Origin of the sequence: Pseudomonas sp. TNT3 (genome assembly GCF_010095445.2) — a bacterium.
In the GTDB taxonomy this organism is placed as follows: domain Bacteria; phylum Pseudomonadota; class Gammaproteobacteria; order Pseudomonadales; family Pseudomonadaceae; genus Aquipseudomonas.
Map to the genome: position 1 here is coordinate 115344 of NZ_WFGV02000003.1, position 95858 is coordinate 211201.

Genomic DNA, 95858 nt, shown 5'->3' on the forward strand with positions numbered 1-95858 from the left:
TGACGCTGTCTTTGGATGTCTTGCAGTCGCGCCTGGAAACCCTGGCTGACGATCTGATGGTCGAATTGGTGTTGCGCAGCGAGCCCTGAAAGGAATAGGCAAAAAAGGTTATCCAAGTTAAACGTGCACCTGCCTGTGGATAACCTGTAGAGACACCCCGCCAGCCCAGGCGGGCCGGGCTTCTTTAAGACTTGATCAAAAAACCAGCAGTTTCAACAAGTTGCGCACAAACGCCGGGGATCACGCTGTGGATAACCTTGGGGCAGATAGTCGCAGGCCACGTGATTCGTGCCCTGTAGAGGTTTGTGTGTTTTTTGATCAGCGGCGGCGACGAAGACTTATCCACGCATCAACGCTGTAGACCGCCAACCCCGCCCAGATAAAGATGAACGCCACCAGCGTGCTGGACGACAGGTGTTCGTCGAACAGCAAGACGGCCTGCAGCAGCACCAACGTCGGCGCCAGGTATTGGAGAAATCCCAGCGTCGTGTAGGGCAAATGCCGTGCAGCGGCGTTGAAACACACCAAGGGTACGAGCGTGACAGGACCGGCGGCTACCAACCACCAGGCTTGCGATGTGGTCCAGAACTCGGCTTGAGCACTGCTCGCGGCGGGATTGAACAGCAACCAGGCCAACGCAATCGGCACCAGCATCCAGGTCTCGACCACCAGGCCGGGCAGCGCTTTGACGGGGGCTTGCTTGCGGATCAGGCCGTAGAAGCCGAAGGTCAGCGCCAGCACCAGGGATACCCAAGGCAAGCTGCCGACTTGCCAGACCTGCTGTGCCACGCCTACCGCTGCCAGGCCGACTGCCAGCCATTGCATACGCCGTAGCCGTTCGCCAAGGATCAGCATCCCCAACAGCACGTTAACCAGCGGATTGATGTAGTACCCCAGGCTGGCTTCCAGCATGCGCCCGTTATTCACCGACCAGACATAGGTCAGCCAGTTGGCCGCGATCAGGGTGCCACTCAGTGCCAGGATCGCCAGTCGACGCGGGTTCTCGCGCAGCTCGCGCCACCAGCCTGGATGCTTCCAGACCATCAGCAGCAATGCGCCGAACAGCGCAGACCAGAGCACCCGGTGGATGATGATTTCCACGGCTGGCACGCTGGCGATGGCTTTGAAGTAGAGCGGGAAAAGTCCCCAGATGATGTAGGCGCTCAGGCCCAGGATGTACCCGCGACGCGGGTTGGCGGCTTGCATGAAGAATCCTTGCTTAGGCAGCTAACAAAGAGGGGATTGTAAGGAGGTTTGTCTACGGATGCCCTATCTGAATAGGTTGCGGAGTTGTTAACGCAGTACTGGTGGGAGTGAGCCTGCTCGCGATGGCGGTTTCCTATCCAACGCATCGGTGACTGAGCCACCGCTATCGCGAGCAGGCTCACTCCTACAATTAGATTTGTGTTGGTCAGAACAGCTTCAGCGGTTCTTCATTCAGCGCAGACAGTTGCTCGCGCAATGCCAACACCTGATCCCCCCAGTACCGCTCGGTACCGAACCACGGAAAGCTGTGGGGGAAGGCCGGGTCATCCCAGCGACGGGCGAGCCAGGCGCTGTAGTGCATCAGGCGCAATGCACGCAACGGCTCGATCAGCGCCAGTTCCCGGGGATCGAAGTCGTGGAATTCGTTGTAGCCATCCATCAACTCCGACAGCTGTCCGAGACATTCCTGACGATCGCCCGCCAGCATCATCCAGATGTCCTGCACCGCGGGGCCCATTCGGCAGTCATCAAGGTCAACGATGTGGAACATCTCGTCACGGCACATCATGTTGCCGGGGTGGCAATCGCCGTGCATGCGGATGTTCTGGTGCGGCGTGGCCTTGTAGACCTCTTCCACGCGCTTGAGCAGGTCGCGCGCAACCGATTCGTAGGCTGGCAGGAGGCTACGGGGTATGAAGTTGCCTTCCAGCAAGGTGTTCAGCGAATCATGGCCGAAGTTTTTCACGCCCAGTGCTTCGCGGTGTTCGAACGGTTTGGTAGCGCCTACAGCGTGCAGTCGACCCAGCAGTTGCCCCAGGCGATAGAGCTGATCGAGATTGCCCGGCTCCGGCGCGCGGCCACCACGACGGGGGAACAGGGTGAAACGGAAACCATTGTGTTCGTGCAGGCTGGCCCCGTTGTGGATCATCGGCGCGACCACGGGTACATCGCATTCGGCGAGTTCGAAGGTGAACTGGTGTTCTTCGAGAATCGCTTCGTTGGTCCAGCGCTGAGGGCGGTAGAACTTGGCGATCAGCGGCTCGGAGTCTTCGATGCCGACTTGGTATACGCGGTTTTCGTAGCTGTTGAGCGCCAGAATGCGGGCGTCGCTGAGAAAACCGATGCTTTCGACGGCATCGAGCACGAGATCTGGGGTGAGGGTTGCAAACGGGTGGGCCATGCTGACTCCTGCGCGCAGCAGGCTGCCGCGTCCGGCCAAGCATGGTAGCGCAGACGGGGCGTGTTTAGGGGTTGGGTTGAGGTGTGGGTTGTCCGGGCTGACGCTATCGCGGGCAAGCCTTGCTCCCACGGGTCACGCGCCAATTTCAACATGGCACATATCCCGTGGGAGCAAGACTCGCCCGCGAAGAGGGCCGATCAGGCGCCGACGATGCCGCCATCTTCGCGGGAAATGGCCATCACCGAAGACCGGGGTTTGCCGTTCGGCAGGTGTTCAGGGAACGTCGAGCCACCGTTCTCCCCTGGATGTTGAATCCCGACGAACAGGGTTTTCTGGTCCGGCGAGAAACTGATCCCCGTGACCTCGCAGCCAATCGGCCCGACCATGAAGCGGCGGATTTCGCCGGTCACCGGGTCGGCACAGAGCATCTGGTTGTTGCCCATGCCGGCAAAATCACCGGCGTTGCTCGAATCACCGTCGGTCAGAATCCACAACCGGCCAGCCTTGTCGAACCCCAGACCATCCGGACTGTTGAACATGTTCTGCGGCGTAATGTTCGTGGAACCACCCTTCGGCGAGCCCGCGTGAACCCCCGGATTACCGGCGACCACAAACAAATCCCAGCTGAAAGTTTTCGCGCCGTGATCATCACGGTCGGTACGCCAGCGCAGGATTTGCCCGTAGACGTTCTTCTCGCGAGGGTTCGGCCCACCCACCGGTTGACCGTCTTCGCCGCGTTTGGCGTTGTTGGTCAGGGTGCAGTAGACCTGGCCGTCATTCGGGCTGACGACAATCCACTCCGGGCGGTCCATGCGCGTGGCTTTGACGACGCTGGCAGCAAGGCGTGCGTGGATCAGTACTTCGGCCTGATCGGCAAAGCCGCTGCTGGCATCGATGCCGTTTTTGCCGTGGCTCAGCTCGATCCACTCACCCTTGCCTTTCGGGTGATCGGCATTACCGTCGCCCGCGTCGAAGCGCGCCACGTACAGGGTGCCGTGGTCCAGCAGATCGCGATTGGCTTTAGGGGATTTGTGGTTGATCTTGTCGCGGCTGACAAATTTGTAGATGAATTCGCCGCGCTCGTCGTCGCCCATGTACACCACGGCATGCCCGTCAGCGGTTTCTGCCAGTGCGGCGTTCTCATGTTTGAAACGACCCAGCGCCGTGCGTTTGACCGGGGTCGACTGAGGATCGAACGGGTCGATTTCCACCACCCAGCCGTGACGGTTTAGTTCGTTGGGATTCTTCGCCATGTCGAAGCGTGGATCGTGGGGGTGCCAGTTGATTTCTTTGCTGGTGGCCACCACGCCGTAGCGCTTTTGCGCGGCATCGAAGGTTTGCTCGGCGTTGGTGCTGCCAAAGCAGTCGGTGAAGTTTTCCTCGCAGGTCAGGTAAGTGCCCCACGGCGTCTTCCCGTTCGCGCAGTTCTGAAACGTGCCGAGGACGGTTTTGCCTTGAGGGTCGGCGCTGGTTTTCACCAGGGCATGGCCGGCAGCGGGACCGCTCAGGCTGATCGGTGCATTGCCATGAATGCGTCGGTTGTAGCGCGAGCCCTGGACGAAATGCCACTGGCCGTTCTTGCGCTGCACTTCGATCACCGACACGCCTTCGCAGGCCAGCGCCTTGTGCACTTCATCGGCCGACTGCGGCATGCCGCCGTGGGGATAGAGGTAACGGTAGTTGGTGTATTCGTTGTTGATCGCCATCAGCGCCCGGTCGTGCTCGCCGGGAAATTCGAACAGGCTCATGCCGTCGTTGTTGTCGCCGAACTGGACTTCCTGCTGCTGGGCTGTGCCGTTGCCACTGGGGTCGAACGCCGGGCCATCTTTGTGCAGAGGCTGGCCCCAACTGATCAGCACCGAGGATTTGTAACCTGGCGGCAGGCTGATGGCGTCGTTGGTGGCGGCGGGAATGCTGTCAAAGCCCAGGAGTTTGCTGGTGCCTGCGCTGACGCTCGCGGCCAGCACGCTGCGACTCAGCAGGTTGCCGCCCATGAACATGGCGGCGCCGCAGAGGGCGCCGGCGCTGATGAAGCCACGACGGCTGAGACCGACCATCTTTTCGAGGTCGGTGGATTGATTGTCTTCTAATAGGCTCACATCAGGCTCCCTGCTGGTTTTTGCAGACACCTTAAAGACGGTCGATGAAGGTTTTGTTGCAGTGGCCAAAGCGTGATCCTGTAGCAGCTGCCGCAGGCTGCGTTCGATTGCGCAGCAATCGCCGTCAAGCCAACTGATTATCCGTTCAGAATCGCTGCGTCAGGTTTTGCGATTGCTGCGCAATCGAACGCAGCCTGCGGCAGCTGCTACAGGGGATGCGGTGTTTTACAGGGGGGTACCGAGCAGGACGTTCGAGGGGGCGAACTGCACTTGTACCGGTTTGCCGATGGCCAGGCCAAGCGTGCGCAAGTGAAATGGCTCGGCCAGTGCGCAAAGTGTCTGGCCGTTCGGCAGGCCGATTCGGACTTCGCTGGGGCCATCTTCGGCGTCGAGGATTTCTTCGAGGATGCCTTGCAGGCAGTTGTTTCCAGGTGCTGTCGGGTGGTCGATGGCGAGCAGCTCCAGCCATCCGGCCTTGATCAGCGCCACCACTTCGGTGCCGGTTTCCAGCTCCAGGCGCAGGGTGCTGTCGTGGGTGATCTGCGTATCAATGATCAAGCCGGCGGCCAGTTCAAGCCGGATCCGGTCGTTACGTCCCTGAGCATCGATCGCGACGACTTTGCCGTGCAACTGATTACGGGCGCTGGTTCTGAGCATCAGGCGACCGAGCAGGTCCAGGTCGCTGGCATCTTCAGCGGCTTCGAGTACCTGAGCCTGCAAGGCTTGCAGCTTTTGATACAGGCGCAGCACGCGTTCGCCCTCGCTGGACAACTTCGCGCCACCGCCGCCCTTGCCGCCGACACTGCGTTCCACCAAGGGTTTTTGCGCGAGGTTGTTCAGCTCATCAATGGCGTCCCAGGCAGCCTTGTAGCTCAGGCCCGCGCTTTTCGCGGCGCGGGTGATCGAGCCTTGTTCGGCGATGTGCTGCAGCAGGGCGATGCGCTGCGGTCGGCGGACAATGTGCTGGGACAATAACGACGGCATGGACATGGTTCGGCGCTTTGGGTAGTGGCGATGCAGAGGACGTTGGCGGCTTGCGGTGCGGGAGTCAAGTCAGGCTGTGATCCTGTGGGTGTGAGCCTGCTCGCGATTGCGGTGTGTCGGTCGCATCAATGTTGAATGACCAACCGCCATCGCGAGCAGGCTCGCTCCCACAGGGGGCTATGTACTCAAATCAACCAGCATCACCGGGTTTGGGTGTGCGGGCCAGGCAGTAGACGTCGACCCGTGCGGCGCCGGCCTCCATCAGCAAACGTGCCAGGGCGTGGGCCGTGGCGCCGGTGGTCAAGACGTCGTCGACCAGGGCCAGGTGACGCCCCTTGATTGCGGCATCCTGCGTCAAGGCGAAGGCGTTGCGCAGGTTCTTTTTACGGGCATCGGCCTTCAGGTCCTGTTGCGCGCTGGTGTCCTGAATTCGCAGCACCAGCCGCTCATCACAGGGAATGCCGAGGCCGGTGCTGAGCCAGTGGGCAAGCATGGAGGCCTGGTTGAAGCCGCGCTGACGCAGGCGTTTTGTGGACAACGGCACAGGGACCAGGGCATCCGGGCGCGACAGGTCTTCATCGAAGCGATGTTGCAGGAATTGCACAAGAAGTTCGCCGAGCAGGCGGCCAAACGGCCACTTCGCGCTGTGTTTGAAGCGGGTGATCAGCGTGTCGACGGGAAAACTGTAGGCCCATGGCGTCGCAACCTGTTCGAAAGCGGGCGGTTGCTTCAGGCATTGACCGCACGTCATGCCCGCGAACGGTAAAGGCAGGGCGCAGGTTTCACATTGATCACCCAGCCACGGCAGCTCGGTTTCGCAGGCCATGCAGATGGGCGCGTTGTCTTCGGAGGCTTCGTTGCAGAGTAAACACGACTGTTCGTTTTTTAACCAGATGTAAACCGGCCTGTCGTAACATGGTTGACAGCTCATCACTCTTCCTTAAATATGCCGAACATCCGTGTCGCGCCTGTGGGTATTACGTTCCCCCAGTCGCTCGCCAAGCATAAAACAAGGAAATGCCCATGAGCGCCAGCACCACTGCAACCCTGCGTCATGACTGGTCTTTGGCCGAAGTCAAAGCACTCTTCGTTCAGCCATTCAACGACCTGTTGTTCCAGGCGCAGACGGTGCACCGTGCGCATTTCGACGCAAACCGGGTCCAGGTGTCGACGTTGCTGTCGATCAAAACCGGTGCCTGCCCGGAAGATTGCAAATATTGTCCGCAGTCCGGTCACTACAACACCGGCCTGGAAAAAGAAAAGCTGATGGAAGTGCAGAAGGTCCTTGAGGAGGCCGCACGCGCCAAGGCCATCGGGTCGACCCGTTTCTGCATGGGCGCGGCGTGGAAACACCCGTCGGCCAAAGACATGCCGTACGTGCTGGAGATGGTCAAAGGCGTGAAAGCCATGGGCCTGGAAACCTGCATGACCCTCGGTCGTCTCGATCAGGACCAGACCGAAGCGCTGGCCCAGGCCGGCCTCGACTACTACAACCACAACCTCGACACCTCGCCGGAGTTCTACGGCAGCATCATCACCACTCGCACCTACGGCGAGCGCCTGCAAACCCTGGCTTACGTGCGTGATTCGGGGATGAAAATCTGCTCGGGCGGCATTCTCGGCATGGGCGAATCCCTCGATGACCGTGCGAACCTGCTGATCCAGCTGGCCAACCTGCCGGAGCATCCGGAGTCGGTGCCGATCAACATGCTGGTAAAAGTGGCCGGCACTCCCCTTGAAAACGCAGAAGATATAGACCCGTTCGACTTCATTCGCATGCTGGCCGTCGCGCGCATCCTGATGCCGCAATCCCATGTACGCCTGTCCGCTGGCCGCGAAGCGATGAACGAGCAGATGCAAGCCCTGGCATTCTTCGCCGGTGCCAACTCGATTTTCTACGGCGACAAACTGCTGACCACCGCCAACCCTCAGGCCGACAAGGACATGCAACTGTTCTCGCGCCTGGGCATCTTGCCGGAAGCTCGTGAAGAGCACGCGGACGAGGTGCATCAGGCCGCGATCGAGCAGGCGCTGGTTGAACAGAAGAGCAGCGAGCAGTTTTATAACGCCGCTGTTTGATTCGATGCTGAACACTTGTAGGAGCTGCCGCAGGCTGCGATCTTTTGATCTGGATTTTTTAAGATCAAAAGATCGCAGCCTGCGGCAGCTCCTACAGGGGATGCGTCTCCTTCTTTATCTGCGAGGCCTGCATGTCTTTCGATCTCGCCGCACGCCTTGCTACCCGTCGTGCCGAAAACCTCTATCGCCAGCGTCCATTGCTCGAAAGCCCTCAAGGCCCGGAAGTGGTGGTCGATGGCCGGCCATTGCTGGCGTTCTGTAACAACGATTACCTGGGGCTGGCCAATCACCCGCAGGTCATCGAAGCCTGGCGTGCGGGCGCTTCGCGCTGGGGCGTGGGTGGCGGCGCTTCGCACCTGGTGATTGGCCACAGCGGCCCGCATCACGCACTGGAAGAAGCGCTGGCCGACTTGACCGGTCGTCCCCGTGCGCTGCTATTCACCACGGGTTACATGGCCAACCTCGGCGCGGTTACTGCGTTGGTGGGGCAGGGCGATACGGTGCTGGAAGACCGGCTCAATCACGCGTCCTTGCTGGATGCCGGCCTGTTATCTGGCGCACGTTTCAACCGCTACCTGCACAACGATGCCGTGAGCCTGGCCAAACGCCTCGAAAAAGCCACCGGCAACACGTTGGTAGTCACCGATGGCGTCTTCAGCATGGACGGCGATCTCGCCGATTTGCCGGCGCTGGCGCGGGAAGCCAAGGCCAAAGGCGCGTGGCTGATGGTCGATGATGCCCACGGTTTTGGGCCGCTGGGCGCCCATGGTGGCGGGATCGTCGAACATTTTGGCCTCAGCCAGGACGACGTGCCGGTCTTGGTTGGCACCCTGGGCAAGGCCTTCGGAACGGCCGGGGCTTTTGTGGCAGGCAGCGAAGACCTGATCGAAAGTCTGATCCAGTTCGCTCGCCCGTACATCTACACCACCAGCCAGCCACCGGCCCTGGCCTGCGCGACGCTGAAAAGCCTCGAGCTTTTGCGCACTGAGCATTGGCGGCGTGAACACCTGAAAACCTTGATCCGCCAATTCCGCCACGGTGCCGAGCAGATTGGTTTGGAGCTGATGGACAGTTTTACGCCGATCCAGCCGATCATGATCGGCGACGCAGGTCGTGCGGTTCGCCTGTCACAGTTGCTCCGCGAGCGCGGACTGATGGTGACCGCGATCCGTCCACCGACCGTGCCCGCTGGCAGCGCACGACTGCGGGTGACCCTGAGTGCCGCGCACAGCGAGGCGCAGGTACAGCTATTGTTAAATGGACTGGCCGATTGTTTTGCACTACTGGGACCGGAGCCAAGCCATGCGTAATCGACTGATTCTGCTGCCGGGCTGGGGCCTCGGGGTTTCTCCGCTGGAGCCCTTGGCCGCCGCGTTGCAGGGACTGGATGAGCACCTGCGGGTCGAGATCGAGCCGTTGCCAGAGTTGGAGTCCAGTGATCTTGAAGAATGGCTGGATGAGCTCGACTCATCTGTGCCACAGGACGCCTGGCTCGGCGGTTGGTCCCTCGGCGGCATGCTCGCGTCCGAGTTGGCCGCGCGGCGAGGGGATCGCTGCTGCGGTCTGGTGACCCTGGCGAGCAACCCTTCGTTTGTCGCCCATGAGCAGTGGCCCAGTGCGATGCCCGGTGAAACCTTCGATGCGTTTCTGGCGGGTTGCAACGCTGACCCACGAATGACCTTGAAACGCTTCTCGCTACTCTGCGCTCAAGGCGCCGAGGACTCACGCGGGCTGTCGAGGCTGATGCTGGGCGGCGCGCCGCATACGGCTTCGTCAGTGTTGATGAGCGGCCTGGAACTGCTGGCACAACTGGATACCCGCGCAGCGTTGCAGGCGTTTCGGGGCCCGCAATTGCATTTATTTGCGGGCATGGACGCGCTGGTTCCAGCCGAAGCGGCGAGCGATTTGCTGTCGTTGCTGCCAGATGTCGAAATTGGTCTGATTGAACAGGCCAGTCACGCGTTTCTTCTGGAAGACCCTCACGGTGTGGCGGGGGCGATCCAGGCTTTTTTGCATGAGTGCGGTGATGACTGATCTCTCTCTTCCCAACCTTCCCCAGGGCTTGCCCGACAAACGTCAGGTGGCAGCCTCTTTTTCCCGCGCGGCGGCGAGCTATGACAGCGTTGCCGAGTTGCAGCGTGATGTGGGTAGCCAGTTATTGAGTCGCTTGCCCGAAGGTTTTTCACCTGATCGCTGGCTGGACCTGGGCAGCGGTACCGGCTATTTCAGCCGGGCGCTCGGCGGGCGGTTTCCTGCCGGTGAAGGGGTGGCGCTGGACATTGCCGAAGGCATGCTCAATCACGCACGGCCGTTGGGTGGCGCCACGCATTTCATCGCGGGGGACGCAGAGCGGTTGCCGCTGCAGGATTCAACCTGTGACCTGATCTTCTCCAGCCTCGCGGTGCAGTGGTGCGCGGATTTTGCTTCGGTGCTCGGTGAAGCCCATCGGGTGTTGAAACCGGGGGGGATTTTCGCGTTTGCTAGTCTGTGCGTGGGTACGTTGTTCGAGTTGCGCGACAGTTGGCGGCAGGTGGATGGCAGGGTGCACGTCAACCGTTTCCGTGAGTTCGAGGTTTATCAGCAATTGTGCGCTGACAGCGGACTGAGGATAGGGAGTCTGCAAGTGTGTCCGCATGTGCTGCACTACCCGGACGTGCGCAGCCTGACCCATGAACTCAAGGCATTGGGTGCGCACAACCTGAACCCCGGTCGGCCGGGTGGTTTGACCGGTCGGGCGCGAATCCTCGGTTTGATCGAGGCTTACGAGCAATTTCGTCAGGCCGAAGGTTTGCCCGCGACTTATCAAGTGGTCTACGCCGTTCTGGAGAAACCCTTATGAGTGCAGCCTATTTCATCACCGGTACGGACACCGATGTCGGCAAGACCACTGTTGCCGCCGGTTTGCTTCACGCCGCGCGGTCGGCAGGCATGAGCACCGCAGCAGGCAAACCGGTGGCGTCCGGCTGCGACGTGACGCCCAAGGGTTTGCGCAATTCGGATGCACTGGCGTTGCTGGCGGAATGCTCGCTGCCAATGACCTACGTGCAAGTCAATCCGGTCGCGTTTGAACCGGCGATCGCACCGCATTTGGCCGCCAGGGAAGCTGGCGTGGCGTTGACCGTGCAGTCCTTGTTGGTGCCGATGCGGCAGATTCTGGACATGCAGGCGGACTTCACCCTGATAGAGGGCGCTGGCGGTTGGCGTGTGCCGCTGGCGGATCAGGACAACCTGTCGGACCTGGCAATCGCGCTGGGCCTGCCGGTGATTCTGGTCGTCGGCGTGCGGTTGGGTTGCATCAACCATGCGCTGCTGACGGCTGAAGCCATTGCGCGGGACGGTCTGCAACTGGCGGGGTGGGTGGCCAATATCATCGATTCCAAGACGTCGCGCCTGGAAGAAAACCTGGCGACCCTGGCCGAGCGAATTCCCGCGCCGTGCCTGGGTCGAGTGCCCAAGCTCAAGTTGGTGACTGCAGAAGCGGTGGCCGAGCATTTACAGCTGGATCTGCTGGACTAGGTTTTGGCTATGACAAGGCACTGTGCCATTAGTGTTTTTGTCGGGCCTTTTACCCGTGTGTCTGCTTCAATGCCAGTTGTTGATCCTTCCCAAGAACGAGTTCTCCCATGGAAATCTCAGGAAACACCGCTTTTTATGCCGGTCTGAGCACTGTTCAGGCTGGGCAGAGTCGCGTCGACCAAGCTGCCGGGCAAATCGCCAGCGCCACCGTCGACCGTTCGGTGGTCAGCCAGTCGTCCGACGTTCAGGTCGATCGTTTGCGTGGCGTTGACCGCGCTCAGCAATCGGACCTGGCCAGCGACGCTGTGGAGATGGCTCAAGGCAAGCTGCAACTCGAGCTGGGGGCAAAGGTGGCCAAGGCTTCCGATGAAATGCTCGGCACGTTGATCGACACTTACGCCTGATTCTTTCGCTGTATCCGCACCCTCGACGCCGCGCTTGTTCGCGGCGTTTTTCTGCGTAAGTCCTTCTCGCTCAACTAATCTTTTCTCTAGCGTCCGTTGCTCCATCAACCGCCGTACACGGCTGCGCGTGCGCAATGCAAAAGCCGTGATGACGAACGGCAAAAGATCGACGCTTGACAAGATTTGGTCGTAAACGTATGTTTCAAACAACTGTTTGACCGTCACAACAAATCATTACGGTCGTTCATTCCCGGTTACATCAGCAGAGGTTTATCGCTATGCCTGACTACAAGGCCCCCTTGCGTGATATTCGCTTCGTTCGTGACGAACTGCTCGGCTACGAAGCGCACTATCAGAGCCTTCCGGCTTGTGCGGACGCAACTCCGGACATGGTTGACGCCATTCTTGAGGAAGGCGCCAAGTTTTGTGAGCAGGTACTGGCTCCGCTGAACCGCGTGGGTGACACCGAAGGCTGCACCTGGAGCGAGTCCGGCGTTAAAACCCCGACTGGCTTCAAAGAGGCCTATAAGCAATTCGTTGAAGGCGGCTGGCCAAGTCTGGCTCACGACATCGAGCACGGCGGCCAAGGCCTTCCGGAATCGCTCGGTCTGGCGGTCAGCGAAATGGTCGGTGAAGCCAACTGGTCGTGGGGCATGTACCCAGGCCTGTCCCACGGTGCGATGAACACCATCAGCGAGCACGGCACGCCTGAGCAGCAAGAGGCTTACCTGACCAAGCTGGTTTCCGGCGAATGGACCGGCACCATGTGCCTGACCGAACCGCATTGCGGCACCGACCTGGGCATGCTGCGTACCAAGGCTGAACCTCAGGCTGACGGTTCCTACAAAGTCTCCGGCACCAAGATCTTCATCTCGGCCGGCGAACACGACATGGCCGACAACATCGTCCACATCGTGCTGGCACGTCTGCCGGATGCACCGGCTGGCACCAAAGGCATCTCGCTGTTTATCGTTCCCAAGTTCATGCCGAACGCTGACGGTTCGATCGGCGCTCGCAACGCCGTGACCTGTGGTTCCCTGGAACACAAGATGGGCATCCACGGTAACGCCACCTGCGTAATGAACTTCGACGCGGCCACCGGTTTCCTGATCGGCCCGGCGAACAAAGGCCTGAACTGCATGTTCACCTTTATGAACACCGCTCGCCTGGGCACCGCGTTGCAAGGTCTGGCGCACGCCGAAATCGGCTTCCAGGGCGGCTTGAAATACGCTCGTGATCGTCTGCAGATGCGTTCCCTGACTGGCCCGAAAGCGCCGGAAAAAGCCGCTGACCCGATCATCGTTCACCCTGACGTACGTCGCATGCTGTTGACCATGAAGGCGTTCGCCGAAGGCAACCGCGCGATGGTTTACTTCACCGCCAAGCAAGTCGACGTGGTCAAGTACGGCGTGGACGAAGAAGAGAAGAAGAAAGCCGACGCACTGCTGGCCTTCATGACGCCAATCGCTAAAGCTTTCATGACCGAAGTCGGTTTCGAGTCCGCCAACCATGGTGTACAAATCTACGGCGGCCACGGTTTCATCGCTGAATGGGGCATGGAGCAGAACGTTCGCGACAGCCGCATTTCGATGCTGTACGAAGGCACCACCGGTATCCAGGCACTCGACTTGCTGGGCCGTAAAGTGTTGATGACCCAAGGCGAAGCTCTGAAAAGCTTCACCAAGATCGTCCACAAGTTCTGCCAGACCAACGAAGGCAACGAAGCGGTCAAAGAGTTCGTCGAGCCGTTGGCTGCGTTGAACAAAGAATGGGGCGAGCTGACCATGAAGGTCGGTATGGCGGCCATGAAAGACCGCGAAGAAGTCGGCGCGGCGTCCGTGGATTACCTGATGTACTCCGGTTACGCCTGCCTGGCCTACTTCTGGGCTGACATGGCGCGTCTGGCTGCTGAGAAACTGGCTGCCGGCACCACCGAAGAGGCGTTCTACACCGCCAAGCTGCAGACTGCGCGCTTCTACTTCCAGCGCATCCTGCCGCGTACCCGCACTCACGTGGCAACCATGCTGTCGGGCGCTAACAACCTGATGGACATGAAAGAAGAGAACTTCGCGCTGGGCTACTAAGCCTTAACGCAGTCGTTCAAAAAACCGCTGCTCCTTCGGGAGCGGCGGTTTTTTTTTGCCGGTGACGTTCCGACGCTGCAGTCGCAAAAAACCGAGGGAGGTCGAAAAGTCGACCTGCTGACTGACCACGTTTTTAATCGCGGTGCCGCGATCTGCCGGGCAAGGCGCTTTCCGGGACATGGAGGTTGGCAGCGATTGCGCTCCGCATGCGCGCCTGGCCACTGGTTGAAACATGCCGTCTAAAAAAACCGTACTAAATCACTCAGAAAGTCCCGGCATCTGCCGTTACAAGGAGAGGGCACAATGCCATCAATCGATGTGACGGTCGGAGCTTTTACCCTTGCCGCGTTCTTCCGCTGTACGTTTCAGTCATTTTTTGCCGTCGTTGGTGCTTTTGCTGGCAGGGCTCGCGGCTGCCTACGTTAAAGACCTCAATGTCTTCTTCACCTCGCTGTTCAACGTATTGCCAACGCTGGTGTTGTTGCTGGGCGGGGCCTACTGCGCGGTTTATCGCCGCCAGCGCGAATTGTTCCTGATGGTCACGGTGTACATCGCCTACTACTTGCTGGACGCGCAGACCGACTATTACCGCGACAACGGCAAGGTACGTGATGACGCCGCGGTGATTTTTCATCTGGTGTGTCTGCTACTCCCTCTGATGTTCGGTGTGTTCGCAGCCTGGCAGGAACGCACCCATCTGTTCCAGGACATGGTGGCGCGTTTCGCCGTGTTGCTGGCCGTCGGCAGCGTGGCGTTGGGGCTGGAGCAGAGTTACCCACAGGCGCTGTTGATGTGGCTGGCTGAAATCCGCTGGCCCGCGCTGCATGGCGCCTGGATGAGTCTGATCCAGCTCTCTTATCCCGTATTCATCGCCATGTTCGTGCTCTTGAGCTGGCAGTACTGGCGCAAGCCGAGACCCTTGCACGCCGCACAGCTTGTGGGCTTGCTGGGGTTGTTCTGGATGTTGCCGAAGACGTTCATCCTGCCGTTCACGCTGAACATCATGTGCAGCCAGGTGATGTTGATGATTGCGGCGGCGGTGGCTCATGAAGCCTACCAAATGGCCTTCCGCGACGAACTCACGGGGTTGCCGGGTCGCCGCGCGTTGAATGAACGCATGCAGCGCCTGGGACGCAATTACGTGTTGGCGATGAGCGACGTCGATCACTTCAAGAAATTCAACGACACCCATGGCCACGATGTGGGCGATCAGGTGCTGCGGCTGGTCGCCAGCAAGCTGTCGAAAATCGGCGGGGGTGGCAGGGCGTATCGCTATGGCGGTGAGGAATTTGCACTGGTGTTCGCCGGCAAGACCCTTGAGGAGTGCCTGCCGCACCTGGAAGTCATCCGCGCATCCATCGCGACGTACAACATTCATTTGCGCAACCAGGACAACCGTCCTCAGGACGATCAGCAAGGACGACAGCGCCGGGCCGGTTCGAGTGCTTCAAGTGTGTCGGTCACGGTCAGCATCGGCGTTGCGGATCGACTGGAGCAGCGCACCCCGGAACAAGTGCTCAAGTCCGCGGACGAAGCGCTCTACAGCGCCAAGGGGGCCGGACGTAACTGCGTGGTGGCGTATGGTCAGAATCGCCGTGGCGCCGTGCGTATGGACGCCGCTACGGATTGAGTGATGATGGCGCATTCAGCGTCTGGACTGTGATTGTAGGGCGTGGTTGGCGGCAGTAGGTTTGAGTGATCTGCTGACGGAGAAAATGCCATGCCCGAGTACAAAGCTCCCCTGCGCGACATGCGCTTCCTGATCGACCACGTCTTTGATTTCCACAGCAACTACGCGGCTCTGGGCGCCACTGACGCCAGCCCGGACATGGTGGCGGCGATCCTCGAAGAAGGCGCGAAATTCTGCGAGAACGTGCTCGCGCCGCTCAATCGCAGCGGCGACGAAGAAGGCTGCCATTTCGACAATGGCGTGGTGACAACGCCGGCAGGTTTCAAGCAAGCCTTCGCCCAATACGTTGAAGGCGGCTGGCACGGTCTGGCAGCGGATCCTGCTTATGGCGGCCAGGGATTGCCCAGTTCCCTGGGGCTGGTGATCAGCGAAATGGTCGGTTCCAGCAACACGTCCTGGGGTATGTATCCGGGGTTGACCCACGGTGCCATGTCGGCCATTCATGCCCACGGCACCGAAGAACAGAAACTCACCTATCTAAGCAAACTCACCGCCGGGCAGTGGACGGGCACCATGTGCCTGACCGAAGCCCATTGCGGCACCGACCTGGGCATCATCAAGACCCGCGCTGTACCAACGGCCGATGGCAGCTACGCGATCTCCGGCAGCAAGATTTTCATCTCCGCCGGCGAGCACGATATGAGTGACAACATCATTCACCTGGTGTTGGCGAAGCTGCCGGATGCGCCGGCAGGGACCAAGGGGATTTCGCTGTTTATCGTTCCTAAGTTCCTGCCCGATGGCGACGGTGAGGCGGGGGAGCGCAACGGCGTTTCCTGTGGCTCTATCGAACACAAAATGGGCATCAAGGCCTCGGCCACCTGCGTGTTGAACTTCGACGATGCCAAGGGCTACTTGATCGGTGAGCCGAACAAGGGCCTGAACTGCATGTTCACCATGATGAACCACGCTCGTCTCGGCACCGGTATGCAAGGATTGTGCTTGGGCGAGGCGAGCTTTCAGGGGGCGATCAAGTACGCCAACGATCGCTTGCAAATGCGTTCGTTGACCGGCGCGAAAGCACCGGAGAAGCCTGCTGACCCCATCATTGTTCATCCCGACGTGCGTCGGATGTTGCTGACCATGAAGGCCTTCAACGAAGGCAACAGGGCGCTGACTTACTTCACTGCACAGTTGCTGGACACTGCGCATCTGAGTCCCGATGAAACGGCGCGTCAGGAGGCTGAGGATTTGTTGGCGTTCCTGACACCCATCTGCAAGGCCTTCATGACCGATACCGGGCTGGAAGTGACCAACCACGGGATGCAGGTGTTTGGCGGCCACGGTTTCATCCGTGAGTGGGGCATGGAGCAATTGGTTCGTGACTGCCGGATCGCCCCGATCTACGAAGGCACCAATGGTATTCAGGCGCTGGATCTGTTGGGACGCAAAGTGCTCGGCAGCCAGGGCAAATTGCTGCGGGGTTTCACTAAAATCGTCCATAAGTTCTGCGCAGCAAACGCCGCGCATCCGCAACTCGCGCCCTACGTCGCGCAGCTCAACGATTTGAATCGGCAGTGGGGTGAGGTAACGACCCAGGTGGGCATGGCCGCGATGAAGAATGCGGATGAAGTCGGCGCCGCGTCAGTGGATTACCTGATGTACAGCGGCTACATCATCCTCGGCTATTTGTGGCTGCGCATGGCGCTGGTTGCACAGGCCCAGATCGACGACGGTAGCGGCGATGCCGATTATTGCCGGGGCAAACTGGCGACCAGCGAGTTTTACTTCAAGCGATTGCTGCCACGCACTGCCGCTCATCGGGCGGCGATCGAGGCCGGCAGTGATTGTCTGATGAAGTTGCCGGCGGAGTTGTTTGCGCTCTGACTTTTTCTCTGTGGCGAGCTTGCTCGCCACAGGATTTTCTTGATCTCCATATTGCAATTTTGTGACTGTAAAATACGCAGTGGTCACAGCATGACCCTATGTGTCGTAAAAGTTGTTGGGTTACACTCGAACTCAACAAAGACACCATTCATGTGAATCAACTGTAAAGATCCTGCGAGGTTTGCCATGGCTGACTACAAAGCGCCCCTGCGCGATATGCGCTTCGTCCTCAATGAAGTATTCGAGGTCGCCAAACTCTGGGCCGAGTTGCCTGCACTGGCCGAAACTGTCGATGCTGAAACGGTCGAAGCCATTCTGGAAGAAGCCGGCAAGGTCACCAGCAAAACCATTGCGCCCCTGAGCCGTGCAGCGGACGAAGAAGGTTGCCATTGGGCGGACGGTGCTGTCACCACGCCGGCAGGTTTCCCACAGGCTTATCAGACTTACGCTGAAGGCGGATGGGTCGGCGTAGGTGGCGATCCGACCTATGGCGGCATGGGCATGCCCAAGGCGGTGTCGGCCCAGGTCGAAGAAATGGTCAACTCCGCGAGCCTGTCGTTTGGTCTGTATCCGATGCTGACGGCCGGTGCCTGCCTGTCGATCAACGCCCACGCCAGCGAAGAACTCAAAGCCGCGTACCTGCCCAACATGTACGCCGGTGTCTGGGCTGGCTCCATGTGCCTGACCGAGCCACACGCCGGTACGGATCTTGGGATCATTCGCACCAAGGCCGAACCTCAGGCCGACGGTTCCTACAAGGTCAGCGGAACCAAGATTTTCATCACCGGCGGTGAACACGACCTGACCGAGAACATCATCCACCTGGTACTGGCGAAACTTCCGGACGCACCGGCAGGGCCGAAAGGTATTTCGTTGTTCCTGGTGCCGAAGTTCATGGTCAATGCCGATGGCAGCCTGGGCGCGCGTAACGCGGCGAACTGCGGTTCGATTGAACACAAGATGGGCATCAAGGCTTCATCGACGTGCGTGATGAACTTCGATGAAGCCGTGGGTTACATCGTCGGCGAGCCGAACAAAGGCCTGGCGGCAATGTTCACCATGATGAACTACGAGCGTCTGGGTGTCGGCATTCAAGGCCTCGCCACGGGTGAGCGTTCGTACCAGAACGCGATCGAGTACGCCCGTGACCGTTTGCAAAGCCGTTCGCCGACCGGGGCGCAGAACAAGGACAAGGTCGCTGACCCGATCATCGTCCACCCGGACGTGCGTCGCATGCTGTTGACGATGAAAGCCTCGAACGAAGGCGGCCGTGCGTTCTCCACCTACGTGGCGATGCAACTGGACACCGCCAAGTTCAGCGAAGATGCCACGACCCGCAAACGTGCCGAAGACCTGGTGGCGTTGCTGACCCCGGTTGCGAAAGCATTCCTGACCGATCTCGGCCTGGAAACGACTGTCCATGGCCAGCAGGTGTTTGGCGGCCACGGCTATATCCGTGAATGGGGCCAGGAACAACTGGTGCGCGACGTGCGTATCACCCAGATTTACGAAGGCACCAACGGCATCCAGGCGCTCGACCTGGTGGGCCGCAAGATCGTCGGTACCGGCGGGGCGTTTTATAACCTGTTCGCTGACGAGATTCGTCATTTCACCGCGACGGCCAGCGCTGATCTGGCGGAGTTCACCAAGCCACTGAACGATGCCGTGACCACGCTCGACGAGCTGACCGCCTGGTTGCTGGATCGGGCGAAAAACAACCCGAATGAAATCGGTGCCGCCTCGGTCGAGTACCTGCAAGTCTTCGGCTACGTGGCTTACGCCTACATGTGGGCACTGATGGCCAAGGCTGCATTTGGCAAGGAGGCGCAGGAGGATTTCTACGCGAGCAAACTGGGCACGGCGCGGTTCTATTTCGCGCGTTTGCTGCCGCGGATCCACTCGTTGAGCGCTTCAGTGAAGGCGGGCAGTGAATCGCTGTTCCTGCTGGATGCAGCACAGTTCTAAAAATGTAACGTCATGTAAGCATTCTCTTACATGACGTGCTGCCTTTCTGCCCTATGCGAAAATTGGATCCAGAGCTAATCTACTTCACATGGACGTAGCGCAGGAAGCGCACTAGCAACAACATGGACACGTAGGATTCTGCCAGGATGGCGGAGCGAAATGGATGTCAGGGAAACAGTCTGCAAAGCCCCGCTTCGGCGGGGTTTTCTTTTGCCCGCAGAAAAGTGGTCAGCTGAGCCCGTCGATGTTGACCGGGTTGTTCAAGCGATCAAGCGGCCCGTTGATGACTTCTTCCAACAGGGTGCGCAATAAAGCCAGTGAGGCTTGTTGGCGCTGCACATCCCGGCACACCAGCCCGACTTTCAACGGCACTCGCGGTTCGGTCAACGGTTTCCACAGCAGTTCGTCGCTGCCGAGCGCCTTCTGCGAGCGCCCCGGAAGGACCGTCGCCAGTCGGGTATTCGGCAGACTGTCGAGAATCCCTGCCATATTGTTCAATTCCGCCTGCACCTGCGGTCGCCGTCCCAGGCTGGCCAATTGCGTCTGCCAGATCTGCCGGACTTGAAACTCTTCTCCCAGCAGCAACATCGGCAACTCGGCCGCCTGGCTCATCGAGACTTTCTTGAATTCGCGCAACGGGTGATCCGCCGGGATGACCAGCGTCAGCTCATCTTCGTACAGCATCACACCGTGCAACCCCGGCTGGCGTGGCGGCAGGTAGCTGATGCCGATGTCCAATGAGCCGTTGAGCAACCGACGCTCGATCTCCAGCCCCGTTAACTCATAGATCTGCACGACAAGATGCGGCTGCGCCTTGCGTACCCGTTCGAGCATCTGCGGTACCAGGCTGGTGTGCACGGTTTGCAAGACGCCGATGGCCAGTGTTCGCAGCGCCTGCCCCTTGAAATTACCCAGCGCTTCGCGTGCGCGTTGCAAGCCATCGAGCAAGGGCAGTGCGTGGTTGTATAGCGTATGGGCCGCCAGCGTGGGCAGCAGCCGTTTGCTGCTGCGTTCGAACAGGCTGACATCGAGGTTTTGTTCGAGGTGGCGGATCTGCTGGGACAGGGCGGGCTGGGAGATGGACAGTCGCTCGGCCGCACGGCCCACATGGCCTTCTTCGTAGACCGCGACGAAATATCGCAGTTGCTTGAAATCCATAAGTAACTCTTATCGAAAATGCTGGTAAATCGAAATGGCTCAGGGCCGCGCCTGAGCATAGTCTAACCGCATTCAAAAGGCTTACAGGGCCATAAACCGAGATGAATACCGTTGACGTCGATGGCATTTGCATAGGCAAGGCAAAAAACCTCGAACGAGGTTTGATCGGATGAATCTGTTCAATTTGCGTCGTAGCCCGCCCAGTATCGATGACCTTGTGGAAGGCAGTTTTCAGGCTTGCAGCGACAATAAGCCCTCCAGCGATTGCCTGATGCCTAGCGTTGAGCGACCTGCGCAAGTATTTGTGCGCGGTCAGGGCTCGTGGTTGTGGGACAGCGATGACCGTGCCTATCTGGACTTCTCCCAGGGCGGCGGCGCCAACAGCCTTGGGCACAGTCCTACGGTGTTGGTCAACGCGATCACCGAGCAGGCGCAATCGCTGATTAACGTCGGTTTCGGTTTACAGCATCGCGGCATGCTCAATCTCGCCAATCGGCTGTGCAAGAGCACCGACAGTGATCAGGCGTACCTGCTCAACAGCGGTAGCGAAGCCTGTGAAGCGGCGATCAAATTGGCGCGTAAATGGGGTCAGCGATATCGCGGCGGCGCTTCAAGGATCATCGTTGCAAACAACGCGTGCCATGGACGGAGTCTTGCCACGATTTCGGCGTCGGACAGTACAACGCTGACTAATCGATTCGAGCCGCTGTTGCCCGGTTTCAGTCATGTGCCGTTCAATGACCTGCCGGCCCTGCATGCGGCTGTTGATGCCCAGACCGTGGCGATCATGCTCGAGCCGATTCAAAGCGATGCCGGGGTTATCCCGGCCACCGAGCGTTACCTTAAAGACGTCCAGCAGTTGTGCCGCGAGCTCGGCATCCTGTTGATCTTCGACGAAGTGCAGACCGGTATTGGCCGCTGCGGCGCCTTGCTTGCTGAACAGTCCTACGGCGTGCGGGCAGATATCGTGGTGCTGGGGAAAGGACTGGGTGGCGGCGTTCCCTTGGCGGCGTTGCTGGCACGTGGGAAGGCCTGTTGTTTCGACATCGGCGAACTGACCGGGACCCACCATGGCAACGCATTGATGACCTCGGCTGGCCTGGCTGTGCTCGACAGCGTGCAGGACAAAGGCTTTCTCGATCATGTCGACGAAACCGGTCAGCACCTGCGTGAAGGTCTGGCGCGCCTGGCCCATCGCTACGGTCACGGCGAATTGCGCGGGCGAGGGTTGCTATGGGGGTTGACCCTGTCGGACGACTCCGCTGATGCGGTAGTCAAGGCGGCTTTGCACGAGGGCTTGCTGCTAAATGCCCCACAGCCTGATTGCCTGCGCTTTACCCCGGCACTCACCGTCAGCACATCCAACATCGACGAAATGCTCCTGCGCCTGGCCCGCGCTTTCTCTCGCGTGCGCACCGCGCAACTGCAATGTCGCAAAGGGATTGCCGTCTGATCGGACTCGCCCTACACGAATTCCCGAACCGTCTCGCGGTATAACGCATCGCCCCACGCCTGATTCTTTTGGCGTGGGGCGTTTTTTTTAACGATGAAGCAATAGAAGGCGGTGAAAGAGCTGCTAAACATCGTTCAAAAACACGGTCTGGAAATACTGGCCTGAAGATCCGTACTGAACCCTGACCAACGGCGCGTGTCGATTAGCTGTGTGGCTCACACGAGCCGATTTCAATCAGGAGCTGACCCATGGACTTCATTCGAATCATCATTGCAATTCTGTTGCCGCCACTGGGTGTTTTCCTGCAGGTGGGTTTCGGCGGGGCGTTCTGGCTGAACATTCTGCTGACGTTGTGCGGATACATTCCGGGGATCGTGCATGCGGTGTACATCATCGCCAAACGCTGAAAACTGTAGCGTTCGTTAGATCGCTTTGCGAGCAGGCTCGCTCCCACAGGGTGCGAGCCGGTCGACCTGTGGGAGCTGGCCTGCCAGCGATGCGGTATCAGCTGTCGAGCGCCATGATCCTTCGATAAAACAACCATTCCTGCTCCAGCGCATGTGCCTGATTGCCTGCCTTGCGAAAGCCATGGCGTTCGTCGGCGTAGTAATGCGCTTCCACCAGAATACCGTTGTCTTGCAGCGCCTTGACCATGTCACGGGTCTGCTGCGGCACCACCACGGCATCCAGTTCACCCTGAAAGAAAATCATCGGGACCCGGATGTTGCTCGCATGTAGCAACGGTGTTCGCGCCTTGTAGCGCTCGGCATCCTTCTCGGGATCGCCGATCAGCCAGTCGAGATAATCACCTTCGAACTTGTGGGTCGCGCGGCTGAGTGCAACCGGGTCGCTGACGCCATAAAGACTGGCGCCGGCGCGGAACACGTTGTGAAAGGCCAAGGCACAAAGGGTGGTGTAACCGCCGGCACTTCCGCCACGAATGAACGCCTGGTCGCCGTCGATCATCCCCCGGTCCGCCAGGTAGGCGACCACCGCGCAGGCGTCCTCGACATCTACCGCGCCCCAGCTCAAATGCAAAGCCTGGCGATACGCCCGGCCATAGCCACTGCTGCCGCGATAGTTAAGGTCAGCCACGGCAAAGCCGCGTTGCGCCCAGTACTGAATGCGTGGATCGAGCATCGGGTAGCAAGCGGAGGTCGGCCCGCCATGGATAAACACCACCAGCGGCGGTTTCGCCTCACCGGTCATCGCCGGATAAAAGAAGCCATGGGCCTCGCCTGAGCCACTGGGGTAGCACAGCGTATGTGGAACGCTGATGTGTTCGGCGGGCAACGGTGTGACGCCGCCCGCCAGTACCTTCACCTGGCGGGTGCCGCGATCGATCGCGATAACGGCCGATGAACTGACCGGTGATGCAGCGATGCAGTAGATAAATTGCTCATCGATCGCCAAATGACGGAAGCGGCTGTAAGGGCCCGTGAAGTCTTCACTGACGTCAGCGACCAGGCCCAGTTTGCCGAATCCATCTTCGGTCCAGCTGGCCAGGTAGCTGTCTTCACTGAACGCAAGCCAGGTGCAGCCGCCGAGTTGCCAAGGGGCGGGTCCGTGGTCGGCTTCTGCACTGGGCAGCGGACTCAAACCTTCTGCAGATTCCACCCAGGGCTGCCAGAAGCCGGCGCGATCCGTCAGGCAATACAATCGGCCACTGCGATCGAACCTGGGTTGTTGCAGCGATTCTTGAACGTTGTCGCCGGCCACGCAACGCGGCAGGGAAAAGCCGCCATCGTCGAGGCGATCGGCGACCATCAGGCGAGTGGCTGTCCACGGCTGATCCGGTCGGCTCCATTCGATCCAGGCCAAGCGTTGCGAGTCGGGACTCAATGTCGGCGCCGCATAAAAATCAGCCCCTTCGACCAGCAGATGACGCGTGCCGTTAACGACATCGATAGCCACCAGGCGATGCTGGTCACGGTTCTCCTCGACGGCCATGACCTGTCCGTTGGCGAACTGCAAATCGCCATAACGGCACTCGCCGCGAGTCAGCCCTTCGGGCGTCCCGCCCGTAAGCGGCTGTCGATACAGCTGCTGGTCGGCTTCGTTGACGAACACAACCCCGTCATCGGTCAGACAAAACGCGCCGCCGCCATATTCATACACCCGACTGCGCACGCTGAAACCTGGTGGCGTCAGGCAATGCGCCTGACCCTTATGCCAATGCCAGATTCGGCAAGCGGCGTCTTCGGGACGGTATTCGTTCCAGAACAGGCCATGCCGGCCGACCTGCAATTCGGCAAAGTCGACACCGGCAGCGACGGCTTTGGCGGCGCTGAAGGGCTCAGCTTTTAGCGATGAGGCGTGAGTTTCGTTCATTGCGAAAGGCCAGTTGTTCGATGGTCTGAGTCGCGTGCTCGGCTTCTTCGCGGGCCTTGAGAATCACGCCGTGATGTTGCGATTTACTGCACACCGGGTCAGCGTTGCTGGCGTCACCGGTGAGCATGAAGGCCTGGCAGCGGCAGCCGCCGAAGTCTTTTTCCTTCTCGTCGCAAGAGCGGCACGGCTCGGGCATCCAGTCGTAGCCGCGAAAGCGGTTGAAGCCAAACGAGTCGTACCAGATGTGCTGCATGCTGTGGTCGCGCACGTTGGGAAACTGCACCGGCATCTGTCGGGCACCGTGACAGGGCAAGGCGGTTCCGTCCGGCGTGACGGTCAGAAAAATACTGCCCCAGCCATTCATGCAGGCTTTTGGGCGCTCTTCATAATAATCCGGCGTGACGAAAATCAGTTTGCACGGATGCCCTTCGGCTTCGAGCCTGGCGCGGTATTCGTTGGTGACGCGTTCGGCGCGCACCAGTTGTTCTTTGGTCGGCAGCAAACCGACCCGGTTGAGCTGCGCCCAGCCGTAAAACTGACACGTCGCGAGCTCGACGAAATCGGCCTCAAGGGCGATGCACAGCTCAATGATCCGGTCGATCTTGTCGATGTTGTGCCGGTGGGTGACGAAGTTCAGCACCATCGGGTAACCATGGGCCTTCACTGCTCGAGCCATTTCCAGCTTCTGGGCGAACGCTTTTTTCGAACCCGCGAGCAAGTTGTTCACTTGCTCGTCACTGGCCTGGAAACTGATCTGGATGTGGTCCAGACCCGCTTTCTTGAAATCGCTGATTTTCTGTTCGGTCAGGCCGATGCCCGAGGTGATCAGGTTGGTGTAGAAACCCAACTTGCGCGCTTCGGCGATCAACTCGGCAAGGTCCTGGCGCACCAGCGGTTCTCCGCCGGAAAAGCCCAGTTGAGCCGCGCCCATTTCCCGTGCTTCGCGAAACACCTTGATCCACTGCTCGGTGCTCAACTCTTTACCCTGCTCGGCGAAATCCAGCGGGTTGGAGCAGTAGGGGCATTGCAGCGGGCAACGGTAGGTCAGCTCGGCCAGCAGCCACAGAGGCAAGCCGATTTCAGGTTTGGGCGGCAACGTGCCTGACACAGTGTCAGGCAAGTTCGATCCAGTGCTCAGCACGGGCGACCTCCATGAATTGCTCGATGTCTTCACCAAGCTCGGGCACGCCGGGAAACTTCGCATCAAGTTCGGCGATGATCGCCGCAACGTCGCGCTCGCCATCGATCAAACCGCCGATCAATGCAGCGCTTTCGTTGAGTTTGATCATGCCTTCAGGGTAGAGCAGCACATGGCCTTTTTGTGCCGGTTCGTACTGATAACGGTAGCCAGTACGCCAGGTCGGGGTCTTGCTGCGATCGAAACTCATAAGGTGATTCCTTTATGCCAGACCCGCTGTTCAGTCACGCTGTGATAAGGCGGGCGGTTCAGTTCGTAGGCCATGCTCATGGCATCGAGCATGCTCCAAAGAATGTCCAGTTTGAACTGGAGAATTTCCAGCATGCGCTCCTGGCCTTCACGCGTCGTGTAGTGCTGCAAGGTGATCGCCAGTCCGTGTTCGACATCGCGCCGTGCCTGGCCCAGGCGGGTACGGAAGTATTCGTAGCCGGTCGGGTCAATCCACGGGTAGTGCTGCGGCCAGCTGTCGAGACGTGACTGGTGGATTTGCGGCGCGAACAGTTCGGTCAACGAGCTGCTGGCGGCTTCCTGCCAACTGGCCCGGCGGGCGAAGTTGACATAGGCGTCCACGGCGAAACGCACGCCGGGCAGCACCAGTTCCTGAGAGCGCAGTTGATCCGGATCGAGCCCGACTGCCTGGCCCAGACGCAGCCAGGCTTCGATGCCACCGTCTTCGCCGGGAGCGCCGTCATGATCGAGCAGGCGTTGAATCCACTCGCGGCGAATCTCGCGATCCGGGCAGTTGGCGAGGATTGCGGCGTCCTTCAGGGGGATGTTCACCTGATAGTAGAAGCGGTTCGCGACCCAACCCTGGATCTGCTCGCGGGTCGCCCGGCCTTCATACATCGCCACGTGATAGGGGTGATAGATGTGGTAGTAGGCGCCTTTGGCGCGCAGCGCGGCTTCGAATTCGGCGGGGGGCATCGGGGTGTCAGTCATTTCGGTTCTCCGGGGCATAACCGTAGAGTTGTAGCGCCTGTACCGGCCTCATCGCCAGCAGGCTGGCTCCCACAGGGGAATGCGATCAACTCGCCAGCAGGCAGCTCCCACAGGGGATTGCGATCAACTGTGGGAGCCAGCCTGCTGGCGATAGACCGCGCAGCGGTCTCGATTTCTTACAACACAATACTCATGCCGTCATACGCCACTTCAACATCGCGTCGCACCAGCTCCGCTCGCTCGGGTGAATCCTCATCGAGAATCGGGTTGGTGTTGTTGATGTGGATAAGTACTTTGCGCGGCAGTGGCAATTGCTCGAGCACTTCGAGCATGCCGCCGGGGCCGTTCTGCGCCAGGTGACCCATTTCCCGACCGGTGCGCGTACCGACGCCGCGGCGCTGCATCTCGTCGTCATCCCACATCGTGCCATCCACCAGCAGGCAATCGCTGCCCGCCATGATCTCCAGCAGTGGCGCGTCGACTTTCCCCAGGCCCGGTGCGTAGAACAGCTTGCCGCCGGTGTTCACGTCTTCGACGATCAGGCCAATATTGTCGCCTGGGTGCGGGTCAAAGCGGTGCGGCGAATAGGGGGGCGCGGCGCTACGCAGGGGCAGCGGGGTAAAGCGAAGATTGGGGCAGGCAGGGACGGTGAAGCTCTGGTCCAGTTCGATACGGTTCCAGCTCAAGCCGCCGTTCCAGTGGGTCAACATGGTGAACAGCGGAAAACCGGTGCTCAGGTCTTCGTGGACCATGTCCGTGCACCACACCTGGTGCGGGCATCCTTCACGCAAGCTGAGCAGGCCCGTGGTGTGGTCGATCTGGCTGTCCATCAGGATGATCGCGCTGATACCGGTATCGCGCAGGGCGCGGCCCGGTTGCATCGGGGCAAAGCTCTGGAGCTGGGCGCGGATGTCCGGAGAGGCGTTGCACAGAACCCAGTTCACACCGTCATCGGAAATCGCGATGGACGATTGGGTGCGCGCTGTTGCCCGCAGGCTGCCGTCGCGAAAGCCTGCGCAGTTCACGCAGTTGCAGTTCCACTGGGGGAAACCACCGCCAGCGGCGGAACCTAGAATCTGGACAAACATGGTCGCTCCATCATTTCGAATCTGAAAATAAAAACGCCCCGGTGAACCGAGGCGTTGAACCGCGAGAGATCTTAGCGGCTTGCGAAGTACATGGTGACTTCAAAGCCGATACGCAGATCGGTGTAAGCAGGTTTGGACCAGGACATGGGAGTGCTCCTTCAGGTGGTGGGACGGTTGAGATCTATACATATAGTCCACCTCCACGCGGAGATGTTCAGATAGTTAGGTGGCTATGTTACTCAAAATTACAGAGTCCTTGCCCGTGAAACTTTGAGAAAGCTAATTGCGCCACCGGTAAAGATCATTTTGCCACTTGCCAGGGTGAGCCAGGGCTTGCCCCGCTGGCCAGACAGCGCCAACCGCCGTCGGCGTGAATCAGTCGTTTTGCAGCGGCCAGTAAAGCCTGCCGGTCGATCATCAGAATGGCACGGGGCAGACGCTCCAGATAATCCGACGAGTGGCCGGCCAGCTTTGCTTGCCAGAGCAATTCGGCCGCCAGGGTGTCGGGAAGCGTGGCGCTGTCAAATTGATCGGCCAAGGATTGGCGCTGTCTGACGAAGGTGGTTTCGTCGATGCGTTCGATCATGCCCGGCAAGTCGGCCAGGAATGTTTTCACGTGCTCCAGCAGCGCTACCGGAGCCACTGTCGGCGACTGCATACCGAACAGAATTCCCGTCTGCCCGTGGACCTGACGCAGCGCGCTGAACACCGCATAACCCAGTTGCAGCTCTACACGCAGGCGCTGATAAAACGGCGTCTGGCATATATGCGCGAGCAAACGCCAGGCTGCTTCATCAGTGATGCCCAGGGTCGCCGTGGGACAGAAAAGCAGTAACGCATGCTCATTGGACTGTGTATCGATGGCGGTCCACAGGTGCTGAGCGTGGATCGAGGGCGCGGGCGTCGATTGATTGTCCGCAGCGCCCGGCACCCGGCTCAAGGCAAAGCCCATCGCCGCTTGTGTTTGCGCGGACAGACCGGTCGCGAGTCCATCCCAGCGCGCGCCTAACCAGAGTTGTTGCAGGTCGTCCGAGTCAGCGGTGCGCTCAAGGCAGTGGCCCGGCAGCGCTTGAAGCAGCTGCCGAATCGGAATCAGTGCCACCTTCTGCGGTGCTGGCAGCGGGGCGTCCGCATCGGATTTTGTCAGCTCTTTCAGCGCATGTTCGAGGATGGTCGGCATCGGTTCTTGCAGGCCGGTCATCTTCAGTAACCATTGATTGCCTGATGCGCTGAAGGAGAAGTCGATACCGGCCTGACGCGCGTCTTCGCGTAATGGCTGAAGACGAGTTTCCAGGTTCGCTTGCAGGTTGCTGTGAGGGCTGGCCGCCAGTTGCCAGCGTAGGTACACCGCGCCTTCATCGGTGTGATCCGGCAACGCCTGACTGAATTGCATCGGCGAATGTTCACGACGGGTGCGCGAGCGATCCTGAGCAAAAGTGCGCAAACCTCGGTGTTTGCTGGTCTGGCCACGAATCAGGCCGGCGTTCGGGGCTGGCGCCTCGCTGCGTAGAAACGGGTTGGGTGCTGGCAGCTGCCATTGGCCGCTGAAGTTATCCACAGCGTCCATTTGTTTGAGGATTTCTCGAAGTGCAATAACGCCCTGGTCGGATAACCCGGTTTCCTGCTGTGTGACATCAAGTTGAGCCAATTTCAACGCGCCAGCTACCTGCTGCTCACGGTGCAGGAGGGCGCTGTATTCTTCGCGCAACCCGATCCAGGGTTGGTGGCTGGCAAAAAATCCCAGCCAATCCAACAGCGGTTCGCGCAGTGCCTTCTGCGATTGAGTGGTCGCGAATTCGATGTCCAGCAGGGCCTGGCCGCCAAACCGATACAGCGGCGTGGCGTTCATATGCTCCGCTAACCCGCGAGCCTGCAGCTCGGTCAGCAGGCCGCCGGGTTTTGCCGCGTTGAGCCAATGACACAGAAAGGCCAGCGCTTGGGACGACGAATCCGCAAGAGCTTCGAAGGCAAACAGCAGATCGAGTCGATGGTCAGCAGCCTGTTGATAACTTTTGCCTAAAGCATCCATCAGCGCAGGGGGTGTTTGTTGCGGGACTGTTGCACCCGCTGCAATGGCGCTGCCGAAGGTCTCGGCCAACGCTCGCAGTTCATCGATACGGTGTGGCCCGACCAGACTCAGCGTCATCTGTCCGGTTTGATAAAAGTGCTGATGAAAGTCGCGTAACGCCTGCTGAAACGCAGGTTGCGAGACGGGCAGGCTGTCGCGGTTGCCTGCATGAAAGCCACGCAGTGGATGAGTCGCCGAGAGTCCGTCGAACAGCGCGCGCTCCTGTTGAGCCGCCGCGTCCTGAGACCAGGCAACACACTCCGCCTCCAGTACTTCCCGTTCCCGCAACTGATCGTCCAGGTTCATGCACGGGTGAGCGAGCATGTCCGACAGACGCTCCAGCCCACCAGCAAATGCCTGCGGCGGCAGTTCGAAGAAGAAGTCAGTGGTGCGTTCGCTGGTCCGCGCATTGACCTGGCCGCCGTGACCCTGCACGTAGGCCATCAGCCCTTGGCTCGCAGGGAAACGCGCGGTACCGAGAAACAGCAGGTGTTCAAGAAAGTGCGCCAGCCCCGGCCATGCCAATGGCACGTCGTGACTGCCTGCAGCAACCCGCAATGCAGCGGCGCAACGCTTCAAGTGTGGCGCATGACGCAGCGTCACCCGCAGGCCATTGGCCAGGGTTTCAGTGTGGGGGCGGGAGGGATTCAACGCAGGCATGAGCACTTCCAGAACAGAGAAGCGCTAATGCTAGCGGATAACGGTGGATCAGCGCTTGTTCAGCTCGCCGTAAAGCTCAGGGCGACGATCGATAAGGTAGTGATACGCGCTCCGCGAGTCGACCATCAACTGACGATCCAGCTCGCCGACAATCAGCGCTTCATCGAGACCGGCCTGGGCAATGCGGCTGCCATCCGGCGCGGCGATGCTGCTCTGGCCGCAGTAGTGAATCTCGCCTTCGTGCCCGCAGTAGTTGGCGTAGGCCACATAGCATTGGTTTTCGAAGGCCCGGGCGCGGACGGTGACGTCAGCGATAAAGTCGAACGGCACCATGTTCGCCGTCGGCACCAGAATCAGCTCGGCACCTGCCAGGGCAAGGCGACGAGCATTTTCCGGAAACTCCAGGTCGTAACAGATCAGGAAACCGAGCTTCCAGCCATTGAGTTCGACCAGCGGCAACTCGTCACCGCCGGCGCTGAACATGGAGTGATCAAGATCGCCGAAGAGGTGAGTCTTGCGGTAATTGCACAGGCGCTCACCGTTGGCATCGATCAGTTGCACCGAGTTGTAGATCTGACCGTCCTCGGTGCGCTCGGGGTAGCCATACAAAATGGCGATCCCGGCTGTCTTGGCAATGCGCGCGATCTGCTGCGCCGATTCACCGTTGTGCACTTCGGCCAGTACGCTGACGGCATCGACGCCGATGTTGTAACCGGTCAGGAACATCTCCGGCAGCACCAGCAAGTCTGCACCCTTGGCCTCCAGCGCGAGCTGATGCAGGCGATGCAGATTGCCGGCAACATCAAGGGGCAGCGGCGGACATTGGTAAAGGGCTACGCGCATTTGGAACTCCTTTTACTCGGGCAAGGCGATCGGACCGATCTCGTTGAACACATCTCCTGGACCCGGGTTCTCGGCGTGAGTTTCACCGCCGAAGTGCTTCATGATGCCCCAGACCGCGTTAAGGGAGGTCTGCACCGCGCCTTCGACCCATGCTGGCGTCCATGAAACATCGTCGCCGGCGATGAAGATCCCGCGCTGTTCGGCGGGCATGTCTTGCTGCATGAAATGTGCGTACATGCGCTGGTTGTAGCGGTAGTGGCCGGGCAGGGCGCCTTTGAATGCGCCGAGGAAATGCGGATCGGATTCCCATGACACGGTGATCGGGTCGCCGATGATCCGCGCAGCAATGTCGACTTTCGGGTAGATCTTTTTCAAGGCGTCCAGCGCCAGTTTCACGCGCTTTTCGACCGGGTGCGGGAGCATCTTCAGCGCGTCGCTCATCCACGAATAAGACAGGCAGATCACACCGGGCTTGTCGTCGCCATTGTCGAAGAGGTAAGTGCCGCGGGTCAGGCGATCGGTGAGGGTCATGCTCATCAGGTCGCGGCCGGTTTCCGGGTCCTTGTCCTTCCAGAATGGTCGGTCGACCATCACGAATGTTTTCGAGGACTGCATGTAACGGGTGCGGTCCAGGGCCATCCACATCTTTTGCGAAAACAGGGTTTCGTCGCATTCGATCTGGGTGGTCAGCAGCCAGCTCTGGCAGGTTGTCAAAACAGCCGCGTATTCACGGGTGTCGCCGTAGTTGTCGGTGACGGTAAAACGTCCGTCCGGCGCATGGGCAATTTTTTTCACGCCAGAGCGTGGTGCACCGCTGTGCAGCGAACTGAGGCTCGTGCCTTGCGGCCAGTGCACGCAACGTTCCGGTACATGGCGCCAGATGCCGAGGGGGACTTGTTCCACGCCGCCGACGACCAGGTGCTGATGGTCATCGCAGTTGGTCATCACCACGCGGAAGATTTCCAGCATCGAGTTAGGGAAGTCAGAGTCCCAGCCACCCGTGCCGAAACCTACCTGGCCAAACACTTCGCGGTGGTGGAACGACAACTTGGCGAAGGCTTTGGAGGTGGCGACGAAGTCGTAGAAAGTGCGGTCGTCCCACAGTGGAACCAAGGTGTTCCATAGCTCTTTGAGGCGCGGCACGTCGCGGTCGCGGATGGCTTGCTGGATATCAGAAAACTGCGAACCGGCTTCGAGCGCATCCGCCCAGGCGTCTGCGACTTCCTGGAACAGCGCCGGAAGGTCCGCCAGCTTCTCTGCGTAATGGGTTTTACCTTCCAGGTCGATGACGGTGCTGCCCGAAGCTGGCGTCAGCGGGTTCGGGAAAGGTTTGGTTTCCAGACCGAGCTTGTCGACGTAGTGGTAAAACGCGGTGGATGACACCGGAAAACGCATGCCGCCGAGCTCTGCGACGATGCCTTCAGCGCCGTTGAATGCCTGGGAACGCAGGCGTCCGCCCATTTTCGAGGCTTCGTAAACGACGGGCTTGAGGCCCAGTTTCATCAATTCATAGGCTGCCACCAGGCCCGCGATGCCGGCACCTACAATCGCGACTTCAGCGCCGTGGTTGTGTGCGGGAATGCTGCCCAGGCCAGCCGGGTGCTCAATCCAGTCGTCGAAGCCGAAAGGAAAGTCAGGACCAAAGATGGTGACTGGTTTTTTACCGTCTGCAGGATGGCGATTATTCTTGTTCATGGCTGACCTTGCTGGCGACCCGACGCGGTAGGCGCATCTGAGTATAGGAAAAGATGGCAGCCATTCTAGAGAGCGTAGAACACGTTAATAAGGCGCAAAGTGTCGTCGTTTTGCTAATTAGTTGATCACTATGACGATGAGCTAATACACACTGACCACTGTGGGAGCGAGCAGGCTCGCTCCTACAAGGAATCGGGTTTAAACCGGTTGCCCCCGGTCAATCTTGCTACTGAGGATGATCGACGTCGTGGTCTTCTCCACGCCGTCCACACTCCCGATCTGATCCAGCAACTGGTCCAGCTGCTCGGGCGATTCAGTGCGCAGCCACGCCACGTAATCAAACTCACCACTCACTGCACACAATTGCTGAACCTGCGCCATCGCACTGAGGCGTCTCAGCACTTCTTTGCCCGAGCGCGGCTGCACGGTGATCCCGACATACGCCTGCAATCCACCATCCACTACTCGCTGACCCAGTCGCACGCCGTAACCAGTGATGACTTTTGCTTTTTCCAGTCGGGCAAGTCGCGAGGTCACCGTGGTGCGGGCGATGCCCAGTTGGCGAGCGAGCATGGCCACGCTTTCGCGGGCATTGATCTGCAAGGCGGCGATCAGTTGGCGATCGATTTCGTCAAGAACGGGTGGGCGAATGTCAGGCAAGGGGCGTCTCCAGCGGCACAGATCGGTGGATGGGCATGTTACAGGCACCGCTCGCACAACGGATGCCTGATCCGTATTCAGTACCGTTCAGGACATTTTCAGCTGCGACAATTTGCCATAAGTAACTAGGTAGTACATCATTTCTCAATTGTCACACTTGGGGAAAATGACGGACATGAATAATTCTGGGGCTGCCGGCGGCAGCCAATGGTTGCTGCGGGGGCTGGGTGTCCTGATTGCCTTGATCGGGCTTGGCCTGGCGGGTGGTGGTGCTTACCTGACCTCACTGGGTGGAAGTTGGTACTTCCTGCTCATGGGGTTGGCGATGCTGGTTTCCGGGCTGATGATCGCTCGTCTTAAACCGCAAGGCGCCTGGCTGTATGGCCTGGCGCTGATCCTGACCGCGCTTTGGGCTGTGTGGGACACCGGTTTCGAATACTGGCCGCTGGTGTCGCGCGTGCTGACATTTGCCGTGATCGGACTGGTGGTTGCACTGATCTACCCCACACTGGTGCGTGCTTCCGGCGCAGCGGCGGGGCGGGGCGCTTATGGCCTGGCAGGCATTCTGGGCGTCGGCGTGGTTGCAACGCTGGCCTATATGTTCGTGCCGACCCACGTGGTAAAGGCCACGAGTGAACCATCGGTGACGCCGGTGACACCGGGTACCGAGCATAAAAACTGGGCCCATTGGGGCAACACGACGGCGGGCAACCGCTTCGCTGCACTGGACCAGATCAACAAGGGCAATATCGACAAGCTGCAGGTTGCCTGGACCTTCCGCACCGGTGACCTGCCGCAAAGCACCGGCGCAGGCGCAGAAGACCAGAACACGCCGCTGCAGATCGGCGACACCGTCTACACCTGCACGGCGTACGGCAAAGTCTTCGCACTCGACGCTGACACGGGTGCACAGCGCTGGAAGTTCGATCCGCAAGGCACTGCGCCGAACTGGCAACGCTGCCGAGGCCTGGGTTATTCAGAAACCCCTGCGGCCCCGGACAAACAGCCAGCGGCCTGTAAGAAACGTCTGTTTCTACCGACCGGTGATGCGCGTCTTATTGCAATCAATGCCGAGACCGGCAAACCGTGTGAAGAGTTTGGCATCAAGGGAACGGTCGATCTCACAACCGACATGGGCGAAGTAAAACCGGGCTACTACCAGCAAACCTCGACACCTTTGGTGGCCGGTGATGTGGTGATTGTCGGTGGTCGCGTGGCGGACAACTATTCCACCGGCGAGCCGCCAGGGGTGGTTCGTGCGTATGACGTGCGCAGTGGCGAGCTGGTGTGGGCGTGGGATCCGGGTAACCCGAACACGACCAAACGCCCTCCAGCGGGGGAGACCTATACCCGCGGCACCCCGAACGTCTGGTCGGCGATGTCCTACGACGCCAAGCTGGGTCTGGTTTACTTGCCGACCGGCAACGCCACTCCGGACTTCTTCGGCGGTCAGCGCACCGAATTCGATGACAAGTGGAACTCGTCCATCGTCGCTATCGACGTGAAAACTGGCCAGGTGCGCTGGCACTTCCAGACCACTCACCACGATTTGTGGGACTTCGACCTGCCTGCGCAACCGTTGCTGTACGACGTGCCGGATGACAAGGGCGTCATGCAGCCTGCGTTGGCGCAGGTCACCAAGCAGGGCGAGATCTTCCTGCTCAACCGTGAAACCGGCGTGCCGATCGCCCGTGTTGAAGAGCGTCCGGTGCCGCAAGGTAACGTGCCCGGTGAGCGTTATTCGCCGACCCAGCCGTTCTCGGTCGATATGCCGTCGATTGGTAATCAGAAACTGACCGAATCGGACATGTGGGGCGCCACGCCGTTCGACCAGTTGATGTGCCGGATTCAGTTCAAGGGCATGCGCCACGAGGGCGTGTATACCCCGCCTGGCCTGGATCGTGCGTTGCAATTCCCGGGATCCTTGGGCGGCATGAACTGGGGCAGTGTGTCGGTGGACCCGAACACCCATTACATGTTCGTCAACGACATGCGCCTGGGCCTGGCCAACTACATGATTCCCCGCGACAAGATCGCTGCGGGTGCCAGTGGTATCGAAATGGGCGTGGTACCGCAGGAAGGCACGCCGTTTGGGGCGATGCGCGAACGTTTCCTTTCGGCGGCCGGCATTCCTTGCCAGAAGCCACCGTTCGGCACGATGTCCGCCATCGACCTCAAGACCCACAAGCTGGTCTGGCAAGTGCCGGTTGGCACCGTTCAGGACACCGGCCCGCTGGGGATTCGCATGCACTTGCCGATCCCGATCGGCATGCCGACCCTTGGCGCGTCGCTGGCCACCCAGTCCGGCTTACTCTTCTTCGCGGGAACCCAGGATTTTTACCTGCGTGCTTTCGATACCGGCAACGGCAACGAGATCTGGAAATCCCGTTTGCCGGTTGGCAGCCAGTCCGGGCCGATGACGTATGTTTCGCCGAAGACCGGGAAGCAGTACATCTTGCTCACCGTGGGTGGCGCGCGTCAGTCGCCGGATCGGGGGGACTATGTGATTGCGTATGCGTTGCCTGAGTAAAGGTTGAATCGCAGACACGAAAAGCCGCGCCATTGCGCGGCTTTTTGCTGGGCGAAAAAGAGGGTGTAAAAATCGACTAGGATTGAGGCAGGCGAAGGTGCGAGGTGAAGGGCATGACAACAACGCTACCTACCGCAGTACGCGACCGTGCGTTGCAAGTTGCCCAACACGAATTGGGACACTACGTCGTGGCCCGCGCGCTGGGATTTGAAACGGGCGGTGTGACCCTGATGGTGACGAGAGACTTGAGGCATAAAGGTGGCGCTTCCATTGGCTTGGTGCGGCCAATTGCGTCGATGGACGCCATGAAGGAACATTTGGGCGCCCGGATGATGGTTCTCCTGGCTGGCGCGATGGCGCAAACACTGCCTTCAAAACCTTCAGCCGCCAAGCGCGTCGATAAGCCCAAAGCCACAGCCATCCTTAAAGGTGAGCAGGGTGCTGAGCAGGATTACGCAAAAATCAGGGAGCTTCAGCATCTGCTGCGCAACATCGCCTACCCGCAAACCATTCCTGCGTCGGGCGAGCGTATAGAGGCGCAGCTTAAAGCGATGACTGATCGGCTGTGGTTTCGGACTCAGGAAATCATCGAAGATCAGGCCGATACGATATCGGAACTGGCAGGGACGCTGGTGGACGCGATGACTCTGGTGGAGCAATGGGGGCGAGCGGCGGATACGTATGAGGTTGTGTACACCGGGCCGATGCTGGAGCGGCTGCGCGCGGTGCAAGCCATCCCTTTGTCAGGTGTTTGGACTGACAGTTGCTGTGATGTTGTTCAGCGCTGCAAATAACAAACACAACCAAACGTCAGACACGAAAAAGCCGCGCAATTGCGCGGCTTTTTTGTTTGGTGGGCCCACACGGACTTGAACCGTGGACCAAAGGATTATGAGTCCTCTGCTCTAACCAACTGAGCTATAGGCCCTCAGTAGGTCGCGGATTATAACGACGGTTTCTCTGCTGTGCTATCCGAAAAGTCTGAAACTGCTATACGAAGAAACGTCTCGGCGAATTCGTCCGGTGGAAGTGGCAGGCTGACGATGTAGCCCTGGATCTGTTCGCAACCTTCCGCCGCGAGGAAGTGTTGCTGCGCCTGCGTCTCGACGCCCTCGGCGATCACGGTGAATTGCATGCTGCTTCCCAAGGCAATGATTGCTCGCACGATCGCCACGTCGTGGGGGTCATCAGGCAGGCCCCGGACGAAAGACTGATCGATTTTCAGGATGTCCAGAGGTAGGCGTTTGAGATAACTCAGGGACGAATAACCGGTTCCGAAATCATCAATCGCTAGCTGCACACCCAGGTATTTTAGTTGGTGCAGCACGGCCAAGGCTTCTTCGGCCTGGCTCATGATGAAGTTTTCGGTAATTTCCAGTTGCAATAGATCGGGTCTGAGCCGGTTGTCCTTGAGCAGTTGCTCGATGCGTCCCAGCAGGTTTGGCTGGCGCAGTTGTGCACCCGCGAGGTTGACCGACAGCGGGCCCAAGGGCTGGTAGACCTGGTTCCATTCGAACATCTGTCGGCAGGCGGTTTCGAGCACCCAGTCGCCGATTTGCAGGATCATGCCGTTTTCTTCGGCCAGCGGAATGAAGTGTTCCGGCGGTACATCGCCGAAAGTTGGATGACGCCAGCGAATGAGCGCTTCGGCCCCGACCAGGCGATGGTCGTCGAGGCTGATTTTCGGCTGGTAATGGAGGTGCAGCTCGTTGCGCTCGATGGCGCGTCGCAGTTCGTGTTCCAGCGCCACGCGTTCGCTGGCTTGAGCGGTGAGGTCGCGTGTGTAACTTTCAACCCTGTTGCGACCCTTTGCCTTCGAGCGGTACATCGCGGCGTCGGCGTTTTTGACCAGCGTGGCGACGTCGCAGCCGTCCTGTGGATACAGGCTGGTGCCGATACTGGCGCTGATGAAAAACTCGTGCTCACCGGCCTGGAAAGGGGCGGCGAAGCAATTCAGCAGTTTATTGGCAATGTTATCGGCGTCGCTGGACTGTTGCAGGCCGGGAAGCAGGATGATGAATTCGTCGCCTCCCAGTCGCGCCACGGTGTCGATGTCGCGCAGCTGCTCTTTCAATCGAACGGCAATGCCTTTGAGCAGCAAGTCGCCGACCGGATGACCAAGGCTGTCATTGATGTGTTTGAAGCGATCCAGATCGAGGAAAAGCACGGCGCCCTGACCGCCGTTTTCTTGTTGATTGTTGAGTGCGGTGAGCAGTCGGCTTTCGAACAGTGTGCGGTTGGGCAGCCCGGTCAACGGATCGTGGTGCGCCTGGTAGTCGAGCTTGGCCTGGGCATGCTTGAGGCTGGAGATGTCCGCAAACACGGCGACAAAGTGAGTAATGAATTTGTCCCGGTTGCGCACTGCGCTGATCGTTAGCCAGCTCGGGTACAGCTCGCCATTTTTGCGTCGGTTGGAAATCTCGCCCTGCCAATGCCCTTCGGCGGTGAGTTGATGCCACATTGCGGCATAGAAAGCACTGTCGTGCAGGCCTGAGGCGAGCAGGCGAGGGGTGTGGCCCAATGCTTCGCTTTCGCTGTAGCCCGTGATTTCGGTAAACGCGCGATTGACCGCGCTGATGTGCTGCTGGGTGTCGGTGATCAACACACCTTCGGCGGTGCTTTCGAATACGGTGGCGGCCTGTTGCAGCTTTTCCTGCATGAGGTGGCGCTCGGTGATGTCCCGGGCGATGGTAAGCATGCAGTCTTCATTGCCGATCGGCAGCGGGCGACTGGACACCTCGCAGAGACGGATTTGCCCATCGCTGCGGCGGATGTGGCAACTGAAGTCACGAACGAAGCCGTCTCGCTTGAGCAAATCGAGCATCTGCTTGCGCTCGTTGAGGTTGACCCAGATCCCGAGCTCCAGAGACGACCTGTCTACCGACATCGCGCTGTTGAAACCGGTAATGCGGCTGAAGCCGTCGTTGACTTCCAGAAGCAAGCCGTCGCTTTGACGCGACAGTAGTAGTCCGTCCGGGGACGCATGGAAGGCCTTGGCAAATTTCTCTTCGGAGATTTGCAGTTGCTGCTGCGTTTCCTTGAGTTGGCTGATGTCACGCACGACCACGACCAGTGCCGGGGTTGTAACCAGATCGAACGGCTCGGCCGAGATCAGGCCGGTAAACACCTGGCCATTGTTGCGGCGAAAGGGCATTTCCAGGTTGCGAATGCTACCGGCCTGCAACCGCTGCAGCAGTCCCGGGCCGACGCCGGGAATGCCCCAGATGTTCAGGTCGGTGGCCGTCTGGCCGATGACTTCTTGGGCGGTGAGGCCGATCTGTTCTTCGAACGCCTCGTTGACCTCCATCAGGCAGCCGTCGGAGAGTCGCGCAATCACCAGGATGTCGGGGCATTGCTGGAACACCGAAGCAAATTTCTGCTCCGAGAGGCGCAAGGCTTCTTCGGTGCGCTTGGCGTCACTGATGTCGATCATCAAGCCGCGCAGGACCGGTTCATGGCCATGTTCGATCAAGCTGACAATATCGCGCACCCACAGGCACCTGCCGTCAGCGGTGATTACCCGGTAATCCACCGTGTGATCGCGACCGGCCAATACTTCGTGATCGCAGAAGGTTTGAGTGCGGGTAAGGTCGGCGGGGTGAATGATGCTGCGCCAGAAGCCCGGAATCAGCCAGTGGGACAGTGGGTAACCGAGCAAGTCTTCGGCATGGGGCGACACGTAGCTGTAGGTGAAGTCGCTGATGCGCGCTTCCCAGGCAATCGCGGAAAGGCTCTCCACCAGCCCGCGGTAGTGGTACTCGCTGCTACGCAGTTCCTGTTCCAGATCGACGCGCCTGGCGATTTCCGAGCTGAGTCGGCGGTTGATACGGATCACCATGGCCAGCACGGTGATCAGCAACAGCAGTCCCGGCAGGCCATACACCAGCAGATCTGACCAGAAAGTCCGGTGATCGAGGACGTTGCCTACCCAGTGTTCCTGAATGGCACTGATTTCAGACGGGGACATGTCTGCCAGGACTTTGTCCAGAATGCCGACCAGTACCTTGTTGTCCTTGGGTACGGCCATTGCCAGTTGGTAGCGGTAGGGGGTCTCGCCACTGACATAGAGGCCTTCAAGCTTGAGCTGACGCAGGCTCCAGACGCTGGAGGCGAGATCGCCGACCACCGCGTCTACTTCGTCGGTCGCCAGTGCCTGCAAAGCCGAGCTGACGTTGGGCATCGCCACCAGATTCAGGTCGGGATGATGATTGCGCAGCAGTTCGTGAGAGGCATAGTTCTCGACGACTGCAATTTTCAGTCCGTACAGGTCCTCGATTTTGCGTGGTTGGGCGCCGCCGACGTGGGCAAGGATGACGATCGGGAAGTCCAGGTAAGGGCGAGTGAACGACAGATAGGTCTGGCGTTCCGGAGTCGACATGATGCCTGGCAACAGATCGATTTTGCCTTGTTTGACCTGCTCCAGAACGACTGTCCAGTTAACGGGCTCGATGGGGGTGAGCTTGATGGACAGGCGTTGGCGGATCATGTCGATATAGTCCGCTGCAAGGCCTTGGTAACGGCCCTGGTCGTCGCGGTACTCAAAGGGTGGCCACGACGCATCTACACCCAGACGCAGGTCTGGGTGGGCCGTCAGCCAGCTACGTTCTTCGTCGGTCAGAGTCAGCGCGCCAGCCGTTGCGGTCCAGGTCATCAGCGACAGCAAAAAAAGCACGGTCGGCAGTCTGGGCATAACGGTCTCGTTATGGCTCGGGGGAATGTTTCGAGTGTAGACGGGCAATTCGGCGGGAGGGAGGCGCGGGGGATTTAATCTGCATAAAGCAAAACCCCCGGCCTGGGCCGGGGGTTTTGTTGTCACTCGTCGAGGAAGGAGCGCAGATGCTCGCTTCTCGTCGGGTGGCGCAGCTTGCGCAGCGCCTTGGCTTCGATCTGACGAATCCGTTCACGGGTCACGTCGAACTGCTTACCAACCTCCTCGAGGGTGTGGTCGGTATTCATGTCGATACCGAAGCGCATGCGCAGGACCTTGGCTTCACGGGCAGTGAGGCCGGACAGTACTTCGCGAGTCGCTTCTTTAAGGCTCTCAACGGTGGCGACATCGATTGGCGACTGCATGGTCGAGTCTTCGATGAAGTCACCCAGATGGGAGTCTTCGTCATCACCGATCGGGGTTTCCATGGAGATCGGCTCTTTAGCGATCTTCAATACCTTGCGGATCTTGTCCTCAGGCATTTCCATGCGTTCGCCCAGCTCTTCCGGGGTCGGTTCGCGACCCATTTCCTGCAACATCTGCCGGGAAATGCGGTTGAGCTTGTTGATCGTCTCGATCATGTGCACCGGAATACGGATGGTGCGGGCCTGGTCGGCGATCGAGCGAGTGATCGCCTGACGGATCCACCAGGTGGCATAAGTCGAGAACTTGTAGCCGCGACGGTATTCGAACTTGTCTACCGCTTTCATCAAACCGATGTTGCCTTCCTGGATCAGATCGAGGAATTGCAGGCCACGGTTGGTGTACTTCTTGGCGATGGAGATCACCAGACGCAAGTTCGCTTCTACCATCTCTTTCTTCGCGCGGCGGGCCTTGGCCTCACCGATCGACATGCGACGGTTGATGTCCTTGATCTCGGCAATCGTCAAACCGGTTTCGGTTTGCAGCGCGGTCAGCTTTTGCTGGCAACGAATGATGTCCGGCTGCAGGCGACCAATGGCTTCAGCGTATTTGCTTTTGCCTTTGGCCAGCGCATCGGTCCAGCTTTCGTCAACTTCGTTGCCCGGGAACTGGCGCAGGAAGTCGGCACGTGGCATGCGAGCATCACGAACACAAAGCTGCATGATCGCGCGCTCTTGCTGACGCAGACGATCCAGGGCACTGCGAACACGCTCGACCAGGCCTTCGAATTGCTTCGGAACCAGTTTGATCGGCATGAACAGCTCAGCCAGAAGCACCAGCTCGGCGATTGCCAGCTTGTTACCACGACCGTGCTTTTTCAGCGCCTTGCGGGTGATTTCCATCTGATCGGAGACAGCGCCAAAACGCTGTGCTGCGATGACCGGATCCGGACCGCTTTCGGCTTCTTCTTCGTCATCAGTCGTTGCTTCGGCGTCATCGTCTTCGGTGTCGTCGTCCGCTTTCACGGCTTTCGGATCGACAGGCGGTGGCACTTCTGCAGCAGGCGGCGCAATGCCGTCGTCCGGGTCGATATAACCGCTCAGGACGTCGGACAGGCGGCCACCTTCGGTGGTGACGCGAGTGTATTCGGAGAGAATATGGTCAACCGTGCCAGGGAAGTGCGCAATTGCGCCCATCACTTCGCGGATGCCCTCTTCAATACGTTTGGCGATTTCGATTTCGCCTTCACGTGTGAGGAGCTCTACCGTACCCATTTCACGCATGTACATGCGCACTGGGTCGGTGGTGCGACCAATGTCGGTCTCGACCGCTGCCAACGCTGCTGCTGCCTCTTCGGCCGCGGCTTCGTCGGTATCGGCGTCGGCCAGCATAAGGGAATCCTTATCTGGCGCAACCTCGAATACGTTGATCCCCATGTCGTTGATCATGCGGATGATGTCTTCCACCTGTTCCGGATCTGAAATATCCTCCGGCAGGTGGTCGTTGACCTCCGCGTAAGTCAGGTAGCCCTGCTCACGACCAAGTGTGATCAACTCTTTGATACGAGACTGCTGTTGCGCTTTTCCGGACATAACACCCTATCCACTGAAGGTCTTGGCGGGCAAAAAACAAGCCGAGGATTATACCTGAGCTATGACCTCACGCGCCAGTTGAGGTCGGGTTTGATACAGCCATATTGCGTTTTAATAGGTCGCGCATCTGATTTGCGATCTGATTTGCTTCCTCTGCACTCAATCCTGGCTGCCTGGCTTTTCTGATGAGTGCTTCCAGGCTATCCGTGTGTTGAGCTGCCGATAACCTAGTAATGGTGTCTAAAAACTGTTGTTCAAGGTTGTCGCCATCAATCAGCCATTCCTTTTCCGCTAATGCCTTGAGCAATCGCCCCTGTTCGGTCCCGTGCCAGCGGGCCATCAACTGAATTGAGTTTAGCTTAGGATTTTTTTGCACGGCCCCGATAAGGGCGACCAGCAACTGTGCGTATGTGTTGCTTTCATTGGCGAAGTGGTCGGCGGTTTCTACCCTGCCAGCCAGATCGGGATGATGAATAAGGGTGCGCAGCGCGATCAGCGTCGGGGCTTCCACCGCAATCGGCGTGCGTGGCGCGCGGGGCTGATCACGATCACCGCCGCGTTTGCCATTCTTGTCCCAAGGCTTCTTGTCCCACTTTTTGCCGCCAGCGCCGGGTTTTTTCGGCGTCCATTCCTGCTGCGGCGCGTACATGTCTTGCGCTTGCGGCTGATGGTAGTCGCTGTAGTCAGGCATGACATCGTAGTCGATGCCCGGATCGTAGGCCGGCGGCGCATCTTGCGGTGCGCTTTGCACCAGCTGGCTGACCGCTTCGCCACTGAGACCGGTAATTTCGGTCAGGCGCTGACGCATCAGGATGCGCAGGTTTGCACCCGGCACCTTGTCGATCAGCGGTGCAGCGAGGGTGGCCATGTGGGCCTTGCCTTCAAGCGAGCGTGGGTCCGACTCTTCGGTCAACTGCTGAAAAAAGTAATCGGCCAGCGGTTGAGCGTGCTGATTGATGCGAGCCCGGAACGCGTCAGTGCCTTCGGAGCGAACCAGGGTGTCCGGGTCTTCGCCCTCGGGCAGGAAAAGAAAGCGAGCGCGACGTCCGTCCTGCAGGCACGGCAGCGTCGCTTCCAGTGCACGCCAGGCAGCATTGCGGCCAGCCTGGTCGCCATCGAAGCAAAACAGCACGTTGGGCACGACGCGAAACAGTCGCTTCAAGTGCTCTTCGCTGGTGGCGGTGCCCAGGGTGGCGACGGCGTTGCGCAGGCCTTGTTGGGCGAGGGCAATAACGTCCATGTAGCCTTCGACAACAATGATTTCGTCCAGGTTGCGGTTGTTCTTGCGCGCTTCATAAAGGCCGTAGAGCTCCTGGCCTTTATGGAAGACCGGGGTCTCTGGAGAGTTCAGGTACTTCGGTTTGTCGTCGCCCAATACCCGGCCGCCGAACGCGATGATGCGCCCCCGGCTATCGCGAATCGGGAACATGACACGATCGCGAAATCGGTCATAGCGTTTGCCGGCTTCGGCGTTCTCGATCAATAGGCCGGCGTCGACCATGGCTTTCTGTTGCAGGGTATCGCTGCTCAAGTGTTTGAACAGATTGTCCCAGCCGGGTGGCGCGAAGCCGAGACCGAAGTCCCGTGCGATCTCGCCCGTCAATCCACGTCCCTTCAAGTAATCCACAGCGGCTTTGCGCGATGGATGGCTTTTAAGTGCCTGACGATAAAAGTCGGCAGCGGCGGTGAGCAGTGGGTACAGGGGAGAGTCGGTTGGCTGTCGCGGTTTATGCGGTCGGCCACTTTCTTCCCGGGGGATTTCCATGCCCGCGGCTTTGGCCAGTTCTTCGACAGCCTGGATGAAGTCCAGGTTGTCGTGGTCCATCATGAAGCCGAGTGCATTGCCGCCAGCGCCGCAGCCGAAGCAATAATAGAACTGCTTGTCGGGACTGACGCTGAAGGAGGGGGTTTTCTCTTTGTGAAACGGGCAGCAGGCGGTGTAGTTCTTGCCGGCTTTTTTCATTTGCAGGCGCGAGCTGACTACATCGACGATGTCGGTGCGGTTCAGAAGGTCGTCAATGAAGCTCTGGGGAATTAGCCCGGCCATGGCGTTCTCGTCATCTGCGATGAAGTGGATCCAAAACTTACGACGAACGAGCGTGGTTCGTTGCTTGGGACGCGCAAGGTTGGCGGCTCAAACGGTGTCGTTTGCGTAATCGCTGTCGGGAAGTGTATCTGCCGAAAATCCACTGACGTTAGTACCAATCAGTATTCGACTTTTTGAAAGTATTGCGCTGAACTCCGCAACGGCCAGTCAATGGCCTCGGATAGCTCATAAGCGGGCACGCAAGAAGGTGCCTTGGGCTGATCGTCGTGAGAGGAATCAGTGGGTGTGCTCGTCAGTAGCCTTGGAAGGCTCGTCAGAAAAGACGTGCACCGCTGGCAAAAGAGCCAGGTCTGACGCTGTGAAGCAGATTTGTCTAGGTCGCGTCTGCGACTTTGACGGTGAAGCATCAAGCGTTTTCCGCAAATGCCATAAGCCCGGCTGAGGGCCGGGCTTGGCAGAAGCTTGCTACGAACGTCTGTGTATTAGTACAGACGAACGGCGCGGCGCTGTTCGCGCTGAACTTTCTTCGCGTGACGCTTAACAGCGGCTGCTGCTTTGCGCTTACGCTCAGAAGTTGGCTTCTCATAAAATTCGCGGCTACGAACTTCAGCCAGTACACCGGCTTTTTCGCAGGAGCGCTTGAAACGACGCAGAGCTACGTCGAAGGGTTCGTTCTCTTTTACTTTGACGGCTGGCATCCAGAGCTACCTTCATTCATTACCGGGGTCAACATCCTCGCGGCAAAAGAGCACTTGAAGACGTCGGTTTTTAAGGGTTGCGGATGTTAACCCCTCATCGCTCGGAATGCAAAGCCTCTGATCGAAAACCGCTGGTCGGGGCATCGCATGGGGACTATTATGCGCGCCTTCGAATTCAGCCTAAACAAGGCGCAAACCCATGCTAGTACTGGGATTAGAGACCTCTTGCGACGAAACTGGTGTCGCACTTTACGACAGTGAGCGCGGTTTGTTGGCCGACGCGCTGTTTAGCCAGATTGACCTGCATCGTGCCTATGGCGGTGTGGTGCCGGAGCTGGCCTCGCGTGATCACGTCAAGCGCATGCTGCCCTTGATTCGCCAGGTGTTGGCAGAGGCGGGCTGTGTGCCTACCGAGATCGACGCCATCGCTTATACCGCGGGTCCTGGCCTGGTGGGTGCCTTGCTCGTGGGGGCTTCGTGCGCCCAGGCGTTGGCCTTTGCCTGGGGCATTCCAGCGTTGGGCGTGCACCACATGGAAGGTCACTTGCTGGCGCCCATGCTGGAGGCGCAGCCCCCCCAATTCCCGTTCGTCGCTTTGTTGGTATCGGGCGGTCATACGCAGTTGGTTCAGGTCGACGGAATCGGTCAATACACCCTGTTGGGCGAGACACTCGACGACGCCGCCGGTGAAGCCTTCGACAAGACCGCGAAGATGATGGGCCTCAATTATCCGGGTGGACCGGAAATTGCGCGCCTGGCGGAGCAGGGAGTAGCAGGACGTTTCACTTTCCCGCGTCCGATGTGCGACCGACCGGGTCTGGCTTTCAGTTTCAGTGGTCTGAAAACCTTCGCCCTGAACACCTGGCAGCAGTGTGTCAGTGCCGGGGACGACAGTGATCAAGCCCGTTGCGACATCTCGCTGGCGTTCCAGCAGGCCGTGGTGGAGACTTTGACCATCAAGTGCAAGCGTGCCCTGAAGCAGGCGGGTATGAAGCGTCTGGTGATTGCTGGAGGCGTCAGCGCCAACAAGGCCCTGCGCACTTCGCTGGAAAAGATGCTCGGCGACTTGAAAGGCGATGTGTTTTACGCGCGTCCGGAGTTTTGTACCGACAACGGGGCGATGATCGCGTTTGCCGGTTGCCAGCGACTGCAAGCCGGCCAGCACGAAAGCCTGGCGATCAGCGTGCAGGCGCGGTGGCCGATGGAGCAGTTGTCGCCACTCTGATGAGCGGTACTCATGCGCGGCATTTAAAAATGCCGTTCGCGCCCGGCAAACAGGTCGCGTAGATTGCCGCGGTGACGCCAGACAATCAGCCCGGTGAGCACGCTCATGGGCAGCAATGCCGCCGGCTCTTGCCAGGCGAGCAGGGGCAGGGTCAGCGGTGTGGCGATCAGTGCCGCCAGTGAGCTGGTACGGGTGAGGTAGAACGTCAGGAGCCACGCACAAACCGCCAGCAACGCGGCCGGCGGGTAGAGGCCCAACAGCATGCCGGCAGCGGTGGCGACGCCTTTGCCGCCACGAAAGCGGAAATACAGCGGGAATAGATGACCGATGACGGCGCAGATGCCGATCCAGGCCTGTTCTTGCAGTGAAAGGCCTGCAAGACTTGCGATCAGTACTGGCAGCAATCCTTTGCAGAGGTCGCCCAGCAAGGTCAGCACGGCGAGTTTTTTGCCCGCCAGGCGCAACATATTGGTGGCGCCGGCATTGCCTGAGCCACTCATTCGCGGATCGGGGTTACCGGTCAGGCGGCTGAGCAAAATGGCGAAGGACAGCGAGCCGAGCAGGTAGGCGAGAATCGCCAGTAACCAAAACATGCTAACTATTCCGGGCGAGGACGCCCTGATTCTAACGGCGCATTGCGCCCTTGTCGTGCAGCGGAGAGAAGTGCTTGGACAGAGTGTTTATCGAGGGCCTGGAAGTCGACACCGTGATTGGTGCCTACGACTGGGAACGAGGCATCCGACAGTGCTTGCGTCTTGATCTGAGTTTTGCCTGGGACAATCGCCCTGCTGCCGCCGGTGACGACCTGACTTTGGCACTTGATTACGCCAGCGTCTCGTCGCGCATTCAGGCGTTTGCCGAGCAGGCTCAGTTTCAGCTGGTCGAAACCTTCGCCGAGCGCCTGGTTGAAGTATTGATGAGTGAATTCAAGGTCACTTGGGTGCGCCTCAAGCTGACCAAGCCTGGTGCGGTTCCCGCTGCCAAAGGTGGTGTGGGTGTGGAGATCGAGCGCGGATGTCGCTGACTCAGGTGTATCTCGGGCTTGGTAGCAATATCGAGCGCGAAACCCATCTACAGGCGGGTCTGGATGCGCTCGCTGGTTTTCTGGTGGATATCCGCTGCTCGGCAGTCTTCGAAAGCCAGCCGGTGGGGATCAAGAGCGGGCCATTTTTCAACTTCGTGGTTTCGGCGTTTACCGACCTGCCGTTGATGGAGCTTGATCGACGGCTGAAATTCATCGAGGCGGACAATGGTCGCTACGCACCGGACCGCAAGGGTTTGCCCCTGGACATCGATGTGTTGCTGTTCGGCGACCTGGTAGGCAACTTCGATGGCTTGATCTTGCCGCGAGCAGAAATCCTGAAAAATGCCTTCGTGCTGTGGCCCTTGTCGCTCATTGCCGCGGATCGCGTGCATCCGGGCGTAGGCAAAAGCTTTGCGACGTTGTGGCGCGAGGCGCAGATCGATCAAGTGTTGGCGCCAGTGGCGTTCGAGTGGCACGGTGAGCAGCTGACCCCCTTAGAATTGCTGTGACGCTATCGCAGGCAAGCCCGCTTCCACAAGGTCGACACCGTACCTGCGGGAGCGGGCTTGCCCGCGATGCTTTTCAAGCCGAGGCGGCTTCCTTGTAAGCCTTGAGCGCTTTCAAACGCTCGCGCTTGATCGCTTCCCCCAGCTCTGGTCCCTTGAATCCTTTCTCCAGCAACGGTTGAACGGCCACACTTCTGGCGGCAGTTGCCGCGCCACGCAAATAATCCGCTTGTGGATAACTTCTCTGCTCCAGACCTTTGCGTCCTCGAGCGTCCATCTCGCACGCCGCTATAAACTCTTCGAACCGCTGTGGTCGCCGATAGACGTCAAAGCTTTGCAGTAACTCCAGCAAGGTCGAAGGCTTCAGTTCCAAAGCGCGATGACCATGGGTGTGAAGTTGGCCCACCAGCAGCGCCAGCTCCTGGCAGTCTCGCGGCGCTTTGAAGCGTTGGTTAACCGCTTTTATCAGCTTCAGGCCCGTGTGCTCGTGGGCGATGTGGCGCGGCCATTCTTCCTTTGGCGTCAGGCCTTTGCCCAGATCATGCAGCAGGCAGGCCCAACGCACCGTAAGCGGTTGCTTGTGGAGGGCCGATTGCTCAAGGACGCTGAGCGTATGTGCGCCCGTGTCGATTTCCGGGTGATGAACTTCAGGCTGCGGTACACCAAACAAGGCATCGACCTCAGGCATCAGGACCTTGAGCGCGCCGCATTCGCGCAGTACTTCGATGAATACTTGCGGCTGGTCTTCCATCAAGGCCCGGGAAATTTCCTTCCAGCTGCGTTCGGCGGTCAAGGCTTCCAGCTCGCCGGACTCGCTGAGCTGACGCATCAACTCCAAAGTCTCGGGCGCGACGGTAAAGCCCAGCGCCGCGTAACGGGCGGCAAAGCGGGCAACGCGCAACACACGAAGGGGATCTTCGGCAAACGCCGGGGAAACGTGGCGTAGCAGGCGCTCTTTTAAGTCTTTCTGACCTTGGTAAGGATCCGTCAGATTTTGCTGGTCGTCTTCGGCCATCGCGTTAATTGTCAGGTCGCGGCGAACCAGATCTTCTTCAAGGGTAACTTCAGGGCTGGCATGGAAGGTGAAGCCGCCATAGCCGCGTCCGCTCTTGCGTTCTGTGCGAGCAAGCGCATATTCCTCGCCGGTTTTTGGATGAAGAAAAACCGGAAAATCAGATCCCACCGGACGAAAACCTTTGGCGAGCATTTCCTCGGTGGTGGCCCCGACGACGACCCAATCGATGTCGGTGACAGGTTTGCCCAGCAGGCGGTCACGTACTGCGCCACCGACTTTATAAATCTGCATAAAAAACCTCCGTTAGCTCGACAGGATAACCTTTGCGTCGAGCTAACGGAGGCCGAAACCGGTTCAAAGATGAATGACAGCCAAGTCCAGGCGCCCATAATCACTTTCGGAATGCTCACCTTTTGGCGGCACGTGGTGGGTTTTCGTCACTTGATCCCCTTGCAGGGTTTCCAGGTGTATGTCGAAGCCCCAGAGCCGATGCAGATGCTTGAGCACTTCCTCGGTCGATTCTCCCAATGGCTTGCGGTCGTGCTGCTGATGACGCAGCGTCAAGGAGCGATCACCGCGCCGATCGATGCTGTAGATCTGCACATTGGGCTCCCGATTGCCCAGGTTGTACTGCGCTGCGAGGGTTTCGCGAATAGTGCGATAGCCTCCTTCGTCATGAATGGCGGGAACCAGAAGATCGTCTTTCTGGTCATCGTCAAGAATGCTGAAGAGCTTCAGGTCGCGAATCACTTTCGGTGACAGATACTGCAGGATGAAGCTCTCGTCCTTGAAGCTGCTCATGGCGAATTTGATGCTCGACAGCCAGTCCGTACCGGCAATCTCCGGGAACCAGCGATAGTCCTCCTCCGTGGGGCTTTCGCACATGCGCCGAATGTCCCTGTACATGGCAAAACCCAATGCGTAAGGGTTGATGCCGCTGTAGTAAGGGCTGTCGAAACCCGGTTGCATGACCACACTTGTGTGTGAAGTCAGAAACTCCATCATGAAACCGTCGGTAACGAGACCTTCGTCATACAGGTCATTCATCAACGTGTAGTGCCAGAACGTGGCCCAGCCTTCGTTCATGACCTGAGTCTGGCGTTGCGGATAAAAATACTGGGCGATCTTGCGCACGATTCGCACGATTTCCCGCTGCCATGGCTCGAGCAGAGGTGCATGTTTTTCGATGAAATACAGGATATTTTCCTGAGGTTCGGCGGGGAAGCGCGCGTTATCCTTGTCGCTGTATTTGTCCGCGCCTTTTGGAATCGTGCGCCACAGATCGTTGATCTGCTTCTGCAAATGTTCCTCACGGTCCTTTTGCCGGCGGCGTTCCTCTTCCGCTGATATCGGATAGGGGCGCTTGTAGCGGTCCACGCCGTAGTTCATCAATGCATGGCAAGAGTCCAGCAGGTCCTCGACAGCATCGATGCCATGGCGCTCTTCGCACTGCATGATGTATTGCTTGGCAAACACAAGGTAATCAATGATCGAGCTGGCGTCCGTCCAGGTGCGGAACAGGTAGTTGCCTTTGAAAAAACTGTTGTGCCCGTAGCAGGCATGCGCAACCACCAACGCCTGCATGCAGATGGTGTTTTCTTCCATCAGATAAGCGATGCACGGGTCTGAGTTGATCACGATTTCATACGCGAGCCCCATCTGGCCTCGACTGTAGGATTTCTCGGTGCTCAGGAAGTGTTTGCCATAGGACCAGTGGTGGTAACCCAGTGGCATACCTACCGAGGCATAGGCATCCATCATCTGCTCAGCAGTGATCACTTCGATCTGGTTAGGGTACGTATCGAGTGCGTAGCGAGCCGCAATACGACTGATTTCACGGTCGTAGGCCTGAATCAGCTCGAACGTCCATTCGGAGCCGGTGGAAATGGGTTGGCGCTTCTGCTCTTTGGCGGTCATGTCACTAACCTGCGCTGGAAGAGTTCACGGAAGACCGGATAGATATCGCCGGCCGAGACCAGTTGTTGCTGGGCAAACGTTTCAGAAAAGGCTTCTGCTATCCGTTCGTACTCGAACCACAGAGCCTGATGTTCGCGTGGGGTGATCTCGACGTAAGTGTAGTACTGCACGAACGGCATGATCTGGTTGATCAGAATGTCGCGGCAGATCGGTGAGTCGTCATTCCAGTTGTCACCGTCCGAGGCCTGAGCGGCGTAGATGTTCCACTCATTGCTTGGATAGCGCTCGGCCATGATCTCCTGCATCAGTTTCAAGGCGCTGGAGACGATGGTGCCGCCGGTTTCCCGCGAGTAGAAGAATTCCTCCTCGTCCACTTCCCGGGCGCTGGTGTGGTGGCGGATGAACACGACGTCGATCTTGTCGTAGTTACGCTTGAGAAACAGGTACAGCAAGATGAAGAAGCGCTTGGCGATGTCCTTGGTTGCCTGGGTCATGGAGCCGGAAACGTCCATAAGGCAGAACATCACTGCTTTCGAGCTGGGGTTGGGTTGCTTGATGAGCAGGTTGTACTTGAGGTCGAATGTGTCGAGAAATGGCACGCGATGGATTCGCGCGCTGAGTTTTTCGATTTCAGCTTCAATTTCTTGAATATCGCCGAAGTTATCCGGTTCATCCCGTCTCAGTCGCAGCAGTTCCTCTTTCGCTTCACGCAACTTTGCTCGGCTGCTGCCGGACAATGCAATGCGTCGGGCATGGGCTGAGCGAAGGGTACGGATGATGTTGATCCGCGATGGATTGCCTTCGTTACTGATCCCGGCTCGAACCGTCTTGAAGGTGTCAGTGCCAGTCAGGTTGCGCTTGACCAGGTTCGGCAACTCGAGATCCTCGAACATGAATTCAAGGAATTCCTCCTGGGTGATCTGGAAGACGAACTCGTCCATCCCTTCACCCGAATTGCCGGCTTTGCCTGGACCTCTACCGCCACCCCCGCCCGGCGGACGTGCAATATGCTCGCCGCTGGTGAATTCCTTGTTACCGGGGTGCACGACAGTCTGCTTGCCACCACGGCCGTGATGAAGCACCGGCTCGTCGATGTCACGACCGGGAATGCTGATCTGTTCGCCATGTTCCATGTCCGTAATGGAACGCCGGCTGACCGCCTCTTCGACGGCTTTCTTGATGTGATCACGGTAGCGCCGCAGAAACCGCTGGCGGTTCACCGTGCTCTTGTTCTTGCCATTGAGACGTCGGTCGATCACATAGCTCATAGGCCCTCCGGGGAGCTTCGAGTCATAAGCTTCAAGCTGCAAGACAGAAGCTTCAGAAACAAGCGGCGCGCGACATATGGCCACAATTACGCAAACAGCGCGTGTTCGTTGGTGATGTGCCGCTTGCCGCTTGCCGCTCCCTTATTGGGACTTTCTAACCCTCAGATACCACTCGGACAGCAGTCGTACCTGTTTGTCTGTGTACCCGCGCTCGACCATTCGTGTGACGAAGTCGTTGTGTTTCTGTTGATCCTCTTTGCTCGCCTTGGCGTTGAAGCTGATAACTGGCAGCAAGTCTTCGGTGTTGGAGAACATTTTCTTCTCGATGACCACGCGAAGTTTTTCGTAGCTGAGCCAGGTCGGGTTCTTGCCATTGTTGTTGGCTCGGGCGCGCAGTACGAAGTTGACGATTTCGTTGCGGAAATCCTTCGGATTGCTGATGCCTGCCGGTTTTTCGATCTTTTCCAGCTCTTCGTTCAGCGCCACCCGATTGAGGATCTCGCCGGTTTCCGGATCGCGGTATTCCTGATCCTGAATCCAGAAGTCTGCGTACAGCACGTAGCGATCGAAGATGTTCTGGCCGTACTCGCTGTAAGACTCGAGGTAGGCGGTCTGGATCTCCTTGCCGATGAATTCGATATAACGCGGTGCCAGGTATTCCTTGAGGAAGCGCAGGTAGCGTTCGCGCGTCTCGGCCTGGAATTGCTCCTGTTCGATCTGCTGCTCAAGTACATAAAGCAGGTGGACCGGATTGGCGGCAATTTCGTGTGGATCGAAGTTGAAGACCTTCGACAGGATCTTGAATGCAAAACGCGTGGACAGCCCGTTCATGCCTTCGTCAACACCAGCGTTATCGCGGTATTCCTGTATCGATTTGGCTTTCGGATCAGTGTCCTTGAGGTTCTCGCCGTCATACACCCGCATCTTGGAATAGATGTTGGAGTTCTCCGGTTCTTTGAGGCGCGAGAGCACGGTGAACTGGGCCAGCATCTTCAAGGTGTCTGGCGCGCAATGAGCTTTGGCCAGCGAACTGTTGAACAGCAGCTTGTCGTAAATCTTCACCTCGTCGCTGACCCGCAGGCAGTACGGCACTTTGACGATGTAGATCCGGTCGATGAACGCTTCATTGTTCTTGTTGTTACGGAAGGTGTGCCATTCCGATTCGTTGGAGTGAGCGAGCAGGATCCCGGTAAACGGAATGGCCCCCAGTCCTTCGGTACTGTTGTAGTTGCCTTCCTGAGTGGCGGTCAGCAACGGGTGCAGCACCTTGATCGGCGCCTTGAACATTTCGACGAATTCCATCAGGCCCTGGTTGGCCCGGCACAGTGCGCCCGAGTAGCTGTAAGCATCGGCGTCGTTCTGTGGGTATTCCTCCAGTTTTCGGATATCGACCTTGCCCACCAGCGCGGAGATGTCCTGGTTGTTCTCGTCTCCCGGCTCGGTTTTGGCCACCGCGATCTGGTTGAGAATGGATGGATAAAGCTTCACCACGCGGAACTGGCTGATGTCCCCGCCGAACTCGGCCAGGCGCTTGGTAGCCCATGGCGACATGATGGTGTTGAGGTAGCGCCGCGGAATGCCAAAGTCTTCTTCAAGGATCGCGCCATCTTCAGTGGCGTTGAACAGACCCAGGGGCGATTCGAATACCGGTGAGCCCTTGATCGCGTAGAAGGGCACCTTTTCGATCAACTGTTTGAGCTTCTCGGCGAGGGACGATTTACCGCCACCCACGGGGCCGAGCAGATAGAGGATTTGTTTCTTCTCTTCGAGGCCCTGAGCGGCATGACGGAAATACGACACGATCTGGTCGATGCATTCTTCCATCCCGTGGAAGTCTTCAAAGGCCGGATAGCGACGAATAACCTTGTTGGAGAAGATTCGCGACAGCCTCGAGTTGGTCGAGGTGTCGAGCAGCTCCGGTTCACCGATAGCCAGCAACAAGCGTTCGGCGGCGGATACATAGGCGCTGCGGTCCTTTTTGCACAGCTCAAGATACTCTTGCAGAGAGAGTTCTTCCTGGCGTGTGGATTCGAAGCGTTGTTGGAAGTGGCTAAAGATACTCATGACGTCACCTCGCTCGATACGTGGAGCCGACGCCGGATCACTCAGTCGATGCTGGCAGCAACCGAACAGGCAGTCGCTGTTTACCCCCCAGAACTCTTTCACAGCTGACGACTGCGAAAGCTACTCCCGATGACCCGCGCGCCGGTGTACCGGCTCTCCCCTGTTTTGGATGGCCTGGGCTTAAGGATAGTTGGGAATTCGGGAGGTAAAGGCGAGATACGTAATTAGTTGTGGCTGACCGTTCGTCTGCCTCGGCGCAAGCCCACGGGAGACGGGGGCTTGCGCGTTACAAAAATATTATTCAGAAGTGCTTTGCGTGGTATCTGAAGGATAAGTCGTACGCCACAACTCAAAACCGCCGTCCATGCTGTAGACGTCGGAGAAGCCCTGACTAACCAGATATGCCGCAGCGCCCTGGCTGGAATTGCCGTGGTAGCAGACCACGACGGTCGGTGCATCGAGGTCGGCTGCCCGGATGAAATCCGAGATGGAAACGTTGTCCAGATGTTTGGAGCCAGCGATGTGTAGTGCAGCATAGGTTTGTGGATCGCGAACATCGACTACCACTGCACCTTGTTCACGCAGGGCCTGGGCCTGTTCTGGGGGGATACGTTTGAATTCGCTCATGGCGGGCTCCTGTGGCTCGGCTGAAAGCGCAGTCTAGCGCTGGGCGCTGGCTGACGATGATTCGGAAATAGTCTGGGCGACTGGCGGTTTGGCTACATGGCCATGCTCATCGCATTTGCAGGACAGGCGCTCGCCGCTGTCGACATTCATCAGGGTCAGGGCACCGCCCCAGACACAGCCGGTGTCGAGCGCCGAAATGCCCGGTTCAAGCACTTTGCCTTCCAGCGCGGCCCAGTGACCAAAGATGATTTTAACGTCCTTGGTTTTGCGTTCCTTGTGCTGAAACCAGGGCTTGTAACCTGGCGGTGCTGAATCGACGCCTTCCTTGCTCTTGAGATCGAGCTTGCCTTCGGCGGTGCAGAAACGCATGCGGGTGAAATAGTTGGTGATTACCCTCAGGCGCGTGACGCCTTTGAGGTCGCTGTCCCATTTCGCCGGATCGTTGCCGTACATGCCGTCGAGGTAAAGCGGAAGCATGTTGTCGTCTTGCAGGGCCGCCTCGACCTCGGCGGCACACTTGAGGGCTTTACGCAGCGACCATTGCGGCGCAATGCCGGCATGCACTAACGCGACGTTGCGTTGTTCGTCGTAGTGCATGAGCTTCTGCTGGCGCAACCAGTCCAGCAACTCTGCGCTATCGGGAGCTTCGATAATTTCGCGAAGGGTGTCGCTTTTTTTCAGGCGTTCGATGTTCTTTCCCGCGGCCAGCAAATGCAGGTCATGGTTGCCGAGTACGCACACCAGCGATTCGCGGATGCTATAGAGAAAGCGCAGGGTTTCCAGAGATTGGGGGCCGCGATTGACCAGATCGCCTACCAGCCACAAACGGTCTTTGGCCGGGTCGTAGGCAACTTTCTCAAGCAGGCAATGCAATGCCTCAAGACAGCCCTGCAAGTCACCGACGGCGTACGTTGCCATCAATGCAGGGCTCCGGGCACCGCCAGACGAAATGGTGCGATGACAGCATCAAAATGCTTGCCATCGTCGGCGATCATTTCATAGGTGCCCTGCATCGTGCCGACTTTGGAAGTCATCACCGTGCCACTGCTATAGGTGTGGCTTTTGCCCGGATCGATCAACGGTTGCTGGCCAACGACGCCCGCACCACGAACCTCCTCGACATGCCCGTCACCATCGGTGATTACCCAATGCCGCGACAGCAGCTTGGCGGGTAGCTCGCCATTATTTTGCACGGTGATGGTGTAAGCGAAGGCAAAGCGTTCGTGCTCGGGTTGCGATTGTTCTGCCAGATAGCGGGTGACGACGCTGACGTCGACCTGATAGCGAGGATCGGACATGCAAGAGGCCTTAAAAACGAAGCGGGACGCGGGGCGTAGCTGATAGAACTCAGTCTAGGCCAAGTATCGGGTAGTAAACCAGACCTGACGGCTGGTGTCTTACCCGATAACGCTCGTTTGTCTCAGTCTGCGTCGGGTTTCTGTAGGGCTTGTTCGCTGAGCTTGTCGGCCAGGCGTACGAACGCGGCCAGATCGAGTTGCTCCGGGCGCAGACTGCCATCGACTCCGGCCGCTTCGATCTCGTCATTGCTGAGCAGCAGCTTGAGAGTGTTACGCAAGGTTTTACGGCGCTGGTTGAAGGCTTCGCGCACGACGCGTTCCAGGAGTTTGTGATCCTTGGCCGGGTGCGGAAGCACCGCGTGAGGTACCAGGCGCACGATGGCCGAATCGACTTTAGGCGGCGGATTGAACGCGCCAGGGCCTACGTTGAACAAATGCTCCACGCGGCAGTGGTACTGAACCATGATCGACAGACGACCCCAGTCACCGCCACCGGGGCCTGCAGCCATGCGCTCGACCACTTCCTTTTGCAACATGAAGTGCATGTCACGGATCAGGCTGGCGTTGTGCAGGAGGTGAAAGATCAGCGGGGTGGAAATGTTGTACGGCAGGTTGCCGACGACCCGAAGACTGCCGGGTGCTGCATTCAGGCTGTTGAAGTCAAACTTCAATGCATCGCCCTGGTGCAGGTTGAAGTTGCTCTTGCTGGCGAACTGCTGGTTCAGGATCGGGATCAGGTCCTTGTCCAGTTCCACTACGTCGAGCTGACCGCCGCTGCTCAACAGGCCTTGGGTCAATGCCCCCTGGCCTGGGCCGATTTCCAGCAGGCGATCTTCGGCCTTGGCATGGATGGAGCGCAGGATGCGGTCGATAACGCCGGCATCGTGCAGGAAATTCTGGCCAAAGCGTTTGCGCGCCTTGTGTTGATAATGCTCGGTCATAAACGGGTCTCGGCCATCTGGTAGGCGGTTTCAAGGGCGACTTGCAGGCTGCCGGTGTCGATTTTTCCGCTGCCGGCCAGGTCCAGGGCTGTGCCGTGGTCGACCGAGGTGCGGATGATTGGCAAGCCCAGAGTCACGTTCACTGCCGCGCCGAAGCCTTTGTACTTCAGTACCGGCAGGCCCTGGTCGTGGTACATCGCCAGCACCGCGTCGCAGTGCTCCAGATATTTGGGGGTAAACAGAGTGTCGGCGGGGAGGGGGCCGCGAAGGTCCATGCCCTCGCCACGCAGGCGCTCCAGTGTAGGTTCAATGATGTCGATTTCTTCATGGCCCAGGTGACCGCCTTCACCGGCGTGCGGGTTAAGCCCGCAGACCAGGATGCGAGGCTGGGCGATGCCGAATTTTTCCTGCAGATCGGCGTGCAGGATTCGAGTGACCCGCTCCAGACGCTCCGGTGTGATTGCGTCGGCAATGTCGCGAAGGGGCAGGTGAGTGGTGACCAGCGCCACGCGCAATCCGCGAGTCGCCAGCATCATCACCACTTGCGCGGTCTGGGTCAGGTCGGCGAGAAATTCCGTGTGCCCGGAGAAGGCGATCCCCGATTCGTTGATCACGCCTTTATGAACTGGCGCGGTGATCATGCCTGCAAAATGCCCGTCCAGGCAGCCTTGGCCCGCACGGGTCAAGGTTTCGAGCACGAACGCGGCATTGGCTTTGTCCAGTTGTCCGGCGATGACCTTGGCGTTGAGCGGAGTGTCCCACACGTACAGGCTGTTGGCCGGCGCCGGGGCATCTGGCCAATTGTCCGGTGTCACCGCAAGCAGATCGACAGCCACACCCAGCTGCGCGGCCCGCTCAAGGAGCAGGTCACGGCTGGTAATGGCAATCAGGGGGTGCGGCTGGGCTTGCGAGGCAAGCAGCAGGCACAGGTCAGGACCTATGCCGGCTGGTTCGCCGGGTGTCAGCGCGAAACGTTGGGGTTTCACTGCGCTGCCTGGTCTGCACCAGGGAGTTTGATCTCTACGTATGCTTCGTCACGGATCTGACGCAGCCAGGTTTGCAGCTCTTCGTCGTACTTGCGATTACGCAGGACGGTCATTGCTTGCTGCTCGCGCGCCTGGTTGGTGCTGTCGGTAGCGCGGCGACCAAGGACTTCCAGGACGTGCCAGCCGTATTGAGTCTGGAACGGCTTGGACAGCTTACCTTGCGGGGTGTTGGCCATCACTTCACGGAATTCAGGAACCAGTGCGTTCGGGTCGATCCAGTTCAGGTCGCCACCGTTGAGGGCGGAGCCCGGGTCTTCCGAATAGCTCTTGGCCAGCTCGCCGAAGTCTTCGCCTGATTCGATGCGTGTGTAGAGCGACTCAGCCAAAGCCTTGGTTTTTGCTTCATCACGGATCGGGCTAGGTTTGACCAGGATATGACGCACGTGCACTTCGTCACGTACCTGGGCCTCGCCGCCACGCTTGTCGAGAATCTTCAGGATGATGAAGCCACCTGGAGTGCGCATTGGCTGGGTGATGTCCCCAGCCGCCATGGTGCTCAGCATCCGGTCGAACGGTGGTGGCAATTGAGCTGCTTTACGCCAGCCCATGTCGCCGCCTTCCAGTGCTGTCTCGCTGGCGGATTTGGCGATTGCCAACTGACCGAAGTCAGCGCCTTGCTTGAGCTGCTGGTAAACCGCGTCCGCTTGTTTGGCAGCATTCTGAATCGCGTCGGAGTTGGCGCTTTCCGGCGTAGGAATCAGGATGTTGGCCAGGCGGAACTCTTCGGACAGCTGCATCTTGCCAAGGTCGGAAGCAAGGAAGTTTTTCACTTCCTGCTCGGACACCTGGATGCGCTCGGCCACACGACGCTGACGTACACGGCTGATGATCATTTCGCGACGGATCTGGTCACGGGCGTCGTCGTAAGACAAACCATCGCGAGTCAGGGCTGCGCGGAATTGATCCACGGTCATGTTGTTGCGCTGTGCAATGGTGCCGACAGCCTGGTTCAGTTCTTCATCGGTAATACGGATGCCGGAGCGTTCGCCGATCTGCAGTTGCAGGTTTTCGACGATCAGGCGCTCCAGCACCTGCTGATCCAGCACGCCAGGCGGCGGCGCAGCGGCGCCACGCTTGGCGATGGTTTGCTGAACTTCATGAACTCGTTGGTCCAGTTGGCTCTGCATGACCACGTCGTTGTCGACGATGGCCACCACTTTATCGATGGACTGTACCGCGGCGTTGGCCGCGGTACCCAGGAACAGCGCGCCCAGCACGAGCGGGCGCAGACAATCAGAAAGCTTGGTCTTCACGTTCACGATAACCTTGGATGCCTTTGTCGAGGAAGCTCTCTACTTTGGCGCCGGTGAGGCCGCCGAGTCCCTTCAGAACAATTTGGAGGAAGACGCCATGGTCGCCTTTTTCGTTTTCCGGAGCGTCTTGGCTGGTTTCGTCGTAGTCGACGAAGTAGCGGTTGATCACGCGCAGTTTCCAGCAGCAGTTGTCGTACTCGAAGCCACCGAAGGCATCCAGGGTACGGTTACGGTTGTAGTCATACTGCCAGCGGCTGATGAGGTTCCATTGCGGCACGATCGGCCAGATCACCGAGAAGTCGTGCTGTTGAATCTTGTAGTAGTCCTTCACGTAGCCAGGTTGGCCGGGAGTACCGTAGTCACCGCCGCCCACAGCCCACTTACCGGTGTTCTGGTCGTAGCGGATCTGGTCGTTGCGATAGCGATAACCGGCGTTGATAACCTTGTTCGGGTTGTCTTCAGGCTGGTAGTGGAACATCGCGCTGCCCGAGCGAGGGCTGCGGGTATCCGGGTCCCAGTTGTAATCGGCAGTGGTGCGCCAATCGCGGTTCCAGCGATATTCGTATTCCAGCGCATAAGGCGAAACTTTGGATTTCGCGTCTTCGCGGGTTTTGGCGTCGATACCTGGCAGTTGAACTTCGCGGTTCTTGAAGTAGAACGCCTGACCGATGCTGATGCGTTGACGTTCGAAACCGTTGTCTTCGATCCAGCGGTTAGTGATACCCAGGGCCAGTTTGTTCTCGTCACCGACGCGATCGGCACCGGAGAAGCGGTTGTCACGGAACAGCGACGAGTAATTGAATGTGTACTCGCTGGTGTCGAATACCGGAATATCTTCCTGGTTCGTCTCTGGAACGTAGAGGTAATAGAGGCGCGGCTCGAGGGTCTGGTTGTAGTTCTTGCCAAACCAGGTGGTTTTGCGATCGAAGTACAGGCCACTGTCAATGCTCGCAATCGGAACGCCACGGTTCTGGTTGCTGTCGAACTGGCCATTGATGTTTTCAGTCCCGGCCGCTGCAGCCGCCGCATTTTGCGCGGCAATCTGGGATTTCCCGATGCTGTCCAGATCCAACTGGTACTGGGTGTATTGGTATTTGAGCTGTGGTTTCAGGAACCCATATGACCAATCCAGCGGCAGGCTGACAGCCGGTGCAAGGTTGAGGCGATCGCCATTGGCACGAGCCAGACCTTGAACGTTGGTGTCCAGTCGCGGAGTAGAAACGCCATCTTCATCGGTGAAGTTGCCATTTTTCAGGTCGCGATCAAACCGCACCAGTTCGGTGTTGTAAGTGAAGTCCAGGCCGCCCGGATGAGTCGGCAGCGCGCCATCAAAGGTGATCTGCGGCAAACGGTCATACGGTGTGATGTTCGAAACAGTCGCCAGCTGATAAGCCTGGGCATTCAGTCGGGCGGTGTAGCTGTCGCCACGATAGCTAACCGAACCCTGCTGGTTCACATAATCAGCGCTTTTCACACCAATCTGGTCAGTCTGCAGATCCTGGAAGTAATACGGATCGCTGATCTTGGTGTAATCGACCTGCGTGAAGACGCGCGAGTCGAGGCCACCTTTGTGCTGCCAGTTGTACATGTAGCGGGTTTTTTCGTAATCGGACTGTTTGCTGCGCTCGGTGTCGTCGTCGTTGAGGTACGCGGCGCCGAACTGACCTTCGCTGGACGGGGTCAGGTAGCGGAACTCGCCTTCCATCAACAAGCCACGCTTGCTCATGTAACGCGGGTACAACGTGGCGTCGTAGTTCGGCGCCAGGTTGAAGTAGTACGGCGTGACCAGCATGAAGCCGGTATCGGTGCCGGTGCCTATAGTCGGCGGCAGGAAGCCGGACTGGCGACGGTCATCGATCGGGAAGTAGATGTACGGCGTGTAAAGAACAGGAATGTCCTTGACCCGCAGTGTCACGTTGGTCGCGGTGCCGAAGCCGGTGGCCGGGTTAAGGGTGATGTTATTACCCTTGAGCTGCCAGGCGTTGCTGTTCGGTTCGCACGTGGTGTACGTACCATCCTTGAGGCGGATGATCGCGTTCTCGGCACGTTTGGCGTACAGGGCGCTGCCGCGAATACGGGACTTGTGAAGAATGTACTCGGCGTTGTCGACCTTGGCTTCGCCGGTGTCGAGCTGGACATCAGCGTGGTCGCCGACGATCAGGGCGCCATTGTCACGAACCCGGACATTGCCGCTCAGTTCGCCACGGCTTTCAGCCTGATAAAGATTTGCTTCGTCGGCTTCGACCTGCATGCTGCCCTGGCGCATGACGACGTCACCGGCCAGGGTAGCGACCTGCTCATCCTGCTTGTAGCGGGAGGCTTTGGCGCCGAGGAAGGTCGGGGCGTCACTTTTACTCGTCTTGTCATTCATGCCAGGACGAATCGGTTCGATATAGGAACCAGAGCAGTAAGGACCTGTTTCGGCCAATTGCGCTGCTGTGAGGTTTTCGCGTGGAACCCAGTCGAGGTGACTGTAGTCTGCACTGCGCGACTTCAATCCGCGTCCCTTGGCCTCGGTCACCAGTGCCGTTTTGGCGCCGGTGTCTTCGCTGGAACCGCTGTCGGCCGGTGTCTCGCCGCTCGCGCCTACCGCACTGCCGTCATGGACGGGGCGTGGAGGCAGGGCAGCCGCTGGCGATTTTGGCGCACAGTCCCAGGCACCCGAAGCAGAGACTGAGCAGTCATACTGTTCCGCGGCGACCACGAACGAAGTGGCTAGGGGTTGCAGGGCCAGCAGACTGCCGGTAACCAACAACGGAAATTTTTTACGAAACGCGGGGGATTTCAATGCCATCTTATTAGTCCGGGCTTCCTGCGTGCCATCTGCCCGCGGTGTGGGCCGCACGCCTCTCGATGGTCTGAAAAAGATGCTGGATAATAAAGCATGACCCGCTTGACGGCTAGCGCCGTCGGAGACCCTTGCAATGCCTGACCAAGATGTACGTTTGCAACACCTGAAAGTTTGGCTCGATGAGCAATTGACGATTCTTTACGCAGATCAGGGCTGGGGTGTCGTACCCCCGGCCACGTTGACTGCTGCCAGCAGTGACGCAAGTTTTCGGCGGTATTTTCGCTGGGAGGGCGAGGGCAGGAGTTTCGTCGTGATGGACGCACCTCCGCCTCAGGAAAACTGCAAACCCTTCGTGGATATTGCATTTTTGCTGGAGAAATCCGGAATTAACGTGCCGAAAATTTATGCCGAAGACCTTGAACGCGGCTTTCTTCTGCTCAATGACCTTGGAAACAAGACGTACCTCGACGTGATCAACAGCGAAAACGCCGATGATCTGTTCAAGGATGCGCTGCAAGCGTTGCTGGCGTTTCAGCAACTGCCAATGGTGGCGCCGTTGCCAAGTTATGACGTGGCATTGCTGCGGCGTGAGCTGGAATTGTTCCCAGAGTGGTACGTCAAGCATGAATTGGGCATCGAGTTCGATTCCGCTCAGCAAGCGCTCTGGCAGAAAGCCAGCGATCTGTTGATCGACAGCGCACTGGCACAGCCGAAAGTGCTGGTCCATCGTGATTACATGCCGCGCAACCTGATGCTCAGCCAGCCCAACCCCGGTGTGCTGGATTTTCAGGACGCGGTCTATGGCCCCGTGACCTACGACGTGACCTGCCTGTTCAAGGATGCTTTTCTCAGCTGGCCTGAAGAGCGTGTACGCGGGTGGCTGGAAGATTATTGGCAGCAAGCGGCCGCTCTCGGCATCCCGGTTCAGCCGGATCTGGAAGATTTCCTGCGTGCCAGTGACCTGATGGGCGTGCAACGTCACCTGAAAGTCATCGGGATCTTTGCCCGCATCTGTCACCGCGACGGCAAGCCGCGCTATCTGGCGGACGTACCGCGATTCTTTGCTTATATAGAGGACGTTGTGGCGCGCCGACCTGAGCTGGCTGAACTAGGGGCGTTGCTGGACAGCCTGCGCGGCGGAGTAACAGCATGAAGGCGATGATTCTGGCGGCAGGCAAAGGCGAACGCTTGCGCCCGCTGACCCTGACCACGCCCAAGCCGCTGGTTCGTGCCGGTGGTGTGCCGCTGATCGAGTATCACTTGAAGGCCCTGGCAATCGCGGGCTTCACCGAAATAGTGATCAACCACGCCTGGCTCGGTCAGCAGATTGAAAACTATCTGGGTGACGGATCGCAGTACGGCGTTCGAATCCAGTACTCGCCGGAGGGTGAGCCACTGGAAACTGGCGGCGGCATTTTCCGTGCATTGCCGCTATTGGGCGACGACGCGTTTCTGGTAGTCAACGGTGATATCTGGACCGACTATGACTTCAGCGTGTTGCACCAGCCTATCTGCGGGTTGGCGCATCTGGTGCTGGCGGACAACCCGCCTCATCACCCGACCGGCGATTTCAGTCTGAGCGACGGTCACGTTCGCGACAATGAGCCGGGTGCTGAAACATTGACCTACAGCGGCATTGCCGTGCTGCATCCGCAGCTGTTCGATGGGTGTTCTGCGGGCGCGTTCAAACTCGCGCCGTTGCTGCGCACAGCGATGGCGGCAGGGCAGGTCACCGGCGAGCGCCTTAGCGGACACTGGGTCGATGTGGGTACTCACGAGCGTCTCGCTGAAGTGGAAACTCTATTAGAAGCGAGCCGCTGACATGTTGTGGCCAGGGACTCTGATTGGAGCCGGAGCCGGCTTTGCCATAGCCAGCATCCCGGGGGCCATGCTTGGCGCCTTGTTAGGGCAGGCGTTGGACCGGCGTTTGCAACTGCAGAGCTGGGGGCATTTGCGGGAAAAGCTCGGTGGCCGTCCTGTACTGCGCAATGACGAACTATTGTTTGTGCTGCTTGGACGGCTGGCGAAGTGTGACGGACGCGTCGTGGATGGGCACATCCAGCAAGCCCGTCAGGAAATGCGTGCTCTGGAAATGACCGAGTCAGCTCAGCGCCGAGCGATTGCCGCGTTCAATCGAGGCAAGTCCGGGCATGACCGTTTACGTGGTCATTTGAGGCGCTTGAGCGCCCAGCCTTTCGCGGCGGAAGGGGTGTTGCGCGCCTGCTGGCGAATGATCTGGGCCGACGGCCAGGCGGGGCGCAGTGAGCGTGAGCTGATTGCGCAGTGGGGCAAGTGGCTGGGCTGGAGTTCGCGGCAGGTACAGGCACTGGCGACCGATTACGAGCCACAGAAACGTCCGTTGGTCAGCAATACCCTGACCTATCAGGACGCAATGCGGTTGCTGGGAGTGTCCGCCACCAGCGATCCGGCGCAGATCAAGCACGCCTATCGGCGCCTGCTCAGTCGTCATCATCCGGACAAAATTGCCGGCAGTGGCGCGACGGCGATGCAGGTTCGGGAGGCCACGGACAAAACGCGGGAGTTGCATAACGCCTACACATTGATTCGTCAGCGGCGGGATTTCCGTTAGCCATCCACAAGAACAAAAGATCGTCCGAGCGCGGTTCGAGCCTTCGGACGATCTTCTGCTTTTTGCTCAATCAGCAGCGTTAGGACTCAACCAGCCACGCACCCGGCGCACCAGTTGTTCCTGTTGATCCTTGGCGTTACCCGGCAGTGATTTCAGCGACACCTGACTGAACGCCAATGTCTTCAATCGCTTGCTCGCCTGCAATCGCTCCAGCGCTGCGTTGCGATCGAGCGGCTTGTCCATGTAGAAGATGTCCGCTGTGGGTAGCTTCAGGGTTGGCGTGAGTTCGGTCAGTTCGGGTTTCGCCTTGGCGGGTGTCTGGACCGCGACCATCACAAGTTTCTCGACTTGCGACGGTTGCTTTTCGCTCATATATCGAGCAGCCCAGTAACCACCAGTGCCGTGCCCCAATACCACGATGCTGGGGGCGCTTTGCTGTTCGGCGTAGGCAATAGCGGCATCCAGACGCGCAAAAATCCGTTCGGCGTCGACCTTGGCGTGTTCTTCGCTACTGTCGACCACGACCTTGTCTGCTACGTCCGCTTCCCCGCCCGCCGCTTGTTCGATAGGCGCGGCGGTCGTGGAATCCTTGCTCCCGACATCCGGCGCCTTGATGGTGGGCGGTACGTCGAGGACTCGAGGCGCAATGACATCGCTTTGCAAGTCCGGCAAGGTGATACTCAGGCTGCTCCAGCCGGCGTTCGGTAATTGGCGTCGCAATGGACCGATTGCTTGAGGCCAGTCAGCTGTTTCGCCGGCGCCCGGGATGATAATGACTACGCCTTTGGGTTCGGCAACATTGGCCGGTTTCCATAGCGACAGAAAGGTGACGTCGCCGGCTTGCAGTTGTTGCTGTTCGTCGGCGGGGATCGTTCGCGCCAGCGCTGCGGCCTCTTCCTGGCTGCGTTCAGGCAGCGGCTGGCGTTCGACCGGTTTTGCTTCGGTGGGTGTTTGCGCCGGTGCCGGATCAGCCGCCTCAACTGAAAAGGCGCAAGGCAGGATCAGCGACAGGCACAATGCTGGCAGTGCCAGGCGGTAGACAGGGGGCATCGGATATTCCAGGCCAGAAGTGATTCCGGCAGCCTAATGGGTTGGTCAGTGTTTGTCAGTGTGCGGAGCTTCAATGATGCGTTTTCGCTGCCTGTGGGTGATCGGCTGCTTGTTGTTTCCCTTGATGAGCTGGGCGGCGTCGGCGCCACCGGCCCACGTTGCCCAGTTGTCATCGGGGCAACAGCAATGGTTGGAAGACCACCGTGAGTTGCGGGTCGGATTGGTTTTGCAGGCGCCCTATGCCCAATACGATCGTCGCTTGCAGCGCCTGTCCGGTGTCAACGTCGAGCTGATGAAGTGGTTGGCCAAAGCGCTCAAGATCGAGCTGAGCTGGCGAAACTATTCCGACCTCGCTCAATTGGAAACGGCTGCCCGCGAAGGGGAGATCGACCTCGCGCCGGGATTGACTCAAACCCCCGGTGGTCTGCGTCTATGGCAGTTTTCAGACCCCTATATGCGGGTGCCGCAATTGGTCGTCAGCGACCAGAAAAGCAACGGTGCAGTGGAGCTGGAAAAACTCGACAGCCAGACCCGGGTGGCAGTGCGCATGCCGGGTGCCACGGCTGATTACCTGCGTAGCAATTTTCCGCATTTGAATCTGCAGGGCGTGCCCATCGAGCGCCAGGCGTTGCAACTCCTGTTGAGTCAACAAGCCAGCTACGCCGTGGTCGACGAAGCGCAGTTGGGGCGGCTGTCCGCCGAGCCCGAGTTCGCGGGGCTGGTGGTCGTCGGCGACATCGGCTTACCGCAGTTGCTGCGGGTGGCCACGCGTCGTGACTGGCCTGAACTGGCGGGGATCGTCGAAAGTGCCCTGCGAGCGATCCCTGCCAAGGACCTGGAGCAACTGCACAACCAATGGCTGCAACCCAAATACCCGCGCCTGACCGAGTCTCCGGGGTTCTGGCAAAACCTCTGTCTTCTGTTGGCCGTGATCATGCTGAGCAGCATGGCCATTGTTTTTTGGCAGCGTCGGCAGCAGCACAGTCTGGAGCAGCGCCTTTTGGCCGCACGTGAAGACATTGCGTTGCGCAAGGCCAGCGAAGAGGCCTTGCGACTCACCCAGTTTTCCATCGACCAAAGTACGGTCGGTATCTTGTGGGTGAATTGGGACAGTCATGTGCGCTATGCCAACCGTGCCGCCGAAACCATGCTCGGCTATACGGCGGACGGGATCATTGATCGGCCATTGATCGACTTCGAGCCAGGTTTGCACATGGATCGCTGGTTGAACCTGTGGAAACGCGCCAGGGCCAGCGAAGAGGGGCCGCAATCCTTTGAAACTAACTGTGTGCGTGCCGATGGCAGCATTCTGCCGACGGATGTGTCGCTGAGTTTCCTGCGTTTTCGCGACGGCGAATACCTGGTGGTCTACCTCAATGATGTCACCGAGCGTCGTCGCGCACTGGCTGCGTTACAGGAAAGTGAAGCGCGGCTGCAAGGAATTGCCGCCAACGTACCGGGCTTGGTCTTTCGACTGGAGCGAGCGCCGGTAACAGGGCAGATCGATTTTGCCTACATCAGTGAAGGCAGCGAGAGTCTGGTTGGCTATTCGCCAGCGACCCTGGCCCATCGCGACAAAGGCCTGCGCAGTCTGGTGCATCCGGATGACAAGGCGAGCTATCACCAGACTCAGGACCGTGCCCTGGATACCGACAGTGACTGGTCATGGCAAGGTCGAATCCTGACCCGCCAGGGCGAGCAACGCTGGGCTGAAATCAAGGCGATTACCCGACGGCTCGAGGATGGTGCCTACGTCTGGGACGGGATCGTTTGGGACATCAGCGAGAGCAAACGCATCGAACTGGAGCTGGCCGGCTCCCGCGAGCAACTGCGTGAATTGTCTGCACACCTGGAAAGCGTGCGGGAGGAGGAAAAAGCTCGTATCGCGCGTGAGGTTCACGACGAGTTGGGTCAGATGCTCACGGTATTGAAGCTGGAAACGTCCATGTGCGAATTGGCCTACGCCCAATTGGACCCTGGTCTGAATGAGCGCCTGAATAGCATGAAGCGTTTGATCGCCCAGTTGTTTCAGCTCGTGCGCGATGTGGCGACGGCGCTCCGTCCGCCGATTCTCGACGCAGGGATCTCCTCTGCCATTGAATGGCAGGCCCGGCGTTTCGAGGCGCGTACGCAGATTCCGTGTCTGGTGCAGGTACCGGACAATCTGCCCGTGCTGAGTGATGCGATGGCCATTGGATTGTTCAGGATTCTTCAGGAGGCGCTAACCAATGTCATGCGGCATGCCCAAGCGCATACTGTCGAATTGACATTGGTGCGTGAAGGCGACGAACTGTGTCTGACTGTCAGCGACGATGGCGTAGGATTTGTCGCCACGACCGGTCGGCCAACATCCTTTGGCGTGGTCGGCATGCGTGAACGGGTGTTGATCATGGGCGGGCAGTTGTCGCTCGACAGTGAGCCGGGGGAGGGCACGACGTTGATCGTGCGTGTTCCTTTGGAGGCGGCCTGAGGTATTTGTTGGAGCACCTGCTCACGAATGTTCCTGGCTCTGACATTAAGAAGAATGGAGAAGTCTGTGATCCGTGTACTGGTAGCCGAAGACCACACCATCGTTCGTGAAGGCATCAAGCAGTTGATTGGCCTGGCCAAGGATTTGTTGGTGGTGGGGGAGGCGAGCAATGGCGAGCAGTTGCTCGAGATCCTGCGACATGTGCCCTGCGAGGTGGTGCTGTTGGATATCTCCATGCCTGGTGTCAACGGCCTGGAAGCCATTCCACGGATTCGGGCGCTGAACAATCCGCCCGCGATTCTGGTGTTGTCGATGCACGATGAGGCGCAAATGGCCGCCCGTGCTTTAAAGGTCGGCGCAGCGGGGTACGCGACCAAGGACAGCGATCCGGCACTGCTGCTGACGGCGATCCGCAAAGTCGCGGCCGGTGGGCGTTACATCGATCCGGACCTGGCAGACCGAATGGTGTTCGAGGTAGGTCTGACCGATTCCCGCCCCTTGCATTCATTGCTGTCGGAGCGAGAATTTTCGGTGTTCGAACGCCTCGCCCAAGGCGCCAACGTCAACGACATCGCCCAGCAATTGGCCTTGAGCAGCAAGACCATCAGCACCCACAAGGCGCGGCTGATGCAGAAGCTCAACATCACCTCCCTGGCGGAACTGGTGAAGTACGCGATGGAACACAAACTCCTCTAGAGAACACCGCTGTCCCCTGTGGGAGCGAGCTTGCTCGCGATAGCGGACTATCAGTCGACATTCATTTTGAATGTCATACCGCAATCGCGAGCAAGCTCGCTCCCACAGGGATTGTGGTCGCATGCCCATTTACGACATCCTGCAAAACCGCTTTTGCCCGTTCTTGCGGCTTGCAGCTTCAAGATTGCAGCTGTCTCTATCTATTCCCGCCATCCTTGTAGGGCAATCCCTACCCCCAACCTTCCATCCGGCTGAGGCCAATCTCTCCTGCCCCCCGATTTGCGTGGCTCCCGGCGTCCACTAGGCTTAGTCCACAGCAGTCATCACTAACAAAGGTGTGGGTATGAGCCAGGTCGATTCAAGCGCAGGGGCCAGCGATGTTCTGGTCAGCTTTCGTGGAGTGCAAAAGAGCTACGACGGCGAGAACCTGATCGTCAAAGACCTCAACCTGGACATTCGCAAAGGTGAATTCCTTACCTTGCTCGGCCCGTCCGGTTCCGGCAAGACCACCAGCCTGATGATGCTCGCCGGTTTCGAAACACCGACCGCAGGCGAGATCCTGCTGGCGGGTCGTTCGATCAACAACGTGCCGCCACACAAACGTGACATCGGCATGGTGTTCCAGAACTACGCGTTGTTCCCGCACATGACGGTGGCCGAGAACCTCGCGTTCCCGCTGACCGTGCGCGGTTTGAACAAAAGCGATGTCAGCGACCGGGTCAAACGTGTCTTGAGCATGGTTCAGCTCGACGCCTTCGCCCAGCGTTATCCCGCACAACTGTCCGGCGGCCAGCAGCAGCGTGTGGCACTGGCCCGCGCACTGGTGTTCGAACCGCAACTGGTGCTGATGGACGAACCTCTTGGCGCACTCGACAAGCAACTGCGTGAGCACATGCAGATGGAGATCAAGCATCTGCACCAGCATCTCGGCGTGACCGTGGTGTACGTGACCCACGACCAGGGTGAAGCCCTGACCATGTCTGACCGTGTCGCGGTGTTCCATCAGGGCGAGATCCAGCAGATCGCGCCGCCGCGCTCCCTCTATGAAGAACCGAAGAACACCTTCGTTGCCAATTTCATCGGCGAGAACAACCGCCTTAATGGGCGTCTGCACAGCCAGACGGGTGATCGCTGCGTGGTCGAACTGGCGCGTGGTGAGAAGGTTGAAGCCTTGGCGGTCAATGTCGGCAAAACCGGTGAGCCCGTCACGCTGTCGATTCGTCCGGAACGCGTGAGTCTCAATGGTTCGAGCGAGTCCTGCGTCAATCGTTTCTCGGGCCGGGTGGCGGAATTTATCTATCTGGGCGACCACGTCCGGGTTCGTCTGGAAGTCTGCGGCAAGACCGACTTCTTTGTGAAACAACCGATTGCCGAGCTCGATCCCGCGCTGGCTGTCGGCGACGTGGTACCGCTTGGCTGGCAGGTCGAACACGTTCGTGCGCTCGACCCGCTTCTAGAGGCGAATTGATCGCCCCCCTGCTACACCAACCCTGCACGTGGAGAACAATATAAATGTTGAAATCCCTGAAATTCACAGCCCTGGTAATGGGCATGATCGGTGCGGCACACGCGATGGCAGCGGGGCCGGATCTGACCGTGGTGTCCTTTGGCGGGGCGAACAAGGCCGCGCAGGTCAAAGCCTTCTACGCGCCGTGGGAAGCGGCGGGTAACGGCAAGATCGTAGCCGGCGAATACAACGGTGAGATGGCCAAGGTCAAAGCCATGGTCGACACCAAGAGCGTGTCCTGGGACCTGGTGGAAGTCGAATCGCCGGAACTGTCCCGTGGTTGCGATGAAGACATGTTCGAGCAGCTCGACCCTGCGCTGTTCGGCAAGTCCGAAGACTACGTCAAAGGCGCTATCCAGCCTTGCGGCGTGGGCTTTTTCGTCTGGTCGACAGTGTTGGCCTACAACGCCGACAAGCTGAAAACCGCACCGACCAGCTGGGTGGATTTCTGGGACACCAAGAAATTCCCGGGCAAGCGGGGCCTGCGTAAAGGCGCCAAGTACACCCTGGAATTTGCCTTGATGGCCGATGGCGTTGCGCCGAAGGACGTCTACAAAGTACTGGCCGGTAAAGACGGTCAGGATCGCGCGTTCAAGAAGCTCGATGAGCTCAAGCCAAGCATTCAGTGGTGGGAAGCCGGTGCGCAACCGCCGCAATATCTCGCCTCCGGTGACGTGGTCATGAGCTCGGCCTATAACGGCCGAATTGCTGCCGTGCAAAAAGAAAGCAATCTGAAAGTCGTCTGGAACGGCGGTATCTACGACTTCGACGCATGGGCCATTCCAAAGGGCCTGGACAAGGCGCGGGCTGAAGCGGCGAAAAAATTCATCGCGTTCTCGGTCATGCCGCAGCAGCAGAAGACCTATTCGGAAAACATCGCTTACGGCCCGGCCAACACGCAAGCGGTGCCGTTGCTCGCCAAGGATGTCCTGAAAGACATGCCGACTACCCCGGAAAACATCGCCAACCAGGTGCAGATCGACGTCAGCTTCTGGGCTGACAACGGTGAGCAACTGGAGCAGCGCTTTAATTCCTGGGCTGCGAAGTAAGCAAAGGGCTCGCCCTCCTGTGAGGGCGAGCTTTTGTGGCGAGGGAGCTTGCTCCCGCTTGAGTGCGCAGCACTCACAAAATTGAATGTTGTTAACGGGATTTTTTGGGGCCGCTTCGCAGCCCAGCGCGAGCAAGCTCGCTCGCCACGAAAGCCCGCTCCCACATTTAAAGTTCGAGGTGGCTCGCTGCCTCTGCAACGATCAAAGATTTCCGGAGTACGCCATGGCTACCGCCATTCCCCTGAACGCGGGCACTGACCCCACCTTGAAGCAGCGGCTCAAGCATGCCGAGCGGATCAACCGCTGGAAGGCCCAGGCCTTGATCGCGCCACTGGTGCTGTTTCTGTTGCTGGTGTTCCTGGTGCCGATCGTGGCGCTGCTCTACAAAAGTGTGGGTAACCCGGAAGTTGTCGGCGGCATGCCGCGCACCGTGGCTGCCATTGCCAGTTGGGACGGCCGCGGCTTGCCCGCTGAACCGGTTTACAAAGCTGCCAGCGAAGACCTCGCCGAAGCCCGCAAAAACCAGACCTTGGGCGATCTGTCCAAGCGCTTGAACATGGAGTTGGCCGGCTACCGCAGCCTGCTGACCAAAACCGCCCGAGCCTTGCCGTTCGCCACTGAGCCCGCCTCTTATAAGGAAGCGCTGGAAAGTCTCGATGAGCGTTGGGGTGATCCGGCCTATTGGCAAGCGGTGCGCCGTAACACCAGCAACATCACGCCGTACTACCTGCTGGCGGCTGTCGATCACCGCATCGACGACCTCGGCGAAATTGCCCCGGCCACACCCGACCAGGCGATTTACCTCGACATCTTCGCCCGGACTTTCTGGATGGGTCTGGTCATCACGGCGATCTGCCTGGTGCTGGCGTATCCGTTGGCCTACCTGCTGGCCAACCTGCCGTCCCGTCAAAGCAACCTGCTGATGATTTTGGTGCTGCTGCCGTTCTGGACCTCGATTCTGGTCAGGGTTGCGGCCTGGATCGTGCTCCTGCAGTCGGGTGGTTTGATCAACAGCGGCCTGATGGCCATGGGCATTATCGATAAGCCACTCGAATTGGTGTTCAACCGTACCGGGGTCTACATCTCGATGGTGCACATCCTGCTGCCGTTCATGATCCTGCCGATCTACAGCGTCATGAAAGGCATCTCGCCGACTTACATGCGCGCCGCGATTTCACTGGGCTGCCACCCGTTTGCCAGTTTCTGGCGGGTGTACTTCCCGCAGACGTATGCCGGTGTCGGTGCCGGTTGCCTGTTGGTATTCATCCTTGCCATCGGCTACTACATCACCCCGGCCTTGCTCGGGAGCCCGAACGATCAGATGGTCAGTTACTTCGTCGCCTTCTACACCAACACCAGCATCAACTGGGGCATGGCGACCGCACTCGGTGGGTTGCTGCTGTTGGCGACTGTGGTGCTTTATCTGATTTACAGCTGGCTGGTGGGCGCCAGTCGCCTGCGCCTGAGCTAAGGGAGAACGAAATGCTGAATCCTTATATGTCGCCCATCGAACGGGTGTGGTTCTACAGTTTGCGCATCCTCTGCGGACTGATCCTGTTGTTCCTGATTCTGCCGGTGCTGGTGATCATTCCGTTGTCGTTCAACTCCGGGAGTTTCCTGGTGTATCCGCTGCAAGGTTTTTCACTGCACTGGTATCAGGACTTCTTCGCCTCGGCGGAATGGATGCGAGCGTTGAAGAACAGCATCATCGTTGCACCGGCAGCCACCGTGTTGGCAATGATCTTCGGCACGCTGGCGGCGATTGGACTGACCCGTGGCGATTTCCCGGGCAAAGCTCTGGTGATGGCGCTGGTGATTTCACCGATGGTGGTGCCGGTAGTGATCATTGGTGTGGCCAGCTACCTGTTTTTTGCGCCGCTGGGGCTGGGCAACAGCTTCTTTTCGCTGATCGTGGTGCACGCGGTACTGGGTGTGCCGTTTGTGATCATTACGGTGTCGGCGACACTGCAGGGGTTTAATCACAACCTGGTGCGTGCGGCGGCCAGCCTGGGCGCTTCGCCACTCACCGCGTTTCGTCGAGTGACGTTGCCGTTGATCGCCCCCGGCGTGATTTCCGGTGCGCTGTTTGCCTTCGCGACGTCGTTCGATGAAGTGGTGGTGACCTTGTTTCTCGCCGGTCCTGAACAAGCGACCTTGCCTCGGCAGATGTTCAGCGGCATCCGCGAAAACCTCAGCCCGACCATTGCTGCTGCGGCGACGCTCTTGATTGCTTTCTCGGTGATCCTGCTGCTGACCCTGGAATGGCTGCGCGGACGCAGCGAGAAACTGCGTACTGCGCAGGTGTAACACCAATCTCTGTAGGAGCTGTGTAGGAGCTGTCGAGTGAAACGAGGCTGCGATCTTTTGATCTTGTTTTTAAAATCCAAAGTCAAAAGATCGCAGCCTCGTTTCGCTCGACAGCTCCTACAGGGGATTATGTACTTTCTCCGGATCGCAGGTCATTCATGACCTGAATATCAGACAACCCCAAATCCCCAGCTACTATTGTGCCCAGCTCCCCTGTCTATAAGAGGCTGCGCACATGAGTCTTTCCTCTTTCAAAATCGCTCACAAACTGATCACCGGCGCAGGTGCCATCGAGCAGTTGGCGGCTGAACTGACACGCCTGGATGTCGACCACCCGCTGATCGTCACCGATGCGGCCCTGGTCAAATCCGGAACCGTCGAGCTGGCGCTGACGCAGCTGGGCGGTCGTACCTACGAGATATTCGACCGGGTGCTGCCGGACCCGGAAATCGCCATCGTCGAAGACTGCATGCGGGTTTACCGTGAAGGCGGGCATGACGGCTTGATCGGATTGGGCGGCGGGAGTGCGATCGACATCGCCAAGAGCGTTGCGGCCTATGCGGGTTATCACGGCGCGCTGGAGGACTTGTTCGGTATCGATCAGGTGCCGCGCAAAGGTCCGCCGCTGATCGCCATCCCGACGACGGCGGGTACCGGCTCGGAGGTGACCAATGTAGCGGTCCTCTCCGACAAGGTTGCGCAGCTCAAGAAAGGCATCGTCAGCGACTATCTATTACCGGACGTGGCGCTGGTCAGCCCACAGATGACCCTGACCTGCCCCCGCAGTGTCACTGCTGCCAGTGGTGTCGACGCGCTGGTCCATGCCATCGAATCCTATTTGTCGGTCAACGCTTCGCCGATCACCGACGCCCTGGCCATTGGTGCGATCAAACTGATCGCCAAGGCATTGCCCAAGGCCTACGCCAACCCGACCCACCTGCAGGCCCGCGAGGACATGGCCACCGCCAGTCTGATGGCCGGCATGGCGTTTGGTAATGCGGGGGTCGGCGCGGTGCATGCGCTGGCGTATCCCCTGGGCGGGCGTTTCAATATTGCCCACGGTGTCAGCAATGCACTGCTGCTGCCCTATGTGATGGCCTGGAACAAGATGGCCTGCGTCGAGCGCATGCAGGATATTGCCGAGGCCATGGGGGTGAAGACTGCTCATTTGAGCGCTAACGAAGCGGCGGATAAAGCGGTCGAGGCGATGACCGAGCTGTGCGCTGCGGTAGAAATTCCTCAAGGACTGCGAAGTTTCGGCGTGCCCGAAGACGCGATCCCGGCCATGGCCGTGGAAGCCGCCGGGATCGAACGCCTGATGCGCAATAATCCACGTAAGTTGAGTGCCGTCGATATCGAGAAGATCTACCGAGCGGCTTACTGATCATCGCGCTCACGGTGCGCGCGTCAAAGCATGAGGTATACAATGCGCGCCATCGTGATTTTGCTCAGAAAAGGTGCGTCATGCAGCCCTTCGTAATTGCTCCGTCGATTCTCTCCGCTGACTTCGCCCGACTGGGTGAAGAAGTGGACAACGTCCTGGCCGCTGGCGCCGACTTCGTGCACTTCGATGTCATGGACAACCATTACGTACCCAACCTGACCATCGGCCCGATGGTCTGCGCGGCACTGCGCAAGTACGGCGTGACCGCGCCGATCGACGCGCACCTGATGGTCAGCCCGGTAGACCGCATCGTCGGTGACTTCATTGAGGCGGGGGCGACGTACATTACCTTCCACCCGGAAGCCACTCAGCACGTTGACCGCTCCTTGCAACTGATCCGTGAAGGCGGCTGCAAGTCGGGCCTGGTGTTCAATCCGGCAACGCCGCTGGACGTACTCAAGTACGTGATGGACAAGGTCGACATGATCCTGCTGATGAGCGTCAACCCGGGTTTTGGCGGCCAGAAGTTCATTCCAGGCACCCTCGACAAGCTGCGTGAAGCGCGCGCCCTGATCGATGCTTCCGGACGTGACATTCGCCTGGAAATCGACGGCGGTGTAAACGTGAACAACATCCGTGAAATCGCCGCTGCCGGCGCCGATACCTTCGTTGCGGGCTCAGCCATCTTCAATGCGCCGAACTACCAGGAAGTGATCGAGAAGATGCGTTCCGAACTGGCGCTGGCTCGCCCATGAGTGGCTTTGAACAGCTGTTCCCGGGGTCTCTGCCGCGGCTGGTGATGTTCGATCTGGATGGCACGCTGATCGATTCGGTCCCGGACCTCGCAGTGGCTGTGGATAACATGCTGTTCAAGCTCGGTCGACAGCCTGCCGGCCTGAACGCTGTCCGCGAATGGGTCGGTAACGGTGCTCCGGTGCTGGTTCGTCGAGCGCTGGCGGGTGGCATTGACCATTCGACGGTCGATGACGGTGAAGCGGAAGGCGCGCTGGAGATTTTCATGGAGGCTTACAGCGAGAGCCATGAGCTGACCGTTGTTTACCCCGGCGTGCGCGACACTCTGAAATGGCTGCACAAGCAGGGTGTGGAGATGGCGCTGATCACCAACAAGCCGGAGCGTTTCGTCGCGCCATTGCTGGATCAGATGAAGATCGGTCGCTACTTCAAATGGATCATTGGCGGCGATACCCTGCCGCAGAAGAAACCCGATCCGGCAGCACTGTTCTTTGTGATGAAGATGGCCAACATTCCGGCTTCACAGTCCTTGTTCGTCGGCGATTCGCGCAGCGATGTGCTGGCGGCGAAAGCGGCAGGGGTCAAGTGTGTAGCGCTGAGCTATGGCTATAACCATGGCCGGCCGATTGCCGAAGAGTTGCCGGCGCTGGTCATCGACGATCTGCGCAAGCTAATTCCCGGTTGCCTGGATTCTGCCTCTGGGATAACGTTGCCCGACGCTGTTCAACCCCCTTCTGGAAACGCCATCGTGGTGGTCACTCGCAAACTCTGGATGAAAGTCATCAAGGCCCTGGCCCGCTGGCGTTGGCGCGCCTGACTCGATTCTGGCCGGTTATCCGGCGCGTTTGCATACCTGACTGTTAGACCCTCAAGCCACGAGGCTACCCCATGATCCGCGAAGAATTCCTGCGTTTGGCCGCTGCCGGCTATAACCGTATCCCGCTTGCCTGCGAAACCCTTGCCGACTTCGACACGCCGCTGTCGATCTACCTGAAACTGGCTGACGAACCTAATTCCTATCTGCTGGAATCGGTTCAGGGCGGAGAAAAGTGGGGCCGTTACTCGATCATCGGTTTGCCATGCCGCACCGTGTTGCGGGTCCATGACCATCACGTCAGCGTGACCCATGACGGCATCGAGATCGAAAGCCACGAAGCCGAAGATCCACTGGCCTTCGTCGAAGCATTCAAGGCTCGGTACAACGTGCCGACCATCGCCGGCCTGCCGCGCTTCAATGGCGGCCTGGTGGGTTACTTCGGTTACGACTGCGTGCGTTATGTGGAAAAGCGTCTAGGCAAATGCCCGAACCCGGATCCGCTGGGCGTGCCGGACATTCTGCTGATGGTGTCCGACGCGGTGGTGGTGTTCGACAACCTCGCCGGCAAGATGCACGCCATTGTTCTGGCCGATCCATCCCAAGAGGATGCGTTCGAACAAGGTCAGGCGCGGTTGCAGGAACTGCTGGAAAAACTCCGCCAACCGATTACCCCGCGACGTGGGTTGGATTTCAGCAAACAGCAGTCTGCTGACCCGATCTTCCGTTCCAGTTTCACCCAGGACGATTACGAGAAAGCCGTCGACACCATCAAGGAATACATCCTCGCCGGTGACTGCATGCAAGTCGTGCCGTCCCAGCGCATGTCGATCGACTTCAAGGCAGCGCCGATTGATCTGTACCGGGCGCTGCGCTGCTTTAACCCGACGCCTTACATGTACTTCTTCAACTTCGGCGACTTCCATGTCGTGGGGAGTTCGCCGGAAGTGCTGGTGCGGGTTGAAGACAATCTGATCACCGTCCGACCGATTGCCGGCACCCGCCCACGTGGTGCCAACGAAGAGGCTGATCTGGCGCTGGAGAAAGACCTGCTGTCCGATGACAAGGAGATCGCCGAGCATTTGATGCTGATCGACCTGGGTCGCAACGACACCGGCCGTGTTTCGGAAATCGGTTCGGTGAAACTCACCGAGAAAATGGTGATCGAGCGTTATTCCAACGTGATGCACATCGTCTCCAACGTCACCGGGCAGTTGAAAGCCGGGTTGACGGCGATGGACGCGTTGCGGGCAATTCTGCCGGCCGGCACGTTGTCCGGCGCGCCGAAAATCCGCGCGATGGAAATCATCGACGAGCTGGAACCGGTCAAGCGTGGCGTCTACGGTGGCGCGGTGGGCTACTTTGCATGGAACGGCAACATGGACACCGCGATTGCGATTCGCACCGCCGTGATCAAGAACGGCGAGCTGCATGTGCAGGCCGGTGGCGGCATCGTTGCCGACTCCGTGCCGGCGCTGGAATGGGAAGAAACCTTGAACAAGCGTCGTGCGATGTTTCGCGCGGTGGCGCTGGCTGAGCAGACTCCAGAAAGCTGAGTTCGCTTCCGCCAGGATGTTGCTCAATTCAAAAAAACGCGGCGCCTGTGAGGGCGTCGCGTTTTTTTATGCGTGCTGTTTGCCGGATCAGAAATCCAGCGCAACGCCGACGTTGACGCCTTGCTGGGTAAAGTCATCATCCTTGCGAATGAGGTAGCTGGCCCGCAGCGCCAGGTCTTGGGTGAGGTTGTGACTGACGCCCAGATTCACCCGATTCGAATGACTTTGCGGTGTATAGCCTACGAGTTTGAAGTCGTTGGCCGGCAAGCTGTTGAGGGCGATGTTCACTTTCTGCACATCGTCTTCGTACTCGCGCTCGTAGGCGTATTCACCAAACACCCGGGTTTGCGAAGTGATCTGATACTTGCCCTGCAGGCCCAGGCCCAGGCGCTTCGAATCACGGGTCTGGTCATCGAAGTTCAACGCTGTGGCGCGGTTGCTGTTCTCCGAATATCCGTCGACCTCTACCTTGGCATAATCAGCGCTCACGAACGGCGACAGGTGCCATTGGCTGCCAGGTTGCGCGATGTCGTAACCCACGCGAGTACTGAACGCCCAGAGATGGCCGTCAGTATCACCTTTCTCCGCACCTTCGCTGGCACCCAGGTCGAACTTGCGTTTGAGGTTGTCGTAATCCAGCTTGCCGCCGGTCAGCGCGGCATCTGCCCACCAGCGGTTCTGCTGGAACTGGGCGAAGGCGGTGGCGAGGTAGCTGTTGAGTTTGTAGTCCGAATCGTTGCTGCCGGCTTCCAGGGTTTGACGATAAAAGCCTGCCGCTACGCCGACGCGCCAGGCGTCATTCAGACGATAGCTGCCACCGATATTCAGGTTGTAGCCGCTGCCATCGGCACTGGCGCCGCTTGATTGGCTATCGATATCAAGATGCTGACCGCCACCGGCGACGATCGCCCGCCATTGTCCTACAGCCTGCCAGCTCTCCCAATCCGATTGCCATTGGCTGCGTAATTCGTCCTGGTGAGCACGTAATGTGGCGTGGGCCATTTCCGGTAGCAGCGTCAGTTCCCATGGCGCTGCCAATAAGGAGTAGGCGTAATCGGAAATCAGCTTTTGCCCGGCTTCGGTGGGGTGAACCCCGTCGTTGTAGATCAGCTTGCTTGGGTCCGGGGTGGCGCTGTTGATGCCGTATCTGGCGTTTTCCGTGCAGCCGTTACCGCTGAAGCAGGTGGCCGTGAGGTTCTGGTCAGTGGCGAGGCCGAACCGGCCCGGATCCGCGAACGACTCTTGCAACAGCAACGGAATGTTCAACGGAATGATTTCTGCGTTGATGCCCTGCAGACGTTGCACCAGCTGCAGGTTGAACTGGTTGCTGAGCTGCGTGGCTGCTGTTTGTAAACCTGTGCCGTTGATGGCTGGCGTCAGGCCGATGTCAGGCAGCAGCCAGACCATGACGTACTTCGCACCTGCGGTTTGCAGGACCTGCACGCTGTCCGCCAGTCGATCTGCCGCCGCGTTGGCCTGAGCAGGGCTGAGGATGCGCCCTTGCAGGAAGTCGTTGCCTCCGCCGGAGAGGTAGTAAAGCGCGTTCGGATCGGCGCGGAAGTTGTTCGATGGCAGGTAACCGGCTCGGGTGCGTTCGCCCGTGGCGGATTGGGTGGTAATGGAGTCAAGGATCTGATCGGTGCGATACCCGCCTACGGCCCAGTTGTTGCCATCCGGAAGGCCCTGATTGGCGCGTACGGCTGAGCTCGAAGCAGCCGTCTCGTCCGGAGTGAAACCGAGCCGTCCACCCAGCAACTGTGTGGAATTGAGCGAGCGGAATTCGCCGCTGCCATCCTGATAGAGCGGTCCGGTCCGGTTGGTGTAGCGCTGGGTCGCACCGGCAGGACCGCCCGTGTCGGTAAAGGTCCCGGCATCGTTGAGGCTGTCGCCGAAGACGACGAAATTCGAATAAGGATTTGGAGCGGCGATCGCCTGGGCGCAGGCCATTGCGAGCAAGCATCCGGCGAGCGGTACAAACAGCGTCTGTTTGATCATGAGCAAGTCCGTTTATTTATTGTTGTAGTGAACGAAACGACAGTACCAAAATCTTCCGGCCTTTTGCCATCGGTCGCGAACCCTTCGATAGTTTCCCCAGCCGTCGGCCCCACCATATTGCACGCTCCGCCCAGCTAAGTTACTGTGCCGAGACGTATGAATGAGACCTTCCCCGTGTTGATCATCAGCAAACTTCTGGATCAAGTCATCAAGGCACACGCCCGCTGGCGTTGGCGCGCCTGAATTCCTTTGCCGGCCTCGCCGGTCCTGTACCGATTTACCTTCTTTACCCGTTTCAATTGCCGCTTTGCTGGCGCCACTCCAGCACCTGACAAAGCGCAGCGCTCCGCGGGTAATCGTTTGAAGGTCATGTTCAAAGTCAGTGAATTCAAGAGGTTCCAAGCGCCATGTTGCTGATGATCGATAATTACGACTCTTTTACCTATAACGTTGTGCAGTACCTTGGTGAGCTCGGCTCCCAAGTCAAAGTCGTGCGCAACGACGAACTCACCATTGCCGAAATCGAAGCGCTCAACCCGGAGCGCATCGTCGTGTCGCCGGGTCCATGCACCCCGACCGAAGCAGGCATTTCCATTGAAGCGATCAAGCATTTTGCCGGCAAGCTGCCTATCTTGGGTGTTTGCCTCGGTCACCAGTCCATCGGCCAGGCCTTTGGTGGTGACGTGGTCCGCGCCCGTCAAGTGATGCACGGTAAGACTAGTCCGGTATTCCATGAGGACAAGGGCGTTTTTGCAGGTCTGAATCGTCCGTTGACGGTGACCCGCTATCACTCGCTGATCGTCAAGCGTGAAACCCTGCCCGATTGCCTCGAACTGACGGCATGGACTCAGCTGGAGGACGGCTCGGTCGACGAGATCATGGGCCTGCGCCACAAGACGCTGAACATCGAAGGCGTGCAATTTCACCCCGAATCGATCCTCACCGAACAAGGTCACGAACTGTTCGCCAACTTCCTCAAACAAACCGGCGGCACGCGCTAAGGACTTTCCATGGATATCAAGACAGCCCTGAGCCGTATCGTCGGCCACCTCGACCTGAGCACTGATGAGATGCGTGATGTCATGCGCGAAATCATGACCGGGCAATGCACGGACGCGCAGATCGGCGCGTTCATGATGGCCATGCGCATGAAGAGCGAAAGCATTGACGAGATCGTCGGTGCGGTGTCGGTCATGCGCGAATTGGCGGACAAGGTAGAACTCAAGACGCTGGACGGTGTGGTTGACGTAGTGGGCACTGGCGGCGACGGTGCCAATATCTTCAACGTTTCGACCGCGTCCTCGTTTGTGGTCGCGGCTGCGGGTTGCACCGTGGCCAAGCACGGTAACCGTGCGGTATCGGGTAAAAGTGGCAGCGCTGATCTGCTGGAGGCGGCCGGTATCTATCTGAACCTGACGCCCATTCAGGTGGCGCGCTGCATCGATAACGTCGGCATCGGCTTCATGTTTGCCCAGACTCATCACAGTGCGATGAAGCACGCCGCCGGCCCACGACGCGATCTGGGCCTGCGCACGATGTTCAACATGCTCGGCCCGCTTACGAATCCGGCTGGCGTTAAACATCAGGTGGTCGGAGTGTTCAGCCAGGCGTTGTGCCGGCCATTGGCCGAGGTCTTGCAACGTCTTGGTAGCAAACACGTGTTGGTGGTGCACTCGAAGGACGGCCTGGACGAGTTCAGTCTGGCGGCACCGACTTTTGTAGCGGAATTGAAGAACGACCAGATCACAGAGTATTGGGTCGAGCCAGAAGATTTGGGCATGAAGAGCCAGAGCTTGCATGGCCTGGCAGTTGAAAGCCCGGCGGCTTCGCTGGAACTGATCCGCGATGCCCTGGGCAAGCGCAAGACTGAAAACGGTCAGAAAGCGGCGGAAATGATTGTGCTCAATGCCGGTGCTGCGCTTTACGCCGCCGACCATGCCACCAGTTTGAAAGAGGGCGTTGCCCTGGCGCACGATGCGCTGCATACAGGTCTCGCTCGAGAAAAGCTTGAGGAGCTGGGTGCATTTACCGCGGTATTCAGAGTGGAGAATGAGGGATGAGTGTACCGACGGTTCTGGAAAACATTCTGGCGCGCAAGGTCGAAGAAGTTGCCGAGCGCAGTGCTCGTGTGAGCCTTGCCGAGCTGGAACGTCTGGCCAAGGCGGCCGATGCACCCCGTGGTTTTGCCGATGCGTTGATCGCTCAGGCCAAGTTGAAACAGCCGGCGGTGATTGCTGAAATCAAGAAGGCATCACCAAGCAAAGGCGTGATTCGCGAGAACTTCATTCCAGCCGACATCGCCAAAAGTTACGAAAAGGGCGGCGCGACCTGCCTGTCCGTACTCACCGATATCGATTACTTCCAGGGTGCCGACGCGTACCTGCAACAGGCTCGCGATGCCTGCAAACTGCCGGTGATTCGCAAGGATTTCATGATCGATCCGTACCAGATCATCGAAGCCCGGGCGCTGGGTGCGGACTGCGTGCTGTTGATCGTCTCCGCACTGGATGACGTGAAGATGGCCGAGTTGGCAGCCGTTGCAAAAAGCGTCGGCCTTGATGTGCTGGTGGAAGTGCACGATGGCGATGAGTTGGAGCGGGCCTTGAAAACCCTCGACACGCCGCTGGTGGGCGTCAACAACCGCAACCTGCATACCTTCGATGTGAGTCTGGAAACCACGCTGGATCTGTTGCCGCGTATTCCGCGGGATCGTTTGGTGATCACTGAAAGTGGCATTCTTAATCGCGCCGACGTTGAACTGATGGAAATCAGCGATGTGTATGCGTTCCTGGTCGGGGAGGCGTTCATGCGCGCTGAAAGCCCGGGCACTGAATTGCAGCGTCTGTTTTTTCCTGAGCGCGGCACTGCAATCAGCGGTTCGACACTCGACTGACTCGACCTCCTCGCGAGCAGGTTCACGCCCACATTGAGCGCGACTGATGTGGGCGTGAACCTGCTGGCGAAGGTGGCTTCAGATGCACCATGGAATGACCCGTCAAACGGACTCTCTTATGCACCCGACCTCGCTAATCGTAGAAGCTGGACTGCTCGCCGAACAGGATCTGCTGGCCTCGGTTTGCTCCGGTGAATCGGAGTTCGGCCTGTTGTTCTGGCAACCCAGCGATAAAGCGCTGGTCATGCCTCGACGCCTGAGTCGCCTGCCTGGTTTCGAGGCTGCCTGCGATGCATCGGCGGCTGCAGGCTGGCCTGTGTTGCTGCGTGAAACCGGCGGTGAGCCAGTGCCTCAGTCGGCATCGACCATCAACATTGCCCTGGTTTACGCACCGCCCGCTCGGGAAGGGGATTTGAATCGCATCGAAACCGCGTACCGGCGCCTTTGCGATCCGATCTGTCAGCTTCTGGATGAGTTGGGGGGCGTGTCGTCTCTGGGTGAAGTCGACGGCGCGTTCTGCGACGGTCGTTTTAACGTCAACCTCGACGGGCGCAAGATGGTCGGTACTGCTCAGCGCTGGCGCCAAAGCAAGGGCGGTACGCGTCCCGTCGGCCTGGTGCACGGAGCTTTGTTATTGGATAACGAGCGTGAGTCGATGGTTGCAGCGGTCAATCGGTTCAACGAGGCGTGCGGTCTGGATCAACGGGTTCGCGCTGAGAGCCACATCGCCTTACATGAAAAGTTCACCGCACCTGATGCGCTGGAGCGGCTCGATACGCTTTATCGTCAGTTGCTGGCGGAAGTGGTTGCGGCTTAGTTTTCGAACTTGACGCGTAACTTGACGCGAAACTCAACGTGTACCGAAGACCACCATGGTCTTGCCTTTGACGTCCACCAAGTTGCGCTCTTCCAGATCCTTGAGCACGCGACCGACCATCTCTCGTGAACAGCCAACAATCCGGCCGATTTCCTGACGCGTCACCTTGATCTGCATGCCGTCGGGATGCGTCATGGCATCGGGTTGCTTGCACAGCTCCAAAAGGCAGCGGGCAACGCGGCCGGTCACGTCGAAAAACGCCAGATCGCCCACTTTGCGCGTTGTATTGCGCAGACGCTGTGCGATTTGTCCGCTAAGCACGTAAAGAATTTCCGGGTCTTGCAGGGACAGTTCACGGAATTTCGCGTAGCTGATCTCCGCGACTTCGCATTCGATCTTGGCCCGGACCCAGGCACTGCGTTCCTGTTCCAGACCGGCCTGTTCAAACAGGCCGAGCTCTCCGAAAAAGTCTCCGGAGTTAAGGTACGCGATGATCATTTCACGGCCATCGTCATCTTCTATAAGGATGGTGACCGAACCTTTGATAATAAAGAACAGCGTTTCCGAGCGATCGCCGGCACAAATGATGTTGCTCTTGGCCTGATACCGGCGGCGCTGGCAATGCATCAGCAGCTTGTCGAGGTTTTTGATTTTTGGGGTGGGAGCAATAGCAACCATGGTTGTATCCCGAAAAGACTGCACGGTGTGTTTGGTTTTTTTTAGGCGCTTGTGAAGGCCAGGACCGCGAGCGGACGGACTGCTTATTCGCTTCAAGCTGGCTATGCGCCAGTGAATTGGCGCCAGCATAACAGACACTTTCTGCAACATTCGAGATTTTGCCTACGCAGGCGAAGGTTATGTCCTACGGAGGTGAGCGCTGTCAATCAAGGACCCTGTGCTAAGCTGGCGACCCTTTTTTATGTAGTGGAGTCTTGGCGATGAAGGCACGCATCCAATGGGCTGGCGAAGCCATGTTCCTCGGCGAATCCGGCAGCGGTCATGTCGTGGTCATGGACGGTCCGCCTGATGCTGGCGGTCGCAACCTGGGTGTCCGTCCGATGGAGATGCTTTTGTTGGGTGTTGGCGGATGCAGCAACTTCGATGTGGTCAGCATCCTCAAGAAGTCCCGTCAGGCGGTAGAGAGCTGCGAAGCTTTCCTTGAAGCCGAGCGCGCCACCGAAGATCCAAAGGTATTTACCAAGATCCACATGCACTTTGTGGTCAAGGGCCGCGGGCTGAAAGAAGCTCAGGTCAAACGCGCCATTGAGCTGTCGGCCGAGAAGTATTGCTCGGCTTCGATCATGCTCGGCGCGGCAGGCGTGGAAATTACCCACGACTACGAGATCATTGAGCTCGGTTGAAATCGACATTCCCCCCCGATGCAAAAAAGGCGACTACCTCACGGCAGTCGCCTTTTTACTGGCTGATGCAAAACTCGATTGGCGCAAGGATCGTCCGCGATTGCGTCTTGAATATCGCCATCGGGGACAAGTCTTGCTCCTGAGGTCAGATTCGATAAGTACTCTTGGTCATGACCTTGGCCAATAAGCTCATCCCGAATTTCACTGGAGCCGGGAAGCGAAAGCCCCCAGCATCCAGTGCACTCTGCGCGTGATGCTCTTCATCCGTGCGCATCTGTTCAAGAATTGCTCTGGATTTTTCATCTTCCGCTGGCAGTTGCTCGAGGTGCTCGTTCAAGTGTTTGCACACCTGATGCTCGGTGGCGGCGACGAACCCCAGGCTGACTTTGTCGCTGATCAAGCCGGCGACCGCACCTATTCCGAACGACATGCCGTAGAACAACGGGTTGAGAATGCTGGTGTGGCTGCCCAATTGATGGATGCGTTGTTCGCACCAGACCAGATGGTCGATTTCTTCTTCGGCGGCATGTTCCATGGCGGCACGCACTTGTGGCAGTTTCGCCGTAAGGGCTTGGCCTTGGTACAGCGCCTGGGCGCAGACTTCGCCGGTGTGGTTGATGCGCATCAGGCCGGCAACGTGCCGGGTGTCTTCGTCGCTCATTTGCACATCAGGCTGCACGATAGCCGGGGACGGACGGTACGGCTGGCCACTGAACGGTAGCAGGGTACGCATCGCCGCATCGGCTTGCAGCAGTAGACGGTCAATCGGCGAGTAGTGACGTTGGGTAGTCATGCTGACCTCCGGGAAGAATCTCGGCGGCCAGTTTAACCGAATCGGCCGGTGAAGGTTTGCGTTGGGTCATTTGTGGGAGAGGGCGTCACCTGGAGCAAGCCCTCTCCTGCAGGGATTTGCGCAATCAGCCCGGCGGCCAGTGCATCTGACGCTGACCGAGCACATGCATATGGATGTGATAGACGGTTTGACCGCCTTCTTCATTGCAGTTCATCACGACGCGGAAGCCTTTTTCGCACCCCAGTTCCAGAGCGAGACGCTGGGCTGTGAACAGAATATGCCCGGCCAGTGCCTTGTCGTCCTCGGTGAGGTCATTCAGGGTGCGCACCGGTTTCTTCGGAATCACCAGAAAGTGCACGGGTGCCTGCGGGGCGATGTCGTGGAAGGCCAGAACCTGGTCGTCCTCGTAAATGATCTTCGCCGGGATTTCCCGGTTGATGATTTTGGTGAACAGAGTATCCACAGCTGTTTTCTCCGTTGTTTAGGCAGTCCTGAGTGTACCCACGCAAGCTACACCATCCCAGTGTTATGCCGTAAGACCGATCAGCGAGGGCAGTAGGCCTTGTTGACCATGCCTGCGATTATCCGGTTCAGCCAGCGTGAGCCGAGGCGCGGGAGGAAGGCGAACCACCGGTTGCGCTGACCTGGAATAATAATGGCGCGATTTTTTTCCAGCGCTCGCACGGTGTAAAGAGCAACCTCTTCGGCACTCATCATCCGCTTGTTGTTTTCAAGCTTGGCGGTGTCCATCTGAGCGGTGCTGAAAAACGCTGTGCGGGTAGGGCCGGGGCAGAGCACCGACACCTTGATCGCACATTTCTTGAGTTCTACGCGTAAGCCTTCGGAAAAATTCAGCACATAGGCTTTGCTGGCGTAGTAGGTGCTCATCCATGGGCCAGGCTGGAACGCCGCCAAGGAGGCAACGTTCAGAATCTGCCCGCCACCCTGCAAGGCCATCGTGTTGCCGATGGCGTGACACAGGCGAGTAAGGGCCAGAATGTTGACCTCGATCAGGTCCTGTTCGGTCATCCAGTCCTGAGCCAGGAAGGGACCACAGGTGCCAATACCGGCGCAGTTCACCAGCAGATCAATCTGCCGGTCACCTTCCTCGAGCTCCAGCAAAAATCCGGACAGCCGCAGGGGCTCTCCCAGATCGCAGGCTCGGAACAGTACCTCCACACCAAAACGCTGGGTCAGTTCTATCGCAATACTCTCCAGCTGATCACGCTGTCGGGCCACTAATAGCAGGCTGCGGCCACGGCGGGCCAGCGCTTCGGCCATCGCCAGGCCGATGCCGCTGGAAGCGCCAGTGATCAGAGCGTAACGGGTCATTCAGTTCTCCATCGCAACAGCTCCGCGCCAGTGACGCGGGTGTCACGTGCGGGGAGCGCTGTTCATTCTTTCGTAGAGTCTACAGGGGGCTGGGCTTCTTCTGCTGCTTCGTCAGCGGAATTTGGCGCTGGCTCTGCTTCCACTGCGGTCTGATCTTCGATCTCTTCGGTGGTGACGGAGTCACTTTCGTAACTGCTCTGGGTCGCGTTTTCGTATTCATCCTGAATTGCCGTGAGGCCACCCGCCAACCCTCCAATGAACAGGATCGCGATAAACACCAGCCACAACGCAGAGAGCACTTTCACTGCGTTGCTGTTGGGCGGTGGCGGTGCACCGTACCGATTGGCCGTGCTGTTCCCCGGCACAACCATCATCACGAACGGAAAGAAGCTACCGATAAAGGGGACGAGGTTCAGCAGCCACAACCAGCCGGACCAGCCGATATCGTGAAGACGCTGGACGCTGAACTGGATGCTGACAAAACCCAGTGCGACGACGAGGATGAACGCCAGCAGACCTGCAAGAATCAGCCCGGCGTTTGAATCCGAACTGAGAAGCGCCAGACCAAAAAGCGCAAGCACGATCCCGATGCCGAGTGTCACGAGCGTCAGGACCATCGTCCAGGCAAGAAAGCGTAAGCGTCCGATACGTCCCTGAAAGCTGAACGGCTTGAGGGGAGCAAAGTCGGGCAATGCTTCTCCGACCGCGGCGCGTGGCGGGGCATAGGGCGAATCCTGATCCGGCGAGGGGGGCACGTATGACGGGGCTGGTTCGTGCACGTCGGCCAAATCCAGCTCAATCGTTGGTTCGCTTTCGATCCGCGCATCAATGCCGGTTTTCACCAGTGCCTGTAAATACGTCTGGGCATCGGCGTGCGACAGGTCGCGCTTGAGAGCAACCGGGCGCCCACTGAACAGTCGTTCGATGGCCGTTACATCGCTTTTGAACAACTCGGCGAGATTGAGCTTGGCCGTAGTGACATCGACGCCTGGCAGCAGAGCGCCGTCGAATACGATCTTGAAACGGTTTTCGCTCATTGCGAGGCATCCTTGTCGCGAGTGTTTGAATGAGAGATGCATACGCCGATCGCAATCGACCGGTTTCTGCATTTAGCGAGGCCAGCGCTTCGGCAGCGTTGCGGCCAGTTCCAGCGCCTTGCGGTATTCGCTGTCGAGGCGCGAGACCAGTTCATCAACGCCTGGTAAGTCATCGATTTCACCAACGCCTTGGCCGGCGGACCATACGGTCTTCCAGGCTTTTGCTTCATCGCTTACAGGTTTGAGTTTGGAGCCGAAGTCAACTTCCCCTTTGCCTTGCAATGCCGCCATGTCGAAGCCGGCAGCCTCAAGGCTTTGACGCATGAAGCTCGCCGGAACACCCGACACTGCTGGAGTATGAACGATGTCGGCTGCTCTGGAACTCAGTAGCATCTCTTTATAGGCATCGGGCGCATGACTTTCGGTGGTGCCGATAAATCGCGTACCGAAGTAGGCCAGATCCGCGCCGAGCAATTGTGCGGCAAGAATCTCGTGGCCGTGGTTCAAACAGCCGGCCAGCAGCAGCGTTTTATCAAAGAACTGGCGAATCTCGGCAATCAAGGAAAATGGACTCCAGGTGCCCGCATGTCCACCGGCGCCCGCCGCCACTGCAATCAAGCCGTCTACCCCGGCCTCTGCAGCTTTCTCGGCATGGCGACGGGTCGTCACGTCGTGAAACACCAGCCCACCGTAGCTGTGAACCTCATCCACCAGTTCTTTCACAGCGCCAAGGCTAGTGATCACAATGGGAACCTTGTGTTCGACACAGATCGCGAGGTCCGCTTGCAGCCTTGGGTTACTGTTGTGGACGATCAGGTTTACTGCATAGGGCGCCGGATTTTCCAGTGTCGCCAAACCCGCTTCAATCTCTTCCAGCCAGGCCTTGAAGCCGCTGCTCTCGCGTTGGTTGAGCGCGGGGAAGCTCCCCACTACGCCATTACGGCAGCAGGCGAGCACCAATTGTGGATTGGAGATCAGGAACATCGGCGCCGCCACAACCGGTAGGCGCAAACGTTGTTCAAGCAAAGCGGGCAGCGACATTGTAGGTACCCCGAAAAGTAGCGCGTAGTGAAGTTAGAACGGTCGAACCACGACCAGAATTACGATAGCCAGCAATATCAGAACCGGCACTTCATTGAACCAGCGATAAAAGACATGGCTGCGGGTGTTTTCGCCACGGCCAAAGCGTTTTACCTGCGCGCCGCACATGTGGTGGTAGCCGATCAGAATCACTACGAGCGTCAGCTTGGCGTGAATCCAGGCACCCTGGCTGAATATGCTGGGGTTCATGGCGATCAGTGCGATGCCGAAGATCAGCGTGGCGATCATTGCCGGTCCCATGATGCCGCGGTACAGCTTGCGCTCCATGATGCTGAAACGCTCCTTGCTGACGGTGTCCTCACTTTGGGCGTGATAGACAAACAGGCGTGGCAGGTAGAACAGGCCGGCAAACCAGCAGACCAGACTGACGATATGAAAAGCTTTGAGCCATAGATAAAGCATTTTTTAGGTATTCCCAGGTTCACGGTAGCCTGGATAGTAGAGGCTTGAGGCTCCGCGCGTCACCTTGCCGGTTGTCGCAGCGCGATGCGGGCCCTATTATCGACGGCTTTCCAGTGGTTTCGTTTGAGGGCAGGTTTATGGTCAAGGTCGGTATCGTCGGCGGCACGGGTTACACCGGTGTCGAACTGCTGCGTCTGTTGGCACAGCATCCGCAAGCTGAAGTGGTGGTCATCACTTCCCGATCCGAGGCCGGTCTGGCCGTGGCTGATATGTATCCAAACCTGCGCGGTCACTACGACGGCCTGGCGTTCAGCGTTCCAGACATCAAAACCCTGGGTGCCTGCGATGTGGTGTTCTTCGCCACGCCTCACGGTGTCGCGCATGCCCTGGCGGGTGAGCTGCTAGCGGCCGGGACCAAGGTCATCGACCTGTCGGCGGACTTCCGCTTGGAAGACGCTGATGAGTGGGCGAAGTGGTACGGACAGCCGCACGGTGCTCCGCAATTGCTTGAAGAGGCCGTTTATGGCTTGCCGGAAGTCAACCGCGAGCAAATCAAACAGGCTCGTCTGGTTGCTGTTCCTGGTTGCTACCCGACTGCTACCCAACTGGGATTCCTGCCATTGCTCGAAGCGGGGCTGGCCGACACCACGCGTTTGATCGCTGACTGTAAATCCGGCGTCAGCGGTGCCGGTCGTGGCGCCGCCGTAGGTTCTCTGTACTCGGAGACATCGGAAAGCATGAAGGCTTACGCCGTCAAAGGTCACCGTCATTTGCCGGAAATCCGCCAGGGTCTGCGCCGTGCCTCGGGCAAGGACGTTGGCCTGACCTTCGTACCGCACCTGACACCGATGATCCGCGGCATTCACTCGACGCTCTACGCGACGGTCGTGGATCGCTCGGTGGACCTGCAGGCGCTGTTCGAAAAACGCTATGCCGACGAGCCGTTCGTCGACGTGATGCCAGCCGGTAGCCATCCGGAAACCCGTAGCGTGCGTGGCGCGAACGTGTGCCGAATTGCCGTGCACCGTCCACAGGATGGGGATCTCGTCGTGGTGTTGTCGGTTATCGACAATCTGGTGAAGGGTGCGTCGGGTCAGGCGGTGCAGAACCTCAACATTATGTTCGGCCTGGATGAGCGCCTGGGTCTTTCCCACGCAGGCATGTTGCCGTAACGCTTACCCCATTCAGCAAAAAAGGCCTGGATTTCAGGCCTTTTTGCATTCTTGTCTGACGATTTGCTTGATTGATATACCGTAACAATAGTTGACCGATTTTCTAGGAGAAGCGGATAATGCGCGTCATCACGCATTATGGCGGCGTAACGCCGGGAGATAGTTAGCATGAGCGTCGAATCCTTCACCCCCACGGCTTTGCAATTCACCCACGGTGCTGCGCACAAGGTGAAGAGCCTGGTCGATGAAGAGGGGAATGATCGCTTGAAGCTGCGCGTATTTGTTACGGGTGGTGGTTGTTCCGGGTTTCAGTACGGCTTCACCTTCGATGAAGAAGTGGCCGATGACGACACGATCGTTGAGCGCGAAGGTGTGAGTCTTGTCGTTGATCCGATGAGCTTTCAGTACCTGGCAGGTGCCGAGGTGGACTACCAGGAAGGTCTGGAGGGTTCGCGTTTTGTTATCAAGAATCCGAACGCCTCCACCACGTGTGGCTGTGGTTCTTCGTTCTCGATCTGAATACGCTTCAAGATAATACCGAGCGCCGCATAACCTGCGAGTTTTGCGGCGTTTTGCTGTCTGGAGTTTGCTGGGGCGCAGTCAGGCGGGATAGATAGCGCCGAGCACCCGCAAGCCTCGAGCGCCAGTGACACTGGGGCGATTGGCGGCAATGCCTGCGAGGCAGCAGTGGGCCAGCCAGGCGAAGGCCATCGCTTCTACCCAGTCCGGGTCGACGCCGTAAGCGGCAGTGCTGCAGACTCTTGTGTTGGGTAACAGACGGGACAGGCGATGCATTAGCGTGGCGTTGTGCGCGCCGCCGCCGCAGACCAGCAACTCACGCGTATCTGATTGAGCGCTTTGCAACGACTCAGTGATTGTCAGGGCGGTCAGTTCCAGCAGTGTTGCCTGCACATCTTCGATGGCGAACGTCGGCAACAGTGAAAGATGCTGTGTCAGCCAGGGTAGGTTGAACACTTCTCGGCCGGTACTTTTAGGGCCTTTGGTGACGAAAAACGGATCGCTCAGTAGCGCTTTCAACAAGACAGGTTCGACTTCGCCGGTGGCAGCCCAAAGGCCGTCGCGATCAAAGTTGTCGCCGCGTTGTTGATGAATCCAGGCGTCCAGAAGAACATTTCCCGGGCCGCAGTCGAATCCCGCAACGGGTTTGCCGGGTTCAATAAGGCTAAGGTTACTGAAACCTCCGACATTCAGCACTGCGCGGTTGCCGGCTTGCTCTTCAAACAATGCTTCGTGGAAGGCTGGCACCAGTGGAGCACCTTGCCCGCCGGCGGCTACGTCGCGGCTACGGAAGTCGCTCACCACGGTGATGCCCGTCAGCTCGGTTAGCAGGGCAGGGTTGCCAATTTGCACGGTAAAACCGCGCGCCGGTTCGTGGCGAATGGTCTGGCCGTGGCTGCCAATGGCGCGGATGTCCTCAGGTTTCAGGTTTTGTTGTTCGAGGAGAGCTTGGATGCCTTGGGCGGCCAGCTTCACCCAGTTTTGCTGGGCGATGGCGGAACGGGCGATTTCGTCTGGGCCGCTGGCGCACAAGCCAAGCAACTCGGCGCGCAATGAGTCCGGCATGGGGATGTAGTGCGTGGCGATCAGTTTGATCGCCGGGGTCAGCTCTATAAGCGCAATGTCCAATCCATCAAGGCTGGTCCCGGACATCACGCCTATATAGAGGGCCATGGTTTAGCGCTTGCTCGAAGCGAGCATGGTGGCCTTCTCTTGATCCATGCGCGCCATCAGCGGCTGGCTCTGCGCGAGGAAGCGTGCGCGCTCGGCTTTGGCGATCGGATCGGCCATGGGCAGCTTCTGGCCCAGCGGGTCGACGTGTACGCCGTTGACCTGGAACTCGTAATGCAAGTGTGGGCCGGTGGACAGGCCGGTGGTGCCAATGTAGCCGATTACCTGGCCTTGCTTGACGGAGCCGCCAGTCTTTACGCCCTTGGCGAAACCTTGCATGTGCCCGTACAGCGTGCGGTAGGTATTGCCGTGCTGGATGATCACTGTATTGCCGTAGCCGCCGCGGCGCCCGGCCAGCAACACCTTGCCATCACCCGCAGCCTTGATCGGCGTACCGCGTGGGGCAGCATAATCGACCCCTTTGTGAGCGCGAATCTTGTTCAAAATCGGGTGTTTGCGGCCCATGGAGAACTTGGAGCTGATGCGGGCGAAATCTACCGGAGTACGAATGAACGCCTTGCGCATGCTGTTGCCGTCAGCGGTGTAGTAGCTGCTATTGCCTTGTTTGTTGGTGTAGCGCACTGCAGTGTAAGTCTTTCCCCGATTAGTGAAGCGTGCCGACAGGATCGGGCCGTTACCGACGGCCTTGCCATTGACGACTTTCTGCTCGTAGATCACGTCAAACTCGTCACCCTGGCGGATGTCCTGAGCAAAATCGACGTCATAGCCGAACACACTGGCCATGTCCATGGTCAGGCTGTGGGACAGGCCTGCACGGGCGGCGGACTGCGACAGCGAGCTGTTAATCACGCCGTGGACGTAGGCGGAGCGTACGGTGGGCTTGGCGGTAATGCGATTGAATGTATAACCCTTGTCGTTCTTGGTCAGGGTAATGCTTTCAAGGTCGCTGACCTTACTGTGCAGGTTGGTCAGCTGACCTTCCGGATTCAGTTCGAATTCAAGTTTCTGACCATGCTTGAGTTGGCTGAATTGCTTGGCTTGCTTATCGCTGGCCAGCACTTCATGTACCGACGCTGCCGGCAGGCCGACTTTCTCGAACAAGGTTGAGAGCGTGTCGCCTTTGGAAACGATCACTTCCCGATGATTTGGGGCCTTCTTTTCTTCAACAGCCGGCGCTGGTGCAGGTTCTACCTGAGCGGTTTCCTTGGTTTCTTCAACGCTGTTTTCAATCTGCGCGAAAGGGGAGGTTGCGGACTCATTTGTGGCTTGAACGGCTTCAGCAGCGTCTTGATCTTGTGTCAGTTGTTCAGCAGGGCTTTCCAGTTCAAGACTCAGGGTTGTCTTTTTGGCTTCAACATCACTGGAAGGGAATACCAGAAGCGCCAGGCTCAGAAGGGCGGCAATACCGCTTGCTGCGAGCAGGTGGGTCTTCGGGTAAAGCGGCGGCGCTTTAGACGATTCTTTGGTCATAGGTAATTTTTGACTTTGAAGAAGATGAATTGGAATAGATGAATGACATGATGAAGATGAAATAACTGTATAAAATATAACCAAATCATCTCTGAAGCAAGTCCGTGGTTACTCTGCCAGCGGATTGGCGTCATTGCGCCGGCCAAACTTTGTATTTGGGGCGTGATCTTGTATGGTTGGTACCCTTTGAATTCGAGCCTTGCGGGTCTGTTATGAAGTCGGTTGAAGAGCAGCTAGCGCTGATCAAGCGTGGTGCGGAAGAACTGTTGGTCGAGTCAGAGCTTGTTGAGAAGCTAAAGCGCGGCCAGCCGCTGCGTATTAAAGCGGGCTTCGATCCGACTGCGCCGGATTTGCACCTGGGTCACACCGTGCTTATTAATAAGCTGCGCCAGTTCCAGGAGCTTGGGCATCAGGTGATCTTCCTTATAGGGGATTTCACCGGAATGATCGGCGATCCGAGCGGGAAAAGCGCGACGCGTCCTCCGCTGACTCGCGAGCAGGTGCTCGAAAATGCTGAAACCTACAAAACTCAGGTTTTCAAGATTCTTGATCCGGCCAAGACCGAAGTGGCATTTAACTCCACCTGGATGGATCAGATGGGGCCGGCTGACTTTATTCGGCTGACTTCGCAGTACACCGTCGCACGCATGCTCGAGCGTGATGATTTCGACAAGCGCTATACGACTAATCAGCCAATCGCTATTCATGAATTCCTCTATCCGTTGGTGCAGGGGTATGACTCTGTTGCGTTGCGCGCGGATGTCGAGCTAGGCGGCACGGACCAGAAGTTCAACCTCTTGATGGGGCGTGAGCTGCAGCGTGGTTATGGTCAAGAGCCTCAGTGCATTCTGACCATGCCATTGCTGGAAGGTCTGGATGGCGTGAAGAAGATGTCCAAGTCGCTGGGTAACTATGTCGGTATCCAGGAAGCGCCTGGTGTCATGTACAGCAAGCTGGTGTCTATTCCGGATGCGCTGATGTGGCGCTATTTCGAGTTGCTCAGCTTCCGCTCTATGGATGAGATAAATGCATTCCGTGCGGATGTGGAGTCGGGTGCCAATCCGCGTGACATCAAGATCAAGCTGGCCGAAGAGATCGTGGCGCGTTTTCATGGTGAAGAGGCTGCGGCCAACGCTCACCGTGCAGCAGGTAATCGTATGAAAGATGGCGAGCTGCCGGAGAACCTGCCGGAAATTGAGTTAGCTGCTGCTGAAGATATGCCGATTGCAGCCGTCCTTAATAAGGCAGGCTTGGTCAAAAACTCGGCTGTGGCGCGTGATCTCCTGAATGCTGGTGGTGTGCGTATAGATGGTGAGGTTGTCGATCGCACCTTTATATACGCGCTGGGCGCGACCCATGTCTGCCAGGCCGGAAAGAAGGCATTTGCGCGCATTACGCTCAAATCGGAATAAAGGTGAAATAAGGGGTTGACGGCGAATTGTAACGGTCTATAATTCGCCCCACTTCCGGCGCAGTCGAAACGGAAAACTCCTTGGTAAACAAAGAGTTACGCAGTTTTCGGCAGTGAGTTGCTTCAGGTCATCGAAGCGCGAAAGGAGTTGAAAAAGAGGTGTTGACAGCAGCGAGTAACGCTGTAGAATTCGCCTCCCGCTAACGAG

Annotated in this window: 82 protein-coding genes and 1 tRNA gene (1 of these 83 only partly in view); 39 read left to right on the forward strand and 44 right to left on the reverse strand. The window is 58.6% G+C overall.

Annotated features, from left to right (window positions below; genetic code table 11):
* Positions 1 to 89 carry the 3' portion of a glycine cleavage system protein R gene (locus tag GBC55_RS03390; protein WP_123410579.1) on the forward strand. 430 nt of this gene lie to the left of the window's left edge, so 89 of the gene's 519 nt are visible here — the last part of the coding sequence; its start codon lies off the left edge, out of view; it ends in the stop codon at positions 87 to 89.
* Positions 90 to 318: 229 nt separating this feature from the next.
* Here GBC55_RS03390 and rarD read toward each other — a convergent pair whose 3' ends face one another.
* From rarD to GBC55_RS03415, 5 genes are all read right to left on the reverse strand, one after another.
* The gene (rarD, locus tag GBC55_RS03395; protein WP_162436226.1) at positions 319 to 1206 is read right to left on the reverse strand and encodes an EamA family transporter RarD; all 888 of its coding nucleotides are present in this window, start codon (positions 1204 to 1206) and stop codon (positions 319 to 321) included.
* Positions 1207 to 1411: 205 nt separating this feature from the next.
* Positions 1412 to 2386: a serine/threonine protein kinase gene (locus GBC55_RS03400; RefSeq protein WP_162436227.1), complete on the reverse strand. Its 975-nt coding sequence runs from the start codon at positions 2384 to 2386 to the stop codon at positions 1412 to 1414.
* Between the two features lie 197 nt (positions 2387 to 2583).
* Positions 2584 to 4485: a PhoX family phosphatase gene (locus GBC55_RS03405; protein WP_162436228.1), complete on the reverse strand. Its 1902-nt coding sequence runs from the start codon at positions 4483 to 4485 to the stop codon at positions 2584 to 2586.
* 225 nt (positions 4486 to 4710) lie between these two features.
* Positions 4711 to 5475, reverse strand: a complete 765-nt coding sequence (locus GBC55_RS03410; protein WP_162436229.1) for a TOBE domain-containing protein — start codon at positions 5473 to 5475, stop codon at positions 4711 to 4713.
* Positions 5476 to 5659: 184 nt separating this feature from the next.
* Complete coding sequence (locus tag GBC55_RS03415; protein WP_162436230.1) at positions 5660 to 6400, reverse strand: ComF family protein; 741 nt, start codon at positions 6398 to 6400, stop codon at positions 5660 to 5662.
* Between the two features lie 92 nt (positions 6401 to 6492).
* Between GBC55_RS03415 and bioB the strand changes: the two genes are divergently transcribed.
* From bioB to GBC55_RS03465, 10 genes are all read left to right on the forward strand, one after another.
* Positions 6493 to 7548, forward strand: a complete 1056-nt coding sequence (gene bioB, locus GBC55_RS03420) for a biotin synthase BioB (protein WP_058415231.1) — start codon at positions 6493 to 6495, stop codon at positions 7546 to 7548.
* 131 nt (positions 7549 to 7679) lie between these two features.
* Positions 7680 to 8858, forward strand: coding sequence for an 8-amino-7-oxononanoate synthase (gene bioF / locus GBC55_RS03425; protein ID WP_162436231.1), 1179 nt, complete (start codon positions 7680 to 7682; stop codon positions 8856 to 8858).
* Positions 8851 to 9582, forward strand: a complete 732-nt coding sequence (locus GBC55_RS03430) for an alpha/beta fold hydrolase (protein WP_162436232.1) — start codon at positions 8851 to 8853, stop codon at positions 9580 to 9582. The genes bioF and GBC55_RS03430 overlap by 8 nt, the downstream gene beginning before the upstream one ends.
* On the forward strand, positions 9575 to 10387 hold the full coding sequence (bioC, locus tag GBC55_RS03435) for a malonyl-ACP O-methyltransferase BioC (protein WP_162436233.1): 813 nt from the start codon (positions 9575 to 9577) through the stop codon (positions 10385 to 10387). The genes GBC55_RS03430 and bioC overlap by 8 nt, the downstream gene beginning before the upstream one ends.
* Entirely contained in the window at positions 10384 to 11064 is a 681-nt protein-coding gene (gene bioD / locus GBC55_RS03440; RefSeq protein WP_162436234.1) for a dethiobiotin synthase, read from the forward strand. Before bioC ends, bioD begins: the two co-directional genes overlap by 4 nt.
* Before the next feature lie 107 nt (positions 11065 to 11171).
* Positions 11172 to 11468, forward strand: coding sequence for a pyrroloquinoline quinone biosynthesis protein PqqE (locus GBC55_RS03445; RefSeq protein WP_162436235.1), 297 nt, complete (start codon positions 11172 to 11174; stop codon positions 11466 to 11468).
* 278 nt (positions 11469 to 11746) lie between these two features.
* Positions 11747 to 13552 carry a phenylacyl-CoA dehydrogenase gene (locus GBC55_RS03450; protein ID WP_162436236.1) on the forward strand — a complete coding sequence of 602 codons (1806 nt, stop codon included), beginning with the start codon at positions 11747 to 11749 and terminating at the stop codon, positions 13550 to 13552.
* A gap of 340 nt (positions 13553 to 13892) precedes the next feature.
* Positions 13893 to 15182: a GGDEF domain-containing protein gene (locus GBC55_RS03455; RefSeq protein ID WP_162436237.1), complete on the forward strand. Its 1290-nt coding sequence runs from the start codon at positions 13893 to 13895 to the stop codon at positions 15180 to 15182.
* 90 nt (positions 15183 to 15272) lie between these two features.
* Positions 15273 to 17069 (forward strand): acyl-CoA dehydrogenase C-terminal domain-containing protein, encoded by a 1797-nt coding sequence (locus GBC55_RS03460; protein WP_162436238.1) that lies wholly within the window; start codon positions 15273 to 15275, stop codon positions 17067 to 17069.
* 186 nt (positions 17070 to 17255) lie between these two features.
* Positions 17256 to 19034: an acyl-CoA dehydrogenase C-terminal domain-containing protein gene (locus tag GBC55_RS03465; RefSeq protein ID WP_162436239.1), complete on the forward strand. Its 1779-nt coding sequence runs from the start codon at positions 17256 to 17258 to the stop codon at positions 19032 to 19034.
* Between the two features lie 228 nt (positions 19035 to 19262).
* Here GBC55_RS03465 and GBC55_RS03470 read toward each other — a convergent pair whose 3' ends face one another.
* Positions 19263 to 20192 (reverse strand): LysR family transcriptional regulator, encoded by a 930-nt coding sequence (locus GBC55_RS03470; protein ID WP_162436240.1) that lies wholly within the window; start codon positions 20190 to 20192, stop codon positions 19263 to 19265.
* 169 nt (positions 20193 to 20361) lie between these two features.
* Between GBC55_RS03470 and GBC55_RS03475 the strand changes: the two genes are divergently transcribed.
* Both GBC55_RS03475 and GBC55_RS03480 read left to right on the forward strand, forming a co-directional pair.
* The gene (locus tag GBC55_RS03475) at positions 20362 to 21645 is read left to right on the forward strand and encodes an aspartate aminotransferase family protein (RefSeq protein WP_162436241.1); all 1284 of its coding nucleotides are present in this window, start codon (positions 20362 to 20364) and stop codon (positions 21643 to 21645) included.
* A 248-nt stretch (positions 21646 to 21893) separates the two neighbouring features.
* Positions 21894 to 22052, forward strand: a complete 159-nt coding sequence (locus GBC55_RS03480) for a YqaE/Pmp3 family membrane protein (protein ID WP_003228885.1) — start codon at positions 21894 to 21896, stop codon at positions 22050 to 22052.
* A gap of 97 nt (positions 22053 to 22149) precedes the next feature.
* Here the strand turns inward: GBC55_RS03480 and GBC55_RS03485 are convergent, their stop codons facing one another.
* The 10 genes from GBC55_RS03485 to GBC55_RS03530 form a co-directional block, all read right to left on the reverse strand.
* Positions 22150 to 23976 (reverse strand): S9 family peptidase, encoded by a 1827-nt coding sequence (locus GBC55_RS03485; RefSeq protein WP_162436242.1) that lies wholly within the window; start codon positions 23974 to 23976, stop codon positions 22150 to 22152.
* The gene (gene pqqE, locus GBC55_RS03490; RefSeq protein WP_162436297.1) at positions 23942 to 25084 is read right to left on the reverse strand and encodes a pyrroloquinoline quinone biosynthesis protein PqqE; all 1143 of its coding nucleotides are present in this window, start codon (positions 25082 to 25084) and stop codon (positions 23942 to 23944) included. Before pqqE ends, GBC55_RS03485 begins: the two co-directional genes overlap by 35 nt.
* Before the next feature lie 4 nt (positions 25085 to 25088).
* Positions 25089 to 25364, reverse strand: coding sequence for a pyrroloquinoline quinone biosynthesis peptide chaperone PqqD (gene pqqD / locus GBC55_RS03495; protein ID WP_162436243.1), 276 nt, complete (start codon positions 25362 to 25364; stop codon positions 25089 to 25091).
* Positions 25361 to 26113: a pyrroloquinoline-quinone synthase PqqC gene (gene pqqC / locus GBC55_RS03500; protein ID WP_162436244.1), complete on the reverse strand. Its 753-nt coding sequence runs from the start codon at positions 26111 to 26113 to the stop codon at positions 25361 to 25363. The genes pqqD and pqqC overlap by 4 nt, the downstream gene beginning before the upstream one ends.
* Before the next feature lie 176 nt (positions 26114 to 26289).
* Positions 26290 to 27201 carry a pyrroloquinoline quinone biosynthesis protein PqqB gene (gene pqqB, locus GBC55_RS03505; protein ID WP_162436245.1) on the reverse strand — a complete coding sequence of 304 codons (912 nt, stop codon included), beginning with the start codon at positions 27199 to 27201 and terminating at the stop codon, positions 26290 to 26292.
* 71 nt (positions 27202 to 27272) lie between these two features.
* A complete protein-coding gene (gene pqqA / locus GBC55_RS03510) occupies positions 27273 to 27347 on the reverse strand; it encodes a pyrroloquinoline quinone precursor peptide PqqA (protein ID WP_009045898.1) in 75 nt (24 codons plus the stop codon).
* A 155-nt stretch (positions 27348 to 27502) separates the two neighbouring features.
* Positions 27503 to 29929: a pyrroloquinoline quinone biosynthesis protein PqqF gene (gene pqqF / locus GBC55_RS03515; protein ID WP_162436246.1), complete on the reverse strand. Its 2427-nt coding sequence runs from the start codon at positions 29927 to 29929 to the stop codon at positions 27503 to 27505.
* A 48-nt stretch (positions 29930 to 29977) separates the two neighbouring features.
* Positions 29978 to 30772, reverse strand: coding sequence for a carbon-nitrogen hydrolase family protein (locus GBC55_RS03520; RefSeq protein ID WP_162436247.1), 795 nt, complete (start codon positions 30770 to 30772; stop codon positions 29978 to 29980).
* Between the two features lie 12 nt (positions 30773 to 30784).
* Positions 30785 to 32467, reverse strand: a complete 1683-nt coding sequence (locus GBC55_RS03525) for an NAD(P)/FAD-dependent oxidoreductase (protein ID WP_162436248.1) — start codon at positions 32465 to 32467, stop codon at positions 30785 to 30787.
* A gap of 198 nt (positions 32468 to 32665) precedes the next feature.
* On the reverse strand, positions 32666 to 33127 hold the full coding sequence (locus tag GBC55_RS03530) for an Lrp/AsnC family transcriptional regulator (RefSeq protein WP_162436249.1): 462 nt from the start codon (positions 33125 to 33127) through the stop codon (positions 32666 to 32668).
* 175 nt (positions 33128 to 33302) lie between these two features.
* Here GBC55_RS03530 and GBC55_RS03535 point away from each other — a divergent pair, with 175 nt between their 5' ends.
* Positions 33303 to 35657, forward strand: coding sequence for a glucose/quinate/shikimate family membrane-bound PQQ-dependent dehydrogenase (locus GBC55_RS03535; protein WP_162436250.1), 2355 nt, complete (start codon positions 33303 to 33305; stop codon positions 35655 to 35657).
* 113 nt (positions 35658 to 35770) lie between these two features.
* Entirely contained in the window at positions 35771 to 36451 is a 681-nt protein-coding gene (locus GBC55_RS03540; RefSeq protein ID WP_162436251.1) for a peptidase M41, read from the forward strand.
* A gap of 57 nt (positions 36452 to 36508) precedes the next feature.
* Here the strand turns inward: GBC55_RS03540 and GBC55_RS03545 are convergent.
* The 5 genes from GBC55_RS03545 to rpsU all read right to left on the reverse strand — a co-directional run bounded on the left by GBC55_RS03545 (position 36509) and on the right by rpsU (position 45065).
* A tRNA-Ile gene (locus GBC55_RS03545) sits at positions 36509 to 36585 on the reverse strand.
* 15 nt (positions 36586 to 36600) lie between these two features.
* The gene (locus GBC55_RS03550; protein WP_162436252.1) at positions 36601 to 40347 is read right to left on the reverse strand and encodes an EAL domain-containing protein; all 3747 of its coding nucleotides are present in this window, start codon (positions 40345 to 40347) and stop codon (positions 36601 to 36603) included.
* Positions 40348 to 40469: 122 nt separating this feature from the next.
* Complete coding sequence (rpoD, locus tag GBC55_RS03555; RefSeq protein ID WP_162436253.1) at positions 40470 to 42320, reverse strand: RNA polymerase sigma factor RpoD; 1851 nt, start codon at positions 42318 to 42320, stop codon at positions 40470 to 40472.
* A gap of 67 nt (positions 42321 to 42387) precedes the next feature.
* Complete coding sequence (gene dnaG, locus GBC55_RS03560) at positions 42388 to 44367, reverse strand: DNA primase (protein WP_162436254.1); 1980 nt, start codon at positions 44365 to 44367, stop codon at positions 42388 to 42390.
* A gap of 482 nt (positions 44368 to 44849) precedes the next feature.
* Positions 44850 to 45065 carry a 30S ribosomal protein S21 gene (gene rpsU / locus GBC55_RS03565; protein ID WP_002551877.1) on the reverse strand — a complete coding sequence of 72 codons (216 nt, stop codon included), beginning with the start codon at positions 45063 to 45065 and terminating at the stop codon, positions 44850 to 44852.
* Positions 45066 to 45264: 199 nt separating this feature from the next.
* Between rpsU and tsaD the strand changes: the two genes are divergently transcribed.
* Entirely contained in the window at positions 45265 to 46290 is a 1026-nt protein-coding gene (tsaD, locus tag GBC55_RS03570) for a tRNA (adenosine(37)-N6)-threonylcarbamoyltransferase complex transferase subunit TsaD (RefSeq protein ID WP_162436255.1), read from the forward strand.
* Between the two features lie 23 nt (positions 46291 to 46313).
* Here the strand turns inward: tsaD and plsY are convergent, their stop codons facing one another.
* Positions 46314 to 46883 (reverse strand): glycerol-3-phosphate 1-O-acyltransferase PlsY, encoded by a 570-nt coding sequence (plsY, locus tag GBC55_RS03575; protein WP_162436256.1) that lies wholly within the window; start codon positions 46881 to 46883, stop codon positions 46314 to 46316.
* Positions 46884 to 46957: 74 nt separating this feature from the next.
* Between plsY and folB the strand changes: the two genes are divergently transcribed.
* Together folB and folK are read left to right on the forward strand one after the other, a co-directional pair.
* A complete protein-coding gene (folB, locus tag GBC55_RS03580; RefSeq protein ID WP_162436257.1) occupies positions 46958 to 47314 on the forward strand; it encodes a dihydroneopterin aldolase in 357 nt (118 codons plus the stop codon).
* On the forward strand, positions 47305 to 47823 hold the full coding sequence (gene folK / locus GBC55_RS03585; RefSeq protein ID WP_162436258.1) for a 2-amino-4-hydroxy-6-hydroxymethyldihydropteridine diphosphokinase: 519 nt from the start codon (positions 47305 to 47307) through the stop codon (positions 47821 to 47823). The genes folB and folK overlap by 10 nt, the downstream gene beginning before the upstream one ends.
* Positions 47824 to 47896: 73 nt before the next feature.
* On the opposite strand, the gene GBC55_RS03590 is transcribed toward folK, so the two are convergent.
* The 11 genes from GBC55_RS03590 to GBC55_RS03640 all read right to left on the reverse strand — a co-directional run bounded on the left by GBC55_RS03590 (position 47897) and on the right by GBC55_RS03640 (position 62043).
* Positions 47897 to 49126, reverse strand: coding sequence for a multifunctional CCA addition/repair protein (locus GBC55_RS03590; protein WP_162436259.1), 1230 nt, complete (start codon positions 49124 to 49126; stop codon positions 47897 to 47899).
* Positions 49127 to 49189: 63 nt separating this feature from the next.
* On the reverse strand, positions 49190 to 50752 hold the full coding sequence (locus GBC55_RS03595; protein WP_162436260.1) for a SpoVR family protein: 1563 nt from the start codon (positions 50750 to 50752) through the stop codon (positions 49190 to 49192).
* Positions 50749 to 52020 (reverse strand): YeaH/YhbH family protein, encoded by a 1272-nt coding sequence (locus GBC55_RS03600; protein ID WP_162436261.1) that lies wholly within the window; start codon positions 52018 to 52020, stop codon positions 50749 to 50751. The genes GBC55_RS03595 and GBC55_RS03600 overlap by 4 nt, the downstream gene beginning before the upstream one ends.
* Before the next feature lie 141 nt (positions 52021 to 52161).
* On the reverse strand, positions 52162 to 54084 hold the full coding sequence (locus GBC55_RS03605) for a PrkA family serine protein kinase (protein ID WP_046029985.1): 1923 nt from the start codon (positions 54082 to 54084) through the stop codon (positions 52162 to 52164).
* A 297-nt stretch (positions 54085 to 54381) separates the two neighbouring features.
* Positions 54382 to 54711, reverse strand: coding sequence for a thiosulfate sulfurtransferase GlpE (glpE, locus tag GBC55_RS03610; RefSeq protein WP_162436262.1), 330 nt, complete (start codon positions 54709 to 54711; stop codon positions 54382 to 54384).
* A gap of 33 nt (positions 54712 to 54744) precedes the next feature.
* Positions 54745 to 55629 carry a symmetrical bis(5'-nucleosyl)-tetraphosphatase gene (locus tag GBC55_RS03615; RefSeq protein WP_162436263.1) on the reverse strand — a complete coding sequence of 295 codons (885 nt, stop codon included), beginning with the start codon at positions 55627 to 55629 and terminating at the stop codon, positions 54745 to 54747.
* A complete protein-coding gene (gene apaG / locus GBC55_RS03620; protein WP_162436264.1) occupies positions 55629 to 56009 on the reverse strand; it encodes a Co2+/Mg2+ efflux protein ApaG in 381 nt (126 codons plus the stop codon). Before apaG ends, GBC55_RS03615 begins: the two co-directional genes overlap by 1 nt.
* A 122-nt stretch (positions 56010 to 56131) precedes the next feature.
* A complete protein-coding gene (rsmA, locus tag GBC55_RS03625) occupies positions 56132 to 56950 on the reverse strand; it encodes a 16S rRNA (adenine(1518)-N(6)/adenine(1519)-N(6))-dimethyltransferase RsmA (RefSeq protein WP_162436265.1) in 819 nt (272 codons plus the stop codon).
* A complete protein-coding gene (gene pdxA / locus GBC55_RS03630) occupies positions 56947 to 57936 on the reverse strand; it encodes a 4-hydroxythreonine-4-phosphate dehydrogenase PdxA (RefSeq protein WP_162436266.1) in 990 nt (329 codons plus the stop codon). Before pdxA ends, rsmA begins: the two co-directional genes overlap by 4 nt.
* The gene (surA, locus tag GBC55_RS03635) at positions 57933 to 59249 is read right to left on the reverse strand and encodes a peptidylprolyl isomerase SurA (protein ID WP_162436267.1); all 1317 of its coding nucleotides are present in this window, start codon (positions 59247 to 59249) and stop codon (positions 57933 to 57935) included. Before surA ends, pdxA begins: the two co-directional genes overlap by 4 nt.
* A complete protein-coding gene (locus GBC55_RS03640; RefSeq protein ID WP_162436268.1) occupies positions 59230 to 62043 on the reverse strand; it encodes an LPS-assembly protein LptD in 2814 nt (937 codons plus the stop codon). The genes surA and GBC55_RS03640 overlap by 20 nt, the downstream gene beginning before the upstream one ends.
* 130 nt (positions 62044 to 62173) lie before the next feature.
* On the opposite strand from GBC55_RS03640, the gene GBC55_RS03645 reads away from it, so the two are divergent.
* From GBC55_RS03645 to GBC55_RS03655, 3 genes are read left to right on the forward strand one after another with little or no spacing between them, the layout of a single operon-like run.
* Complete coding sequence (locus tag GBC55_RS03645; protein WP_162436269.1) at positions 62174 to 63193, forward strand: phosphotransferase; 1020 nt, start codon at positions 62174 to 62176, stop codon at positions 63191 to 63193.
* Positions 63190 to 63861 (forward strand): N-acetylmuramate alpha-1-phosphate uridylyltransferase MurU, encoded by a 672-nt coding sequence (gene murU / locus GBC55_RS03650; protein WP_162436270.1) that lies wholly within the window; start codon positions 63190 to 63192, stop codon positions 63859 to 63861. Before GBC55_RS03645 ends, murU begins: the two co-directional genes overlap by 4 nt.
* A gap of 1 nt (position 63862) precedes the next feature.
* Positions 63863 to 64630 (forward strand): DnaJ domain-containing protein, encoded by a 768-nt coding sequence (locus tag GBC55_RS03655; protein ID WP_162436271.1) that lies wholly within the window; start codon positions 63863 to 63865, stop codon positions 64628 to 64630.
* A gap of 66 nt (positions 64631 to 64696) precedes the next feature.
* Here the strand turns inward: GBC55_RS03655 and GBC55_RS03660 are convergent, their stop codons facing one another.
* Positions 64697 to 65680: an alpha/beta hydrolase family protein gene (locus GBC55_RS03660; RefSeq protein WP_162436272.1), complete on the reverse strand. Its 984-nt coding sequence runs from the start codon at positions 65678 to 65680 to the stop codon at positions 64697 to 64699.
* 73 nt (positions 65681 to 65753) lie between these two features.
* Here GBC55_RS03660 and GBC55_RS03665 point away from each other — a divergent pair, with 73 nt between their 5' ends.
* From GBC55_RS03665 to trpE, 10 genes are all read left to right on the forward strand, one after another.
* Positions 65754 to 68150, forward strand: a complete 2397-nt coding sequence (locus GBC55_RS03665) for a sensor histidine kinase (protein WP_162436273.1) — start codon at positions 65754 to 65756, stop codon at positions 68148 to 68150.
* Positions 68151 to 68204: 54 nt separating this feature from the next.
* A complete protein-coding gene (locus tag GBC55_RS03670) occupies positions 68205 to 68846 on the forward strand; it encodes a response regulator transcription factor (RefSeq protein ID WP_178114273.1) in 642 nt (213 codons plus the stop codon).
* Between the two features lie 343 nt (positions 68847 to 69189).
* Positions 69190 to 70314, forward strand: coding sequence for an ABC transporter ATP-binding protein (locus tag GBC55_RS03675; protein ID WP_162436275.1), 1125 nt, complete (start codon positions 69190 to 69192; stop codon positions 70312 to 70314).
* Positions 70315 to 70358: 44 nt separating this feature from the next.
* On the forward strand, positions 70359 to 71402 hold the full coding sequence (locus GBC55_RS03680) for an ABC transporter substrate-binding protein (RefSeq protein ID WP_162436276.1): 1044 nt from the start codon (positions 70359 to 70361) through the stop codon (positions 71400 to 71402).
* Between the two features lie 223 nt (positions 71403 to 71625).
* Positions 71626 to 72873 (forward strand): ABC transporter permease, encoded by a 1248-nt coding sequence (locus GBC55_RS03685; protein WP_162436277.1) that lies wholly within the window; start codon positions 71626 to 71628, stop codon positions 72871 to 72873.
* An 11-nt stretch (positions 72874 to 72884) separates the two neighbouring features.
* Complete coding sequence (locus GBC55_RS03690) at positions 72885 to 73709, forward strand: ABC transporter permease (protein ID WP_162436278.1); 825 nt, start codon at positions 72885 to 72887, stop codon at positions 73707 to 73709.
* 235 nt (positions 73710 to 73944) lie between these two features.
* Positions 73945 to 75093: an iron-containing alcohol dehydrogenase gene (locus GBC55_RS03695; protein ID WP_162436279.1), complete on the forward strand. Its 1149-nt coding sequence runs from the start codon at positions 73945 to 73947 to the stop codon at positions 75091 to 75093.
* A gap of 80 nt (positions 75094 to 75173) precedes the next feature.
* Positions 75174 to 75848 carry a ribulose-phosphate 3-epimerase gene (gene rpe / locus GBC55_RS03700; protein ID WP_008035979.1) on the forward strand — a complete coding sequence of 225 codons (675 nt, stop codon included), beginning with the start codon at positions 75174 to 75176 and terminating at the stop codon, positions 75846 to 75848.
* On the forward strand, positions 75845 to 76663 hold the full coding sequence (locus GBC55_RS03705) for a phosphoglycolate phosphatase (protein ID WP_162436280.1): 819 nt from the start codon (positions 75845 to 75847) through the stop codon (positions 76661 to 76663). The genes rpe and GBC55_RS03705 overlap by 4 nt, the downstream gene beginning before the upstream one ends.
* 71 nt (positions 76664 to 76734) lie before the next feature.
* Positions 76735 to 78216: an anthranilate synthase component I gene (gene trpE, locus GBC55_RS03710; protein ID WP_162436281.1), complete on the forward strand. Its 1482-nt coding sequence runs from the start codon at positions 76735 to 76737 to the stop codon at positions 78214 to 78216.
* An 87-nt stretch (positions 78217 to 78303) separates the two neighbouring features.
* On the opposite strand, the gene estP is transcribed toward trpE, so the two are convergent.
* Positions 78304 to 80211: an esterase EstP gene (gene estP, locus GBC55_RS03715; RefSeq protein WP_162436282.1), complete on the reverse strand. Its 1908-nt coding sequence runs from the start codon at positions 80209 to 80211 to the stop codon at positions 78304 to 78306.
* 407 nt (positions 80212 to 80618) lie between these two features.
* Between estP and GBC55_RS03720 the strand changes: the two genes are divergently transcribed.
* From GBC55_RS03720 to GBC55_RS03735, 4 genes are all read left to right on the forward strand, one after another.
* The gene (locus tag GBC55_RS03720; RefSeq protein WP_007980194.1) at positions 80619 to 81212 is read left to right on the forward strand and encodes an aminodeoxychorismate/anthranilate synthase component II; all 594 of its coding nucleotides are present in this window, start codon (positions 80619 to 80621) and stop codon (positions 81210 to 81212) included.
* A 9-nt stretch (positions 81213 to 81221) separates the two neighbouring features.
* Positions 81222 to 82271: an anthranilate phosphoribosyltransferase gene (gene trpD, locus GBC55_RS03725; protein WP_162436283.1), complete on the forward strand. Its 1050-nt coding sequence runs from the start codon at positions 81222 to 81224 to the stop codon at positions 82269 to 82271.
* Entirely contained in the window at positions 82268 to 83104 is an 837-nt protein-coding gene (gene trpC / locus GBC55_RS03730) for an indole-3-glycerol phosphate synthase TrpC (protein ID WP_162436284.1), read from the forward strand. Before trpD ends, trpC begins: the two co-directional genes overlap by 4 nt.
* 94 nt (positions 83105 to 83198) lie before the next feature.
* A complete protein-coding gene (locus GBC55_RS03735; RefSeq protein WP_162436285.1) occupies positions 83199 to 83921 on the forward strand; it encodes a lipoate--protein ligase family protein in 723 nt (240 codons plus the stop codon).
* Positions 83922 to 83954: 33 nt separating this feature from the next.
* Here the strand turns inward: GBC55_RS03735 and crp are convergent, their stop codons facing one another.
* Positions 83955 to 84599 (reverse strand): cAMP-activated global transcriptional regulator CRP, encoded by a 645-nt coding sequence (crp, locus tag GBC55_RS03740; RefSeq protein ID WP_162436286.1) that lies wholly within the window; start codon positions 84597 to 84599, stop codon positions 83955 to 83957.
* 260 nt (positions 84600 to 84859) lie between these two features.
* Here crp and GBC55_RS03745 point away from each other — a divergent pair, with 260 nt between their 5' ends.
* Positions 84860 to 85282 carry an OsmC family protein gene (locus GBC55_RS03745; protein WP_008061600.1) on the forward strand — a complete coding sequence of 141 codons (423 nt, stop codon included), beginning with the start codon at positions 84860 to 84862 and terminating at the stop codon, positions 85280 to 85282.
* Positions 85283 to 85427: 145 nt separating this feature from the next.
* Here GBC55_RS03745 and coq7 read toward each other — a convergent pair whose 3' ends face one another.
* The 6 genes from coq7 to hemJ all read right to left on the reverse strand — a co-directional run bounded on the left by coq7 (position 85428) and on the right by hemJ (position 89947).
* Positions 85428 to 86075: a 2-polyprenyl-3-methyl-6-methoxy-1,4-benzoquinone monooxygenase gene (gene coq7 / locus GBC55_RS03750; protein WP_162436287.1), complete on the reverse strand. Its 648-nt coding sequence runs from the start codon at positions 86073 to 86075 to the stop codon at positions 85428 to 85430.
* A gap of 124 nt (positions 86076 to 86199) precedes the next feature.
* The gene (locus tag GBC55_RS03755; RefSeq protein ID WP_008027110.1) at positions 86200 to 86538 is read right to left on the reverse strand and encodes a histidine triad nucleotide-binding protein; all 339 of its coding nucleotides are present in this window, start codon (positions 86536 to 86538) and stop codon (positions 86200 to 86202) included.
* Between the two features lie 80 nt (positions 86539 to 86618).
* Complete coding sequence (locus tag GBC55_RS03760) at positions 86619 to 87407, reverse strand: SDR family oxidoreductase (protein WP_162436288.1); 789 nt, start codon at positions 87405 to 87407, stop codon at positions 86619 to 86621.
* A 62-nt stretch (positions 87408 to 87469) separates the two neighbouring features.
* Entirely contained in the window at positions 87470 to 88444 is a 975-nt protein-coding gene (locus GBC55_RS03765; protein WP_162436298.1) for a DUF805 domain-containing protein, read from the reverse strand.
* Positions 88445 to 88516: 72 nt separating this feature from the next.
* Entirely contained in the window at positions 88517 to 89485 is a 969-nt protein-coding gene (locus tag GBC55_RS03770; protein WP_162436289.1) for a nitronate monooxygenase family protein, read from the reverse strand.
* A gap of 33 nt (positions 89486 to 89518) precedes the next feature.
* On the reverse strand, positions 89519 to 89947 hold the full coding sequence (gene hemJ / locus GBC55_RS03775; protein ID WP_162436290.1) for a protoporphyrinogen oxidase HemJ: 429 nt from the start codon (positions 89945 to 89947) through the stop codon (positions 89519 to 89521).
* A 137-nt stretch (positions 89948 to 90084) separates the two neighbouring features.
* Between hemJ and argC the strand changes: the two genes are divergently transcribed.
* Together argC and erpA are read left to right on the forward strand one after the other, a co-directional pair.
* Positions 90085 to 91119, forward strand: coding sequence for an N-acetyl-gamma-glutamyl-phosphate reductase (argC, locus tag GBC55_RS03780; RefSeq protein ID WP_162436291.1), 1035 nt, complete (start codon positions 90085 to 90087; stop codon positions 91117 to 91119).
* A 168-nt stretch (positions 91120 to 91287) separates the two neighbouring features.
* Positions 91288 to 91638, forward strand: a complete 351-nt coding sequence (gene erpA, locus GBC55_RS03785) for an iron-sulfur cluster insertion protein ErpA (protein ID WP_007947969.1) — start codon at positions 91288 to 91290, stop codon at positions 91636 to 91638.
* 81 nt (positions 91639 to 91719) lie between these two features.
* Here the strand turns inward: erpA and GBC55_RS03790 are convergent, their stop codons facing one another.
* Positions 91720 to 92811, reverse strand: coding sequence for an anhydro-N-acetylmuramic acid kinase (locus GBC55_RS03790; RefSeq protein ID WP_162436292.1), 1092 nt, complete (start codon positions 92809 to 92811; stop codon positions 91720 to 91722).
* A gap of 3 nt (positions 92812 to 92814) precedes the next feature.
* Entirely contained in the window at positions 92815 to 94239 is a 1425-nt protein-coding gene (locus GBC55_RS03795; RefSeq protein ID WP_162436293.1) for a peptidoglycan DD-metalloendopeptidase family protein, read from the reverse strand.
* A 212-nt stretch (positions 94240 to 94451) separates the two neighbouring features.
* Here GBC55_RS03795 and tyrS point away from each other — a divergent pair, with 212 nt between their 5' ends.
* Positions 94452 to 95651, forward strand: a complete 1200-nt coding sequence (gene tyrS, locus GBC55_RS03800) for a tyrosine--tRNA ligase (protein WP_162436294.1) — start codon at positions 94452 to 94454, stop codon at positions 95649 to 95651.
* Positions 95652 to 95858: the final 207 nt, after the last annotated feature.

Excerpts from the sequence above, each read along its gene's own strand:
- glpE (WP_162436262.1), bottom strand. The coding sequence starts at position 54,711 with ATGAGCGAATTCAAACGTATCCCCCCAGAACAGGCCCAGGCCCTGCGT.
- GBC55_RS03645 (WP_162436269.1), top strand. The coding sequence starts at position 62,174 with ATGCCTGACCAAGATGTACGTTTGCAACACCTGAAAGTTTGGCTCGAT.
- GBC55_RS03605 (WP_046029985.1), bottom strand. The coding sequence starts at position 54,084 with ATGAGTATCTTTAGCCACTTCCAACAACGCTTCGAATCCACACGCCAG.
- trpD (WP_162436283.1), top strand. The coding sequence starts at position 81,222 with ATGGATATCAAGACAGCCCTGAGCCGTATCGTCGGCCACCTCGACCTG.
- GBC55_RS03760 (WP_162436288.1), bottom strand. The coding sequence starts at position 87,407 with ATGACCCGTTACGCTCTGATCACTGGCGCTTCCAGCGGCATCGGCCTG.
- GBC55_RS03690 (WP_162436278.1), top strand. The coding sequence starts at position 72,885 with ATGCTGAATCCTTATATGTCGCCCATCGAACGGGTGTGGTTCTACAGT.
- plsY (WP_162436256.1), bottom strand. The coding sequence starts at position 46,883 with ATGTTTTGGTTACTGGCGATTCTCGCCTACCTGCTCGGCTCGCTGTCC.
- GBC55_RS03735 (WP_162436285.1), top strand. The coding sequence starts at position 83,199 with ATGACCCGTCAAACGGACTCTCTTATGCACCCGACCTCGCTAATCGTA.
- GBC55_RS03720 (WP_007980194.1), top strand. The coding sequence starts at position 80,619 with ATGTTGCTGATGATCGATAATTACGACTCTTTTACCTATAACGTTGTG.
- GBC55_RS03525 (WP_162436248.1), bottom strand. The coding sequence starts at position 32,467 with ATGAACAAGAATAATCGCCATCCTGCAGACGGTAAAAAACCAGTCACC.
- pqqF (WP_162436246.1), bottom strand. The coding sequence starts at position 29,929 with ATGCCTGCGTTGAATCCCTCCCGCCCCCACACTGAAACCCTGGCCAAT.
- GBC55_RS03600 (WP_162436261.1), bottom strand. The coding sequence starts at position 52,020 with ATGAGCTATGTGATCGACCGACGTCTCAATGGCAAGAACAAGAGCACG.
- rarD (WP_162436226.1), bottom strand. The coding sequence starts at position 1,206 with ATGCAAGCCGCCAACCCGCGTCGCGGGTACATCCTGGGCCTGAGCGCC.
- GBC55_RS03680 (WP_162436276.1), top strand. The coding sequence starts at position 70,359 with ATGTTGAAATCCCTGAAATTCACAGCCCTGGTAATGGGCATGATCGGT.
- GBC55_RS03615 (WP_162436263.1), bottom strand. The coding sequence starts at position 55,629 with ATGGCAACGTACGCCGTCGGTGACTTGCAGGGCTGTCTTGAGGCATTG.
- GBC55_RS03655 (WP_162436271.1), top strand. The coding sequence starts at position 63,863 with ATGTTGTGGCCAGGGACTCTGATTGGAGCCGGAGCCGGCTTTGCCATA.
- GBC55_RS03430 (WP_162436232.1), top strand. The coding sequence starts at position 8,851 with ATGCGTAATCGACTGATTCTGCTGCCGGGCTGGGGCCTCGGGGTTTCT.
- GBC55_RS03535 (WP_162436250.1), top strand. The coding sequence starts at position 33,303 with ATGAATAATTCTGGGGCTGCCGGCGGCAGCCAATGGTTGCTGCGGGGG.
- trpE (WP_162436281.1), top strand. The coding sequence starts at position 76,735 with ATGATCCGCGAAGAATTCCTGCGTTTGGCCGCTGCCGGCTATAACCGT.
- GBC55_RS03595 (WP_162436260.1), bottom strand. The coding sequence starts at position 50,752 with ATGACCGCCAAAGAGCAGAAGCGCCAACCCATTTCCACCGGCTCCGAA.
- GBC55_RS03770 (WP_162436289.1), bottom strand. The coding sequence starts at position 89,485 with ATGTCGCTGCCCGCTTTGCTTGAACAACGTTTGCGCCTACCGGTTGTG.
- rpoD (WP_162436253.1), bottom strand. The coding sequence starts at position 42,320 with ATGTCCGGAAAAGCGCAACAGCAGTCTCGTATCAAAGAGTTGATCACA.
- GBC55_RS03480 (WP_003228885.1), top strand. The coding sequence starts at position 21,894 with ATGGACTTCATTCGAATCATCATTGCAATTCTGTTGCCGCCACTGGGT.
- GBC55_RS03640 (WP_162436268.1), bottom strand. The coding sequence starts at position 62,043 with ATGGCATTGAAATCCCCCGCGTTTCGTAAAAAATTTCCGTTGTTGGTT.
- pqqB (WP_162436245.1), bottom strand. The coding sequence starts at position 27,201 with ATGTTTGTCCAGATTCTAGGTTCCGCCGCTGGCGGTGGTTTCCCCCAG.
- argC (WP_162436291.1), top strand. The coding sequence starts at position 90,085 with ATGGTCAAGGTCGGTATCGTCGGCGGCACGGGTTACACCGGTGTCGAA.
- coq7 (WP_162436287.1), bottom strand. The coding sequence starts at position 86,075 with ATGACTACCCAACGTCACTACTCGCCGATTGACCGTCTACTGCTGCAA.
- bioF (WP_162436231.1), top strand. The coding sequence starts at position 7,680 with ATGTCTTTCGATCTCGCCGCACGCCTTGCTACCCGTCGTGCCGAAAAC.
- GBC55_RS03745 (WP_008061600.1), top strand. The coding sequence starts at position 84,860 with ATGAAGGCACGCATCCAATGGGCTGGCGAAGCCATGTTCCTCGGCGAA.
- trpC (WP_162436284.1), top strand. The coding sequence starts at position 82,268 with ATGAGTGTACCGACGGTTCTGGAAAACATTCTGGCGCGCAAGGTCGAA.
- GBC55_RS03415 (WP_162436230.1), bottom strand. The coding sequence starts at position 6,400 with ATGAGCTGTCAACCATGTTACGACAGGCCGGTTTACATCTGGTTAAAA.
- apaG (WP_162436264.1), bottom strand. The coding sequence starts at position 56,009 with ATGTCCGATCCTCGCTATCAGGTCGACGTCAGCGTCGTCACCCGCTAT.
- GBC55_RS03665 (WP_162436273.1), top strand. The coding sequence starts at position 65,754 with ATGATGCGTTTTCGCTGCCTGTGGGTGATCGGCTGCTTGTTGTTTCCC.
- erpA (WP_007947969.1), top strand. The coding sequence starts at position 91,288 with ATGAGCGTCGAATCCTTCACCCCCACGGCTTTGCAATTCACCCACGGT.
- GBC55_RS03485 (WP_162436242.1), bottom strand. The coding sequence starts at position 23,976 with ATGAACGAAACTCACGCCTCATCGCTAAAAGCTGAGCCCTTCAGCGCC.
- GBC55_RS03705 (WP_162436280.1), top strand. The coding sequence starts at position 75,845 with ATGAGTGGCTTTGAACAGCTGTTCCCGGGGTCTCTGCCGCGGCTGGTG.
- rpsU (WP_002551877.1), bottom strand. The coding sequence starts at position 45,065 with ATGCCAGCCGTCAAAGTAAAAGAGAACGAACCCTTCGACGTAGCTCTG.
- rpe (WP_008035979.1), top strand. The coding sequence starts at position 75,174 with ATGCAGCCCTTCGTAATTGCTCCGTCGATTCTCTCCGCTGACTTCGCC.
- tyrS (WP_162436294.1), top strand. The coding sequence starts at position 94,452 with ATGAAGTCGGTTGAAGAGCAGCTAGCGCTGATCAAGCGTGGTGCGGAA.
- hemJ (WP_162436290.1), bottom strand. The coding sequence starts at position 89,947 with ATGCTTTATCTATGGCTCAAAGCTTTTCATATCGTCAGTCTGGTCTGC.
- tsaD (WP_162436255.1), top strand. The coding sequence starts at position 45,265 with ATGCTAGTACTGGGATTAGAGACCTCTTGCGACGAAACTGGTGTCGCA.
- GBC55_RS03795 (WP_162436293.1), bottom strand. The coding sequence starts at position 94,239 with ATGACCAAAGAATCGTCTAAAGCGCCGCCGCTTTACCCGAAGACCCAC.
- GBC55_RS03460 (WP_162436238.1), top strand. The coding sequence starts at position 15,273 with ATGCCCGAGTACAAAGCTCCCCTGCGCGACATGCGCTTCCTGATCGAC.
- GBC55_RS03790 (WP_162436292.1), bottom strand. The coding sequence starts at position 92,811 with ATGGCCCTCTATATAGGCGTGATGTCCGGGACCAGCCTTGATGGATTG.
- GBC55_RS03670 (WP_178114273.1), top strand. The coding sequence starts at position 68,205 with ATGGAGAAGTCTGTGATCCGTGTACTGGTAGCCGAAGACCACACCATC.
- GBC55_RS03540 (WP_162436251.1), top strand. The coding sequence starts at position 35,771 with ATGACAACAACGCTACCTACCGCAGTACGCGACCGTGCGTTGCAAGTT.
- bioB (WP_058415231.1), top strand. The coding sequence starts at position 6,493 with ATGAGCGCCAGCACCACTGCAACCCTGCGTCATGACTGGTCTTTGGCC.
- GBC55_RS03765 (WP_162436298.1), bottom strand. The coding sequence starts at position 88,444 with ATGAGCGAAAACCGTTTCAAGATCGTATTCGACGGCGCTCTGCTGCCA.
- dnaG (WP_162436254.1), bottom strand. The coding sequence starts at position 44,367 with ATGGCCGGGCTAATTCCCCAGAGCTTCATTGACGACCTTCTGAACCGC.
- rsmA (WP_162436265.1), bottom strand. The coding sequence starts at position 56,950 with ATGACCGAGCATTATCAACACAAGGCGCGCAAACGCTTTGGCCAGAAT.
- GBC55_RS03590 (WP_162436259.1), bottom strand. The coding sequence starts at position 49,126 with ATGCAGATTTATAAAGTCGGTGGCGCAGTACGTGACCGCCTGCTGGGC.
- GBC55_RS03410 (WP_162436229.1), bottom strand. The coding sequence starts at position 5,475 with ATGTCCATGCCGTCGTTATTGTCCCAGCACATTGTCCGCCGACCGCAG.
- crp (WP_162436286.1), bottom strand. The coding sequence starts at position 84,599 with ATGGTTGCTATTGCTCCCACCCCAAAAATCAAAAACCTCGACAAGCTG.
- GBC55_RS03695 (WP_162436279.1), top strand. The coding sequence starts at position 73,945 with ATGAGTCTTTCCTCTTTCAAAATCGCTCACAAACTGATCACCGGCGCA.
- pqqD (WP_162436243.1), bottom strand. The coding sequence starts at position 25,364 with ATGAGTTTCGATCGCAGCAAGACCCCGACCTGGCGTACTGGCTACCGT.
- GBC55_RS03475 (WP_162436241.1), top strand. The coding sequence starts at position 20,362 with ATGAATCTGTTCAATTTGCGTCGTAGCCCGCCCAGTATCGATGACCTT.
- GBC55_RS03465 (WP_162436239.1), top strand. The coding sequence starts at position 17,256 with ATGGCTGACTACAAAGCGCCCCTGCGCGATATGCGCTTCGTCCTCAAT.
- GBC55_RS03445 (WP_162436235.1), top strand. The coding sequence starts at position 11,172 with ATGGAAATCTCAGGAAACACCGCTTTTTATGCCGGTCTGAGCACTGTT.
- estP (WP_162436282.1), bottom strand. The coding sequence starts at position 80,211 with ATGATCAAACAGACGCTGTTTGTACCGCTCGCCGGATGCTTGCTCGCA.
- GBC55_RS03450 (WP_162436236.1), top strand. The coding sequence starts at position 11,747 with ATGCCTGACTACAAGGCCCCCTTGCGTGATATTCGCTTCGTTCGTGAC.
- GBC55_RS03520 (WP_162436247.1), bottom strand. The coding sequence starts at position 30,772 with ATGCGCGTAGCCCTTTACCAATGTCCGCCGCTGCCCCTTGATGTTGCC.
- GBC55_RS03675 (WP_162436275.1), top strand. The coding sequence starts at position 69,190 with ATGAGCCAGGTCGATTCAAGCGCAGGGGCCAGCGATGTTCTGGTCAGC.
- GBC55_RS03470 (WP_162436240.1), bottom strand. The coding sequence starts at position 20,192 with ATGGATTTCAAGCAACTGCGATATTTCGTCGCGGTCTACGAAGAAGGC.
- bioC (WP_162436233.1), top strand. The coding sequence starts at position 9,575 with ATGACTGATCTCTCTCTTCCCAACCTTCCCCAGGGCTTGCCCGACAAA.
- folK (WP_162436258.1), top strand. The coding sequence starts at position 47,305 with ATGTCGCTGACTCAGGTGTATCTCGGGCTTGGTAGCAATATCGAGCGC.
- murU (WP_162436270.1), top strand. The coding sequence starts at position 63,190 with ATGAAGGCGATGATTCTGGCGGCAGGCAAAGGCGAACGCTTGCGCCCG.
- bioD (WP_162436234.1), top strand. The coding sequence starts at position 10,384 with ATGAGTGCAGCCTATTTCATCACCGGTACGGACACCGATGTCGGCAAG.
- GBC55_RS03660 (WP_162436272.1), bottom strand. The coding sequence starts at position 65,680 with ATGCCCCCTGTCTACCGCCTGGCACTGCCAGCATTGTGCCTGTCGCTG.
- GBC55_RS03550 (WP_162436252.1), bottom strand. The coding sequence starts at position 40,347 with ATGCCCAGACTGCCGACCGTGCTTTTTTTGCTGTCGCTGATGACCTGG.
- pqqC (WP_162436244.1), bottom strand. The coding sequence starts at position 26,113 with ATGACTGACACCCCGATGCCCCCCGCCGAATTCGAAGCCGCGCTGCGC.
- GBC55_RS03400 (WP_162436227.1), bottom strand. The coding sequence starts at position 2,386 with ATGGCCCACCCGTTTGCAACCCTCACCCCAGATCTCGTGCTCGATGCC.
- GBC55_RS03685 (WP_162436277.1), top strand. The coding sequence starts at position 71,626 with ATGGCTACCGCCATTCCCCTGAACGCGGGCACTGACCCCACCTTGAAG.